Consider the following 83,458-nt stretch of genomic DNA (forward strand, 5'->3'; position numbering starts at 1 on the left):
GCTCGCAGTCGTAGTAGAAGACCTCTACCGCCCTGTCCTCGACGACGCGCAATGTCTCACCCGGGCCGGGAGCCACCCAGTCCGCTTCCGTACCGAAAAGGCCGAACAGGGACTCGCCCTCTTGTGGGAAGGCCGCCGCGAGGTAGACCGCGTGTCGTACGGCGGGGTGACCGGCCAGCTCCGAGATCACCATCCCGCCGTAGGAGTGCCCCACCAGCACGACGCCGTCACCGTCTCCGACCGCGTCGAGTTCCGCGCGCAGCAGGTCGGCGTCCGCCCGGAGATCGCCGAGCTCGGCGGGGTCCGGGCCGGCGCTGGGCAGCTGCTGGATCACCCGGACCGTGTGGCCGAGTTCGCGTAGCCGGCCGGCGAGCGTGTCCCAGCACCACCCACCGTGCCATGCGCCGTGCACCAGAACGAACGTCGCGTCGAAACCCATGTCGACAACCCTTCTGTCCGAATCCTTCGGTATCACCCCTTTAGTATTCCGGATAGAAATTATTCAGGTTTCGGAAAGTACAAAATTCGCGTGAACGATGATGCGTCGACTCGGGCCCGGGAGGGGTCGCCGCCGGGGTGAGGGAGACCCGCGTGGGGTGGCGTTGGGCGGCAGCTCGGCCCCGACGCCGACGGCTGCGGGAGCACGAAGACCGTGAGGAAGCCCGACCCGCGCTATCGGCGGCGGTTCGACGTCTTCCTCACGGTCATGCCCTTCAATGCCACGACGGCCGATCCCGCTGACCGCGCAGCCACCTCCATCTGGATCCCAGAGTGGATCAGGTCAGGTGGAGGGGCACGGGACCATCAGTCGTCCCAGTCGTCCCCGCCCCAGCCGTCCCCGCCCCAGCCGTCCCCGCCCCATCCGCCGAAGCCCCGGCCGCGACGGAAGCCACCGTCCGCGATCGCGACGTTGTTGTTCCTGTTGTGGACGCGAACCCGGACGGCGACCCGGTTGACGTTGGTGTTGATGTTGACGTTGCGGTTGTGGGCGTGATGCCGGTGCTTCCAGGTTGGGACGTGGGCGGACGCGGGCGAACTCGTGAGCATGAGGCCTGCGGCGGCGGCCGCGAGCGCGAGCCCGCCGGCAGCACTGGTCTTGTTGAGCACGTCATCTCCTTGCTTGCCGTAAATAGCCATGAAGGCCACTTACGCCCGTTTTGAGCGCTGTATCTCACACTCCCCTTGTTAGTCATTAGATAGGGCCAATGTCCGGTAAGTCTGCTTTAAAAAGGCAGGTCCGGCGGAACCTGGGCGCAGAGTTATCGATTCGCCAATGAGGTGAGTGTCGTATCGGCGGCCCCTACTAAGAAGTTCGTACGTAGGTAAACCCGCGTGCATGTTCTGCGGTATTAAGTAGCCTTTCAGGCTGATCTGACTGCGCGGCAGGTCATGAGCTGATCTCAGTCGCACCGCCGAGGTTCCGGCGATCTTCCCTGACGAAAGTGGCCGGACTGCCGCCGTACGAGGCCAGGAGTCAGGAGAGGCGGGGAGAGCCGGGTGGCGAGGCCCTTGCGGCGGCCAGGTGGATCTGGTGCCGGTGTTCCCGGCACTGCTGGGCTGCCTGGCGCCGTACGGACGGGTGTATGGTCATGAGTGAACCGTTCGGTGATGGCCCCCGAATGAATCGCCCATTTGGGAGGCGCGCCCATATATTGGGCACCGACGGCACGCCACTGCGTCCGCCGCCGTCCACTGAGACGATAATTTTCTCGTCTGAGTAGACACCGTGGAAACACACGGGTTCCCCCGGAGTTGGTGGCCCACCACCGTGACCCGCGCGGGATCCGCCACCCCCTGGCGGTAATGCCGGCGACCTCGCTGGTGCGCTGGGAAACCACCTCGATCGCCGCCCGAACCCAAAAACGCAACCGCGGCCGCGACGAGACCCGCCACCTCAAGATCCTGCCGGCCCCCCTCCACCGACCTGCCGTTCCCGCACGCCACCCAGGTCCTCCTGCTCGAACGCAACCGGCCGGCGGGTGATTCCTCCCAATACGCCCCCGGCGCCCGCCCCCGGGCCGGCCGAGCCGGGTCGCGTCCGCCCGCCGTCGGCAAGGTCGGCGCCGACCGGCGTACTCGACTACCGCAGCCTTCGGGATCTGCGTGGCGCGTTCGTCGAGTACGCCGGTCGCTGAGGTCGGTGCCCGGCGGCGGTTCAGGCGGGGACGGTGAGGGTGGAGGTGTAGCCCGAGGTGGTGTTGCCGGTGACGGTGGCCAGCTGGGTGGCGTACCCGTCGCTGAAGACCATGTCAGTGGACAGGCTGGTCCGGGACAGGTTCGAGGCGCTCGATCCGTAGCCGCTGGTGGCGTACACGGTCTGGCAGGCCGCTGCGGGGAGGGCGAGCTGGGAGGTCTTCACCGGGTTGCCCGCGGCGGTGGCGGCGGAGAGGGTCTGGTAGATCTCGAAGTGGATGTGCGGCCATCGGCCGGAGTAGCACCCGGGGAAGATGCTGGTGAAGGTGACCAGGCCGGAGCTGTCGGCCACCTGGATGCCGCGCAGGTAGTTGACGTTGGTCAGGCCGGATGAGTAGAGCGAGTAACCGCCGGTGGCGTTGCAGTGCCACAGGTAGACGGCCGCGCCGGGGAAGGGCGCGCAGGAACTGGTCTCGATCGTGAGCTTGATCGTGAGGGGGACCCCGGTGGCGGTTCCGCTCAGGCCGCCGAAGCTGGATCGGATGTCGCTGCGGACGATGCCGCTCTGGGTCAACACGTTCGGCCCGTTGGAGCCGTCGGCCGGGTAGGGGCCGGCGGTCTCGGTGGGGATCACGGTGCAGGCGGCTGCGGCGGCGTCGGTCCTGCCCGGCAGGGCGGATGCCATGGCCGCGATGCCCGCGCCGCCCATGAGAAGGAGTGCCCTGCGTCGGCTTAAAGTACTCAGGTCGAATGAGAGACCTCGGTCGTGGTCGTGCAGTTCTTCATTCATGACCGCGATCGTAGAAGTGGCTCTGCGTGGCGTAAAGTTCCCTTTCATGGGAGTTTGATGAGAAACTTGAACTGTGTGTATGTGAATTGAATGAGAATGGATCCGATGGGCTTGACTGGCCGAGTTAAAAATCGTAAAATGTCTGGTTTTTAGCGGGTGTGAGGTGGTGCGAGCCGGGTCCAGAGGCCGTCGCGGCTCCAACGCTTCCCACGCACGATCAGCCGCCCTACGCGAACCCCTCCCGCTGATCACATAGCGTCACGGCCACCGATCGGCGGCCGACTTTGAAGTCGCCCTGGGAAATGACGGTGGAACGCCTTGCCGGCCGGGCGCGGTGGCGGCCCGCCCGGCCCGCCCGGCCCGTGCGAGGGCGGGGTCGCGGGAGCCGGTCGGTCGGCGCGGTGCGGTGCGGGGTCGCTTGCCGGCAGGGCTATTCGGCCATCCCGGCCAGGCGCTTTCGGCTTAGCCGATTCATAAGGCTCGTCGCGCCTGGATGATTGGAGCTCGCCATTAGCATCATAAACCGATAGGTATTCGCTGTCGTTGATATTGCTGTCGGACAAAAGAAACGGTTATGGTGTTGTCTCGCCCGGCGTCGGTAATGAGGAGGGTGCGGGGAATGAAAATGCGCGTGATCATGACTTCCCCGTCGACCGGCCGGCGGGGCGGGGGGATCGGTGCCGGGTAGGGGCGCCCGGCTCTTCGGGCGTGACCGGGCCGTTCTCGTCGTCCGCGAGTTCATGGAACGACCCGAGCAGGGCCGGGAGCGGCTCACCCGAGAGGCCCCGATCCTGATCTTCGAAGGGCCGTGCGGCAGTGGGAAGACCGCGTTGCTGGATTCGCTGGAGGGCTCCCTCGAGCAGCGCGTGCCGTACGCCCGGATCGATTTCGAGGCGATCGGCGACGTGGCCGTGTACGAGGTGCTCGCGGCGCTCGCCTTCGAACTCAATCGGCAATGCGGAAACTATGGCCGGCTCGGATTCCCCCGATTCATCGTCGGGCGGGCGATCATCGCGGAGCCGGACCTCGATCTGAGCAAGTGGTCGGGCTGACCCTCAGCAGGAAGGAGACCATCCAGGCCGCCATGGAGCTGTCGAGGGCCCGGATCCCCATGGTCGGCGACGTGATCGCCGGAGACGGCATCGACAGCACGGGAGCGGCGCGGGCGGCCGTGGGCCTCGGCAGCGGCGCCATCCCCGGGCTCACGCGCGTCAATCCGGAGGTCGGCGCCGAGTTCGCCGCCATCGCCAGAGTCCTGGCCAAGCGGCCGAACCTGCGTACGGCGACCCTGGTCACCGACCAGAAGGCCACCGACCTCTACGCCAGGTCACTCCGGACGGATTTCACCAAGAACCCGCGGCTGGTCGCCTACCTGGACCGGGGCCACCACCTGGAGGAGACGTTCATCGCGGACCGGCCCGATGAGCCCGGACTGCCCAACCAGTTCGCCGTCATCGCCAGCAACATCTGCGGCCCGGACCAACCGGACATGGTCTTCTACGCGGGACGGCGGTTCTTCCTGACGGCGCTCTTCGGCTACATCGCCCACCGTTGCGAGAGACCGATCACGCTCGTCACCGGTTCCGACGCCGCGGCGCTGGGCGCCTACCCCGGCCCCGGTTCGATCATCACCGCGCCGCTGGCGGACCCCGACGTGCTGGACAGCGACCGCAATCCGGCCCGTGCCTCCTACCAGCGTTTCATCCAGGAGTTCAGCAACCACTTCAACACCGTCGACGTCCGGAGCGGATGGACGATCATGGCGCACGACGCGGTGCTCACGGCGGCGCAGGCCATCCGCCGCACCGCCGGACCCGGAGGGGGCGCCGCCCTGGCACCCGCACGAGTGCGCGACATGCTGTACACGCAGCACGCAACCAACAGGGTCCTGGGTGCCTCCGGCGACATCGACATGGGCCCGACCGGCAACCCGGTGCACCGTCTCATGTCCGTGATCGAGATCGCCCCGAGCGGCCGGCACACCGTTCTCGACGTTCATCTGTCGTGACGACGCGTCACGGGATGACACCGGCGGCGATTCTCAAGTTTGGTTCACGGGGACCGCGCTCATCGAATCGGCCGAGCCGCTCGTCGAGCTGCTGGGCATCGGTAAGACCTAGCCCCCGACGCGTATCGCGCGTCGGGGGCCAGCCGCCGGCCGGTGTCGGCCGGCAATGTTGATCATCAGACGCCGCGGTCGAGCTCGTCGGCGGTTGCGAGGTTCTCGGCCGCGCGGCTGGGCTTGCCTTCCGCGAGGTCGGCGGCGGCCTCTTCGCGGAGGAAATCTGCGACCCCCCTCAGGGCGCTGCAGGCGCACGTTCCGTAGCAGCGGCCGCACGGCTGAGGACTGGGCGGGTTACCGTTCATTTCGGGCCCCTTTCATTTTTCCCTTTTTTGGTCTATCCGCGAGAGTCGCGGATGGACGGTCCGGCCCTTGATGCCGAACCGAGTGGGACCGTCCGGCCCTGCCGCCCGTCGGCAAGGTAGCGGCGACCGCTGAGTATGTTGCCCGTGTCGTCACCGACGAGGTCCGAGCGGTCTGACGGCCTCCGGCCCGGCCACCTGTGGCCGGGCCGTGGGGATCATCGATCGGGCCTCTGTCGGCGGCGTACGTTGACGGTGTTGGGTTTACCGTTTTGGTAGGAGACGCGCCGATGTCCGATGAAATGTCCCCGCCGGTCGAGCGCCCGTCACCCGAGATCGACACGTCGGTGCCGCACTCGGCCAGGATCTACGGGTACTGGCTGGGCGGGAAGGACAACTATCCGGTGGACCGGGAGGCCGGGGACCGGGTCCGAGAGCTCTTCCCGGAGATCGTCGATCTCGCGCGGATCGGCCGGTACTTCCTCGGCCGCGTCGTCCGGTATCTCGCCGGGGAGGCGGGGGTCCGGCAGTTCCTCGACATCGGCACGGGTCTGCCGACCGTGGACAACACCCACGAGGTCGCCCAGCGGGTCGCGCCCGAGTCACGGGTCGTCTACGTCGACAACGACCCGCTCGTGCTCGCGCACGCCCAGGCCCTGCTCACCGCACTGCCCGAGGGCACGACCGAGTACGTGCACGCCGACGTGCGCGAGCCGGAGAAGATCCTGGAGGCCGCGGCCCGGACACTCGACCTCGACCGGCCCGTCGCGGTCATCCTCATGGGAATCCTCGCCCACGTCGACGACTACGACGAGGCGCGGTCGATCGTACGGAGGCTGCTCGACCCTCTGCCGTCCGGGAGCTACCTGGCGCTCCGGGACGGCACGGACACCAACGAGGCGTACGAGGAAGCCATTGGGCAGTACAACTCCACCACCGGCGCGGTCCCGTACAACCTGCGCAGCCCGGAGCGGATCGCCGGCTACCTCGACGGCCTGGACCTGGTCGAGCCGGGTGTGGTCTCGTGCCCGCTGTGGCGGCCGGACGTCGCTTCTCTGACGCCGGTGGAGGAGGTGGCCGTGTACGGCGGTGTCGGCCGGAAGCCCTGACGCTCGTCCTTGGTCCCCGGGCGAGGACGTCGTGGCGGGCGCTCAGGCCTTGCGGCCCATTCCCCCGAGCGTCTCCACTCGGGGCGGGAGGCCGAACGGGCTGTGCTCGGGGCGCCACTGGGACACCGGCACCACGTCGGGCTCCAGGAGTTCCAGGCCGTCGAAGAAACGGGTGATCTGCTCCGGTGAGCGCAGGTGGTACGGGACCGCGCCGCCGCTGTTGTAGCGCTGGTGCGCCTCCCGGCGTTTGGGATCGGTGTTCGTACCGTCGTTGAGCACGAGGTGGCTGCCGGGTGGCAGGGCGTCCAGCAGCCGCCGGACGATCGCGTGCGGGTTCTCCCGGTCGTCGATGTGGCCCATGATGCCGAGCAGCATCAGCCCCACCGGCCGGTCGAAGTCCAGGGTTCGGGCGGCGGCCGCGAGGATGCGGTCGGGGTCCCGCACGTCCGCGTCGATGTAGTCGGTGGCCCCAGCAGGGGTGCTGGTGAGCAGGGCGCGGGCGTGCGCGAGCACGAGCGGGTCGTTGTCGACGTAGACGATCCGCGACTCGGGAGCCACCCGCTGGGCGACCTCATGGGTGTTGTCCACGGTCGGCAGGCCCGTGCCGATGTCGAGGAACTGCCGGATCCCGACCTCGCCCGCGAGATGGCGCACCGCGCGGGCGAGGAAGTGCCGTACGGCCCGTGCGGCGTCGACGATGCCAGGGAAGATCTCCCGGAACTCGTCACCGGCCTGGCGGTCGACGGGATAGTTGTCCTTCCCGCCGAGCCAGTAGTTCCAGATCCGCGCCGAGTGCGGCACGGTCGTGTCGATCTCCGATGGTGGCCGCCGGTCGGATCGGTCCGACGCGGTGGCGGGGGTCTGCCGGTCGGATCGGTCCGAGGTGGTTCCGGGAGAGGGCCGGTCGGGCGGGGACGGGTCGGTCCCGGAAGGCCGGTGATCGGGTGCCTGCGCGTCGTCGGTCACGGGGAAAACCCTTCCTCGATGCCGCGGGGAGGATGCCGTAGGGCAAACCGTCCAATCCGGTTCGCACGGCCGAGGTTATCGTGAGAGGCTTCGAGCGCGATCAGTGTCGGCGGTTACGTGGAGCGGAGAGACGGCATGGTCACTGGCCCCCTCGCTAGTGGCGTGACCGACAGCGCTCTGCTGGCCTACCGCCAGGCCGGTCCCACCGTGCTGCGGATGCTCGTCGGCGCCCAGCTGCGCCGGCTGCGCGAGGCCAGCGGCCTCACCTGCCAGAGCGCCGGCGCGGCCATCGACGCCTCGCACTCCAAGATCAGCCGCCTGGAGCTGGGACGGCGAGGTTTCAAGCAGCGTGACGTCGCCGAGCTGCTCACCCTGTACGGAATGGACGACGGAGCCGAGCGCGCGAACCTGCTCTCGCTGGCCGAGATGGCCACCGCGCCGCCCTGGTGGCGGGAGTACGCCGACGTGGTCCCGCGCTGGTTCGAGGACTACCTCGGGCAGGAACAGGCCGCCAGCGTCATCCGCACCTACGAGGTGCAGTTCGTCCCCGGGCTGCTGCAGACGCCCGACTACGCCCGCGCCGTCATCCGCCTCGCCCACGGTGAGCAGTCCGAGGGCGTGATCGACCGGCGCGTCGCGCTGCGGATGAAGCGGCAGCGGCTCCTGCTGCACCGGCCGAACCCGCCGAAGCTCTGGGCCGTCATCGACGAGGCGGCGCTGCGCCGGCCGATCGGCGGCGCGGCCACCATGCGCGCCCAGCTGCGTCACCTCATCGAGGTGGCCGAGCTGCCCGACGTGACCATCGAGGTCATGCCGTTCAGCGCCGGCGGCCATGCCGCGGCGGGCGGCCCGATCACGCTGCTGCGGTTCCCCGAGGACGACATCCCCGACGTCGTCTACCTCGAGCAGCTCACCAACGCCGTCTACGCCACGAAGACCGCCGACGTCGACCACTACTGGCATGTGCTGAACCGCGTCGTCATCGAGGCCGAGCCGCCCAACGCCTCAGTGAAGATCCTGCACCGGATCCTCCGCGAGACCTGATCAGGTCGACTTCCACTTCACGTTGCCGCGGACGTAGCCGGTGAGGTAGTCGACCCATGTGCGGCCGGCCTGGACCTTGAAGCAGGTGCCCTTCGCCAGCTTGTGCGGCTGGTTCAAGGTGTACCTGTGGTTCTTCGCCTCCAGCGTCACCCACTTGGTCATGGCCACCTTGCTCTTGCAGGTGACCAGCCTGATCCCGACGCTGCCCTTGCCGCTCCGGGCGATCATGACGACCTGGAGAGTGCCCGGTTTGGTGACCGTGAAGATGTTCTTCGCCGTGCTCATCTTGAAGGGGGCTGGTTCGAACGGGCCCCAGTTCCAGTTCCCCACCGTCGCCGTGCCGACGGTCTGGGCGGGAACGGCCGCCGAGGCGGAGGGGGCGGACAGGGCCACGGCGGCGGCGCCGGCGGCGATCGCGACGGCGGCGGACTTGAGGTAAGGCATCATCGGCCTTTCACTCGGCGAATTGCTCGACTGACCGCGCATCCTCGCACCGGATCAGGGGCGTAGATAGAGGCTCAGAGCCCATTCACCGGGCGGTGCGATGGGGCACCGGTCCTATCGGCCACGGGGAGATGACGGCCCGGAGGCGGGGCGGGCCGGTGGTCCCCTCGGTGCCCACGGCACCGCCCGACATACCATGCGACTGAACGGGGGGCTCCGGGGTCTCGATGCGAACACTGCTGATCGATAATTTCGACTCCTTCACCTACAACCTCTTCCACCTGCTGGCCGAGGTGAACGGACGGCCGCCGGTGGTCGTTCGCAACGACGCCGACTGGTCGGCGCTCGACGCCCGTGACTTCGACAGTGTGGTGATCTCGCCTGGCCCGGGGCGTCCCGGCCGGGAGCGGGACTTCGGGATCAGCGCCCGCGCGATCCACGACTGGGACGGGCCCGTGCTCGGGGTGTGCCTCGGCCATCAGGGGTTGTGCGAGCTCCTGGGCGGCGCCGTCGGGCACGCGCCCGAGCCGGTGCACGGCCGGGCGTCCGCGATCCACCACACGGGACGGGACCTGTTCGCCGGGATCCCCTCGCCGTTCACCGCCGTCCGCTACCACTCGCTGGCCGTGACCGACCTGCCGGAGGAGTTCGAGCCGCTCGCGTGGACGGCCGACGGCGTCCTGATGGGCGTCCGGCACCGGGAGCGGCCGCTGTGGGGCGTGCAGTTCCATCCCGAGTCGATCGGCACCGAGTACGGCCGGGAGTTGCTCGCCAACTTCCGCGATCTCGCCGGCCGTCGCTCCCCGTCGCCGCCTCGACCGGCTCCGGCGGTCGTCGCCCGGCCCCGGTCCCCGTCGCCGTACCGGCTCGGCGTGCGCCGGATCGAGTGGGCGCCCGATCCGGAGGTCGCCTTCCGCGCGCTGTTCGCGGGCCGGCCGCGGAGCTTCTGGCTGGACGGCGCCGCCGGGTCCGACGTCGGATCCCGATTCTCGATCATGGGTGACGGCACGGGGCCGCTGGCGGAGTTCGTCACCTACCGGGTGCGTGAGCGGACCCTACGGGTGGAGCGACCCGGGCGGCCCGTGGAGCTGCTCCCGGGACCGTTCTTCGACCGGCTCGACGCGCGCCTCCGGGAGCGCGCCCTGCCCGCGGACGAGCGCCTGCCATTCGACTTCGCCCTGGGCTATGTCGGCTACCTCGGCTACGAACTGAAGGCCGAGACCGGCGGCGCGGCCGTGTACGACGCGCCGACGCCCGACGCCGCCCTCGTCTTCGCCGACCGGGCCCTGGTCTTCGACCACGAGGAGCACACCTGTCACCTGCTGTGCCTCGGCGAGGGTGCCGACGATCCGCGCGCCGCCGCGTGGCTCGACGCCATGGAGGCGCGCGTACGTCGTCTGCCCGCCAGGGGCGCACGCCCGCCCGCGCCGGACCGCGCGCCGGCCATCCCGTACGAGCTGCGCCACGGCGAGGAGGCCTACCTCAAGCGGATCGCCGAGTGCGGCCAGGAGATCCGCGACGGCGAGTCGTACGAGATCTGCCTGACCAACATGGCCGTCGTCCACGGGGCCGTCGATCCGCTCCGCACGTACGCGTTCCTGCGGCGGGTGAGTCCGGTGCCGTACGGCGCGCTGCTGGACTTCCCCGGCGTCGCGGTGCTCAGCGCCTCGCCCGAGCGGTTCCTGTCCGTCGGGGCCGATCGGGTCGTGGAGTCCAAGCCGATCAAGGGCACGCGGCCGCGCGGGGCGACGCCGGAGGAGGACGCGGCGCTCCGCCGCGAGCTGCGCGACAGCGCGAAGGATCAGGCGGAGAACCTGATGATCGTGGATCTGGTCCGCAACGACCTGGGCACCGTCTGCGAGGTCGGCTCGGTCGACGTCCCGCGCCTGTTCGCGGTCGAGACCTATGCCCCGGTGCACCACCTGGTGTCCACGGTCCGGGGCGTGCTGCGGCCCGGCGTCTCGGCGGTGGACTGCGTACGGGCGGCGTTCCCCGGCGGATCGATGACCGGCGCGCCGAAGCTGCGCACGATGGAGATCATCGACAGGCTGGAGGACGGCCCTCGCGGGGTGTACTCCGGCGCGCTCGGCTGGTTCTCCCTCAGCGGCGCCGCCGATCTCGGCATGGTCATCCGTACGATCGTGATCACGCCCGACACGGTCGGTTTCGGGGTCGGCGGGGCGATCGTGGCGGCCTCCGATCCGGCCGCGGAGTTCGAGGAGACGCTGGTGAAGGCGCGGGCGATGGCCGCCGCCCTCGGCTTGAGCATCGCCGCCGACGCCGATTGAGTCGCCCGGCCGTCCCGTATGAGGCGAAATCCCATTTTTCGCTATGACTGATCGTTAAGATCACGTCAACCGCCGTGATCATGTGTCCACAGGCGACCCACTGTCGGGAGAGGGCGATGCTGTACGGACGTTCGGGGGAGCAGCAGGAGATCTCTCGTCTGCTGGACTCCGCCCGGTCGGGCCGGAGCGGAGCACTCGTCGTGCGCGGCGCGCCGGGCATCGGCAAGTCGGTCCTGCTGGCCCATGCCGCGAACGAGGCGTCGAAGATGCGGGTGCTGCGGGTACGGGCCGTCGAGTCCGAGAGCGAACTCCCGTTCGCCGCCCTGCAGCTCCTCCTGCGTCCCGTGCTCGGCCGCGTGGACCGGCTGCCCCCCACACAGGCCGACGCGCTGCGCAGCGCGTTGGGGCTCGGAACGGCGTCGGTGCGCGACCGGTTTCTCGTCGGATTCGCCGTGCTCACCCTGCTGTCCGACCTCGGCGACGACCGTCCCGTCCTGTGCCTGATCGACGATGCGCAGTGGCTCGATGGGGCCTCGACCGACGCGCTCGCGTTCGCCGCGCGGCGCCTGGAGGCCGACGCCGTCGCGATGATCTTCGCCGTACGGGATGACGCGCCGGTGCTGACCGGGTCCGGGATCCCGGAGCTGAGACTCGGCCGGCTCGCCCCCGAGGCGGCCGAGGACCTGCTCACCCGGCAGGCACATGACCTAGGCCCGCAGGTCCGCCAGCGGATCCTGCGCGAGGCGGCGGGCAACCCCCTCGCCCTGATCGAACTGCCGAACATGCTCACGCCCGAGCAGCGGTCCGGCCGGCTCGGGCCCTTCACGTTCGCCGTCGACGGGGCACCGCCGTCGAGCCGCGTTCAGGAGGCGTTCCAGGGGCAGATCACCGGTTTCGCCGAGGCCGCACGCTCCGTGCTGCTCGTCGCGGCCGCCGACGACACCGGGGACCTCGCGGTGGTGCTGAAGGCGGCCGAACTACTCGGCGGCACCCCCGCCGACCTCGAAGTGGTGGAACGGGCGGGGCTGGTCCACGTGTCGGCGACCACCGTGGCGTTCCGTCACCCGCTGATCCGGGCGGCGGCGTACCAGTGCGCGCCGTACGTCCGGCGGGTGGCCGCGCACCGGGCGATCGCGGCGGCCCTGGAGGGGCCCGCGGACGCCGACCGGCGGGCCTGGCACCTGGCCGCCGCCGCGACCCGGCCGGACGACCAGGTCGCCGACGCGATGGAGGGCGTCGCCCACCGGGCGCAGGAGCGCCAGGGTGCGGCCGTGGCGTCCGCGGCGTTCGAACGCGCCGCGGAACTCACCTCCGACCCACGCCACGCGGTCCGCAGGCTGGCCGCCGGAGCCGAGCTCGCGGTCCACGCCGGGCAGTTCGGCCGGGCGATGGCCCTCGCCGACCGGGCGCTCCCGCTCGCCGGCGACCCGAGATCCCGCGTCGCCCTCGACCGCGTCCACGCCTCGGTCGAGTTCGAGCGGGGCTCACCGGGCTGCGCGGGACGCATCCTGGTCGACGGCGCGCGGCGGCTCTCGGCCGTGGACGTGCCGGGCGCCGCCCGCATGCTGCACCAGGCCGGTCGTAACGCGTCGTTCGCCGGTGACGCCGAACTCGCCCACGCCGTCGCCGGTGGCCTGCGGGCCATCGGCATGGACACGGCCGCGCGCGGCATGAGCACCGTGGCGTCCCTGCTGGCGGACGAGGTCCTCGACGACCTCGGCCCCGTCCGTGACACGGCCGCGATCCTGCGGACGGCACCCGGCGACGATCTGGACCAGCGCCTTCTCGCCGTGTCGCTCAGCCTCATGGCGGGCGACGAGATGGCCGCCATCGAGCTGGGGGCCTCGGCCGTCGCCCACTGCCGGGAGCACGGCATGATCGGCGTACTGCCCCAGGCGCTCGCGCTGCTCGCCCAGGCCCAGATGCTCCGCAGCCGGCTCGACGAGGCCGCCTCGGCCGCGGCCGAGGCGCTGGACATCGCCCGCGACATCGGCCAGGCCCATCGCGTCGCGTACCTGGGCGGGGTCGTGGCCTGGCTGTCGGCCATCAAGGGGGACGACGAGCTCTGCGAGAGGCTGACCCGGGGCGCGGACGGGACGAGCGAGGCCGGCCAGGTGATGGCGGCCTGGGCGTCGGGCCTCCTGCACCTCGGCCGTCGCCGGCCGTCGGCCGCCCTCGAGTGGCTCGCGCCGATCTGGCACCAGGGGCGGCGCCATCAGACGGTCGCGCTGTACGCGGCGCCGGAACTGATCGAGGCGGCGGTCCGCGCCGGCCGGGCGGACCTGGCCGAGGAGCCGATGTACCGGCTCGACCGGTGGGCGACCGCGATAGGACGGCCGTGGTCCGCCGCGGTCGTGGCCCGGTGCGCCGCGCTTCTCGCCCCCGACGACCGGGCCGAGGACCACTACGCCGAGGCCGTGCGCCTCTACCGGCACGAGGTGATCCCCGGGCAGTCCTTCCAGCACGCCCGCGCCGAGCTCCTCTACGGCGAGTGGCTCCGCCGCAGACGACGCCGCGCCGAGGCGCGGGATCGGCTCCGCGCGGCGTTCGACACCTTCGATCGTCTCGGTGCGGTGCCGTGGGCCGAGCGTGCCCGTGCCGAACTCCGCGCCTCCGGAGAGGACGCCGTCTCCGCGGCCCCCGGCCCGGTCGGCCTGCTGAGCCCCCAGGAGAGCCAGGTCGTACGGCTGGCGGCGGCGGGACTGTCCAACCGGGAGATCGGCGCCCAGCTGTTCCTGAGCCCGCGGACGGTCGGCAACCACCTCTACCGGGCGTTCCCCAAGCTCGGCGTCGGGTCCCGCAGCGAGCTGAGCGAGCTGGACCTGAGCGGGCTCTGCTGACGCGAGGGACTCGGAGTCCCGCCTGGAATTAGGTCCTGCGGCTCAAGCGCGCCGTACGGAAAGGTCACTAACGTTCAGGGCAAGGCATCGGGCGGATTCCCGAGCAGGTCTCCAGCGCTTCGTCCGCCGCTCGGTTGCTCATCCACGCGTGCCCGACGACTCAATCGGCCCGCGCCGGTCCGCCGGGAGATGAGTCGTCCGTACTCACGTACTCCACCCGCCGCCGCCGCTAACGTCGTCCTCGCAAGCGCAGATACGAGGGCGGGGTCCCCAACTCGAGCCCTCGGAACAACGTCGCAAGAGATGACCGCCGGGCCTCCCGGCGAACGTCAGGGGCGCCCCGTGTGATCGGGGCGCCCCTGACGTGTTCGCCCCGATAGATGCTGCCGTCCGCTCAATCGCGTGAGTCATGGCGTTCTGTGTCGGTATCGTGGCGCGAACGATGACTATGACATTCGGCCCGAGCACGGTCCTCGGCGACCGGTACCGGTTGGTCGAGCGCGTCGCCGTCGGCGGCCAGGGGGAGGTCTGGCGCGCCGAGGACACCGCCCTCGGCCGTCCGGTGGCGGTCAAGCTGCTGCGCGGCGAGTACGCCGACAGCCCGGAGTTTCGCGACCGGTTCCGCCGCGAGGCGCAGAACGCCGCGGCCCTGTCCCACCCCGGCATCGCCCAGGTCTTCGACTACGACGAGGGCCGGAGTGACGAGCCGCCCTACCTCGTCATGGAGTACGTGGAAGGGGAGTCTCTAGCGGCGACGATCGCCCGCGACGCGCCGATGGACCCCGACCGCGTGCTCGAGGTCATCGTGTCCGCCGCGACCGCCCTGGCGGTGGCGCACGCCGCCGGGATCGTGCACCGCGACGTCAAACCCGGGAACCTCCTGGTGGGCCGCGACGGCTCGATCAAGATCACCGATTTCGGCATCGCCCGTGCCGTGGACGCCATTCCGCTGACCCGGACCGGCATGCTCATGGGCACCCCGCTGTACCTGGCGCCGGAGCAGGCGACGGGCCGGCAGGCGACGGCCGCCACCGACCTGTACGCGCTCGGCGTCATCGCCTTCGAGATGCTCACCGGGCGGCCACCGTACGAAGGGCCCGCGACCGCCGTGCTGCTCGCGCACCGCGACGCCCCCCTTCCCGGCCTTCCCGCGTCCGTGCCGTCCGGCGTCCGCGACCTCGTCCTCACGCTGACGGTCAAGGACCCGGCGAGGCGGCCCGCCGGGGCGGCGGCCGTGGCCGAGCGGGCCACCCGGCTGCGGTCCGATCCCGGCGTGACGGTCGCGGGCGGTACCCGGCTGGACGGCGTCCCGATGCCCGCGCCGTTCCCGGCCGCGGGGACGGCAGGCGTCCCGGGCCATCCGCCCGGTGGCGCGACCCAGGTCCTGGCCTTGCCGGTCGCCGACGAGCCGGACCGGCGCCGCCGGGCGCTTCCGCTGGCGGTCGGCGGGCTGGCGATCGCCCTGCTGGCCGGAGGATTCGGGTGGTTCGCCCGCCCGACGACCCCCCACAGTCCGGCGGCCACGCCGTCGCCCTCTGCACCGGCCTCCTCCCACCCGTCGCCCACCGTGCACCGGGCGCCCACCGCCCGGCCCAAGGGCAAGCGGACCCCGCCGAAGCGGACCAAGCCGCGGCGGCAGAAGAGACCCGGCCACGGCAAACACCACTGACCGCCGGACCGCCGACGGAGGATTTCGCCGGGCGTTCACCCGCCCGTCATCGTCCACCGGACCCGGTGCCATTCCGAACTGATGACGTGTCCTCCGACCAGCGCGTTTTACGTTTTCTTTGCTGAGGAGAGACCGTTACATGACCTCATCGTCGAGGCTGATCCGCCGTGGTGCCATCGCGGCGGTGGCCGTCGGTGCGTTGACCGCTACGGCCATGCCGACGTTCGCATCCGGCGGCGACCGGACCGACGCCGTCCGCTCCGCGGTCAAGGGCGGCAAGGCCCGCAATGTCATCCTGCTCATCGGCGATGGCATGGGCGACTCTGAGATCACGATCGCCCGCAACTACGCCAAGGGCGCCGCCGGACGTCTGGCCCTGGACACGCTGCCCCTGACCGGTGAGTACACCACGTACGCCGTGAACAAGAGCGACCCGAGCAAGCCTGACTACGTCACCGACTCCGCCGCCAGCGGGAGCGGCTGGGCAACCGGGCACAAGACGTACAACGGGGCGATCTCGGTGACGCCGGACGGCAGGCCGCAGCCGACCGTTCTGGAGCTGGCGAAGAAGGCCGGGTTCCGTACCGGTGACGTCACGACGGCGGAGCTGGGCGACGCGACCCCGGCGGTCCTGGCCGCGCACGTCGCCGACCGGTCCTGCGAGGGCCCGGCCGACATGGCCAAGTGCCCGCAGCAGGACAAGGCGAACGGCGGCCCGGGCTCGATCTCCGAGCAGCAGGTGCAGACCGGCGCCGACGTCTACCTCGGCGGCGGCAAGGCGCGGTTCGCCCAGACGGTCAAGGCGGGTACGTTCCAGGGCAAGACCGTCCTCGACCAGGCCGCCGCCTCGGGCTACAACGTCGTCACCGACGGCGCCGGCCTGGCCGCGGCCAAGCCGGGCAAGAAGCTGCTCGGGCTCTTCAGCGACGGCAACATGCCGCTGGAGTGGGCCGGCCCGCTCGCCAAGGTCGGCGGGACCGACCCCGCCAAGTGCACGCCGAACGCCCAGTTCAGCGGTCCGCATCTGCGTGACCTCGCCGACAAGGCGATCGGCCTCCTCGACGCGCGGTCGAAGCACGGTAAGAAGGGCTTCTTCCTGCAGATCGAGGGCGCCTCGATCGACAAGCAGGACCACGCCGCGAACCCCTGCGGCCAGATCGGGGAGAACGTCGAGTTCGACCGGGCCGTGCAGGCGTCCCTCGACTACGCCCGCCACCACCGGGACACCCTCGTCGTCGTCACCGCCGACCACGGGCACACCAGCCAGATCATTCCGATCGAGGCGCAGAGCCCCGGCCAGACGGCCACGCTGATCACGGCCGACGGTGCCAACATGAAGATCAACTACGCGACCAACACCCCGGGCCAGTCGCAGGAGCACACAGGCACCGAGGTCCGGATCGCCGCGCAGGGCCCGCAGGCCGCGAACGTCGTCGGGGTCACCGACCAGACCGACCTGTTCCGCACGCTCGCCCGCGCCCTCGGCGTGCGTCACTAAGAGCTCGCGCGGAATGGACTGCCTGCCCGCCCATTCCGCGCGAGCTCTAAGTCACAGCCGCGAGGGCGTGTCTGACTAATCCGCTGTCCGGCTCGCTACAGACGGGAGCTGTCAGGCACGCCCTAGCTAGGGCCGGTCACCGTGGGGTGGCCGGCCCTCCGTCATGACTCCGTCCGTCGCCCTGCGTGCCGGCACCGGTCCCGCCGGTGGTCTGCGCCGCGATGCTCGCACCGGCGACGGCGCCTTCGGCGCCGGCACTGCCGGCCGTGCTCGGATCCGGCGCGCCGGCGCCCGCACCGCCCGGCACGACGCCGGCGGAAACGGCCTCCGCGTCAGGGCCGGTGGCCGCGGGCGGGCCGGCGGCGGAGGACAGGACCTGGGCGTTCGGGAGGTGGTAGTCGCCGTCGTCGGCCTGGAGCCGGACGTACGTCAGGCCGATCTCCATCACCGTGCCCTGGAACTCCCCTCCCAGCGGGCCGGACGACAGTCGTACCTCGTCACCGACCGTGAACGGCCGGGACAGCAGCAGGATGATGCCGGCGAAGAGGTTGGCGAGGGTCTGCTGGGCGGCGATTCCGACGAGCACCCCCGTCAGCGCGCCGCCGAGGACGAGCTGCCCGACGGGCAGGCCGAACAGCTGCAGGGTGAGCACGAGTGTGGTCAGACCGCCGACCAGGACCAGGACGAGCCGCACCATCGTGGCGTGGCTGTTGCCGAACCGGGGCAGCATGAGGTCCCGCGCCCGGCCGGACAGCCCGAGCGTCGCGGCGAAGGCCAACACGCAGAACACCACCGCACAGCCGACCGCGGCCATCTGCCACGGCAGCCGCTGGCCGGACGTCCGGACCTGCTGCCGGGCGAGGACCGACCCGGCCATCGCGAGGACGGCCAGCACCGCCGCGATGATCGAACGCCAGGGCTTTGCCCGGGTCCGCACCTTGGCCATCTGTTCGGCCAGGTGTAGCTCGTTCACCACGACCACCTTCACGGCGCGTTCCAGGAGTAGTTCCGCCAACCGTATCGGGCCGTTCTCCTGGCCACATGCGAAGGGGACCCGGACCGTAACGGATCCGAGTCCCCGTTTCGCGGGTGGTGTACTTCTGGTCCATCCATGTGAGACCGGAAGTCTTCGGGGAGGTCCCCCGTGACCCGCTCAGGCTGCCGTCTGTTGAATTCGCGTCATTTCAGGCAGCGTCGTGATGTCATCCGGAGCAGGTCGGAACGGAGCCCGCGGGAGCACAGTTGTTGGGTGTGTTGTCACTGATGATCGACTGGTTCACCGTGATGGTGCCGCTGTTCTGGAAGACCCCGCCGCCGGTCACGCCGGCGTGGTTGCGTACGACGAGGGTGTGGTCGAGGGAGGTGATGCCGGAATTGAAGAGGCCACCACCGTTTCCTCCGGCGACGTTGTGGTCGAGAGTGCTTTGAGCGATGTGCGTGTTACCGGTCGGCAGCGTGTCTATGGCGCCACCGCCGTCTGCGACGGTGTTGGCGGAGAGGCGACTGTCGGTGATCGTGAGGGTGCCCCGGTTGATGACGCCGCCGCCGCTGCCGGTACCGGCACCAGAGCTTCCGGTGGCGTTGTTCCCGATGATGAGGGTGTGGCTGATCGACGCACTGGCGTTCTGGAGATTGGACAATGCGGCGCCGTTGCCGTTGTTGGCCGTGTTGCCGCTTATGGTGACGAAGTTCAGCACCAAGTTGCCGGCGTTGCGGATACCGATGCCCTCGTCCCCGCTGTTGCCCTTGCCGCTCAGGATGGAGACCCCTCGAACACTGAGCCTGCCGGTGCTGGTGACGTCGAGTAGACGTCCGGTGAAGGCCGTTGCCGGCCTGATCGCCGTGCCTGGCCCTCCGAGAAGGGTGACGTCCCCGCTGACCGTCAACGTGGCGGTGATTTTGTAGGAGCACTTCGGAGCGAGTCGTAGCGTGGCCGGGATCGCGTTGGCGGCGTTGACCGCAATAGCCAGTGCCGAGCCACTGCACGGCAGTGTAATGGTCTGGTGCGGCTCCGCAGCCGGTTGTGCCTGTGCCGTCGACGGCATCGTCGCCGCCAGTGCCGCGCCCGAAAGCACGCCAGCTATTCGAACAGAAGAACCCATCAAGCCCTCCCGGGCATTAGCGGACATGGCTCATGTCCGTAATGAATTGCCGTCGCAAGATCGCCGACACTAGAAAATCATGAACCGAGACGGTGGCGCCTGCTCGCCCATAAATCATTTCTGACTCTTGACCAAGATTTGCGACGCCCGCCAATGGGTGCCATCGCCACCCCGACATATACGGACATTGGACCCAATGGGGCTGGTTACTGCTATCGGCTCCTGTTGAATACTTTTTGGGCAATGTCAAATCTCGCATCTCGTGGTTTCGTGCAGTTAGCCCCAGGGGATCACATACGCGGACCATGCGACACGATCCATCGGTAGACCCGTTAATGGATCTAACGGGTCTACTAGGAGCTTGAAGCATCGAATCGGGATCTGGCCTGTATAAGGCGTGGATCATCATGTATAACGGGATGAGGGGTTAATTTCATGAAGGCACCGAAGTATATGGCGCTCACCCTGTCCGGCCTGACCCTCGCGGGGGCGGCTGTCATTGCGATGGGCGCGACCGCTCCTGTCGGCGCCGGGACCGTGAGCGTCGCGTCGCAGCGGATCACCTCCCATGACGATGGCGACGATAACGACAGCAGGGCCGAGGCGAAGCAGAAGTCGCGCAACGACAACGACAACGACAACGACAACAAGAACAACAACTGGCAGAACCAGAAGCTCAAAGTAATCAACGCTCAGAAGCAGCATCAGAAGGCTGACTCGGAGAGCAAGAGCTGGAACTGGAACAAGAACGAGCAGAAGAAGAAGCTCAAGATCTGTGTCTTCTGGGGAAGCTGCCCTCGCGATGACGACGGAGGGGGAGCGCCTTCGCCTGGGCCGACTCCGGGGGCGCCGGGAGCGTAGGTGATGATCTGATCTGTCACCCGCATGGGTGTCGGGGTGTGCGGGCCCGCACCGACCGTCGGCGCGGGCCCGATTGCCATCCGGCCAGGAGCAGATCATCGAAGGGCGAGCTGAGGCTTGCCCTTCGGTCATGTATCGCCGCCGGTCAGCCCTACTTCGGGATATGTCCGCATCGTGGCATTAAGTGCCGACGTGGAAAATCTGCATGAGTGTCCGTTATTCGCATATCGTGGCCGTCGGACGGGTTCGCGCATATCAAATCTTGCGTCCCGCGATTTCACGGACTTGGCTTCTGGGGGTTTCGCGGACTTGGCTCCCGGGGATCACTTACGCGGATCATATGATGAGATCGCCCATTAGGTCCTTAATGGAGCGACCTTTCAGCCATGCGATGAATCCAATGCTGCTCTCGGTAAGAGCATGGAGTGTCGCGGATAAGTCGAGGAAGGATTAGTCAGAATGAAGACGTCCATATGTATGACGGGTGCGGTGTCCGCTCTGACCCTCGCGATGGCGGCCGCCACGGCGGTCGGCGCCGCCAACACGGCAAGCGCCGCAACCGTCAGCGTCGCGCCTCAGCAAATGATCAGCGGTGGCGGTGGTGGTGGGGGCGGCGGTGGCGGGGCGGCCGCAGCTGCCGCCGGTTGGGGCTCTTCCTCGGCTGCAGCCGGTGGCGGTGGCGGTGGCGGCGGTGGCGGCGGCGGCCACGATGACGGACGGAAGATCGTCATCATCGTGAAGCAGAAGCAGCAGCAGCAGTCGAAAAACGACAACGATAACGACAACAAACAGAACCAGAGGACCGACACCGAGAACAACAACCTGCAGCGCCAGCGGGCCGACTCGAAGAGCGAAAACGAGAACAAGAACAACAACAAGAACGAAAAGAAGCACTGGCACGGCGGCGAGAGCGACGAAGTGGGGGCGCCGTAGGCGGAGGCGCGATAGTCGGTGCTCCGACCGGCACTTTCGGCTGCGACATGAGGGGCCTGCATCGATCATCGGTGCGGGCCCCTCGTCGACCGGGCGTCGCCGCCACGCCCCGCGGTGGCCTCCTACCCGCTCGTGAGTGGATTCTGGTCAGGGCGATGTCTCAGCCGGCGATCCTTGAGGCCACCGACCGCCGGAGATCTCCAATAGGGGGCGGCGCCTCTGCGCCCACTATTCGTTGTCGGCGCCAGTGTCGTTTGTTTTCTTGAAGGCTCTTTCGTCGTCCGCGCCACCGGCACCCCCACCCCCACCACCGCCTCCGCCGCCACCGGCGGCGCTGGAAGATGAGGAGACGCCAAACTTCTCGTGGTCGATCTTCTGACGTTGCTTCTGATCCTGATCGGCCTTCTGGAGTTGCTTCTGATCCTGATCGTTCTTCTGGCGTTGCTTTTGTTCGTTTGTGCTGCTACTGGTGTTACGGATCTGGAATTTGTTATTAATAATGATATTCTGGCGTTGTGGTGTGATGTGGCGGTCGGAAATCAGATTTCGATGTGACCGGCAACAGCCGCCGTGAATGATCGCCTGGGCTGAGGCTGAGTCGGCTGCGCTCACTGCGAAAGCGATATTTCCCATAAGCATAAAAGCAGGTATGGTCGCTTTCATTACTCTATCGACGGTCATTGCGCTCGCTTACCCCCTTAGGGTGGAATTGCTGGATCCGGTGAACACGGGACGATCTCATGGCTTTAGGGGTCGTGCAGGCTGATTTCGAGTTCCATATTCCGCTATCGTCATCCCCTGGGATGCGCCCGCGAAACCAGAGGTTGTCAGAATTAACGTCGAGCCGAACCTCTCAACGAAGGTGCTTTAACTCAAATCATTTGATGGCATTTTTGCGGCCATAGTGTGCGGGTATGTCGAGATTGACCAAGGTGTTCAGGAACGGATTGTATGGCGGCAACGTCGATTCTGGATAGTGATAGGAGTGGTCCGGCGACTGGTGAAAATGCTCCCGCCATTCGGGTGAAACGGCATCATCTTCCGTCCGTTGCCCGTTACAGTGGCCGAACACCTGAATTCCTATTTCCCGTACGAAACCTTCGGTCTTCTCCGGCTGAGCCCGCTCGTCGGTGCAGGCGGCCGCCTCTGCCGGCCACCAAGGCGTACAAGGTGACCGCCGGTGCCCGCTCGGGCGTCATCCTCAACGTGGCGGTCGGCGGAGAAGCCGGTCAGCCTGCGGCGGCCTGGAAGACCTCGACCCTCCAGGTCGACTACGTCCGCGTGTATCGCTGAGCCCGGCGCACGGCCGCCCGCGCCGGGCGAAACCGGCGTAATTCCGGCGAATTGCCGCGTGGGCGGCCGTAAGGCCGAGAAATTCGAGCCCATCCACGTGGCGCGATCCGGCCGCCGGGCCCAAAATCCCGCTTTCGCGGGTTAGCGTCAGGTGGCACGCGAACCGCGATGGAGGGGGGGCCTCATGGGCGCGCGAACTCGGGCAGAGCACCTCGACCTCGACCTCGCCGGACTGGACTTCTGGGCCCGTCCCCCCGAGGAGCGGTTGGCGGCCTTCGCCCGGCTGCGGGCGCGCGACCGGCCGGTCTTCGTCAAGGAACAGCGGGTGCCGTTCGTCCGGGCGGGACGGGGCTTCTACGCACTCGTACGCCACGCCGACGTGGTGCACGCCAGCCGGAACGCGAAGGTCTTCAGCAGCGAACCGGCGGCGACCTCGCCCGAACCCCCGCCGTGGATCGTCCTGCTGTTCGGGCGGCCCATGGTCAACATGGACGATCCACGCCACGCACGGCTCCGGCGGATCGTGTCCCGCGCGTTCACACCCCGCCGGCTGGCCGGCATCGACGAGCACATCGCCGCGACCGCCGGCGCGATCGTCGACGACGTCCTGGAGCGCCGGTCGGGCGACTTCCTGGCCGACGTGGCGGCCCGCCTGCCCATCAGGGTGATCTGCGCGATGATGGGCGTCCCGGAGCGGGACCACGCCAAGGTCGCCGCCTGTGTGGACGCCATGACGGCGTACTCCGGGGTCCGGGGCGACGTCGTACGGCTCCGCACGCTCCGCCTCCTGGCGGGCAACCTCAAGGCCATCGTCGTGCTGCACCGCCTGGTCGCGCGGCTGGGTCGCGAGCGTCGCCGCCGACCGGCCGACGACCTGGTCTCGGCGCTGGTGAACGCCGATGTCGACGGCGAGCGGCTGTCGCTGCGCGAGCTGGGGGCGTTCTTCGACCTGTTGCTCGTGGCCGGGAACGAGACGACACGGAACGCCCTCGCGCACGGGCTGAAACTGTTCACCGACCATCCGGACCAGCGGGCGCTGCTGATGGCGGACTTCGACGCCCGGATCGGCGGGGCGATCGAGGAGATCGTGCGCCACGTCTCACCGATCATGCAGTTCCGGCGCACGCTGACCTGTGATCACGAGATGAACGGCCAGACCTACCGCAAGGGCGACAAGGTCGTGCTGTTCTACCTGTCCGCCAATCGGGACGAGAGCGTGTTCGCCGACCCGGACGTCTTCGACATCGGCCGCGATCCCAACCCGCATGTCGGGTTCGGTGGTCCAGGGCCTCACCTCTGCCTGGGCGCCAATCTGGCCCGGCGGGAGCTCACCGCCATGTTCCGGGAGCTGTTCACACGCGTCCCGGGAATCCGGGCGACCGGTGAGCCGGAGTTGCTGCTGAGCGGCTTCGACAACGGAATAAAGCGCCTGCCGTACGAGATCTGAGGCGAGTCATCGTGGTCCTCCGCACGCGTCTGCCGATGCTGATCATCGGTGCCACGCTCCTCGCGGCGCTGGCCGCGACCCTGGGCTTCGCGGTCAGGCGCGCGGCCACCTCGAACGCCCGTGAACCGGCCCGGCCGATCGGCGTCGTGGGGGCCCGCGGTGTCACCGACTGGCCGGCGTGGGGCTTCACCCACACGGACTACAGCGCCGACAAGGGACCGGCCAGCAGCACCGCCGCGGCCGCGATCTCACGGCAGCCCGTCCTGCAGAACCAGCACATCATGGGATGGGGCGCGGGCAATCCGGAGCCCACGCCCGGCACCTTCGACTTCCGCTCGCTCGACGAGCGCCTGCAGTACATCAGGAGGACGCGGGGGACTCCCGTCATCACCCTGTGCTGCGCGCCCGACTGGATGAAGGGCGGCAGGCCCGGCGCGACGGACTGGAGCAGGCTGGAGGTCGCCCCGACCCGCGACCATTTCCGCGACTACGCCGAACTCGCCGCCACGGTCGCCCGGCGCTATCCGGACGTGCACTACTTCGCCGTCTGGAACGAGCTCAAGGGCTTCTTCGACAAGAAGGCCGACCGCTGGCGGTACGAGGACTTCACCGACTTCTACAACGCGGTCTATGACGCCGTGAAGGCGGTGAACCCGCAGATCAAGGTGGGCGGACCGTACATCCCGATGTACAGCTTCGTGCGGGGCCACCAGTCTGCGGTGCGCGGGCCCTGGGGGAGCATCGACCAGCGCGTCATCGACGCCATCGACTACTGGCTGGCGCACAAGCACGGCGCCGACTTCATCGCGGTGGACGGGCCCACGGCCAGCGACGACCGGGACGTCTATCCGGACGAGGTGACGGCGCTCGGCAAGCTCGGCGCGATCGACACCTGGCTGCGCTCGAAGACGACCCTGCCGATCTGGTGGAGCGAGTACTACGTCGAGCCGCAGAGCCTTCCGTGGGCCGAGAACAAGCGTCTCGCCATCAACGCGGCGGCGCTCATCGAGTTGGCAAGGACCGGCGTCACCACCGTCCTGTACTGGAACAACGAGGCACAGGACGCTCGCTGCCAGGGCTGCCTGTGGATCAGCACCCTCGTACGCACCGGCGGCGTACCCGGGGGCATGCTGACCCTCCTGCAGAATTTCGCCCGATGGTTCCCCGCCGGCACGCAGCTGGTCGGCCTGTCGTCGGCCGACGCGCGCGTCCGGGTGCTCGCCCAGCCGCACGAGGCCGTCGCCGTCAATGTGAGCGACCGCCGGGTCCGCACGCGGGTCGGTGGTGACGAACTCTCCCTCGCACCGTATGAGATCCGCTGGCTGGATCGGTAGACGGCCCCGTGGCCGTCCGCGCACCGTTGGCCCGGCGATCGTCCTCACATCGGCTTAGTGGATGCCGAATCGCGTCATGCGGTGATGGAACGGCCGGGCACCGATCCGCCCGTGCCGGAAGCCCATCCGACCGTGACGGAACCCCATACGCCCGTGCCTGAAGCGGTGGAAGCCCATGCGGCCGTGGTGGAATCGGTGGTGGCGGAAGTGATGCCGGTGGTGGCGGAAGTGGCGGCGGAAGTGGCGGAAGTGATGCCGGTGGTGCCTGAAGTGATGGCGGAAGTGATGCCGGTGGTGTCGCCACCACGGCCGGAAGTGATGCCGCCGGAAGTGATGTCGGCGGAAATGACGCCGGAAGTGGCGGCGGTGCCGGAAGTGGCGGCGATGGTGATCATCCTGCGCCACCGCGACTCCTTCGCCACGGCCCTGCGCGACGTCGCCGCGAGTCGGCGCGGAGGCGGTCCGGGTGACGCCGCCCCGGGTCAGATCCGGCTGCGCGGTCGCGGGCGTTGCCGTGAACAGCGCGGCAGCGACCGCGGCGCTCAGCAGGCCGACAGCGGTGCTTTTCTTCGTCAGCACATCGAACTCCTTCCTTGAAGGGACTAATCGCCTGATTTCGCGCCGGGGGTCGGAGTGAAAAGGGCGCCGGAGTGGCCACTCCGGCGCCCCGTCCGAGGAACTTTCACCCCGCCTTTTGGCTCAGGCGACGACTTTCCCGATCTCGGCCGCCGTCATCGCCGTCGAGCCGGCGGCGCGTCGGCCTCCCGCTCCGGGTCAGTCGATGAACGCGCGCGCGTCACCGGCTCGGGCGAACACGTCGTCGCCGCGGATGACGGCCGAGGCGCCGTCGTCCCGGTTCCTGAGGAACCCGCGCCCGCTGAATCCGTCGTCATCGTCCCGGAACCGGTTGCGACGGAAGCAGCAGTCCCGGTCCTGGTCGTGGAAGCGGTGGCGGCGGAACCGGAACTGGAAGTTGTCGTTGCGGGCGATCGCGACGTTGTTGTTGCGGTTGTGGACACGGACCCGCACGATGATCCGGTTCTTGTTCACGTTGACGTTCCTGTTGGCGTTCCTGTTGTGGTGGTGGGAGCTCCAGCGGTGGTGCCCGTGCCAGGTGGGAACCTGGGCCGACGCGGGCGAACCGGTGAGCAGGATGCCGGCTGCGGTAGCGGCGACGACCAGACCGCCTGCGGCGCTTGTCTTCTTCAGCACGTCAACTCCTTGTTGCCGGAAATGGCCCGATGGCCATCAGCGCCCGTTTTGAGCGCCATAGGCGTACTTTCCCGACAACTCTCTTGGCACGGCAATCGTCGGGTAAGTTGCCCATAAAAGCCTCCGAGACGACGAAAGCCCCGGGGCTGGAGTCTCGCTCCGGCCCCGGGGCCAATGGTGCGTCGATGGATGTAACGGTGATGGCGTAACTTTAGGTATTTACTAGTGAAAATCAGCTCGAATGCGGACAAGACGAGCAGGTCACGGCGTCGACCATGACGCTTCCCCGGCCTTCTGATCAGCGCCCGAGGCGCTTCTCTTGCTCTGCGTCCCACCCTGGAGACTGCGGGCGCCGGCATCGTCCTTGCGGTCGGCGGCCTGCTCGCTGCGGCCGTCGCTGACATCCTTGCGGCCTTGGGCCACGTCGGCACGGCCCGAGGCCTCGTCGGCGTTCAGGGGCCGGCGCACCTGGGAGGCGGTCTGCGTGGCATTCGGCGTCGGCGCCGTGGTCGTCGGACCAGCGGTCGGCAAGGCGTCCGTCGACGGGTCGTGCTGCTTCTGCTGCTGCCGCTGCTTCTCGCGCTGCCATTCCCGCTGGCGCTGGAACTCGTGCTCCTTCTGCGCCTGCGCCTGGCCGTTACGGGCGATGGCGATGTTGTTGTTCCTGTTGTAGATGAAGATCCGGATGAAGATGCGCGGCCGGTTCCTGTTCAGGCTCACGTGGTGGTGCACGTGGCGGAAGGAGAAGTGGTGACGGTGGTGCCAATCGCGGACGAGGCTGCCCTGAGCGTGTGCGGGCGAGCTTGTGAGCAGGGCGCCGGCGGCTGCCGCGACCACCAGGCCCATAGAGGCGCTCTTGTTTTTCAGCACGTCGGTCTCCTTTGCTGAAATGGTCCTGAAACGCCACGCGACCCGACCTCTCCCCGAGTTGGGAGAGCGTTGTGCCGGTCGAAGGGCTTCGGGGCCAATTGTCGGAAGGTGATTCGAAGATCCCTTGTGGGGATCATCGACTCGTCGTAGGCAAAAGAGGGGCGCCGGAGCGGTCACTCCGGCGCCCTCGCGGCGGGAGCGGCTTAGCGACTCAGCGGCTCCTGTGGCCGTTTCATCGGCCCGAGTCGTTGACGTGGCTGTGTAGCACCGCCATTCGCCGCATCAGTGTCAGTTGCCGGGGGCGCCGGGCGTAGGAGTGGCGCCCGGACGGCCGTAGTAGTCGTCCTCCTTCTGCTTCTGCCACTGCTTGTTCTTCTGGTCCTGGTCCTGCCACTCCCGCTGGCGCTGGAACTCGTGTTGCTTCTGCGCCTGAGCCTGGTCATTGCGGGCGATGGCGATGTTGTTGTTGCGGTTGCGGATCCGGACGCGGATGTGGTTGAAGAGCTCGTTCTCGTTCGCGTTGAAGTTCCGGTGGTGCGCCCGGAAGCGGAAGTGGTGGCTGGACGACCAGCCGCCGCCACCACCCCAGGTCGGAATCTGGGCGGACGAGGGCGAACTGGTGAGCATGACGCCTGTGGCGGTGGCGATTGCCAGACCGCCGATGGCGAGCGTCTTCTTCAGCACGTCGGTCTCCTTATTTCTATCGGAATGGCGCGATGGCCCCTCACGAACCGGCGCTGCCCCCCGTGTTTCGGAAGGACGCCGTGGTTTGTAACATTCCCGCGTAGTTTCTCGAGAAGATAACTACAGGGTAAGAAGAAAATAAAGAGCGAATTCTAAAAATCGGACGTATGGGCTGGTTCTCTGACTAGCTTCTCAAGCAACCCGGAATGGACGGCTGAATGCCTTACCGGAGGTCTGGCGTCGTTCTGGGCTTCGTCTGGCCTGGCGTGTCGTCGTCGACGGCGTGCCGATTCGGCCTTAGATTCGAGCCGGGCCTCGACTGTCGTTCGCCTTTCTTCTGCACGGGCCGCAACGGGGAGCTGTGCCGCCGTGGCCCGCTGGAAGGGACGAATAGGGGATATCCGGCATGGGTGGCCCGGTGTCGGCTGTCGGACGCCGGCCGGGCATGGGAACGCCGTGGCCCGGCAGGAGCAGCTGAGAATCCGGCCGTACTGCGCCGAGGGCGCGGTGCCGGCCCTGACGTGTTGCCGCGCGCAGGCGCAGGCCGACTCGCCGCGCAAGGGGCGGTGAGTGCGCGGGGGTCCGCTCGCCGACCCGGGCTCTTTGGGCGGAGGCGTAGGGCACCGGATCGTCGGCCCGCATGCGGTACGACGTTCACCGCGGCCTTTTCTGCCGCGGTGAACGTCGTGGGGAAGAACAGTCACGCCGCGAGGAGATGGGCGCCAGGGCACATGAAGGATTACGCCCGTGGCACGATCTCTGCGCCGTGGCTCCGCGGGCCCGCCGCCAGGAAGGGTGTCGCCGGCAGACCGATCGCGCCCGGAGGTGTTAGTCCTCCTTCTGCTTCTCCCACTGCTTGTTCTTCTGGTCCTGGTCCTCCCACTGCCGCTGGTTCTGGAACTCGTGCTGCCTCTCCGCCTGCGCCTGAGTGTTGCGGGCGATGGCGATGTTGTTGTTGCGGTTCCGGATCCGGAGGCGAATGTGGTTGAAGAGCTCGTTCTCGTTCGCGTTGAAGTTGCTGTGACGCGAGGAGTGCCGGAAGTGGCTTGAGTGGCCCGAACAGCAGCCTCCGTCCCAGGTGGGCACCTGGGCGGACGCGGGCGAACCTGTCAGTACAACGCCCGCAGCGGCAGCGATCACAAGGCCGCCCAAGGCGTACGTCTTTTTCAGCACGTCGGTCTCCTTTTATCGGAATGGCGCGATGGCCCTCACGAACCGGCGGTGCCCCCGTGTTTCGGGAGGACGCCGTGGTTTGTAACATTCCCCCGGACTTTCTCGTGAAGATAACTACAGGGTAAGAAGAAAATAAAGAGCGAAACCTAAAAATCGGACTTTTCGTCTTGTTTTCCGACCAGCCCTACATTGACTCTCAGAATGGACAGTGTGATGCTCGGGATGAGGTCGGATCTGATTCTGGAGTGCCCCGCACTTGGTGTGTCGTGCGCGACTGCAGGCTACGTCGGCGCTACGGTCGTGGCCGCAGGCGTGTGCCGTCAGGCCTTGCGTTCAGCGGTCGAACGCCCACGACTCGTCGCCGTCATCGGGGTTCGTCACATCCGCCTGGCGCATTCCCGGTGAATTTCCCCGATTCGGGGAGATTGCAACAGCCAGGGCGGTCGGCACCGTACAAACGGCCGCGACGGCGATGAGACCCCCGCGTGGCGACCAGATGGAGCACACCAGCATCATCTCGGCAACGGTGGCGTTCAGCGCGATCGCCGCGGCGCCGGCCACGATGACACGTGCCGCCCGGTCGAGCCGGGCGAGGAGCCGGGCCGTACAGAAAGCCGGCGTGACGAGGGCGAATGTCGGAACGAGCGGACCGGTGACCAATGACGGCGTACCGGAGGGGAGGAGAGCCGTGGCGGCAAGGCCGGCGATGAGGAATGCGGCAGACGCCGGGAAAATCACCTGTCGTCCGCGCATCAGCCCCCCAATGCCAAGAAGCGCTCGATAATCACAGTTGCCAGGACGATTATTAGAAAAACGGACCATCGGGTGAATGGTCGTAGTCGTGATTCCTCGCCCCGCGGAAGGCGCAGGCGCGCGACCTCCCGCGCGACCAGGAGAATGATCAGCAACGGCAGGGCGACGAGACCGACCGGGGTCCAGGTCGTCGAGCCGAATCGGAAGTGCCGTGGCCGGGCCGGGGCCGGCGGGACGCCCGGAGGCGGCGCCCGCAGCGCGTAGACGGCGGCGTCACCGTCCACCAGGACCGGGCGCAGCCGCGGCGCAGCGGCCAGGGCGGCCCGCAGCCTGCCCGCGTAGGCGGCGGGCAGGCCGTAGTTGTAGTGGTTGTACGCCTCGTTGGCCCGGGTGGTGACGAAGTAGCCGCCGGGCCGCTCGCTCAGCGCTGCGATGATCTTAGAGATGTCGGACGGGTCGCCGGTGGCGCGGACGGCGGTGTAGTCGAAGCGCTCCATCGCGCGGGTGCCCCACGGCATCATCGGGAAGTAGCCGGCGTCATCGTTCGGGTCCGCCTGCCACACCACGTTGATCACGCCGGTGGGGGTCTGCCGCAGCATCGCCTCGAAGGCACGCACCTCGCCGGGGCGTACCTGTTCGAAGTTCTCATTGCCGAAGCGGACGAACAGGAAGCCCCCCGCCAGCAGCAGCCCGGTCAGGGCCGCGGCGACCACCGCGAGGGTGCGGCGCGTCCCGGCGAACGTCGTGGGGAAGAACACGTACGCCGCGAGGAGACAGGCGCCGGGGAGGACGAAGAAGTACACCCGCAGCGCGATCTCGCCGCCGTAGTTCTGCAGGCCGGCCGCGAGGAAGGGCGCGGCCAGCAGGACCAGCGCGACCCGGTCGTCGAGGCGGCGCAGCCGCCGTCGTACCGCCCCGGAGACCGCGAGCAGCATGATCACGGCGGCGATGAGGATCCGCACCGACTGCACCGTCGCCAGGCTCTCGCTGCCATTGCTCACCCGTCCGGCGACGCCGCCGGTCAGATTGGACAGCAGCGCGCCCGCGCCGGAGAACAGGTCGCCGATGTGCCCGGCCCAGTACGCCGTCGTCATGAAGGCGACCCAGCCGGCGACCATCACCGCGAGCAGGATCGGCAGGCTCCGCGCGGTGCAGCGCCGTATGACCACCAGTCCCGCGCAGGTGAAGAGGGTCAGGAACGGGGTCAGCTGGTGGCTCGCCGTCGTCACGGCGAAGATCACGACGAGGAGCAGCAGGAGGACGGTGCGCGTGCCGGCCGGGACGTCGGCGGGCGGCCGCTCTCCGGCCGACATCGGCCCGGTGACGAACGCCCGGATCCGGCCGGTCCGCGGCAGCCACGCCGCAGGCCGTACGGGCGGGCGGAACCAGTTCAGCAGCACGCCGACGAACATCAGGTAGAGCAGGTAGGAGAAGCCCTGGGGGCTGAAGTAGTCCTGCCCGACCCAGTCCGCCACCACGAACAGCCACGCGGCCAGCCAGCACGCACGCCAGTTCGCGCGCATGACCCGCAGGATGAGGTACACCGGCGCGAGGTACAGCAGTTGGGAGACGACCGGCGCCCAGTGCAGGAGGGGCTCCAGGTTCCGGACCCCGGCCGCGCGGGTCACGAACGCGACGAGCGCGAAGAACCCCGGCCAGCTGAACCGCGCGTCCAGCGCGTAGTCCGCCGCGCCGGTCCGCCGGATGTACTCCACGAACCCGTAGTGCTGCCAGGCGGTCTCCGGCCGGGCGTACGGCTCCAGGGCCGGTGCCAGGCCGTGCAGCGCCACGACGATGGCCACCAGCTGAAGGAGCAGGAGCACCCGGCGGGGACGTTTCAGCCACAGCGTGACGAAGAACGCCGTGACGAGCAGCGCGGCGCCGACGAGCGTCGCGACCGGCAGCACCGAGATCAGCCCGTACCCGTTCATGCGGGAGAGCCGCACGTGGCGCAGCGGGATCCAGTAGAGGCCGAGCCCGGCCGCGAACAGCGCCCACACCGGCCAGGCGGCCTGCGGGACACGGCGCGGGGCGGGGCGCTCGGGCGGCCGTACGGTGCCGGGCGCCGCCGCGACGCCGGGCGCCGCCACGGCCGCCACGACGCCGACGCTCGTCCGCTCGTCCTCCGCCACGACGCTCGCGCTCGTTCGCTCGTCCTCCGCCGCGACGACGGCGGTGTCCACGGCCGTGCCGCCCGGCACCGGCGTCGCCGGGCGGACCACCCGGAGCAGGGCCGGGAGCACGGCGACCGCCAGCGCGGCGCTGACCGCCAGCACGGCGTACCCGGGACCGGTCGTGCGCACTCCGCCGGGCACGGCGAGCACCAGCGCCAGCACGCCGGTGAACCGCGCACCCTGCAGCAGGGCCACCCGCCGGGTGCGCCGCTGCACCCGAAGGACGCCGATGTACACCTCGATCAGCGCTTTGGGAAGGGTGGCGAGAGCGAGGATCCGCAGCAGCGGGGCGCCGTGGCGGGCGTACCCCGGGCCGAAGAGGGACAGCCCCAGCCGGGCGCCGAGCAGGAGGACGACGGTGGCGGGCAGGAGGATGAGTGTCATCCGGACGAGCACCGACCGGCAGGCGGCGGCGAGCCCGCGCGCGTCGAACGCGCCCTCGACCGTCAGCGAGGTCGCCATGTTGACGGCCAGCACGTCGACGGTCGCGCCGAGCACCCACGCCAGGTAGAAGAACGCGTTCGTGCGGGCGTCCAGTCGGGCGGCGACGACGACCGGTATGAGGTTGCACAGCGCGTAGTAGAAGAGCGTGCCGGTGTAGTCACCGGCGAGGTAGCGGCCGATCTCCGCGCCGGTCGGGACCGGCCGGTCGCCCGCGGTCGCGGCGACGTGGCGCGGGATGAGCCGCTGGTGGATCACCCCCTCCACCGGGATGAGGAGGAGCAGCGCGGCCAGCACCCAGGAGATGGCGATCCCGTCCTGGGGCAGCGCGTCGGCCAGGGCCACCAGCAGCACGATTTTGAGGGCGGCGAACAGCGTGTTCTTGCCGAGCACGCCGGTCGCGTGCCGCAGCCCGGTGAGCACCCCGTCCTGGGCGGTGAACAGGCTCCACGAGACGACGGCCGCGACGAAGAAGATCCCGGAGCCGAGCCCCGACAGGTGCGAGAACGACGGGCCCCACCACGAGAGCGTGAGCAGGAAACCGGCGGCGAGCGTGGCGGCGGCCGCGATGCCCGCGACGTACGTGCGCAGCACGAGCCGGCTCGTGCCCTGCCCCATCTCGGGGATGAACCGGATGAGGATGAAGTTCAGCGCCGTCAGGCCGCCGAGGAACATCATGGCCTGGTTCTGCGCGGACTGCCGGCCGACCTCGGCGGGACTGTAGAACCGGGCGGCGAGGAGCCAGTAGCCGAGCCCGAGCACGCCGGTGAGCCCGCCGTTGATCATCAGGGCGTACGCGTTGCGGAACAGCGGATTGGCCAGCTCGCTCCGCAGGGCCGCCATGGGCTCCAGTGTCGCCTCTTCGCCCGCCCGCGCAAGTGACTTCTGACGCGTCACACGGTTCCTCGGAGGCGTCGTACGGCGTAGTGGGACCGGCGTACGACGGCGTACCCCTTGGTCAGCGCGTGGTCGACCAGGAATCCGCGACCACGCAGCGCCCGCTCGAAGCCGGTGAGGGACGTGCCGGCCCGTACGGTCAGCCGGGGGACGGCCATCGGGTCCTCGTCCGCGGCCGGCAGCGCGTTCGCGACCGCGCAGGCCGCGTCGTACTCCGCCGCCCGGACCTCGCGGCGCACGCGTGCGCTGGAGTAGCCGTACGGGTAGGCCATCGTGGTCACGGCGCGGCCCAGCCGGTCCTCCAGGAGCCGCTTGCTGCGCAGCAGCTCCGTGCGGAGCACCGCGTGGCCGAGCTGGTCGAGCTGGGCGTGGCTGTGGCCGTGCCCGCCGACCTCCACCCCGCAGGCCGTGATCTCCTCGGCCTGCTTCCAGCTGAGCATCCGGCCGAGCGGCCGCCCCGCGGCGTACGGCCCGGCGTCGCGGATCCAGCCGGTGGTGACGAACACCGTCGCCCGGAAGCCGAACCGGTCGAGCAGCGGCAGCGCACGCTCGTGGAAGTCGGCGTACCCGTCGTCGAACGTGATGACCACCGGGCGGCCGGTCGCGGGCCGCCGTCGTACCAGCTCACCGAAGGTGATCGGCGTGTACCCGGTGTCCTTCAGGTAGGCGAGCTGCTCGGCGAACGCCTCGGGGCGGACCGCGAGGCGGTCGGACCCGCCGATGGAGTGGTACATCAGGACCGGAACGGGCCCCGGGCGCGCGTCACCCATGGGATCTCCCGAGGGAGCCGGCGGCGTACCCGGACATCGTGAACGCGAGCCCGGCCACGATCGCGCCCGCGCGCCCGAGCCCGGCCGGGTCGCCGGTGACGGCGGCGCGCAGCCCGCGCCCGACGCCGCGCGGCAACTCCACCAGCGCGTGCCGCCGCTCGCTGGCCAGCCCGTCCCCGACTCCGACGCTGCGCGTGACCATCGCCTTCGACAGGCCCTCGGCGTAGCAGCGGGTGCGGAAGTACGCGAAGCGGGCGCGTTCGCCGGGAACGCGGTGCCAGATGACCGCGCGGTCGTCGAACACCAGCACCGTCTCCGGCGCCGCCTGGCGCAGCCGGATGCAGAACTCGGTCTCCTCACAGCCCAGCGGCCGTTTGCCCGGCGCGCGCCCGATGCCGCTGCGAAAGCCCCCGGCCACCTCGAACGCCGCGCGCCGGAACGAGGCGTTGCCGCCCATGAGGTTCCGGATCGGTCCCGTGGCCATCCCGCGGTACGTGCAGCCGACCACCCACGCGAACTCCTCGGGGAACCAGCGCGGAGCCTCGGACGGCCAGAGCGGCAGCGTACGGCCGCCGACCCCGGCGACGTCCGGGGCGTCGTACCCGCCGGCCAGGACGGACAGCCATTCGGCGTGCGCCACCGCGTCGTCGTCGAGGAACGCCACCACCTCGCCGTGGGCCGCGGCCACGCCGGTGTTCTTGCCGCCGGACAGCCCCCGCCGCCCGGTGTTGGGGATCACCCGGACGTCCGGGAGCACCGACCGGAGGCGGTGCAGGAGTGTCTCGTTGTGGTCGACGACGAGGATGATCTCGTGAGGCGCGAGCCGCTGCGCCCGTACGGACGCGACGGCGGCCAGGACGTCGTCCCAACGTCGCTCGGTGTAGGCGCAGATGACCACAGAGATCTTCACGCCGCGCTCCCCTTTCGGTCCGGCGACCGGTTCCGGCCGGCGTCGGGTGCGTCGCGGCCGTCCGCGCGGGCCTTCGGGCGCAGCCGGGCGTACGCCCGCAGCACCCGGTCCGCGCCCGCGTACAGCACCGGGCTGGCCAGCACCGCGCTGCGCGCCCGGCGCACCGGGGCCTCCCGGACCCAGTGCAGACCGGCGGTGGCCGAGACGCGTGCCGCGCGGCCCTCCGCGATCGGGAACTCGGCGTTCTTCAGCCAGTCCTTGTACTCCCGGCCGCCCCGCCCCATGGCGATCCAGCTGATCCCGGCGTCGGCGGCCGCCTCCGCCATCCGGAGATGGCCGATCATGCCGGGGGAGTACCGGCCGAACTCGACGTCGTACGCGGGGAACCATCCCGCCATGACCGGGCCCGCGCGCAGTCCCAGGTGCGCGGAGACGGGCCGGCCTCCGGCGCGCAGCACGCTGAGCACCCCCATACCGGTCTCGTGCAGGTGCTCCACGAGCGCCACGATCCAGGGCACGGCGAACCGGTCGGTGCGGCCCGTCCGGCGGTACTGCCCGGACTTCCAGGACATCAGGCGCCGCAGCTCCGCCGGGTCCCGCTCGTCGAATGTGTAGGTCACCTCCCCGGCCTCGCGCCCGAGCTTGCGCTCCTTGTACCGGACGGTCTTCAGCGTCTTCGGGGACCGCCGCCGGGCCTCGTCCGCGTACGCGGCGAAGCCCGCGCGCAGGTCCATCACCGGCTCGACGCGGGTCTGCGCGTGATAGGGCGCGAACGCCGCCTGGTCGGCCAGGAGGTGGTCGAACTCCCAGACGGACAGGCGGCAGGCGCGCAGCAGCGCCCGGACGTCGAACTCCAGGTCCGGCGGGCCGGCGAATCCCTGGCAGTCGGTCAGCCCGGCGCCGATCGGCCGGCCCAGCCCCAGCGCGTGCCGTTCGTACGGCAGGAAGCCCACGACGCCGGTGCCGTCGCTCAGCACGGCCACGCGCGCGTCGGCCCGGAACCGGCCCACGGCCAGGGTGAACTCGGGTGCGAGGAACGGATTGCCCAGAGCCGCGCCGGCGCCCTGGAGCGCGCGCCAGCGCGCCAGCTCCGGCTCCCCGAGATCCTCCGGGCGTGCGATGTCGACCCTCACCCGGCGGCCTCCTCGAGGTGGGCCTGCTCCAGGCCCACCCGCTCGTGGGCGGCGTGCTCCAGTACGGGACCGGCGGCGGGCCGCGGGCGACCCCGCTGCGCGGGCCCCCGGCGCCCTCGGACCATCGCGCGCAGCACCCGGAGGCCGTCGCGGCGGGCGTTCAGCTTCGAGACGCCCGACCTGCGGTCGAACTCGTGGCTGGGCACCTCGGCGATGCGCATCCCGGTGGTGATGGCGTTGACGCACAGCTCCGTCTCGATCTCGAACCCGTCGGCGGCCAGCCTCAGCCGGTCGACCACGGAGCGGCGCAGCGCGATGTACCCGTAGCACAGGTCCGTCCAGCGCACGCCGTACAGCACGTTGGCGAGCCTGGTCAGCCAGAGGTTCCCGGCCCGGCGCAGCCGCGTGAGGTCGTCGGAGCCGCCGCCCACGCAGTAGCGGGATCCCTTCACGACGTCGAACCCGCAGCAGATCAACGCGACGAACGCGTCGATCTCCCTGGGGTCCATGCTGCCGTCGGCGTCGATGGCGATGATGACGTCGCTGGTGGCGGCCTGGAAACCGGCCCGCATCGCCGCACCTTTCCCAGCGGGAGGCTGGCTGATGATGACGGCGTCCGGTCGCAGGCGCCGGGTGACGTCGACGGTCCCGTCCGAGGACTCGCCGTCGACGACGACGACCTCCTCCACCCCGGAGAGCCGGGGCAGGAGCCATCGCAGGTTGTCGGCTTCGTTGAGGGTGGGGATGACGGCGGTGACGGTCGGCCAGGACGTGCGGTGACGTGCGGTGTCGAGATGATGCAGGAGCGCGCCGGAACGTACGCCGGCGCTGTGGAGGGAGTCCGGCTCGTGCATGGTGGTGCCCCCGGTCAGGCAGGGGAGACTCGGAGAGGACGAGGTCCCTGCCGAGGTCGATTGACACCATCGATGGTCGGCCGCCGGGCGCGGAAAACCCTCCCCCGCCTGACGCAACCGCCCTACGTCAGCCGGAGGGATCCGCAGGGTGACGCGACCGTCACCGGGCCTCGCGCCATGGGGTCGGAGGGCCGAGTAGGGTTGCGGGCGTCGGCAGTGGACGTACCGAGGAGGTGAGACTCATTCCCGCTTCGCAGGCGGGGTGCTCTCACCGCATGTTCGCAGGGTCCCGCCGAGATCGGTGACCGCGAGAGCACCCTTCGGATCCCCCGAAAGGCTCTCATGTCGCTTTCCCCTTCCTTGCCCTCATCGTCCGCCATCGTCGGCCGCCTCCGCGCCGCCGGCTGCGTCTTCGCCGAGGACGAGGCGCGGTTGCTGATCGACACCGCGCGCACGCCGGACGACCTCGCCGCGATGGTGGACCGGCGCGTCGCCGGCCTGCCGCTCGAGCACGTCCTCGGCTGGGCCGAGTTCTGCGGGCTGCGCGTCGCGGTCGATCCGGGCGTGTTCGTCCCCCGGCGTCGCACGGAGTTCCTCGTAAGGCAGGCCGCCGCCCTCGCCGGGCCGGGTGCCGTCGTCGTCGACCTGTGCTGCGGCTCGGGCGCCCTCGGTGTGGCGCTGGCCGCGGCGCTCGGCACGGCCGAGGTGCACGCCGCCGACATCGATCCGGCCGCCGTCGCCTGCGCCCGCCGCAACCTGGCGTCCGTCGGCGGCCGGGCGTACGAGGGCGACCTGTACGACCCGCTGCCCGCGACGTTGCGGGGCCGCGTCGACGTCCTGCTGGCCAACGTGCCGTACGTCCCCACCGGCGAAGTCGCCCTGCTGCCCGCCGAGGCGAGGGACCACGAGGCGCGGGTGGCTCTGGACGGCGGGGCCGACGGGCTGGAGGTCGCGCGGCGCGTAACGGCGGAGGCGCCCCACTGGCTGGCGCCGGGCGGCCACCTGCTGTTCGAGACCAGCGACCGCCAGGTGCCGAGGGCCGTCGAGATCGTGGCTCGTGCCGGGCTCGTCCCCCAGGTGGTCGCGTCGGACGACCTGAACGCCACGGTCGTCATCGGCAGCCTCGGGTCTGCCGGTTGACGTCTGCGGCTTGAGCGCCGACGCGCCGAACCGAATGCTCGGCAATCGCGTAGCCCAACGGTGCGAACACCATCAAAGCGCCGCCGGGTACGAGCTTTCGCCGAGCATTACGTCCGCCACCCACGCCAGGATCACGCGCAGCCGCTCGGAACCATGTGCTGACCTTCGGGCCAAGTGGGGACGAAGCTGGAAGATCTGGAGAGGCCGCCGAACCGGCGATGTCGGCGACGAGCGGACCGGCGACTGGTGCGCCACGCGCCTCGACCCGAGGGCAGGCATCTCACCGACCGTGATCCAGTCCACCGCGTTCTTGCTGAACGAGGCGCTCCACCGGGAGTTGGAATACGTCGCAGAGGGCAGGAAGCCGGGGGCGGCGTCTTCGATGCACCGCCCGCTTACTGTCGTCCGTCGGCGACGACGGACAACAGAACGTCGACCAGGCGGTCGGCCGCGTCAGGCCGGCCCATCGTGCGGGCGTGCTGTGCCATGGCCGTCCGCCGTGCGGGGTCGGTGAGCAGGGGTTCCACGGCAGCACCCAGGGTCTGTGGCGTGGCCTCGCCGAGCAGGGCGACGGCGGCGCCGACCTCCTCCAGATGGCGTGCGTTGTGCGCCTGCTCATTACCCGCGGAGGAAGCGAGGGGGATGAGAACGGACGCCTTGCCCAGGGCGGTGAGCTCCGCGATCGTGCCCGCGCCGCTGCGGGAGATCACGACGTCGGCCAGCGCGAGCACGTCGGGCAGCTCCGGCCCGACATAGCCGGTCAGCAGGTAACGGGCCGCCAGTTCGCGGGGCAGGGCCGAAGTGTGCTGCTGCAAGTCGGCGAGGTTGTCCGGCCCGCACTGGTGGATGACGTTGGCGTGGGACAGCAGCCACGGCAGGATGCCGCTGACGAGAGTGTTGATCTGCTGTGATCCCTGGGCGCCGCCGGTGACGTAGACGGTCGGGCGGTGCGGGTCGAAGCCGTGCAGGGCGAGCGCGTGGATCGCCTTCTCCGGCTGTCCGGACAGCACCTCGGGCCGCACCGGGTTGCCGGTGACCACCGCGCCGGCGCGGCTCGCTTCGGGCAGCAGCGGCAGGGTCGACTCGGAGGACACGGCGATGCGCGTCGCCCTGCGGGCGAGGGTCCGGTTGGCCAGGCCGAGGCGAACGGTCTGCTCGTGCACCACCAGCGGGCGGCGGCGCATCTTCGCGGCCATGCCGACCGGGACGGCGACATAGCCGCCCGTGGCCAACACCACGTCGGGACGGAAGCCGGAGATGATCCTGCGCGCCTGGAGCACGCCCAGCGGAACCCGCAGCATGTCCTTCACATTGGCCGGCGAGATGAGCTTCAACGGATTGGTGGAGCGGCGGATCTTGCCGGTGACGACCGAGGCGAACCGGATTCCTTCGGCCCCGGCGACGCGGGACTCCAGGCTGTCGGCCGTTCCGACCCACAGCACCTCAAGGGACCGGCCGGCGCCCTGGAGCCGGGCCTGAAGAGTCCGTACGGCGGTGAGAGCCGGGTACGTGTGGCCACCGGTCCCGCCGCCCGTGACGATGAGGCGAAGCGGCCGCTCCGGAGCGAGGAGCAGAGGGTCGACGACGGCATCAGAAGTCATTCGCAGCACCGTAGTCACCGGTAGGCCGACCGGTCAGCGAAACCGGGGGTATGTGATCTATCCGGCCTTCTCGGCAGCGGTCGGCTGATCGAGTCCACCGGCCCTGAGAAATCACGTGGCGGGCCGTGCCGCGCCGGCACGGCCCGCCACGCGAGCGGGGAGCTCAGAGGGTCAGCCGCTGAACGCCTTGGTGAAGTCGAGGGCGGTCTGGGCGATGCTGCTGCACGTCGCGCTCGCCCACTGCTGGGGACCGCCGGGGCAGGGCTTGTCGCGGGTGGCCGACCACATCGACAGCCAGGCGAGGTTCTTCTGCTTGGCGAACGCGGCGAGCTTCTTGGCGTCGGCGACCGTGAAGACCTCGGTGTTCGTGTCGTTCACGCCGATCATCGGGGTGACCGCGATCTTGCTCCACGCGCTGCTCACGCCGAGCGCGCCGCGCACCTGGGACTCGGTGGAGGTCGCCGCCTGGATGGCGTAGTCGCCCATCTTGCCGCTGGGGTTGGGGGCCTGGCCGTCCCCGTAGTCCATGGCCATGATGTTGACGGCCGAGACCGAGTCGCCGTTCTGCTTGGCGGTCTTCAGCAGGTTCACGCCGTCCTGGGTGAGCCCGGACGGCAGGACCGGCAGCGTGAACGACACGTCCAGGCCCGCGACCTGCTTCTGCAGCGTGGCGATGGCCTGGGCGCGCCGCGTGTTGGCGGCCTGGTCGGCGATCGCGGCGCCCTCGACGTCGAAGTCGACCTTCTTCAGCTTGAAGGCGTCGATGACCTGCTTGTACGCGGTGGCCAGCTGACCGGAGCCGGAGCAGGCCTGGGCCAGCTCGGTGCCGTTCGCGCCGCCGAACGAGACGCGGACGTCGCCGCCGGCCGCCCGTAGCGCGCCGATCTGCTTGGCGACCTCGTTGTCGGCGAGCGCCTGGGAGCCGCCCCACTTCGGGGTGCATCCGCCGCCGGAGACGATGAAGGCCAGGTTGAAGGTCTTCACGCCCGTCTTCGCCGCCGTGCCGGTCAGGTCGTACGGCGGGTACAGGCCCACGTCCACGTAGGGCGCGAATCCGCCGGCCGACGAGGACGGCGGGGTGCCGGTCGGCGGTTCCGGCGTGGGCGTCGTCGTCGGGGGCTTCGTGGTCGGCGAGGATGTCGGTGTGCCGCCGCCCGAACAGGAGGCGCCGTTCACCTGGCAGGAGGCCGGAGTGGTCGCCTTGCCGTCCACGGTGAACCCGACCTGCCGCGCCTGGCCCGGCGCGATGTCGCCGTTCCAGGACTCGTTCTTGACCGTGACCTGGGCGCCGTTCTGGTGGGAGACGCCGTTCCACAGGCTGGTCACCTTGGCGCCGGCCGGCAGGTCGAAGGACAGGTCCCAGCCGTGCACGGTGTCGGTCCCGGTGTTGGTCAGCGTGTACTGGCCGGTGTAGCCGGAGTCCCAGGAGGAGACGGTGCTGAAGGCGGCCCGGACCGACGCGGTGTCGGCCGATCCGGTGGCCGCGGTGAGGCCGCCGGTGCTCGTGCCACCGGTCGCCAGGGCGACGCCGCCGACGCCCAGGACGGCGGCGAGGCCGAGGACGACCGGCAGCTTCGTCCGCCGTCGGCGCGTGGGGTGTGGACTCATGAGGGAGTGCCTCCAGGGAAGCGGGGGTCTACGGTCGTGCGCCTGCAGGGCGGTGCCAACGTACGGCCGTGGATCCCCTCGGCGGCCGCCGTTAAGGCGCTCTTAAGGAGCGGCTGAAAAGCGCCTAAGACTGCCGTCTCCGGCGTGGCCGATTCAGTGGGGTGGGAGTCCATACGGTGATCAATGATCAGTGCTCCGCCCGGTTCCCGGACCGTGGCTCCGCTCGATGGTCCGGTTCCGACTACCGACGCACGTGCCGGCTAGAGGCGGGTCGCGGCCCGGACGAGCCCGGCGAGGGCTCGGGACCGGCTGTGCGGTGGCCAAGCGATCACCGTCGTCACCGCCGGCGCGTCCAGCACCGGTACGGCGGCGAGGTCGCCGCGCAGATGGGCCCGGCACGACTCCGGCAGGACCGCCGAAGCCCGGCCGAGCGCGATCAGCTGCAACAGCTGCGCATGGTCCCGAACCTCTGGACCGGGACCGTCCGGGTACGCGCCGTCCGCTCCGGGCCAGCGCGGCATCGGCAGGCCGGGCAGCGCGGTGACGTCGGCCATCCGCAGGTGAGCCCGGCCGGTGAGGTGGTACCCGGCCGGCAGGACCACGACCTGCCCCTCTGTGCACAGCTCCTCGGTGTCGAACCCAGCCGTCGAGTCGAACGGCCGGTGCAGCAGCGCCACATCGGCCCGCCCGTCGCGCAGCAGCCGCTCCTGTTCGCCGGGCCCGCACAGGAGCACGTCGACGGTGACCGCGCCGGGTTCGGCGGCGTACGCGTCGAGCAGCTTCGGCAGCAGTTCGCTGGACGCTCCTGCCTTCGTTACGAGGACCAGGTCGGGGTGGCCGGTCGCGGCGAGGGCGGCGCGGCGGGTACGGCGGTCGGCGGCGTCGACCGCGTCGAGGGCCGCCCGGCCCTCGCGCAGCAGCACCGACCCGGCCTCGGTCAACGTGACGGCGCGGCTGTTGCGTTTCAGCAGCGCCACCCCGAGCCGCCGTTCGAGTTGCTGGATCGCCCGCGACAGCGGCGGCTGCGCGATCCCGAGTCGTTCCGCGGCCCGCCCGAAGTGCAGCTCCTCGGCGACGGCGACGAAGTACCGCAGCTCCCGCGTCTCCATGCCGCCACGGTATCCGTGGGACGGACCCCGTGCGGCACCGCCGAAAGCCGGTGGCGGAGCGGGGCACCGGGATGACGGTGAAGCCGGTGGCCTGGACCGATACCCGGGGGGTATCGCTGCCCACCCAGACGGTGTTGGAGCCCTGGCCGGGGCGCGGACAGGATCAAATGTATGAGCGAACAGACGATCGCGCTGGTCACCGGCGCGAACAAGGGGATCGGATACGAGATCGCGGCCGGCCTGGGCGCCCTCGGCTGGAGCGTCGGCGTCGGCGCCCGGGACGAGGAGCGCCGGGAAGCCGCCGTGGAGAAGCTGCGGGCGGCCGGTGTCGACGCCTTCGGTGTGCCGCTCGACGTGACCGACGACGCGAGCGTGGCCGTCGCCGCCGGGCTGGTCGAGAAGCGCGCCGGCCGCCTCGACGTGCTCGTCAACAACGCCGGCGTGACCGGCGGCCTGCCGCAGGAGCCCACCAGGGTCGACCCCGCGGACGTGCGGACGGCCGTGGAGACCAACGTGATCGGCGTCATCCGCGTCACCAACGGGATGCTTCCGCTGCTGCGCCGCTCGGCGTCACCGCGGATCGTGAACATGTCCAGCGCCGTCGGCTCCCTCACCCGGCAGACCACTCCCACCGCCGAGACGGGCCCGATCTCCGCCGCGTACGCGCCGTCGAAGACGTTCCTCAACGCCGTCACCGTCCAGTACGCCAAGGAGCTGCGCGACACGAACATCCTGATCAACGCCGCCTGCCCCGGCTACTGCGCGACCGACCTCAACGGCTTCCGCGGCGTCCGTACCCCCGAACAGGGCGCGGCGATCGCGATCCGGCTCGCGACCCTGCCCGACGACGGCCCGACCGGTGGGTTCTTCGAGGACGCCGGGGTGGTGCCCTGGTGACGGACGGGTACGAGCTCAGCCCGTCCGTCCGTTTCATCCCTACCCCCGGCCACACCCCGGAGGACATCACCACGCTCGTCGGCACGGCGGAGGGGCTCGTCGCGACGGCGGACACGCCGCGCTGAGGCCCTAAGTCCGTCGGCCTCGGCGGGGGCGTTTCGGGGTCGTCGGCAGCCAGATCTGCACCTGCGCGCCGCCGAGCGCCGAGCGGTCGAACCGCACGTCGCCGCCGACCGTCTCGGCCAGGCGACGGGCGATGTCGAGCCCGAGGCCGGTGGACCCGCCGCCGCTGGCGCCCCGGCGCAGCGCCGCCTCCGGGTCGGCGATCCCGGGGCCGGCGTCGGCGACGAGGATGCCGACCAGCCCGGCGCCCGCGTGCAGCGTCACCGCGAACGCCGTGCCCTCCGGGGTGTGACGGAACACGTTGCCGAGCAGCGAGTCCAGCACGGCGCTCAGCTCGGCGCGCGGCACGGGGACGGCGACGGGGTGCTCGGCGCCGATCAGTTCGCAGGCGCGTTCCTGGTCCTCGGCCAGCGCGGACCAGAAGGTCATCCGGTCGCGGAGCACCTCGGCGGCGTCGCAGCGGGCCGTCTCCTTCGGCTTGCGCGCCGAGCGGATGATCTTGTCGACCTCCTCCTCGAGGCGCGTGACGGCGAGCCGGGTCTGCTCGGCCGCGGGTTCCGCGCCGAGCGCGGCCGCGTTGAGCCGCATCGCGGTGAGGGGGGTACGCAGCCGATGAGACAGGTCGGCGATCAGCTCGCGTTCCGCCGCGAGGAGCTGTTCGACACGGTCGGCCATCGTGTTGAACGCGCGACCGGCGTCGCGCAGCTCGGGCGGCCCCTGCGGGTCGATGCGCGTGAGCAGGTCGCCGCCGCCCAGGGCGGTCGCGGCCCGCGCCAGGGTCCGCGCGGAGCCGACCACGCGGGCGCCCAGGCGGTCCGCGACGACGACGGACCCGGCGACCAGCGCGGCCGCCACCAGGGTCAGCGTGATCCAGGCGGGCCGTACGCCACGTGCAAGGTCCTCGCGGGGCAGGTACACCTCGACGATCGCCGTACGGCCCTCGTCCAGCGCGACGGGCTGCAGCAGCACGTAGCCGCCGGACGCCGCCGCCGAGAAGGCGCGGCCGCGCGCGGTCGCGGTCGCCAGGTCGCCGGGCCTCGCCCGCGACGTCCCCACCGTGCTCGGCGGCGTCGCTCCGGTGCGGGCGACCCTCGTCGGCCGTCCGGCGTCTCCCGGCGCGTTCGCCGCCGGGGCTCCGGTGGGCAGGTGGACGGCCATCCGGCCCGCCGCGCCCGCCTGGGTGCTGGCGACGGCGCGCTGCAGCGCGGCGCGGTCGGTCGTGATGGCCAGCGCCGGGGCGAGCGACACCGCCTGCCGCTCCGCGTCGGCCAGCGCGCGGTCCCGGGCGATCTCCTTGACCATCAGCGCGAGGGGGATGAGGAACGCGAGGGCGACCATCGAGGTGACGGCCGCCGACACGAGCGCGAGGGACCGTCTCACGGCGCCGTCAGCTTGACGCCCACGCCGCGTACGGTGTGCAGATAGCGCGGGCGGGAGGCTTTCTCGCCGAGCTTTCGGCGCAGCCAGGACAGGTGCACGTCGATCGTCTGGTCGTCGCCGTACGGCTGCTGCCAGACCTCGTTGAGCAGCTCCCGCCGGGACACGACGTGGCCGGGGCGTGACGCGAGGTGGGCGAGCAGGTCGAACTCCCGGCGCGTGAGGTCGAGCGGCCTGCCGTCGAGGGACGCCTCGCGCCGGTCGAGGTCGACCCGCAGGCCGCCGACCTCGCACAATCGCCGCTGCACCACCTGCTTGGAGCGGCGGAGCACCGCGCCGAGGCGGGCGCTGAGATGCTCGCCGGAGAACGGTTTGATCAGGTAGTCGTCGGCTCCGGCGTTGAGCAGTCGTACGATCTCGGCCTCGTCGTCGCGCGCCGTCGCCACGATCACCGGGACGTCGGACACGCCGCGCAGCATCTTCAGCGCCTCGGCGCCGTCGAGGTCGGGAAGTCCCAGATCCAGGAGGACGACGTCCGGCGCGGAGCGGGTGACCTCGCGCAGGGCGTCCAGTGCCGTGCCCGCGCTCCGTACGGAGTGCGCCCGGTCGGTGAGCTCACGGATCAGCGCCGACCGTACGAACTGATCGTCCTCCACCACGAGCACATTCGCCATGCCCGGCACCTTAGAGCGTGAGGGGGCAGAACCGCCGAAATAGCAATAAACTACGGCGATTGCGGCACCATGGGGCGGTGCGACGGGCGATGACATACGTGGCCGCGTGGGGCGGCTCGACCTCTCTCGCGGTGCTGCTCGTCTGGTTCAGCGCGCGGCCCGTCCTGCACAACGCGGTGTTCGGCCCACCGCCCGCCCGCTCCGTCGTCGACCATGTGCCCGTCTCGCCGGCCGACCCGCCCACTCCGGCCGCGCCGGTCTCCACCACGCCGAGCCCGGCCGCTCGGGCGACGCCGAAGCGGACCGCACGGCACACGCCGTCCCGCCCGCCGAGCACGCGGCCCGCTTCGCCGCCGCACACGGACACGCGCAGCTACACACTTCCGGGCGGTCAGGTCGTGCTGTCGATGGGCGCCACGTCGGCCCGGCTGGTCTCCGCGACACCGGCCGCCGGGTGGGAGGTGCGGACGTGGCACACGTCGGGGTGGCTCCGGGTGGACTTCACCAAGGGCGAGCGGACCTCCTCGTTGTTCGCCACGTGGAACGGCCACCCGCCCACCGTCCAGGTGGAGAATCAATAGCCACCGCCCCAACATCACCCGAATCGGATTCTGTGCTCTCCGGTAACCTCCTGCTCATGGACGTAAACGGAGTTGCCGCCATCGTCACGGGCGGCGCGAGCGGACTGGGTGAGGCGACCGCGCGGGACCTCGCCGCACACGGTGCCAAGGTGATCGTGGCCGACCTCAACGAGGACAAGGGCAAGGCCATCGCCGACGAGATCGGCGGTGTCTTCGTCAAGGTCGACGTCTCCGACGAGGAGCAGGTGCAGGCCGCCGTCGACGCGGCCGTCGCCACCGGCGCGCCTCTGCGCGTCGTGGTGAACAGCGCCGGCATCGGCTGGGCGTCGCGGACCGTCGGCCGGGACGGCTCCCCGCACGACCTCGCGACGTACAAGAAGGTCATCGAGGTCAACCTGATCGGCACCTTCAACGGCCTGCGGCTCGGCGCCGCCGCGATCGCCAAGACCGACCCGGTGGACGAGTCGGGCACCCGCGGCGTCGTCATCAACACCGCCTCGGTCGCCGCCCTGGAAGGGCAGACCGGCCAGGTGGCCTACTCCTCCTCCAAGGGCGGCATCGTCGGCATGACCGTGCCGGCCGCCCGCGACCTGGCCGCCATCGGCGTCCGCGTCAACACGATCTGCCCGGGCATCATCGACACGCCGATCTACGGTGAGGGCGAGGCGGCCGAGGAGTTCAAGAAGAAGCTCGCCGCGCCGGTCGTCTTCCCCAAGCGCATGGGCCGTCCGTCGGAGTTCGCCCACCTCGTGCGCGCCCTGATCGAGAACGACTACGTCAACGCCGAGACCATCCGCTTCGACGGCGGTATCCGCTTCCAGCCCAAGTGAGGTCCTGACGATGTCGGATGCGGTCCTGACCGAGGTCGACGGCGGAGTCGCCGTCATCACGATCAATCGGCCCGAGGCGAGGAACGCCGTCAACGGCGCGGTCGCCCAGGGCATCGCCGGCGCCATCGACGAACTGGACGCCCGCAAGGACGTCTCCGCGTACGTCCTCACCGGCGCCGGCGGCACCTTCAGCGCCGGCATGGACCTCAAGGGGTTCCTCACCGGCGACGACCCGACCAAGGGCGGACGCGGCTTCGGCGGCATCACCGAGCGTCCCCCCGCCAAGCCGATCATCGCCGCCGTCGAGGGGTACGCCCTGGCGGGCGGCTTCGAGCTCGCGCTGTCCTGCGACATGATCGTCGCATCCTCGGAGTCGAAGTTCGGCCTGCCGGAGGTCAAGCGTGGCCTGGTCGCCGGCGCGGGCGGCCTGCTGCGGCTGCCGCAGCGGATCCCGTACCACGCGGCGCTGGAGATCGCGCTGACCGGCGACCACTACCCGGCCGCGCGGCTGGCCGAGCTCGGCCTGGTCAACCGGGTCACCGAGCCCGGGCAGGCCCTCCAGGCCGCCAAGGAGCTGGCCGCCAAGGTCGCGGCGAACGCGCCGCTGGCGCTGGCCGCCACCAAGCGCGTCATCGTCGAGTCCCGCGACTGGCCGACCGATGAGCAGTTCGCCCGGCAGGGCGAGATCATCGTCCCGGTGTTCACGTCCAAGGACGCGATGGAGGGCGCGGCGGCGTTCGCCGAGAAGCGCCCGCCGAACTGGACGGGCGAGTAGAACGTCCTGAGGCGACGGGGCCCGGCACCGGGCCCCGTCACCGCGACGATGGAGCGAGCCTCTGCCGCAGAGCGTGCAGGTAGTGGTCGCGCGGCAGTGTGCGGATCGGCAGCGGCAGCCGGGGGTACACCAGGCGCAGCGCCCGGATCAGCAGGTGGAAGCGGGCCTGCCGCGCGCGGTCCCACCGCCAGCCGTACTGCCGCCGGATGGGATCCGGCATGAGCCCCACGGTCAGGAGCCGGATGGCCGCCAGCGCCGGTTCGTTCAGCCGGCCGCCCGGCAGCCGGGGGTGCAGCACCTGGTGGGCGATCGCCCGTGAGGCGTCACTGATCCGCAACGAGGCGAGCGTCCGCGCGTAGTACTCGCGGAAGTCCTCGTACGAGGCGGGCATCATGGCGTACGGGCAGCCCAGGATGGTCGCGAACACCTTGCTCTGCTCGTAGTAGGTCTCCAGTTCCTCCGTCGTCAGCTCGCGGAACAGCAGGCGGTACGCGTGGACGGCGGTGGCGAACAGCGTCGCGGCGACCCAGACCTGGAGCTCGGGGTCGTCGGCCCGGTAGTCCTCGCCGGCGACGCGGAGGTGCATCCGGCGGACGACGTCGCTCAGCCGTTCCGCCTCCTCGCGGGAGCCGAACTCCACGGCGTACACCCACTGCATGGTGCCCTTGAGCCGGCCCAGGGGATCCTGTGCGGTGTGGCTGTGGTCGTAGACCCCCTGGGCGATCTTCGGGTGGGCGGTCTGGAGGAGCGACGCGGCGCCCCCGGCCGCGATCAGCACCCCCTCCCGTCCGACCGCGCGGATGAGATCCCCGTCCTCGAAGTACCCATCGCCCATGCGGCCATTGTAAGTGGTTACTTTCATCGCGGCGAGTGCCGCTCACGCCGTCACCGGAGCGCGCCGCCCGGAAAAGCGAGCGGAGCGCGGGGCCTCACCGGTCCAGGGACGTCCAGAAGGCGCACCGGTGCTCACGGGCGAGGTCGACCGGCCGGACTCCGCCGGTCCCCGGCGCGAGCGACAGCACACGCTCCGCCGCCGGACCCGAGCGCGCCCAGGCCGGCGCGCCCCCGCCGTTGGGGTCGCCCGTGCGGGCGAACCGCGTCCAGTACCCGATCATCTCGTCGGACAGCCGGCGCTGGGCGGCCGTGAGCGGCCCGCGGAACTGCGCGTCGTCGAACAGGTACTGCAGCTCCGAGGCGTGGAACGCGCCTGTCGGGAAGCCCGGCGCGGGGGAGCCGGTGGCCCACGGCGCGCTCTCGTCGGCGAACTCGTACGCGTAGGTCGGCACCCGGGCGCTCAGCAGCCGGTCGGTACGGTGCGCCGTGCAGGCCCAGGCGTGGTCCGTCCACACGGCCGCCAGCGCCGTGCTCGCGGAGCCGTACCTCCCGACGGGATACGCGGCCAGGACCTTCGCCGCCTTCTCCCGCCCGAAGAAGCCCTCGATCTCGCTCCGGTAGTCGGCCTCGGTCGTCGCGTGCCCGGTGAAGTACTCGATCGCCGCGACGAACGTACGCTGCTCGTCGCGGGTCGTGCCCTGCATCACCGGGACCCGGTTGAACCGGCCCGTGGCCAGCGCGGTCGCCGGGTCGGCCGGCAGCACCGGACCGCCGGAGGCCGGCCCGAACCCCTGGCCGCCGTCCGAGGCCTCCTGCAGGGCCGAGACCGGCTTTCCGCGCAGGCAGGCGGCGACGTCCGCGGCGTCACCGCAGCCGGTCTTCGCCGCCACCGCCGCGCCCTGGCGCTCGGCGTCCGCCCGCGGCCGTACGACCCAGTTCCCGTCCCGGTACGGCCACTGCGTCGTGAGGGTGCACGGGCCGCTCTGCACGATGGCGTGCCGGAACAGGCCCGCCGAGCCCGGAGCGGCCAGGTGCGAGCAGACGCTCATGCCCCCGGCCGACTCGCCGAACACCGTGACGTTCCCCGCGTCGCCGCCGAACGCCGCCGCGTTCCGCCGCACCCAGCGCAGCGCCGCCTGCTGGTCCTCCAGGCCGAAGTCGCCCGACGTCCGCCGCCCACCCCGGTCCAGCGACGGGTGGGCGAGGAACCCGAACACGCCCAGCCGGTAGTTCAGCGTCACCACGACGACGTCCCCCTGGACCGCCAGACGCCGGGCCCCGTACAGGTCGCCGGAGCCGGAGTAGTACCCGCCGCCGTGGATCCAGACCATCACCGGCAGCCGCCGCCCGGCGGCACGCCGCGGCGTGGTCACGTTGAGGTACAGGCAGTCCTCGGCCTCGCTCGGCGCGTCACCGAGGAAGCCCGCCGTCTGCGCGCAGGCGTTCCCCGGCCGCGTCGCGTCCCGCGTCCGCGTCCACGGGGTGACCGGTCGCGGCGAGGTCCAGCGCAGCGGGCCGACGGGCGGCGCCGCGTACGGGATTCCCTCGAACGCTCGATGGTCGGCCGCCACGGTACCCCGGACCGGCCCCTGCACGGTCCGCACCACCGCGGCGTCGCCGCCCCCATCGGCCGTGGCCGGGGTCGCCCCGGCCAGTGCCACGCAGACCGGCACGACCGCCCCCGCGACGGCGATCCTCCGGGCCCGCGACCCCGCCCGACCCCTCTGCTCCGACATGAACGCCACCTCCACCGATCCCGATCGACGTTCTCGACTCTGCCCCCGCGAACCCGCCGGGTCAGCGGTGCCGGGTCCCCTTCCGGGGTGGCCCTACCGTCACCGTCACGGTGCGCCCGGCACCACCCGTACGGGCCGGCGGCGTCGGCCGGCGCCGCGAGCGAGGCGCCCGGCACGTGATGGGCGACGCGCCGGCTCGTCGAGCCGCGCCTGCCGGCGGCGGAGCCGCGGGTCTCCGCTCTGCGCCGGCGGCGGAGCCGCGGCGCGCCGCTCTGCGCGCCGGTGGCCTCCGAGGAGCTCATCGCGGCCGGCCGGCTCGGCGTGGGCGCCCTCGCCACCGACGACTGCCGAGCGACGTACGAGGAGCTGAAGGCCAAGGGTGTGGAGTTCACCGAGGAACCGACCGAACGCTTCTACGGAATCGACGCCGCGTCCGGGACCCGTTCGGCAACCCCTGGCGCCGCACCCAGCCGAAGCCCGTCACCGAAGGCGCCATCACGCCATAAATAGGGCGACATAGATCGCGTCTGACGGGGATAATCGATCCCATGTCCGATCCGGTGCGAGTCCGCGGCTCGGTCGTCATCCCCGACGCCGAGCTCCGCTGGCGTTTCTCCCGTTCGTCGGGGCCCGGCGGGCAGCACGTCAACACCAGTGACAGCGCGGCGGAGCTGTCCTTCGATCTCGCCGGGTCATCGGCGCTGCCCCAGCCGTACAAGGACCGCGCGTTGCAGCGCCTCGCCGGGCGCCTCGTCGGCGGCGTCATCACCATCCGCGCCGAGGAGCACCGGTCGCAGCTGCGCAACCGCGAGGCCGCCAAGGCGCGGCTGTCCGCCCTGCTCGCCGAGGCGACCGCCCCGCCACCGAAGCCCCGCCGCCCCACCAAGCCCAGCCGCCGCGTCCACGAGCGCCGCCTGGAGAACAAGCGCCGCCGCGGCGACGTGAAACGCGGCCGCGGCGGCCGCTTCGACACCTGACAGACCAGCCGCACCGCCTGATCATCGAGGTTTCCATGCGTCGGCGGTGCCAAGACCATCGATGATCATGGGAGGACCAGCACCCGACCCGACCTCCCGTTATCCACAGGTGGGGAAAAGGGGTTACCGGGGTCGATTCGGCGTGGCGATGCTGGTTCGATGCTTGAGCAGATCCTGGCCCGGCAGGGTGGGGCCATCGCGCGGTGGCAGGCGCTCGCCTGCGGCCTCACCGACGGAGTGCTGCGCGCTCGGGTCCGCGGTGGCCGCTGGCAGCGGGTCTTCGCCGGCGTGTACGCCGCGTTCAGCGGTCCTCTTCCGCGCGCGACACTGCTGTGGGCCGTCGTCCTGCGAGCAGGAAGGGGCGCGGTGCTGAGCCATCGCACCGCGGCGGAGATCGACGGATTGGCCGATGACATCCGCGACCCGATCCATGTGACGGCGCCCGACGACCGTCACCTGTGGCCGATTCCGGGCGTCCGGGTGCATTACTCGATCCGGCTGGACGATGCCCGTCACCCCGCGCGGTTGCCGCCGCGCACCACGATCGAGGAGACCGTCATCGACCTGGCCGTTTCAGCGCGCGGCCTCGACGAGGCGATGGGCTGGCCGGGGCGGGCGTGCCAGCGCCGCCTCACCACGCCGGATCGTCTGCTCGTGGCCCTGGCGAAACGGAAGAAGGCACGGTGGCGGTCCGAGCTGACGGCGGTGCTGTCCGACGTCGAGGATGGAGCGTCGACGCTGCTGGAGATCCGATTCGTGCGCGACGTCGAACGGGCGCACGGCCTCCCCCCGAGCGCCAAGCAGGTCCGGCTGTTGCGAGGCGGTCGGGTGACGTATGAGGACGCGCGCTCTGAGGCGTACGGCGTCGTGATCGAGCTGGACGGGCTGGCCGCGCATCCGTTCGCCGAGCGTCACCGCGACATGCGGCGCGACAACGCGACCGTCCGCGCGGGGCGGGCACCCCTGCGTTACGGCTGGGGTGACGTCACCGAACACCCGTGCCTCGTCGCGGCCGAGATCGCGGATGTCTACCGCCGCCGAGGCTGGACCGGCGCCCCCCGCCCCTGCGGCCCGTCCTGCCGGGTCAGCGCCGCCTGACCGAGGGTGGTGGTGGAGGGGGCGGTGGTCCCTGATCATCGAGGTTTTCATGCGTTGGCGGTGTCAGGACTCTCGATGATCATGGGGCGCTCCCCGACGTAGCCGAGGCGCTCGTACAGCCGGAGGTTCGCCGCGCTGAGGTGACCGGTGAAGAGCGTGGCGCGCCGGACGCCGGGATCCACCGAACCCTCGATGGCCGCGATCAGGGCGGTGCCGACCCCGCACCTCCCCGGGGAGCCTGATTCAGCGGGGTTCAGGGCCGTAGGCCCGGAGGAAGGTGTCGACCGCGGCGTTCGCCACGGTGCGCGTCTCGGCGGCGGAGACCTTGCGCGTGCCGAGCAGTGAGCGTGCCTCCATCGGGCCGGTGAGCAGTGCCAGGAGGTGTCCGGCGGCCTGTGCGGGGTCGCACCGGCGCAGGCGTCCGGCCAACGAGAGCCGGGCCAGCCGGTCCGCCAGTGCCTCGGCGAGCCGGCTGGACGTACGGCTCTGCACGACCTCGATCATGTCGGGGAAACGGGCGACCTGGGCATAGGTCAGCCACCGCAGGGCGCGGGAGCGTTCGTCGCAGCAGACGCGGAGCATGCGGTAGGCCACGTCCTCCAGTGCCGCCCGCAGGTCGTCGCCGGGGTCGCGCAGCCGCTCCACGCTCGCCAGGTTGTCCGCCGACACGGCCTCGGCCGCGGCCTCCAACGCGTGCCGGAACAGGGTCTCCTTGTCGCTGAGGTGGTTGTACACCGTGGGCTTGGCGACGCCGGCCTCCTCGGCGATCTCCTGCACACATGCCTGGGAGTAGCCCCGGCGCGCGAAGACGGTGAAGGCGGCGTCGAGGATCGCCTGCCGCTTGTCGATGCGCCCGCGGGCACCCTTCCGCCCGGCCGAGGCCGTCATTCCGGTCACGAACGCACACTGTACCGCCCTCGTCGGGGTCTTGAACCGATCGGATCGGCAATCTGAACCCACTGGTAAATTTCCTAACAAGGACACTATGGTGAACCCGTCAGTTCAATGTCAGGTCATACGGCCTGCTTCGGAGGGAGCCACGGTGATCGTCAACATCCTGCGTTTCAGCTTCAAGGACGAGACCACGGAAGAGCAGCGGGCCGAGGTGTTGGCGGCCATGAGGCGGACGGCGACCGTCGACGCCGCGTCGTTCTCGACCGTCGGCCAGGATCTCGGAGACCCCGCCGAGGGGTACACGCACGCGTACTGCGTCGGGGTCAAGGATTTGGCCGCACTGGAGCGCTACATGTACGACCCCGTGCACCTCGAGGGCGACTTCGGGATCCTGCCCCACCTCGCGCGGCTGTCGGCGGTCCGCCTCTCCGACGACATGAATATCGAGCTCGGCGGAGAGATCATGCAAATGCACCTGAAGAAGGTCGCGACGTATCCGCAGTGGGGTCGCCTCCTCGACGCGATCCCCGATGGCGGGATCCCCGCGGACGCGTGACCCGCGCGGACGTGTGATCCGCGCGATCAGCTCCAGTCGGTGGAGCGGATGGCGCGGAGTGCCGCCTTGCGGGCGTCGCCCTTCAGGGTGTCGACGTAGAGCCGGCCCTTGAGGTGCCCCAACTCGTGCTGGAGGCAGCGGGCGAAGTAGCCGGTGCCCTCGACTCGCACCGGCGCGCCGGTCAGGTCGAGGCCTTCGACGACGGCGTGACCGTGCCTCGGTGTCGGGAAGCGGAGGCCGGGCAGCGAGAGGCAGCCCTCGTCGTCCTCGACGGTCTCGCCGTCGGCGGCCACCAGGACCGGGTTGACGACGTGGCCGACGTGGTTGAGCCCGGCGTCGTCGTCGCAGTCGTACACGAAGATCTGCAGGGAGACGCCGATCTGGTTGGCCGCGAGCCCCGCGCCGTCGTTGGCGTACATCGAGGCGAACATGTCATCGACGAGCCGCCCCAGGTCGGCGTCGAACGACCGCACCGGGTCGCACTCGGTGCGCAGCACGGGATCGCCCATGTAGCGGATCGGGCGGACGGTGCCGGCACCGTCGCTTCGTCGTCCGGCTCTCACAGGTAAGGACTCTAGATGATCAGGCCGGTGACCTGCCAGCGGTCACCGGCCTGATCGTCACTCCGCGGGGTCGCCGGTAGCCGGGAACACCTGGACGTTGCGCTCCTGAGGCTGCTGTACGGGCTGCTGCGGCTGCGCGGGGGCCTGGCCCGGCATCTGCGGCTGGTGGTGACGGCCGCCCTGAGGTTGCTGAGGTTGCTGCGGCTGCTCGGGGCGCGGAGCGGGCCGCTCCTGGTCACCCTGGGCGACGGCGTCGGCGACCATCTGCTCCAGCGGGCCGGACTTCTCCTCCTGCTCCAGGAGCGTGACGAGCGTGTCGGTGATCTCGTTGAGCCGGCCGAGCGCCTGCGTGTGCTGCTTGGTCATCTGGGCCAGGCGCTCGGAGGCACTCTCGTTGATGACCGACGAGCGGCGCTCCGCGGTGGTGAGCGTGCGCTCGGCCTCGGTGCGGGCCTCGGTGACCAGCGTGTCCGCTTCGTTCTTGGCGGCGGACAGGACGCGCTCGGACTCCTGCTGGGCCGCCGACAGCATGTGGCCGGCGTTCTCCTGGGCCTGGGCGATCGTGCGCTCGGACCTGCCCTGGGCCTCGTCGACGACGCGCTTGGCCTCGCGCTCGGCCTCCTCCTGGATGTGGGCGACCTTGCGCTCGGCCTCGCCCAGCTTCGACTGGGCCTCTTCCTCGGCGAGGTTGATGATCTGGCGAAGCCGCTCGCTGAGGTCGTCGCCGGTGGGGCGCCGGGCCTCGCGGACCTCGGACATCTCGCGGCGGGTGCGCTCGACCTCGTCGAGGGCCCGGGACAGCCGTGCTTCGAGCTCGCGGATCTGGTTGCGGGTACGGGCGATGTATTCGTCGACCTGACGGCGGTTGTAGCCGCGCATGACGATCTCGAACGTCTCCTCGCGGAGTGGCTCCTCGCGGAAGAGGTTCGGCAGGATCTCGGCTTCGTTGCTCATTGCCCTTGGGGGGTCGAAGGAAACGTCTGTGACGACTCTCGATGGTTCCCCCCTCGCGCGCAAGGGGAATGCGGCTACTGGCAGGAATTCCTGTCCCATCCGTACGGCAGCACGAGAGTCTTCCCAGGTTAAATATCGCAAAATGCCGTATTTGGGAAATATGGCGCGCCGACCGGCCGAGGGCGGCCCCGCCGCCGCTTCTAGACTTGACGACCGTGACTGACTTCTTCCACGGCGCCCTCGGCGAACACGAGCCCGACATCCATCCGGAGGCATGGGTGGCCCCGGGAGCCGTCGTCGTCGGCCGCGTGCGGCTCGGCCGGGCGGCCAACGTCTGGTACGGCTCGGTGCTGCGCGGCGACGACGAGGACATCATCGTCGGTGAGGAGTGCAACATCCAGGACCTGTGCTGCCTGCACGCCGACGCGGGCATGCCGGCCGTCCTGGAGGACCGGGTGAGCCTGGGGCACAAGGCCATGGTGCATGGCGCGCATGTTGAAACCGGCTCGTTGATCGGGATCGGGGCGATCGTGCTGAATGGCGCGCGGATCGGCGCCGGCACACTGGTCGCGGCCGGTGCGCTCGTCGGTCCGGGCAAGAAGATCCCCTCCGGGGTCCTCGTCGCCGGGGTGCCGGGCAAGGTCGTCCGGGAGCTGAACGACGACGATCGTGCGGTCCTCGCCCACACGCCCGAGACGTACGTCCGCAAGGCCGCCCTGCACCGCGACGCCCGCTGGCGCTGATCCGGGTCGCGCCCGACCGCGAGCCGTACGCCCGGTCGGGTCCAGGCCGGTCCGGCGGCGTTGCGCGGACCGGGAGCCGTACGCCGGGTCGGGGCCGGGTTCCGGGCCGGTCTGGCCGCGTGCGCGGACCGGGAGCCGTACGCCCGGTCGGGCCGGTCTGGCGGCGTTGCGTGGACCGATCCCGTATGCCGGGTCGCCTGCGGTCCGTCTGGCGGCGTCGCGTGGACCGATCCCGTATGCCGGGTCGCCTGCGGTCCGTCTGGCGGCGTCGCGCGGACCGAACGTGTACGCGGTGGCGTACGGTCTGGCCCGCGCGATCAGAGGCCGTCCGGGGCTCAGTGTCCGCGCTGCGCCCCCGAGGTGCTGCTGGGTGCCGAGTCCGTCCAGCCCTGCGCGACCACCGTCGAGGAGGTCCACACCACACCAGGGGCCAAGCCCGCCGTGGTGCCGCTCGGCTTCACGATGATGATCTCCTCGCCGAGGGCCCGACCGGTGGTGGTGTCGAGGATCAGGCGGTGCTGCTGCACGCCGCCGAACTTGGTGTGCTCGGTGATCGCGATCGCGGTGCCCGGCCGCCCCTGGGCGTCCTTGACCGAACCGGCCGCCGTGACCGTCTTCAGGTCCGCGAGCATCCGGAACGCCGCGCCCCGGACCTTCGGGGTCACCGGCATGTCCGTGATCAGGCCCTTGGCGACGGTGTACAGCCACAGGTCCGAGGACATCGGGTCGCTCGACGACTCGGTGCCGTGCCCGGAGTACCAGCGCTTCAGGGAGGCCTTGAGCCGCTGCGGGTCGGCGGGCAGCGCCCGTAGGTCCTTCATGCTGACGTTGCGGCCGAGCCAGAACACCTTGTCGCCGTCGACGAGCGGGGCGCGGTTCACGCTGGGCCGGCCCGGCTGTACTGACAGGGGCATCGGCCCGTACTTCGCCCTCCCGGAGCCCTTCGACGCCGGGACCGTGAAGGTGCCCGGGGAGCCCGCCCGCTTCCACGCCGCCGTGTCCGCGGGGCTCTCCGGCCGGGCGCCGAGCCGCTGGTCGCTGCTCCACTGCTCCTGCCGCGGCCGGCTCGGCGTCCACTGCTCCCGCTGCGACCGGTCGATGACGGTGTACCCGCCGGTCACCCGGTAGGCGTTCCGGTCCACGGTCGTGGTGTGCCAGTACCCGCCGACCTTGTCCGCCTGCCCGTCCGCCTCGGTCGCGGCCGCGAGCAGGATGGAGCGGGCGCTCAGCGTCACCGTCGGGCCGCCCGTCCGGGGACCGCCGGTCCGGGGGCCGGCTGTACGGTCGCTGGCCGTGCCGGTCGCGGAGATCGCCACCGCCACCGCCGCCGCGGCCGTGGCCGCGGTGAGGCCCAAGCCGCCCGTCAGCCACATGGTCCGGCGGGCGGGACGCGTACGGCCACGGGCGCGCGCGGCCGCGCGGAGCCGGTCGCGCCCCATCGCGACGACCGCGTGGTCGGGTGCGGGCTTGTCCAGCAGCGAGCGCACCATGCGCAGGTCATCCATTGACGTCGATCTCCTTCTCCAGTGCGGTGCGAAGCTTCTTCCGGGCCCGGTTGAGGCGCGAGCCGACGGTTCCGTACGGGATCTTCAGGGCCTGGGCGACCTCCTCGTGGCTGAAGTCGGCCAGTGCCACGAGCAGCAGGACGTCCCGCTCCTTGCGGGTGAGCGCGGCGAGCGCCCGTGCCAGCTGCGGCTGCAGGCCCGCCGCGGTGACCGCCGTCACGACCTGGTTCTCGTGGCCGTGGTCGTCGGGGGCCGCCCGCGCGCGGGCGAGGGTCTCGTAGTGCCGTGACTCGACGCGCCGGTGCTGGGCGACGAGCCTGGTGGCGATGCCGAACAGCCACGGTCGAAATCCCCCGCGTGCCGGGTCGAACCGCTCGCGTTTGCGGAACGCGACCAGGAACGTCTCGGCGGCCACGTCGTCGGCGGCCTGCGTGTCGAGCCGTCCCGCGACGTACCGGTGGACATCACCGAAATACCGGTCGTAGACGGCGGTGAACCCGTCAGGGTCGTGGCGGTACTCCCGGACGAGGTCGGCGTCGCTCATCTGTCCGCCCGCGTCGACGCCGGCCAAGCCGGTCACGTCTTGATCTCCGTCATGGGCGCCTTCCGGGCGAGGTGGTGGGCGGTCACCTGTACTCCGCGCCTTCGCCCGATCCCTTTCGCTCCCGATCGCGGATTTTTTCGCCCGCGCCCGGACCGCGCCGAGAGGTGTCCGGCACCGTACGGCTCGTCGGTCCGGTTCTCCTCCGTGATCACTTTGAACCCCAGGGTGGTGGGGGGCCGTTTACCATTACATGGTGGTCTGGGGGCAGGCATACGGTGATGGGCCCTCGGCCGCCGCCCAGGATCCCTTCGCGGTGGTCGAGCGTGACACGCGTGCCATGGTCACGGCCGGATGGTGGCCCGCCACGCCGCCCCTCCAGCGGCAGAACCTCATCGCCGGCCGGATGCTCGTCCTGCCGGACGGCACGTGGTGGCTGTTCGGCGCCTGGGCCCGCTGGTACCGCTGGCTCCCCGCCGACGGCCAGTGGCACCTCTGCCCGCCTCCCCGGCTGCCGATGACGCGGACGTCGGCACGGCCGCTGGGGCAGGGGATGCCGGCGCCGCGCATCTCGCCCCACCTGGTGCCGTCCGGCCCCGACTTCGGCCACGAGCCGCCGCAGTCCCTGCCCTTCGTGGACGTCGACATACGGCCCGGAGTGACGTCCCGCGTACGGGCCACCGTCGAGTCGGCGGCAGCCCTCCAGCCGCACGACTACCCGCACTGGTGGAATGCCTTCTCCTCGTCCACGCCGAGCACCGTGGCCGTCGGCTGGGGCGTGATGCTGTGGTCCGCCGCGGCCCCGGTGTTCTACTCCGGTCTCGACGCCCAGCTGCTCGACCTCTGGTCGCCGTACCGCGCCAGGCCGCTGCCCGGCGTCGACGGGCCGCGCTGGCTCACCCCGCCGCCACTGGAGTACCTGGTCGGCCTGTACGCCGAGCGGTTGCGCGCCCACCGGGTCGACGCCGCCGTCGTGATCCTGCGCACGATGTGGGCGATGGCCAGCGCCCTCCGCGAGGACCCCCGCTTCCGGGCACGCGCGGACGCCCTCCTCGCCATCCTCGGCGCCACCCTGCACAACCCCACGGTCGACTACGCCGCCCTCCCGTACGGCGACCAGGCGATCGTCCAGCAGTGGCTCACCCGGTGCCCGCCCGTCCTGGCACCGGCGTTGCGCATCGAGGCGTCGGCGGGTGAGCACTTTCGCAATGCCTTCTACGACCTCGCCGTCGCTCTCGCCTCGATCGCCGGCGACCCGGCCGAACGCGGATACGTCGAACCCCGTCTCATCGCGGCGGCACTGCTGGCCGCCGACCTGGCGGTCGTCCGGCGCGACGTCGCCGGGCAGGTCATCGGCTGGCTCGACCCCGAGACCCGGCGCGTGACGCAGGCGATCCTCACCGGCACGGACCATCCGCTGCGGCGGTTCTGGCCGCGGGACAACCGGCTGCAGCCTCTCCTCCGGCGACGCGTCGAGGCGCTCCGGCCGGCCGCACGTGGCGCGCTCCTGGCCACGGTGTACGCGGCGGACCTCGCCTGGTGCCGGCTCGGCGGCATCCCGGCCCGCCCGCGCGGCTTTCCCGTGCCGGTCGCGGTCCTCGCCGAGATCCTCGGCGTCGACCGCGCCCGGAAGGCGGCACCCGCCGACCCGGTGACCCCCACACCGGGGCTCGCCCCGCTGTACCCCGCCGCCCCGGCGCCCGTGGCACCGCCCGCGGTCCCGCCCGTCGCGTACCAGCCGCCCACCGGCCCGCCCGGCCAGGCCCCCACCTGGGCGGCACCACCCGCAGCACCACCCGCGGCGCCGGTCGCACCCGCCGGGACGATGGGGGACGCCGACCCGTCGTGGGCAGCCCCGCCTGCGGCGGCGGCCGCACCGGCCGGGGCGATGGCCGACGCCGACCCGTCGTGGGCAGCCCCGCCTGCGGCGCCGGTCGCACCCGCCGGGACGATGGCGGACTCCGCCCCGTTGCGGGCCGCGCCGTCCAGGGCGGCCGGAGCCGTCAGGGGCGGCGACCCCGCCCACGTCGATCCTCCCGCGACGCGGCTTCAGGACGACGATTCGTCCGATGTCTCCTCGGATCACCCGTCCGGCACGGCGGCGGCCGCACCCGCTGGAACGATGGCGGACGTCGACCTGTCGTGGGCAGCCCTGCCCGCGGCAGCGGTCGTACCGGCCGGGGCGATGGCCGACGCCGACCCGTCGGAGGCCGCCCTGCCTGCGGCGGCGGTCGTACCAGCTGGGACGATGGCCGACGCGGACCCGTCGGAGGCCGCCCTGCCCGCGGCGGCCGGATCCGCCGGGGCCGTCAGGGACGGCGACGCCGCACCTGCCGACCCTGACGCGACGCGGGTTCAGGACGACGACTCATCGGATGTCTCTTCGGAACACCCGCCCGGCGCGCCGGCGCCCGCGACGCGGGCATGGGACGCCTCCACCGAGGCGGCGACAGCGGTCCCCGGCCCGGCCGTCCACGGCGACACGCCGGCGCCTGCGACGCGGGCCTGGGGCGGATCCGGCGATTCGGGCTCCGCGCCACCGGCCCGGGCGCCGCGAGAACCGGAGGATCCCGGCGCGGTGGTTTCCGGGCCTCCGGCGACGCGGGCATGGGACGCCTCCACCGAGGCGGCGACAGCGCCCCCCGGCCCGGCCGTCCACGGCGACACGCCGACCGCCGGCCGAGGAGAACACGTCCGGCCGGGCGCGGATTCGGCGGGTGACCACCAGGAAGCGGTAGGCGCGGGTTCGCCGGTTGATCGCCGGGAAGTGCCGGGCACGGGTTCGCCAGGTGATCGCAGGGAAGCGGCAGGCACAGGATCGCCGGGTGATCGGCGGGAGGTGCCGGGCTCGGCGGGCGGCCGCCCGGGTGCGCCGGAGGACGACTCATCCGGTGGTGACCGGAGCGCGGAGCCGCAGACGGCGGGCCACGCCACGATGCTCGACCGGCCGCCCCGCGCGCCGGCGGCCGCGCCGCCCGACGCGACGTACATCGACCCGCCCGGAGGCGGCACCCGGGCGGACTCCGGCGGGATACCGATCGTGAGCCCGCTGGGTCATCCGGTGCCGTCCGCACCCTCCGTGCCGGCGGGTCCTCCCATCCCTCCCGCGCCCCTCCTGCCGCCGGGCACGTCCGCACCGCACGCGCCGCCGGGTCCGGGTGACGCGTCACGGCCGGGCGCGGCCCCGCCCGGCACGCCGGGGCCCCCGCGCACCCGGATCCTCAGTGAGCAGCCGGGAGAACAGCCGGGCACCCGCATCCTGGGGGAGCAGCCGGGCGGCCGGATCCCTGGTGAGCGGCCGGGCACCAAGATCATGTCGCAGACGATGATGGGCGACCTCCTGGGTGCGCCGATGCCCGGCCGGCCGGTAGGCGAGATCGAGCCGCCGCCCTCCGGAGCGGTCCTGCCCGAGGTGACCGAGCGGTTCGGGATCCGGTTCGTCTCCGGTGCCGACGATCTCGCCGGGCTCCTCGACGACGTGCACCGCCTGGCGGCGTCCGGCGGGGAGACGGGGCCCGCCATCCTCGTCGTCGGTGCCCCGCACGGCGGCCAGCGCCGCTTCGCCCGCCTCGTCGCCCGTACGCTCGCCGACGCGGGCGTCGGTGACGGCTCCGTGCGCACCGTCGACGGCACCGAGTTCGGCGGTTCGGCCGAGGCCCTCGGCGCGACGCTGGGCGGCGGGCCCCCGCTGCTGTTCGAGTGGATCGACGCGGCCCTGCTGCGGGCGTCCGATCCGGCGGCGGTCGCCGCGGCGGTGATCCGCTCGCGGGGGAGCGCGACCGGCGGGGCGGCGCTGATCGCCACCTGCGAGCCGCGCGCGTACGACCGGCTGAAGACCGACTTCCCGGACCTGGCCGGCGTGTTCCGGGTGTTCCGGCTGCCGGACCTGGCCGACACGCAGACGCGGCTGACCGTCGTCCACGTGCTGGCGGACGAGCGGCGTGTGACGGTCAACGCGCCCGCCCTGCAGACCGTCAGGGCCGATCTGCCGAGGCTGACCGGGTACGGCGACCTGGTGAACGCGCGCCTGGTCGAGGCGTATCTCGATCGGGCGGTCGCGCGGCACACCGACCGGTTCGGGGCGTCCCGCGATCGTCTGGTCCTCACACCGGAGGACTTCACCGGCGTGGCCGAGGAGATCGAGCCTGCACTGCGCGCCCCGGGAGACGTCGACGGCTTCCTGCGCGCCCTCGACGAGATGATCGGCCTGGACGGGGTGAAGCAGACCGTCGAGGGACTGGTCGCCGAGGCGCGGCTCGCCGCGGAGCGCGCCGCGCAGGGGTTGCCGTCGGGCAACCCGAGCCGTCATCTGATCTTCCTGGGCCGGCCGGGCACCGGGAAGCGGACCGTGGCCGGGCTGGTCGGCGGCGTCTACGCCGCGCTGAACCTCCTGGATTCCGGCCAGGTGGTGGTGTGCAACGCCCGCGACCTCGGCGGGGACGACGCGGCGGCCAGGGTCGCGGCGCAGGTCGACCGTGCCGCCGGCGGCGTGCTGCTCATCGAGGACGCCGCCCTGCTCGACCGGATGTCCGGCGTGGTCACGGCGCTGCTGCGGCACATGGAGGAGCGACGCGACAAGTTCCTGTTGGTCTGTTCGAGCGAGCCGGCGGAGATGGACGGCTTCCTGCTGGCCAATCCCGGGTTCCGCGCGGAGTTCGGGGCGATCGTGGAGTTCCGGGAGCCGACCGACCGTCAGCTCGTGCGCTTGTTCTCCCGGTTCGCTGAGCGCGAGCTCTACCTGCTCGACGAGGAACTGCGTGTCGAGCTGCTGGGCCGTTTCGGTGAGATGCGCGGCTCGCGGGGGTTCGCGTTCGCCGAGACGGTCCGCCGGCTGTTCGAGGCGATCGTGGCGCGGCAGGCGGCGCGCCTGGCGGGGGCGCGGGTCGACGCGGCGACGGTGGCCCGCCTCACCGTGCGTGACCTGCCCGAGTCACCGGCCGAGCGGCTGCTGCAGAGTCTCCACGAGGACCGTACCCGTCGGTAGCCCAGGGTGACCCCCGACCCACCTGGGCGGGTGGCCGCCGAATGGCCCTCTTGGGTCATGTGCCACGGCGGATGGGACGCGTAGCCTTTTCCACAGGTGTGGGGATGAACGGAGGTGGACGCGTGCGCCAGTCGTACCTCGATATGCGCGTCCACGACCGGGTCGCGCTGGATGAGATCGAGCTCTACTCCGAGATGCTCAGCGCCGTCGCGACGGCGGATCGGCCGTTGACGACCGATGAGATCGACATGGTGCTCGGGATCGGCCACGCCACACGGTCGTGAGCGACGTCAGGGTCGGCGCACGCGGGGATGCGCCGACCGGCTCACCCCATGGCCGTGCTCACGACTTCACGAGGCGCGCGATGGCCGCCGAAGCCTCCTTGACCTTCTCCTCGGCTGCGGGGCCGCCCTCGTTGATCGCCTCGGCGACGCAGTGGCCGAGATGGTCCTCCAGCAGCCCGAGGGCGACGGACTGCAGGGCACGCGTGACCGCCGACACCTGGGTGAGGACATCGATGCAGTACTCATCCTCGGATACCATCCGCTGTAGTCCGCGCACCTGACCTTCGATGCGGCGCAGCCGGACGAGGTAGGCGTCTTTGTCCTTCGCGTACCCGTGCATACCGGCCACCTTATACCCCCTGGGGGTAAACACCAAGTGATCGTTTGAGACGCCCGCGCCGGGCACCAGAGGCGCGTACGGCCCATGAACCCGATGCAGTCGCTCGACAGACCGGCCGCGCGAGGGGCGTTGCGGTGAAGTAACAGGGGGGCGAGGGTTCGCTTTCCCGCTGGTTAGCCGTACCATCCTCTGCGGACTGTTCCCGCACTTCAGGAGAAGGACGTGCGATTCCGACTCACCCCGCGTGAGGACAGCTACTACGACATGTTCGCGGATTCCGCGAACAACTTGGTCACTGGTGCCAGGCTGCTCGTGGAGCTGATCAGCGACGGGGCCGACCGTGAGGCGATCGCGGAGAAGATGCGCGCCTGCGAGCATGCGGGTGACGAGTTCACTCACGCGATCATGCGCAGACTCAACGAGAGCTTCATCACGCCCTTCGACCGGGAGGACATCTACCGCCTCGCCTCGACGCTCGACGATGTCATGGACTTCATGGAGGCGGCGGCCGACCTCGTCCTGCTGTACAAGATCGAGGAGCTGCCCCATGACGTCGTCGCCCAGGTAGAGGTGCTCGAGCGGGCTGCCGAGCTGACCGCCGAGGCCATGCCCCGCCTGCGCGGGCTGCGCGATCTCAGCGAGTACTGGATCGAGATCAACCGGCTCGAGAACCAGGCCGACCAGACCTACCGGCGGCTCCTAGCCGAGCTGTTCAGCGGCGACTACGACGCGCTGACCGTCTTGAAGCTCAAGGAGGTCATCGACCAGCTCGAGGCCGCCGCGGACGCTTTCGAGCACGTCGCCAACACGGTCGAGACGATCGCGGTCAAGGAATCGTGATCCCGGTGTCGTCGAAGCGCATGGTCGCCATGCCCGCGAAGCGATGTCAGCGGTCCGCGACGAGGAAGGGAACGCCGGCGTGGAGTTGACGGCCCTCATCGTCGTCGTGGGCATCGCGCTGTTCTTCAACTACACCAACGGCTTCCACGACGCCGCGAACGCGATCGCCACATCCGTCTCCACCCGGGCGCTCACCCCCCGAGCGGCCCTGGCGATGGCGGCCGTGATGAACCTCGTCGGCGCCTTCCTCGGCACCGGGGTCGCCAAGACGGTCGGCAGCGGCATCATCGATCCGCCGAAGGACCTGCACGGCCTGTCGATCGTCGCCGCCGCGCTGATCGGCGCGATCGTGTGGAACCTCATCACCTGGTACTTCGGCCTGCCCTCCTCGTCCACGCACGGACTGGTCGGCGGGCTGATCGGGGCGGCCCTCGCGGCGTCCGCCAGCGTGCTGTGGCACGGGGTGATCTACAAGGTCGTGCTGTGGATGGTGCTGTCGCCGCTGATCGGGCTGGTCCTCGGCTATCTGATCATGGTCGCGATGCTGTGGATCTTCCGCAACTCTCATCCCGGCAAGGTCGGGCGCCGGTTCCGCATCGCGCAGTCGCTGTCCGCGGCGGCCATGGCCCTCGGTCACGGCCTGCAGGACGCCCAGAAGACGATGGGCATCATCGTGCTCGCGATGGTCACGACGGGCTACCAGTCGGCCGGCGACTCGCACGTGCCGGTCTGGGTGATCCTCCTCTGCGCCGCGGTGCTGTCCCTGGGCACGTACGCCGGTGGCTGGCGCATCATGCGGACCCTCGGCCGCAAGGTCATCGAGCTGGATCCCCCGAAGGGCTTCGCCGCCGAGGCGACCGCGGCCAGCATCCTGTACGGCACCGCGTTCATCTGGCAGGCCCCGGTCTCCACCACTCACACGATCACCGCGGCCATTATGGGCGTCGGCTCGACCAAGCGGCTGTCGGCGGTCCGCTGGGGCGTCGCGGGCAACATCGTGTTCGCCTGGATCCTGACCATTCCGGCGGCGGGCATCGTCGCCGCGATCGCGTACTGGGTCATGCACCTGTTCGCCTGACCGGCCTCTGGAACCGGCCGACCGGCGGCACGACGGCCGCCGGTCGCAGGGGCGGGGCCCACCGGCCCCGCCCGGCGTCGGCCCATCAGCCGAATCGGCCGGTGATGTAATCCTCCGTGGCCTTCTCGCCCGGATTCGTGAAGATCTTGTTCGTCTCGTCGATCTCCACCATCCGTCCGGGCTTGCCCGGGCCGGCGAGGTTGAAGAAGGCCGTACGGTCGCTGACGCGGGCGGCCTGCTGCATGTTGTGCGTCACGATGACGATCGTGTACTGGTCCTTCAGGTTGGCGATGAGGTCCTCGATCGCCAGCGTGGAGATCGGGTCCAGCGCCGAGCACGGCTCGTCCATCAGCAGCACCTGCGGCTCGACCGCGATGGCACGGGCGATGCAGAGTCGCTGCTGCTGACCGCCGGACAGACCTGCCCCCGGACGGCCCAGCCGGTCCTTGACCTCGTTCCACAGGTTCGCGCCGCGCAGGGACTTCTCCACGATCTCGTCGAGCTGCCCCTTGCGGCGAACGCCGTTCAGCTTCAGACCCGCGACGACGTTCTCGTAGATCGACATCGTGGGGAACGGGTTCGGCCGCTGGAAGACCATGCCGATGACCCGCCGGACGGCGACGGGGTCGACGCCCGCCCCGTACAGGTCCACTTCGTCGAGGAGCACCTTGCCCTCGACCCGTGCGCTCGGGATCACCTCGTGCATCCGGTTGAGCGTCCGCAGGAACGTCGACTTGCCGCACCCGGAGGGGCCGATGAACGCGGTCACCGAGCGCGGTTCGATCGTCATCGAGATGTCCTCGATGGCCCGGGTCTTGCCGTAGTAGGCGTTGAGCCCGGAGACCTCGATCCGCTTGGCCATGGGGGGAGTACTCCTATCGGGATACGGGCTTGCGCAGGCGGGCGATGAGGCGCGCCGCCAGGTTGAGCAGCATGATGAAGAGGATCAGCGTGAGCGCGCCGGTCCACGCCCGGTCGATGGCGACCTGCTGGGGGAGCTGTGCCTGATCCCAGATGAACAGCGGCAGCGACATCTGCGGGCCCTTGAACGGGTCGTTGTTGATCGCCGTTGTGACGAAGACCGTCACCAGCAGTGGCGCGGTCTCGCCCATGACGCGGGCGACGGCCAGCATGACGCCCGTGATGATTCCGGTGAACGCCGTCGGCAGCACGACGAAGCAGATCGTCCGCCAGCGCGGCACGCCGAGCGCGAACGACGCCTCGCGCAGGTCGTTCGGCACGAGCTTCAGCATCTCCTCGGCGGCCCGCACGACGGTCGGCATCATGAGGATCGACAGCGACATCGAACCGGCGAAGCCCATGTACTCGAAGCCGAGCAGCTTCAGCCAGAAGGCGAAGATGAACAGGCCGGCCACGATCGAGGGCACACCGGTCATGACGTCGACGAAGAAGGTCACGACGCGGGCCAGCCTGCCGCCCCCGCCGTACTCGACGAGGTAGACGGCGGTGAGCACGCCGATGGGGATCGCGATGACGCTGGCCAGACCGACCTGCTCGATCGTGCCGATGATCGCGTGGTACGCACCACCGCCGGCGTCGCGGCCGCCGATCGCGTTCATGGAGTGGGTGAAGAACTCCACGTCGAACCGCTTGAGGCCGTTCTTCACGACCGTCCACAGCACGGTGACCAGCGGGATGAGGGCCAGCGCGAAGGCGACGCAGACCAGGACCAGGGCGACCTTGTCCTTGATCTTGCGGGCCGCGGACGGGCCGGAGAGGTCGATGGCGCTCACACGAACTCCTTCCGTCGGGCGACGACCGCCCGGGCGGCCATGTTCACGAGAAGGGTGATCACGAAGAGCACCAGGCCGGAGGCGATCAGGGCGCTCTGGCCGTTCGGACCGGCCATACCGAACGTGTTGGCGATGTTGGCCGCGAAGGTGTTACCACCCGGCTTGAGGATGTGCAGGCTGATCCCCGCCGCGGAGCCCAGCACCAGGGCCACCGCGATCGTCTCGCCGAGCGCGCGGCCGAGGCCGAGCATCGAGGCGCTGATCATGCCGGAGCGTCCGAACGGCAGCACCGCCATCCGGATGACCTCCCAGCGGGTCGCGCCGAGCGCGAGGGCGGCCTCCACGTTGGGCCGCGGCACCTGGAGGAAGATCTCGCGGGAGATCGACGAGATGATCGGCAGGATCATGATCGCCAGTACGATCCCGGCGGTCAGCAGGCACCTTCCGCCCACGGCGTCGCCCCCGAAGAGCGGGATCCAGCTCGCGTGGCCGTGCAGGAAGTCCGCGACGTGGTTCATCTTCGGCACGAAGAACTGCAGGCCCCAGAGGCCGTAGACGATGCTGGGCACCGCGGCGAGCAGGTCCACGACGTAGCCGAGCCCGTCGGCGAGCCGCCGCGGCGCGTAGAAGGCGATGAAGAGCGCGATGCCGATCGCGATCGGCGTGGCGATTATCAACGCCAGCACCGACGACAGGACGGTGCCGAATGCCAGCTGGGCGATGCCGAACCGGGCCGGTGACGCGTCCGGGTTCCATTCCTGGGAGGTGATGAAGTTCGCCTTGTCGCTCTGCAACGCGGGCAGCGCCTTCACGATGAGGAACACCGCGATCGCCGCCATGATGGCGAGCAGCACGATGCCGGAGCCCTTCGCCGAGAGCCCGAACAGCCGGTCGCCCAGCCGCCCCGTACTCATCTTGCGGGCTTTCCCGCCCAGAGCACCGGTCGCGCCCTGTTCGAGGGTCTCGCTGGTCATCCGGCCTCCCGTGCCCACGGACTCACCCTGTCGTCCATAGAGATCTCTTCACTGCATGCGGCCGAGCCGGTACGGATGACCCGCACCGGCTCGGCACTCCTATCGGTCAGGACAGGCCCTTCACGGCGGCCTGGACCTTGGTCAGGATCGAGTCCGGCAGCGGGGCGTACCCGAGGCCGCTCAGCACCGACTGGCCCTGCTGGCTGGACGTGTAGGTCAGGTAGGACTTGACGAACTTCGCCTGCTGGTCGGGAAGGCCCTTCTCGCAGGCGACCTCGTAGGTCACCAGGACGATCGGGTAACCGTCCTTGGTCTTGTAGTCGACCTTGAGGGCGAGGTCGTTGCCGGTGCCCGCGACCGTGGCGCCCGCCGCGCCCTTGGAAGCGGTGTCGGAGGAGACCTCGACAAACTGGCCGGAGCCGTTGGCGACCTTCGCGGTCTGGAGCTTGCCGTTCGTGGCGTAGGACAGCTCCGCGTACGAGATCGCGCCCTCGGTCTGCTTCACGACCGTCGAGACACCGTCGGACTTGGTCGCGCCCTGGCCGCCCGGAGCGGTCCACTTCTTGCCACCCGCGAACTTCCAGATGTCCGGCGCGGTCGCGGTGAGGAACTTGGTGAAGTTGTCCGTCGTGCCCGAGTCGTCGGCACGGTGCACCGTCTTGATCGCGGTGCTGGGCAGCTTCGCCTGCGGGTTGTCCTTCTTGATCGCCGCGTCGTCCCAGGTCTTGACCTTGCCGGCGAAGATGCCCGCCAGCGTGGTCGGCGACAGCTGCAGGCCGTCGACGCCCTTGAGGTTGTAGACGACCGCGATCGGGCCGACGACCATCGGCAGGTCGATGGCCTTGCCGGTCTTGCAGCGCGCGTCCGCCGGGCCGTGCTCCTCGGGCTTCAGGGCCGAGTCGGAGCCGGCGAAGGCCACCTGACCCTGCGTGAACGCCTGGATGCCGGCACCCGAGCCGTTGGCGTTGTAGTTGAGGTTCGCTCCGGCGCAGTTCTGCTGGTAGCCCTTGGTCCACTCGCTGATGGCATTCGCCTGGGCCGTGGAGCCGGCGGCGTTGACCGTGGTCTTCGCGCAGTCGCCGCTCGCGGCGGAGGCGCCGCTGCCGCTGCCGCCACCGCCGTTGTTATCCGTACCGCACGCGGTCAGCGCGAGCGCACCCGCAAGGGCCACGCCGCCAATAGCGGCCAGCCGTGTGCTGTTGATCACCGAAGTCTCTCCTCAGATTTAGTCGGGCGGGCCCCGACGCATGCGGTCGGAAGCACCGTCGAGCCAGACGCTAAGGAGGAGAGATGTCCAGTCACTCCGATCCAGATGAACGGAGGATGAACGTGATCGTGACTTATCGCGAAAGGAGCACTTCCTTGCGGCATCCGTATGGTTAACACGCCTGGATGCGGGGCCTGTCAGGGCCGGTGGCCGTCCGCAGCCGGGCACGTCCGGGCGGTCGCCCGTCCGCGGCCCGGTCGCCCGCGCCGGCACCCGCGCGGTGTGCCAGGATCGGCGCACCCTCACCCCCGCCGACCGTCCGCCGGGGGGCCTGCCAGGAGGGTCGGCGCGCCGCCGCCTTCGGGCGGGTCAGCGTGCCGGGGCGCGGTACATCGCGTCGGTGGCGAAGTGCTCGAACCCGAGCCTCTCATAGAGGCCGGTCGCGGGCGTGTTCGACTCGTCGGCGTAGAGCATGACCGTCGGCAGCCCCAGCGACTTGAGGTGGTGCAGGCCGGCCAGCGTCAGCGCCCTGCCCAGCCCGAGCCCCTGGGCGGACGGGTCGACGCCGATGACGTACACCTCGCCGACGCCTCCCTCGTGAACCTTGGTCCAGTGGAAGCCGATCAGCTCGCCGTCCCGCTCCGCGAGGAAGAAACCCTCGGGTGAGAACCACGGCTCGCGCTCCCGGCGTTCGAGATCCGCGCGGGTCCAGGCGCCCTGTTCCGGGTGGTCCGCGAAGGCACGGGCGTTGACCCGCACCCACGCGTCCTCGTCCGCGCCCACCTCGAAGGTGCGCAGCCGCACGCCGGCGGGCCAGGTCACCTCCGGGAGCGGAGCGTCGAGAGGGCGCCGCATCTTCCACAGCGCCCGGAAACGCTCGAAGCCGAGCGAACCGGCCAGTGCCACGGCGCCTGGCAGCTCGCCGTGCGCCCACACCCTCAGCGACCCGGTCCGCTCGAGCAGCGCGGTGGCCAGGGCCCGCCCGTGCCCCCGGCGCCGGAACCCGGGATGGACCACGAACTCGGCCGCGTCGCCGTCCAGGACACCGACCCCCACGAGTGCCGGTCCGTCGTGGGCGAGGACCGCTCCGCCGCCGTCCCGCAGCCGCAACAGCGCGCTCTCACCCAGAGGTCGTACGCCGTCGGCCGCGGCCGCCGCCTCCACGACCGCCAACGCGCCCCTGACCTCGTCGTCCGTCAACCGTTCCCGCGTCATCACGTTCACGATCGGGAGCGTAGTCTCAGCCCCTTTGACCTTCGAAGTCAGGAGATCTGTTCGGAACCATTCCATCAGAGGGGAACGGTGCCATACGATCGGGCCCTCACCTGCGCGGAAGGCGGTCGTCGTGGGCGATCCCGGACTCCCGATCATGGCCGGTGCGCTCGCCGTGCCCGTCGGAGTGCTGCTCCTCGTTCTCGTGCTCGCGATGATGGGCCGCCGCTGGGTCCTGACGGGTCCGGACGAGACGTTCATGGCGGAGTACGAGGCCCGGTACGCGGACGACGATTTCGAGGATTTCGAGCCCGCGCCTTACGGGGCCGCGCCCGCGATCCCGCGGCACGCCTCGTCGACGGCGTACGACGCTTACGGATCCTCCGCTCCGGACGTGTACGCCGCTCCGCCCCGCGACCCCTACGGCACGCCCGTCCGGGAGCCCTACGCGTCGCCTCGGCCGTCTTCGCCGGGGGTCTCCGACTGGGAGCCCTACGTCCCGTCCCCACGACGGCCTCAGGAGGCGTCCTCCTGGCCGTCGTATGGAGCGCCCACCGAGGCGTACGAGGCGGCGCCCACCGACGCTTACGGAGCCCACGGAGCCGCGCCCGCCGACGCTTACGGAGCCGCTTCCACCGACGCTTACGGAGCGGCGCCCGGTGGCGCCTATGGGCCGACCGAGCGCGACCCGTACGGATCGGGAGGCCGGGACCTCTACGGATCGGCCGGGCGGCGCTCGTACGCCGCGTACGACGAGCAGGGGGACGCCGCTCCGGCGCGCGACCGGTCCGAGCCGCCGACGTACCGCGACGACCCGTGGTACCGCGCGCCCGAGGACCCGCAGGGCTTTCCCTACGGCCCGTACGACTCCCGCTGAGCGGCACCGTCCAGGCCGGTACGAGGGCGCCTTCGCAGCCGCTGGACCACGGCCCGTCGGCCGCCGGACCCGGCTGGACGCAGCCGAGCTGACACCGCCGCCGGGGCTGGTCGGCGGTGGGCGGGTGCTCATGCCTCGTGGGGCTGGTGATCCGCGACGAACCGGCGGCGGATCATGTGTCCGGGCGGTGCCCCCGCCCGGGACCGGTCATTGATTGACCGGAACCTCCTCGTCCGTGGGGCGGTGGTCGGCGACGAACCGGTAGCCGACGTTTCGAACCGTTCCGATGAGTGATTCGTACTCCGCGCCGAGCTTGGCCCGCAGCCGACGAACGTGGACGTCCACGGTCCGCGTGCCACCGAAGTAGTCGTACCCCCAGACCTCCTGCAGCAGCTGGGCGCGCGTGAAGACCCGGCCGGGGTGCTGGGCGAGGTACTTGAGCAGCTCGAACTCCTTGAACGTCAGGTCGAGCACGCGTCCGCGCAGCCGTGCGGTGTAGGTCGCCTCGTCGATCGTGAGCTCGCCGCTGCGGATCTCGCCGGGAACGTCATCCGGCTCAGCGGCGGCCACTCTCCCGGCCGCCAGCCGGATCCGCGCCTCGACCTCGGCGGGACCGGCGGTCTGCAGGAAGACGTCGTCGAGCCCCCACTCCGGGGTGAGGGCGGCCAGGCCGCCCTCGGTGACGATCGCGATCAGGGGAGCGTCCAGCCCGGTGGTGCGGAGGAGGCGGCAGAGGCTCTTGGCCTGGGCGAGGTCCCGGCGCGCGTCGACGAGCACCAGGTCGCAGGGGGGTGCGTCGATGAGGGCGGAGCCTTCCGCCGGAGCGACGCGAACGGAGTGCAGCAGCAGGCCCAGGGCGGGCAGGACTTCGTCGGAGGGTTCGAGCACGTTGGTCAGCAACAGCAGGCTACTCATACGGCCTCCTCGTCTGGCGGCCCCAAAAAGACGTTGAGGACCCGAGGGCGACGTTGCCCGGATCCCTAGTACGCGAGGATATCGGACAGAGGGCAAGAGCTCACTACCGGAGTGGTGTAGACCACGGGAGGGGGAACATGGCGAAGGGCCTGATCAGGTACTGGGCCGCCGCGCGCGCTGCGGCGGGGACCGCCGAGGAACCCTATGACGCTGAGACTCTGGCGGAGGCCCTGGCGGTCGCCTCGGCCGGTCGGGGAGCGGAGTTCGGGCGTGTCCTCGCCCGAAGCTCCTTCCTGGTGGAGGGAGCCCCGGTCGGCGGCAGGGACCACGCCACCGTCACGCTGCCCGACGGTGGCACGGTCGAGGTGCTGCCGCCGTTCGCCGGCGGATGAGGCCGGTGACGCCGATCTCGTCGCCCCGTGTGATCCGGTGATCTCATCATCCCGTGTGATCCGGTGACGCCGATCTCATCATGCGGTGTGATCCGGCGGCGGCCGTGCCATCGATAGGGTGATCGCCTATCGCCCATCGGGGGAGACATGCGCAAAGCATTCGTGACCTGCCTGATCCTGCTGGTCGTCTTCGGCGGAATCGCCATCGCCGGCGATATCATCGGCCGCCGGGTCGCGCAGAACGAGATCGCCAAGAACGTCGCCGCGCAATATCAGCTCGACCACACCCCCGAGGTGTCCATCAAGGGTTTCCCGTTCCTCACCCAGGCGCTGGATGGGCGGTACGACGAGATCGACATCAATGTCGGCGAGCTGAACGAGCAGGGTGTCCGGCTCACGGACACGATGGTCGCGCTGAAGGGCGTCACGGCGCCGATGTCGGACGCCATGAAGGGCGACTCCTCCAAGATGGTCGCCGACACGGCGACCTCCGCGGCCACCATCGGCTACGACGACGTGAACAAGGCCGCGCCGAACGGCATGAAGGTCTCGGCGCAGGGGTCCGCGCTGCAGGTGCGCGGCCCGTACAGCGTCCTGGGCGTCACACGGACCGTCACGGCGACGGTGACCGTGCAGCCGTCGGGCCGGACCATCCGCGTGGTCCCGCAGACGGTCAAGGCCGCGGGAATGTCCGTGCCGATCGGCCTGGTCCGCCAGGCCTTCACCTTCACGATGCCCGTCAAGAGCCTCCCGCTGGGCACGCGGATCAGCGACGTGCAGGTCAAGCCGGAGGGCCTGCGCGTGTCGACCACCGCGCAGAACGTCAAGCTGTCCAGCCTCAACGCCCACTGAGCCCACAGGAGTTCGCGGGGGATGCCGGGGCCGGTGAACCCCGCGTCCCCCTCGTACGTGCTGAGGGTGTGGGACCCACTGCGGACGACCGGCTGCTCCGGGCGCTGTACGCCGAGCACGGCGGACCGCTCCTGGGGTACGTCCTGCGGCTGACCGGCGGTGACCGCCAGCAGGCCGAGGACATCGTTCAGGAGACGCTGCTGCGTGCCTGGCGTCATCCCGGCGCGCTGGTCGGCCGCCCCGTACGGCCCTGGCTCTTCACGGTCGCCCGCAACCTCGTGGTGGACGCCCACCGGGCGCGCCGGTCACGGCCGCCCGAGACCGGAGAGGCGGCGCTGGCCGGCCTGCCGGCGGGCGACGACATCGACCGTGCCCTCGAATCGTGGACCGTCGCCGAGGCGCTGGCGGACCTCAGCTCCGAGCACCGCTCCGTGCTGATCGAGACGTACTACCGGGGACGTTCGGTGGCCGAGACTGCGGCGGTCCTGGGAATACCGGCCGGGACGGTCAAGTCACGGACGTACTACGCGCTGCGGGCGCTGAAACTGGCATTGGAGGAGCGGGGGTTGGCGCCATGACGCAGATCCGATGCGCCGAGCTACGCGCGCTGCTCGGCGTGTACGTCCTCGGCGCCATCGAGCCCGCCGAACGTGCCGTGGTCGACGCCCATCTCGCCCACTGCCGTCGGTGCCGCGACGAACTGGCGGGCCTGGCGGGCCTGCCCGCCCTGCTGGGCCGGGTGACCGAGGACCAGATCACGCAGGTGGGTCCTCCGCCGCACGAGCTGTTCGAGTCGGTGGTCGCCCGCGCCGCCGCCGAGCACCGCGCACGGAGCCGCCGGAACCGCGCGTTGCTGGCGGTGGCCGCTGCCGTCGCCCTGGTCACGGGAGGAGCGGGCGTCGCGGGCGGTCTCCGGCTCGGCGCGGATCACCCGGCCGCCACCCGTACGCCCGGCCCGGCGGTCGCCGCCGGCACGACCGTGCACGGCAGGGACGCGGCGACGGGCGTCGGCGCCCAGATCACGATGTGGTCCAAGGAATGGGGTACGGCGTTCACGGTCCGCCTGACCGGGGCTCCGGTCGGATCCCGCTGCCACCTGGTCGCGGTCGACCGGCAGGGGCGGCGTGACGTCGCGGGAGGCTGGCAGGTGGAGTACGAGGGGTCCGCGGAGTTCTCCGGATCGTCGATGATTCCCAGGGACCGGATCGCGTCGGTGGAGGTGCGTACCGTCGACGGGAAGCGGTTGCTCAGCGTTCGGGTCTGAGGCGGGCGGGAATGCCGGGTGCGGTGTTCGCCTTGTGACGAGGTGATGACCGGTTTCTACGTCGCGGCGGCGGCGCTCGTCCTGGCCACGGTGTCCGGCCTGATCTGGCGGCACCGCAATGGTGTGCTGCGCGCGCGGAAGGATGACGACGTGGAGCGTCTCGACGCGGCCGAGCTCGGGGCCGACCTCGGGGACAGGGCGACCCTGGTGCAGTTCTCCTCGGCGTTCTGCGCGCCGTGCCGCGCGACCCGTCGGATCCTCGGGGAGGTGGCCGGCGTGGTCGAGGGCGTGGTCCACGTCGAGCTCGACGCGGAGGCCAACCTCGACCTCGTACGGCGGCTGAACGTCCTGCGCACCCCGACCGTGTTCGTGCTCGACGGGTCCGGCCGGATCGTACGCCGCGGCTCCGGCCTGCCCCGCAAAGCGGACATAATCGCCGCCCTCGGCGAAGCCGTCGCCTGAGGCGCTCAACGCTCTGCCGACTCTCCCTCCCCGGCAGCGGTCGGCGTCGCGGTCGCCGAGCGCCTGGGTGTGCAGGAGATCGCCACACTCGACCGGCGGCACTTCAAGCGTGGTGCGGCCCCGGCACGCTGAGGCGTTCAAGATCCTTCCGTAGGGGTGTCTCCGCAGGTCGGAGATGCTCACAGGCCGAGGTTTCACGTCTCGATGGCCGAGACGGGGTTTTACGAAGCGCGAGACGGCGCTTACCATCGTGTCCGTGCGTTCCTGGACAGAGCTGCTGACGAAGCGACGGGCGGTCGATTTCTGCCGCGTCGCCACCGCGCTCTGTCCCGCGGCCTGAGGCAGTCAAGCCCGTCCAGCCCGTCGCACCACCGCAGTCACCGGGAGCATCAGCCGATGCAGGTCGACCCAAGGGGACAGCGTTTCGGCGCAACCCTCACCGCAATCGTCTTGGTCGTCGTTCTCGTGACCGGCAGTTGGTTGCTACTGGCGGCCCAGGCCGTCGTGTTCGTCGTCGGAGTCGTCTTCGGGCTCCGCAATGCCCCGTACGGCCTGATCTACCAGGCGCTCATCCGACCCCGGCTCGGCGCTCCCCGCGAGCTCGAGCCGGAGACGCCGCCCCGCTTCGCACAGGGAGTGGGGGCGGCGTTCGCCCTGATCGGGGTGTTCGGATACGCCCTGAAGGTCCCGGCACTGGGAATGACCGCGACCGCGCTCGCGTTGGTCGCGGCGGTCCTGAACGCCGCCTTCGGGGTCTGCCTGGGCTGTGAGGCTTATCTGCTGATCCGGCGGCTCGCTCCGAGGCGGGCCGCACCGTAGGCCGGGTTTGTCCAACAACACGGCCATGCCACGAACACCCGAAGAACGATCCGACTCCACCAAGGAGGACCACGCATGAGCCGCTCCGACGTCCTGGTCGATGCCGACTGGGTGCAGGCTCACCTCGACGACCCGGGTGTCGTCCTCGTCGAGGTCGACGAGGACACCAGCGCCTACGAGAAGGGCCACATCCGTGGCGCCGTCCGTATCGACTGGAAGACCGAACTGCAGGACCCGGTACGCCGCGACTTCGTCGACAAGACCGGGTTCCAGAACCTTCTCTCGGAGAAGGGCATCGCAGGCGACGACCTCATCATCCTCTACGGCGGCAACAACAACTGGTTCGCCGCGTACGCGTACTGGTATTTCCGGCTGTACGGCCACCAGAACGTCAAGCTGCTCGACGGCGGCCGTAAGAAGTGGGAGCTCGACTCCCGCGAGCTCGTCGAGGCGGTCCCGTCGCGGCCGAAGACCGACTACGTCGCCCAGGAGCAGGATCTGTCGATCCGCGCCTTCCGCGACGAGGTCGTCGAGGCCATCAGCACGAAGAACCTCGTGGACGTCCGCTCGCCCGACGAGTTCTCCGGCAAGCTCCTCGCCCCCGCCCACCTGCCGCAGGAGCAGGCGCAGCGGGGTGGCCACATCCCGACCGCGCGCAACATCCCGTGGTCGAAGGCGGCCAACGACGACGGCACCTTCAAGTCCGACGACGAGCTGCAGGAGCTCTACGAAGAGGCTGGCGTCGACCTGTCGAAGCCGACCATCGCCTACTGCCGCATCGGTGAGCGCTCGTCGCACACCTGGTTCGCCCTGCACGAGCTGCTGGGCCTGCCCGACGTGAAGAACTACGACGGTTCCTGGACCGAGTACGGCTCGCTCGTCGGCGTGCCGATCGAGCTCGGCGACGCCAAGTAGCCGATCGCCGGCCACAAGGACGCGCATCACAGCAAGGAGGAACAATGAGCGACAGCTGCGGAGCTCCGACCCAGACGGCGAGTCTGCCTGCCACGGTCGACCTGGCGAACGAAGCGGTCATCCAGGGCACGGTCGTGCGCGAGGGCGCCCCGGTGCCCGGGGCGTACGCGCGCCTGCTCGACGCGACGGGTGAGTTCACCGGCGAGGTCGTCACCAGCGACGAGGGGGTCTTCCGCTTCTTCGCCGCGCCCGGCGACTGGACGATCCGCGTGCTCGCCCCGGGCGGCGTCAGCATCGACTCGCAGGTGACCGCCGAGACCGGCGAGGTCGCCAAGCTTGAGGTCGCCATCTAGCCACGGACATCAAGAGTCCCGCCGCCACGCTCGCGTGACGGCGGGACTCTGCTTTCCGGGAACCGCGCGATGCTGTGCCACGTCCAATTCGACCGTGTGAGTCGTATCGGGAAGCATCATGACGTCCGAGACCTTGCAGTTCATCGTCATGGTCGACGGCGATGCGGATGAGGTGGCCCTTCTCCGGTGCGTGCTGAAAAACCTCCCGGACGCGGTTCGACTGAAGGCGCACTCGTGTGATGTCCGTGGAAACTGGCTGGAGATCTGGCAGAACGAGGACGCCGACCCGAATCTCGCCGAGAACGACGACGATGGTTACCTTTATTACCGTTGGCGGGTCGAGTTGACGCCGATGGGCGGCACTGTCGACGAGGACCACCAGGTAGAACTCGCTCGGGCGCTCATCGGAGCATTCGAGCGTGCCGACGGGCGCGCCGTGGTCCTGGCCAACTTCGAAGACCGTGTCTGACGGCGGCGAGAACAGCCGGAGGCGCGGTGCGTGCGATGGGCCGGGCGTCAGCGAAACGGCTCCACTCTGAGACGTCGATTCGCCGGAACGGAGGGTCCGGCCATGGACGCAGAGCGTCGAGGCGATTCACCAGCTTCGCCATGAAGTCCCGGACCGCCCACTCGCTGTGCGGCTGGGGTAGTGCGCCTTGTCGTCACATACTGATGGGGGTGGGAAGGCCGGATGCGATGGCTTCGACGTGTTCACTGACGTCACCGTCATGCGAGATGGTGAGCGTTCGGCGCTCCAGCGTCGAACCTCGCAGCACGAACAGCGTCACCGCGTACCCGTTGCCGGCGGCGCTGGAGGCCGACGATCGTACGAGGGTGCGAACCCTGCCGATCACCTCGGTCAGATCCTGTTGCTCCGCCGGGGTCCGGGGCTGGGCCCATGTGATGTCATCGGCGCTGTCGACCACGCCGCTGAACTCACGCATGGACCGGGTCGTCTCGACATGAGCACGTGCCAGCGCGACGGCGATCTCGGGAGATGTGATCCTTACACCGCTTGCCCGCAACATCGCAGAAAAAGCCTTCGGGTCCTCCGTCAGGTAGAAGACCTTCCGGTCGACCAGGCCGACATAGAAGCTCGCCCCGGCGTGGGGAAAGGACTCGAAGAGGACCAGCCGGGCACCACCGGGTAGCTGGTTTTTCGGCCTCATAATGCTCGCCGCCGGGTTCGCCGCGAGCTTTCCTTTTCCAGGAGGGCCTTTTGTGATCAGTGTGGTGCTGATCAATTGGCGAATAACGTTCAGTTCCATTTAATCCCTTTGATTATGGGGTTTGGCCGTACTGCTTCAGCCATTCATCGCAGGCGTCCCATTCATCGCCGTAGTGATCTGGATAAGGCTTTTTAGTGACCGTGCTGGTTACGCGGCCACTCTTGTATTCATCATAGACCGCCTGCCTGCCGGCGGTGTCACCGGCAATGGCGCGCTCATGGGGCGTGAGTATCCTGCCCTGCGATTGAGCGGCCCATTCGGCCTGCTGGACTCCGGTGTGATAGGCGGCGGTGAACTGGCTCTGAAAGGCCACATCGGGGAGATTCAGGTGCGGGTTGTTGGCCTGGAGATGTATATTCCCGTAGATCCCGTGGGCTGTGGCATCGGTCTCTTCGCTGAGGGTGGTATTGATGAAGTCTGTCCGGCCGAGTTTCGCAGGATCCGCATGCAAACCCTGATGTGCCCAGTCGGCATGGGCGGCCTCATGGATGACGACCGACGCGGCATTGTCGTTGTTTAGATCGATATATATCGTGTTTTTCGCGTGCTCGTAGAAGCTTCCGCCCTTCAACCGATACTCGACTTTCGTCCCATATTTTTTCATGATGCTGAGCGCTCTGCTGCCTTCCGGCCCCGCCTCGGTCAGCGCGCGGCGCGTCAACCAATACGTTTCCCTGCCATTCATGACCGCGTCGACCAGTTGGGCGTGTGTGCTCGGACGGGGGAACTGGTCGGGGGCGTGCGGCTGCGGGACGTGTTCCTCAAGAGCGCGATCCGCGTGCTCCGGGACGGAGCGGGTGGCCGCCTCCGGGGGCGGGGCGTTCTCTGCACGGTGCGCGGAGCCCGTGACCGGCGGGTCGGTGGTCAGGTGGCCGGCCGGCGGTTCATGCCCGGAGCCGCCGGTGTCCGGAGCCAGAATGGGCTCCGTGCCGGTGGCATGCGCTTCGAGTTGGTCGAGCCGCTCGATGACTTCGTTGTAGAACCGGCCGGGATCGCGGGGATTCTCCGCCTCGCCGTACCACTCGAAGTCCGAGCGCATCTCGGTGACGGCACGCCGAATGAAGTCTGCGTCCTGCCGACTGAGTGGATTGTCGATGTAGGTCGGTTCTAGAGTGCCATTGTACTCGACATAACCGTGAGTGAACTGGTTGTTCCTGGGATTCACTCCGGGTGCGCGGGAGACGCTTTCGAAATCGACCTTTCCGACTCGGCCATTACTGCGGTCGACGATCACATTCTCGTATTGGAAGTCCGAGTCGCCGATAAGGATCGAGTGTACCGCGATGACTTGACCGTCTCTGGTGTTGGCGAACGGTTTGACGTAATTCCTGAATGCCTCGCCGGAGCGGCTAATCTCATCTCCGGGCGATCCTTTCAGCGGAGTCATCACAATGGACTTGTCGCCGTCCATAATCACTTCGGAGAAGTGCCCGCCAAGTTTCCTTCCGAGCTTGGCGGATATGTACTCTGCCCGCGCCAATTCGGGGCGTGGCAGGCTCTTTTCGATGACCGTTCGGCCGTCGTTGTACGTGACGAGCCTTACTCCTCTGTTCTCCCCCCGGCGAGGCTCCTTCAGCCACTCAAAATCCTTCTCGCCGGACGCTCTGCTCCGCGCGAGCGATTCCGGGGTCAGCGGCGTGTGATCGCCGCCGGCGGTGGGCGTTCCGGAGACCGGGGTCGGGTCGACGGGGGCCGCGTGAGAGTCAGATGTGGTGTGGTCCGCTGCGTGGCCGTGGCCAGAGGACGGCGCGCCCTCCAAGGCGGTGGGATCGGCGCTGCGTCCGGCGGGATCGAGGAAGTGCCGGTCGATGACCTCGCCGACAACCCGCGCGAGTTCGCGCGGGTTGTCGGCCAGCCGGTGCTCGGTGAACAGTTCGGCGATGAATTCGTGCGGGTCCACGCTGGCGACGATCGACACTTCCCGCTCGATCCGGTTCTGCAGTGCCGGCGGGTGTTCCGCCAGAGACGCGTCGTACGGGGTGCGGAGGTGGTCGGAGACCACGTGGTTGATCTCGCTGAGGGCCTGGGGATCGTTGAGGATCTTCTCCATCAGGTGGTGACCGAACTCGTGCGTGACGGTCCCCCGGAGCGATCCTGAACCCGGCACACACCAGCCGTTCTGCTCCGACCAGGCACCCGACCGCTCGTATGCCGCGAGGTCGCGGAACTCACGGCTGTTGATATAGAGGCCGCTGTCATCGCCCGCGGTCTCCGCACGCATGGCCTCATTGGCACCGGGGTGATCGTCGCCGAAGACCTCGTGGAAGTCCTCGGCTTCGATCCTGCGTACGTTCCGGGCGGCCTCCGGATAGTCCCGCGCGAGAGGGTGCAGAGCCTCGTTGATTCCGCGTGCGGCCTCCGGGTTGAGGGGCTCGGAGCTGAAGTCCACCTCCGGAGAGCCGGCGTCGTGTTCCTCGAAGATCCCACGGGTCTGCTGCTCGGCCGATCCCAGCGCCTCATGGTCGACGGCAGGGCGGCGCAGCCAATCCGGCAGCTCATCATGGGCGAGCACATCGTCGGCCGCCTGGTCCCGGGGCTCGGACGCGTGGTCGTCGGGTGTGGGGATCGGTGTGTCGTCGGTGGCGTGCGCGGCCGGCGGGCCGGACCGGTCGTGTGTCCCCTCCGCACGTGGGGCGCCCTCGGTGAGCGGTCCGTGCTCTGGTGGATCGAGGATGTCGATGATCGACTTGTACGGGGTCGGCTCGTGGATCTTCGGTGCGATCGGCTCCGAGACGTCGACGACCTCGCGAAGGTGCACGGTCACCTGGTCGCCGTTGCGCTCCACGTCCAGAACGCGGAACGCCGTGTCCTTCGGGAAGAGCACTTCTCGCACCTGCGGCGCGGCGTGCATCCCCGGAGGGATGATCCTCCCGTTCTCGGAGTAGATCAAGAACCGCACGTTGCCGTTGAACCGCTGACGCGGATCCCAACTCGTGCTGGTGAACGCGGGCTCACGGACGATCTCGCCTGGACGGTAGTGATCGACCATGTGCATCTGCTCATGGTTGAGGTAGAGACCGCGTTCGACCGGACCGACGTATACGGGCGACTGGTTGAGAGCGGAGACGACGCACCTGATCACGGGTGCCAGCGGCTCGAGATATGCCAGGTCCCCTTCGTGTAGCGCCTGGTTGATCGAGGGGCCGTCGAACGTCGTGTAGTAGTACGTGGCAACCTGGTCCTCGATCGGAATGCGGTCCTGGGCGGCCGCCAGTTCCGGCGATTTCAGGTCTACGGGTCCGTTGCGGTCGAGCCACGTGCGCATATCGGTGATGCGCTGCGCCAGCTCCTGGAAGCTCTCTTCGCCGAGCACCTCACGGAGTGCCTGTCGGTCTTCGGCCGTGCTCCGGAAGTCCGGCCCGAGGTCGGAGATGCCGAGCCGCCGCATGCCTTCCTCGAAGGCCGCGACACGATCATGTGGGACCGCTTCGGCTATCGGGTGCTGGTCGCCCGGTGTCTCCCGGGTGCCCGAGGGCGTCTCGTGTGGTGTCGTCTGGCCGGCAGGCCGGTCCCGGTCGGCGGGATCCGGCCGCGACTCGGATGGACGGCGCTCGCCCGGCGTTTCGTGGCCACGAGGACCGGGCGTCGCCCGATCGTGAACGCCATGATCGATCGGCACGCCGACGACGCCGGGCTCATGTGCCTCGGGGCGCGGCGCGGCACTCGCCGATGGGGTCGATGGACCGCGGTCGTTTCCTGGCGTGGCGGGGTCGGCGGGCCGGGGCTGGTCGCCGGCAGGCCTCTCACTGGGTTTGGTGCCGTTGCCGTTTTCGTCTGGTTTGGTGGCGGTGGGTCCTTCACCGGGTCGTGTGCTGTTGCCGTGTTCGCCTGGCCTGGTGCCTTGTCCGGGCTCTGGGCCGGTCTCACCGGGCCGGGGGCCGTTGCCGGCCGGGCCTTCGGGGCGGCCGGGGGTGGTGCCGGGCCGGGGGGTGGTCCGGCCGTCGCCGTTCAGTATCTCGGCGGTCCTCGGGCGTGCCGTCTCGCTGGGGCGGGCGGCGGCGGGTGCGGTCTCGGGCGGTCGTGTCGGGAGCGTGGTGGGGCCGGGCTGGCTCGATGTGGCCGGTCCACGTTCGGAACCGCCGGTGCCGCCCGTGTCACCGCCGGTGTGCCCGTCATGGCCGCCGATGACCGGGTTGGTCTGCCCGCCCGTGACCGGTGACTCGGGAAGGTTGCCGACCCCGCCGCCACCCGCAGGGGGTTCCTGCCCACCGAAAGACGCCAGATCGGTGCCATGGGAGCCGCCAGGCGGTACGGCGTGACCCCCGCCCCCGCCAGGGCCAGCGTTTCCGTGCGATGCCCCGCTGGACGGCGCTGGCGGCGGCCCGTCACCACCACCAGACGACGGCGGAGGGCTGCCATCACCACCACCAGACGACGGTGGCGGAGGGTTGTCACCACCACCAGACGACGGCGAAGGCGAGCTGCCATCGCCACTAGACGACGGCGGAGGCCCGTCATTGCCACTCTGTGAACCGCCTCGGAAACGGCCCGCCGCGTGCTGGCCGAGTTCTTTGACACCCCCCAGCCCCGCCATGCCGAACCCGAACCCCGCCGCCTGACCGAAATTCATGTGATCCCGATCAAAAAGAAACTGGCCCGCCATGT

Annotated in this window: 82 protein-coding genes (1 of these 82 only partly in view); 41 read left to right on the forward strand and 41 right to left on the reverse strand. The window is 70.3% G+C overall.

Annotation, left to right across the window (positions count from 1 at the left end; genetic code table 11):
• The 3 genes from NE236_RS25435 to NE236_RS25445 all read right to left on the reverse strand — a co-directional run.
• Positions 1 to 439, reverse strand: the 5' portion of a protein-coding gene (locus tag NE236_RS25435; RefSeq protein ID WP_252844653.1) for an alpha/beta hydrolase. Its footprint begins 263 nt before the window's first position; only the first 439 of its 702 coding nucleotides appear in the window; it begins with the start codon at positions 437 to 439; its stop codon lies off the left edge, out of view.
• Positions 440 to 804: 365 nt separating this feature from the next.
• Complete coding sequence (locus NE236_RS25440; protein ID WP_252844654.1) at positions 805 to 1,107, reverse strand: hypothetical protein; 303 nt, start codon at positions 1,105 to 1,107, stop codon at positions 805 to 807.
• Positions 1,108 to 2,155: 1,048 nt separating this feature from the next.
• On the reverse strand, positions 2,156 to 2,818 hold the full coding sequence (locus NE236_RS25445) for an intradiol ring-cleavage dioxygenase (RefSeq protein ID WP_252844655.1): 663 nt from the start codon (positions 2,816 to 2,818) through the stop codon (positions 2,156 to 2,158).
• Between the two features lie 782 nt (positions 2,819 to 3,600).
• On the opposite strand from NE236_RS25445, the gene NE236_RS25450 reads away from it, so the two are divergent.
• The gene (locus NE236_RS25450) at positions 3,601 to 3,975 is read left to right on the forward strand and encodes a hypothetical protein (RefSeq protein WP_252844656.1); all 375 of its coding nucleotides are present in this window, start codon (positions 3,601 to 3,603) and stop codon (positions 3,973 to 3,975) included.
• A complete protein-coding gene (locus NE236_RS25455; RefSeq protein ID WP_252844657.1) occupies positions 3,963 to 4,931 on the forward strand; it encodes a hypothetical protein in 969 nt (322 codons plus the stop codon). The genes NE236_RS25450 and NE236_RS25455 overlap by 13 nt, the downstream gene beginning before the upstream one ends.
• Positions 4,932 to 5,107: 176 nt before the next feature.
• On the opposite strand, the gene NE236_RS25460 is transcribed toward NE236_RS25455, so the two are convergent.
• A complete protein-coding gene (locus NE236_RS25460) occupies positions 5,108 to 5,290 on the reverse strand; it encodes a hypothetical protein (RefSeq protein ID WP_252844658.1) in 183 nt (60 codons plus the stop codon).
• A gap of 287 nt (positions 5,291 to 5,577) precedes the next feature.
• On the opposite strand from NE236_RS25460, the gene NE236_RS25465 reads away from it, so the two are divergent.
• Entirely contained in the window at positions 5,578 to 6,396 is an 819-nt protein-coding gene (locus tag NE236_RS25465; RefSeq protein WP_252844659.1) for an SAM-dependent methyltransferase, read from the forward strand.
• A gap of 42 nt (positions 6,397 to 6,438) precedes the next feature.
• Here the strand turns inward: NE236_RS25465 and NE236_RS25470 are convergent, their stop codons facing one another.
• Positions 6,439 to 7,209 (reverse strand): SAM-dependent methyltransferase, encoded by a 771-nt coding sequence (locus NE236_RS25470; RefSeq protein ID WP_252844726.1) that lies wholly within the window; start codon positions 7,207 to 7,209, stop codon positions 6,439 to 6,441.
• Positions 7,210 to 7,497: 288 nt separating this feature from the next.
• Between NE236_RS25470 and NE236_RS25475 the strand changes: the two genes are divergently transcribed.
• Positions 7,498 to 8,406, forward strand: a complete 909-nt coding sequence (locus NE236_RS25475) for a Sco1979 family transcriptional regulator (protein WP_372494436.1) — start codon at positions 7,498 to 7,500, stop codon at positions 8,404 to 8,406.
• Here NE236_RS25475 and NE236_RS25480 read toward each other — a convergent pair whose 3' ends face one another.
• Positions 8,407 to 8,853: a hypothetical protein gene (locus tag NE236_RS25480; protein ID WP_252844660.1), complete on the reverse strand. Its 447-nt coding sequence runs from the start codon at positions 8,851 to 8,853 to the stop codon at positions 8,407 to 8,409. It abuts the gene before it with no gap.
• 224 nt (positions 8,854 to 9,077) lie between these two features.
• On the opposite strand from NE236_RS25480, the gene pabB reads away from it, so the two are divergent.
• The 4 genes from pabB (at position 9,078) to phoA (ending at position 17,145) form a co-directional block, all read left to right on the forward strand.
• Positions 9,078 to 11,138 carry an aminodeoxychorismate synthase component I gene (gene pabB / locus NE236_RS25485; protein ID WP_252844661.1) on the forward strand — a complete coding sequence of 687 codons (2,061 nt, stop codon included), beginning with the start codon at positions 9,078 to 9,080 and terminating at the stop codon, positions 11,136 to 11,138.
• A 116-nt stretch (positions 11,139 to 11,254) separates the two neighbouring features.
• On the forward strand, positions 11,255 to 13,978 hold the full coding sequence (locus tag NE236_RS25490) for a helix-turn-helix transcriptional regulator (RefSeq protein ID WP_252844662.1): 2,724 nt from the start codon (positions 11,255 to 11,257) through the stop codon (positions 13,976 to 13,978).
• A gap of 442 nt (positions 13,979 to 14,420) precedes the next feature.
• Positions 14,421 to 15,647, forward strand: a complete 1,227-nt coding sequence (locus tag NE236_RS25495) for a serine/threonine-protein kinase (protein WP_252844663.1) — start codon at positions 14,421 to 14,423, stop codon at positions 15,645 to 15,647.
• 139 nt (positions 15,648 to 15,786) lie between these two features.
• On the forward strand, positions 15,787 to 17,145 hold the full coding sequence (gene phoA, locus NE236_RS25500; protein WP_252844664.1) for an alkaline phosphatase: 1,359 nt from the start codon (positions 15,787 to 15,789) through the stop codon (positions 17,143 to 17,145).
• Between the two features lie 136 nt (positions 17,146 to 17,281).
• Here the strand turns inward: phoA and NE236_RS25505 are convergent, their stop codons facing one another.
• Together NE236_RS25505 and NE236_RS25510 are read right to left on the reverse strand one after the other, a co-directional pair.
• Positions 17,282 to 18,118: a mechanosensitive ion channel family protein gene (locus NE236_RS25505; RefSeq protein WP_252844665.1), complete on the reverse strand. Its 837-nt coding sequence runs from the start codon at positions 18,116 to 18,118 to the stop codon at positions 17,282 to 17,284.
• A 229-nt stretch (positions 18,119 to 18,347) separates the two neighbouring features.
• Positions 18,348 to 19,247, reverse strand: a complete 900-nt coding sequence (locus NE236_RS25510; protein WP_252844666.1) for a hypothetical protein — start codon at positions 19,245 to 19,247, stop codon at positions 18,348 to 18,350.
• A 435-nt stretch (positions 19,248 to 19,682) separates the two neighbouring features.
• Between NE236_RS25510 and NE236_RS25515 the strand changes: the two genes are divergently transcribed.
• Together NE236_RS25515 and NE236_RS25520 are read left to right on the forward strand one after the other, a co-directional pair.
• On the forward strand, positions 19,683 to 20,108 hold the full coding sequence (locus NE236_RS25515) for a hypothetical protein (protein ID WP_252844667.1): 426 nt from the start codon (positions 19,683 to 19,685) through the stop codon (positions 20,106 to 20,108).
• A gap of 459 nt (positions 20,109 to 20,567) precedes the next feature.
• The gene (locus NE236_RS25520) at positions 20,568 to 21,041 is read left to right on the forward strand and encodes a hypothetical protein (protein ID WP_252844668.1); all 474 of its coding nucleotides are present in this window, start codon (positions 20,568 to 20,570) and stop codon (positions 21,039 to 21,041) included.
• Positions 21,042 to 21,269: 228 nt separating this feature from the next.
• Here the strand turns inward: NE236_RS25520 and NE236_RS25525 are convergent, their stop codons facing one another.
• Positions 21,270 to 21,722, reverse strand: a complete 453-nt coding sequence (locus tag NE236_RS25525) for a hypothetical protein (RefSeq protein WP_252844669.1) — start codon at positions 21,720 to 21,722, stop codon at positions 21,270 to 21,272.
• Between the two features lie 489 nt (positions 21,723 to 22,211).
• On the opposite strand from NE236_RS25525, the gene NE236_RS43775 reads away from it, so the two are divergent.
• The 4 genes from NE236_RS43775 to NE236_RS43780 all read left to right on the forward strand — a co-directional run bounded on the left by NE236_RS43775 (position 22,212) and on the right by NE236_RS43780 (position 25,712).
• The gene (locus NE236_RS43775; protein ID WP_289850854.1) at positions 22,212 to 22,334 is read left to right on the forward strand and encodes a hypothetical protein; all 123 of its coding nucleotides are present in this window, start codon (positions 22,212 to 22,214) and stop codon (positions 22,332 to 22,334) included.
• A gap of 184 nt (positions 22,335 to 22,518) precedes the next feature.
• Positions 22,519 to 23,781, forward strand: coding sequence for a cytochrome P450 (locus NE236_RS25530; protein ID WP_252844670.1), 1,263 nt, complete (start codon positions 22,519 to 22,521; stop codon positions 23,779 to 23,781).
• A gap of 11 nt (positions 23,782 to 23,792) precedes the next feature.
• Entirely contained in the window at positions 23,793 to 25,115 is a 1,323-nt protein-coding gene (locus NE236_RS25535; RefSeq protein ID WP_252844671.1) for a GH39 family glycosyl hydrolase, read from the forward strand.
• Between the two features lie 57 nt (positions 25,116 to 25,172).
• Entirely contained in the window at positions 25,173 to 25,712 is a 540-nt protein-coding gene (locus tag NE236_RS43780; protein WP_289850855.1) for a hypothetical protein, read from the forward strand.
• Positions 25,713 to 25,889: 177 nt separating this feature from the next.
• On the opposite strand, the gene NE236_RS25545 is transcribed toward NE236_RS43780, so the two are convergent.
• The 10 genes from NE236_RS25545 to NE236_RS25590 all read right to left on the reverse strand — a co-directional run bounded on the left by NE236_RS25545 (position 25,890) and on the right by NE236_RS25590 (position 36,986).
• A complete protein-coding gene (locus NE236_RS25545) occupies positions 25,890 to 26,327 on the reverse strand; it encodes a hypothetical protein (protein WP_252844672.1) in 438 nt (145 codons plus the stop codon).
• A 261-nt stretch (positions 26,328 to 26,588) separates the two neighbouring features.
• A complete protein-coding gene (locus tag NE236_RS25550) occupies positions 26,589 to 27,197 on the reverse strand; it encodes a hypothetical protein (RefSeq protein ID WP_252844673.1) in 609 nt (202 codons plus the stop codon).
• A 288-nt stretch (positions 27,198 to 27,485) separates the two neighbouring features.
• Positions 27,486 to 27,881 (reverse strand): hypothetical protein, encoded by a 396-nt coding sequence (locus NE236_RS25555; protein ID WP_252844674.1) that lies wholly within the window; start codon positions 27,879 to 27,881, stop codon positions 27,486 to 27,488.
• 828 nt (positions 27,882 to 28,709) lie between these two features.
• Positions 28,710 to 29,054 carry a hypothetical protein gene (locus NE236_RS25560; protein ID WP_252844675.1) on the reverse strand — a complete coding sequence of 115 codons (345 nt, stop codon included), beginning with the start codon at positions 29,052 to 29,054 and terminating at the stop codon, positions 28,710 to 28,712.
• A gap of 333 nt (positions 29,055 to 29,387) precedes the next feature.
• Positions 29,388 to 29,876 carry a hypothetical protein gene (locus tag NE236_RS25565; protein ID WP_252844676.1) on the reverse strand — a complete coding sequence of 163 codons (489 nt, stop codon included), beginning with the start codon at positions 29,874 to 29,876 and terminating at the stop codon, positions 29,388 to 29,390.
• Positions 29,807 to 33,319, reverse strand: a complete 3,513-nt coding sequence (locus tag NE236_RS25570; protein WP_252844677.1) for a lipopolysaccharide biosynthesis protein — start codon at positions 33,317 to 33,319, stop codon at positions 29,807 to 29,809. Before NE236_RS25570 ends, NE236_RS25565 begins: the two co-directional genes overlap by 70 nt.
• Positions 33,316 to 34,089, reverse strand: coding sequence for a polysaccharide deacetylase family protein (locus NE236_RS25575; RefSeq protein ID WP_252844678.1), 774 nt, complete (start codon positions 34,087 to 34,089; stop codon positions 33,316 to 33,318). Before NE236_RS25575 ends, NE236_RS25570 begins: the two co-directional genes overlap by 4 nt.
• On the reverse strand, positions 34,082 to 34,999 hold the full coding sequence (locus tag NE236_RS25580) for a glycosyltransferase family 2 protein (RefSeq protein WP_252844679.1): 918 nt from the start codon (positions 34,997 to 34,999) through the stop codon (positions 34,082 to 34,084). Before NE236_RS25580 ends, NE236_RS25575 begins: the two co-directional genes overlap by 8 nt.
• Positions 34,996 to 36,132, reverse strand: a complete 1,137-nt coding sequence (locus NE236_RS25585; protein ID WP_252844680.1) for a GNAT family N-acetyltransferase — start codon at positions 36,130 to 36,132, stop codon at positions 34,996 to 34,998. Before NE236_RS25585 ends, NE236_RS25580 begins: the two co-directional genes overlap by 4 nt.
• Positions 36,129 to 36,986: a glycosyltransferase family 2 protein gene (locus tag NE236_RS25590; protein WP_252844681.1), complete on the reverse strand. Its 858-nt coding sequence runs from the start codon at positions 36,984 to 36,986 to the stop codon at positions 36,129 to 36,131. The genes NE236_RS25585 and NE236_RS25590 overlap by 4 nt, the downstream gene beginning before the upstream one ends.
• A 342-nt stretch (positions 36,987 to 37,328) precedes the next feature.
• On the opposite strand from NE236_RS25590, the gene NE236_RS25595 reads away from it, so the two are divergent.
• Complete coding sequence (locus tag NE236_RS25595; protein ID WP_252844682.1) at positions 37,329 to 38,126, forward strand: putative protein N(5)-glutamine methyltransferase; 798 nt, start codon at positions 37,329 to 37,331, stop codon at positions 38,124 to 38,126.
• 395 nt (positions 38,127 to 38,521) lie between these two features.
• Here NE236_RS25595 and NE236_RS25600 read toward each other — a convergent pair whose 3' ends face one another.
• From NE236_RS25600 to NE236_RS25610, 3 genes are all read right to left on the reverse strand, one after another.
• A complete protein-coding gene (locus NE236_RS25600) occupies positions 38,522 to 39,727 on the reverse strand; it encodes a UDP-N-acetylglucosamine--N-acetylmuramyl-(pentapeptide) pyrophosphoryl-undecaprenol N-acetylglucosamine transferase (RefSeq protein WP_252844683.1) in 1,206 nt (401 codons plus the stop codon).
• A 171-nt stretch (positions 39,728 to 39,898) separates the two neighbouring features.
• The gene (locus NE236_RS25605; RefSeq protein WP_252844684.1) at positions 39,899 to 41,335 is read right to left on the reverse strand and encodes a glycoside hydrolase family 18 protein; all 1,437 of its coding nucleotides are present in this window, start codon (positions 41,333 to 41,335) and stop codon (positions 39,899 to 39,901) included.
• Between the two features lie 260 nt (positions 41,336 to 41,595).
• A complete protein-coding gene (locus NE236_RS25610; protein ID WP_252844685.1) occupies positions 41,596 to 42,444 on the reverse strand; it encodes a LysR family transcriptional regulator in 849 nt (282 codons plus the stop codon).
• A gap of 171 nt (positions 42,445 to 42,615) precedes the next feature.
• Between NE236_RS25610 and NE236_RS25615 the strand changes: the two genes are divergently transcribed.
• A complete protein-coding gene (locus tag NE236_RS25615) occupies positions 42,616 to 43,341 on the forward strand; it encodes an SDR family oxidoreductase (RefSeq protein WP_252844686.1) in 726 nt (241 codons plus the stop codon).
• On the forward strand, positions 43,338 to 43,466 hold the full coding sequence (locus NE236_RS43785; protein WP_289850856.1) for a hypothetical protein: 129 nt from the start codon (positions 43,338 to 43,340) through the stop codon (positions 43,464 to 43,466). The genes NE236_RS25615 and NE236_RS43785 overlap by 4 nt, the downstream gene beginning before the upstream one ends.
• A gap of 4 nt (positions 43,467 to 43,470) precedes the next feature.
• Here the strand turns inward: NE236_RS43785 and NE236_RS25620 are convergent, their stop codons facing one another.
• Entirely contained in the window at positions 43,471 to 44,844 is a 1,374-nt protein-coding gene (locus tag NE236_RS25620) for an ATP-binding protein (RefSeq protein ID WP_252844687.1), read from the reverse strand.
• On the reverse strand, positions 44,841 to 45,515 hold the full coding sequence (locus NE236_RS25625; RefSeq protein WP_252844688.1) for a response regulator transcription factor: 675 nt from the start codon (positions 45,513 to 45,515) through the stop codon (positions 44,841 to 44,843). The genes NE236_RS25620 and NE236_RS25625 overlap by 4 nt, the downstream gene beginning before the upstream one ends.
• A gap of 89 nt (positions 45,516 to 45,604) precedes the next feature.
• Here NE236_RS25625 and NE236_RS25630 point away from each other — a divergent pair, with 89 nt between their 5' ends.
• The 3 genes from NE236_RS25630 to NE236_RS25640 are packed head-to-tail and all read left to right on the forward strand — an operon-like array spanning position 45,605 to position 47,701.
• Entirely contained in the window at positions 45,605 to 46,096 is a 492-nt protein-coding gene (locus NE236_RS25630) for a hypothetical protein (RefSeq protein WP_252844689.1), read from the forward strand.
• 56 nt (positions 46,097 to 46,152) lie between these two features.
• Positions 46,153 to 46,926: an SDR family NAD(P)-dependent oxidoreductase gene (locus NE236_RS25635; protein WP_252844690.1), complete on the forward strand. Its 774-nt coding sequence runs from the start codon at positions 46,153 to 46,155 to the stop codon at positions 46,924 to 46,926.
• A gap of 10 nt (positions 46,927 to 46,936) precedes the next feature.
• Positions 46,937 to 47,701 (forward strand): crotonase/enoyl-CoA hydratase family protein, encoded by a 765-nt coding sequence (locus NE236_RS25640; protein ID WP_252844691.1) that lies wholly within the window; start codon positions 46,937 to 46,939, stop codon positions 47,699 to 47,701.
• A 37-nt stretch (positions 47,702 to 47,738) separates the two neighbouring features.
• Here NE236_RS25640 and NE236_RS25645 read toward each other — a convergent pair whose 3' ends face one another.
• Both NE236_RS25645 and NE236_RS25650 read right to left on the reverse strand, forming a co-directional pair.
• Positions 47,739 to 48,536 (reverse strand): oxygenase MpaB family protein, encoded by a 798-nt coding sequence (locus NE236_RS25645; RefSeq protein ID WP_252844692.1) that lies wholly within the window; start codon positions 48,534 to 48,536, stop codon positions 47,739 to 47,741.
• 94 nt (positions 48,537 to 48,630) lie between these two features.
• Complete coding sequence (locus tag NE236_RS25650) at positions 48,631 to 50,271, reverse strand: carboxylesterase/lipase family protein (RefSeq protein WP_252844693.1); 1,641 nt, start codon at positions 50,269 to 50,271, stop codon at positions 48,631 to 48,633.
• A gap of 282 nt (positions 50,272 to 50,553) precedes the next feature.
• Here NE236_RS25650 and NE236_RS25655 point away from each other — a divergent pair, with 282 nt between their 5' ends.
• The 3 genes from NE236_RS25655 (at position 50,554) to NE236_RS25665 (ending at position 52,346) form a co-directional block, all read left to right on the forward strand.
• Positions 50,554 to 50,781: a VOC family protein gene (locus NE236_RS25655; protein ID WP_252844694.1), complete on the forward strand. Its 228-nt coding sequence runs from the start codon at positions 50,554 to 50,556 to the stop codon at positions 50,779 to 50,781.
• Positions 50,782 to 50,819: 38 nt separating this feature from the next.
• On the forward strand, positions 50,820 to 51,248 hold the full coding sequence (gene arfB, locus NE236_RS25660; RefSeq protein WP_252844695.1) for an alternative ribosome rescue aminoacyl-tRNA hydrolase ArfB: 429 nt from the start codon (positions 50,820 to 50,822) through the stop codon (positions 51,246 to 51,248).
• A gap of 159 nt (positions 51,249 to 51,407) precedes the next feature.
• Positions 51,408 to 52,346, forward strand: a complete 939-nt coding sequence (locus NE236_RS25665; RefSeq protein WP_252844696.1) for a hypothetical protein — start codon at positions 51,408 to 51,410, stop codon at positions 52,344 to 52,346.
• 47 nt (positions 52,347 to 52,393) lie between these two features.
• Here the strand turns inward: NE236_RS25665 and NE236_RS43790 are convergent, their stop codons facing one another.
• Together NE236_RS43790 and NE236_RS25670 are read right to left on the reverse strand one after the other, a co-directional pair.
• Positions 52,394 to 52,528, reverse strand: a complete 135-nt coding sequence (locus NE236_RS43790) for a GNAT family N-acetyltransferase (RefSeq protein WP_289850857.1) — start codon at positions 52,526 to 52,528, stop codon at positions 52,394 to 52,396.
• A gap of 61 nt (positions 52,529 to 52,589) precedes the next feature.
• On the reverse strand, positions 52,590 to 53,234 hold the full coding sequence (locus tag NE236_RS25670) for a TetR/AcrR family transcriptional regulator (protein ID WP_252844728.1): 645 nt from the start codon (positions 53,232 to 53,234) through the stop codon (positions 52,590 to 52,592).
• A gap of 154 nt (positions 53,235 to 53,388) precedes the next feature.
• Between NE236_RS25670 and NE236_RS25675 the strand changes: the two genes are divergently transcribed.
• On the forward strand, positions 53,389 to 53,796 hold the full coding sequence (locus NE236_RS25675) for a Dabb family protein (RefSeq protein ID WP_252844697.1): 408 nt from the start codon (positions 53,389 to 53,391) through the stop codon (positions 53,794 to 53,796).
• A gap of 26 nt (positions 53,797 to 53,822) precedes the next feature.
• On the opposite strand, the gene def is transcribed toward NE236_RS25675, so the two are convergent.
• Positions 53,823 to 54,359 (reverse strand): peptide deformylase, encoded by a 537-nt coding sequence (gene def / locus NE236_RS25680; protein ID WP_252844698.1) that lies wholly within the window; start codon positions 54,357 to 54,359, stop codon positions 53,823 to 53,825.
• 57 nt (positions 54,360 to 54,416) lie between these two features.
• Positions 54,417 to 55,313: a DivIVA domain-containing protein gene (locus NE236_RS25685; protein WP_252844699.1), complete on the reverse strand. Its 897-nt coding sequence runs from the start codon at positions 55,311 to 55,313 to the stop codon at positions 54,417 to 54,419.
• A 215-nt stretch (positions 55,314 to 55,528) separates the two neighbouring features.
• Here NE236_RS25685 and NE236_RS25690 point away from each other — a divergent pair, with 215 nt between their 5' ends.
• Positions 55,529 to 56,056 carry a gamma carbonic anhydrase family protein gene (locus NE236_RS25690; protein WP_252844700.1) on the forward strand — a complete coding sequence of 176 codons (528 nt, stop codon included), beginning with the start codon at positions 55,529 to 55,531 and terminating at the stop codon, positions 56,054 to 56,056.
• 335 nt (positions 56,057 to 56,391) lie between these two features.
• Here the strand turns inward: NE236_RS25690 and NE236_RS25695 are convergent, their stop codons facing one another.
• Both NE236_RS25695 and NE236_RS25700 read right to left on the reverse strand, forming a co-directional pair.
• Entirely contained in the window at positions 56,392 to 57,561 is a 1,170-nt protein-coding gene (locus NE236_RS25695) for a CU044_5270 family protein (RefSeq protein WP_252844701.1), read from the reverse strand.
• Positions 57,554 to 58,141, reverse strand: a complete 588-nt coding sequence (locus NE236_RS25700; RefSeq protein ID WP_252844702.1) for an RNA polymerase sigma factor — start codon at positions 58,139 to 58,141, stop codon at positions 57,554 to 57,556. Before NE236_RS25700 ends, NE236_RS25695 begins: the two co-directional genes overlap by 8 nt.
• Positions 58,142 to 58,358: 217 nt before the next feature.
• Here NE236_RS25700 and NE236_RS43795 point away from each other — a divergent pair, with 217 nt between their 5' ends.
• Together NE236_RS43795 and NE236_RS25710 are read left to right on the forward strand one after the other, a co-directional pair.
• Positions 58,359 to 63,086 (forward strand): hypothetical protein, encoded by a 4,728-nt coding sequence (locus NE236_RS43795; RefSeq protein ID WP_289850860.1) that lies wholly within the window; start codon positions 58,359 to 58,361, stop codon positions 63,084 to 63,086.
• Between the two features lie 122 nt (positions 63,087 to 63,208).
• Positions 63,209 to 63,370, forward strand: coding sequence for a hypothetical protein (locus NE236_RS25710; RefSeq protein ID WP_252844703.1), 162 nt, complete (start codon positions 63,209 to 63,211; stop codon positions 63,368 to 63,370).
• A 58-nt stretch (positions 63,371 to 63,428) separates the two neighbouring features.
• Here the strand turns inward: NE236_RS25710 and NE236_RS25715 are convergent, their stop codons facing one another.
• The gene (locus NE236_RS25715) at positions 63,429 to 63,710 is read right to left on the reverse strand and encodes a metal-sensitive transcriptional regulator (RefSeq protein WP_252844704.1); all 282 of its coding nucleotides are present in this window, start codon (positions 63,708 to 63,710) and stop codon (positions 63,429 to 63,431) included.
• A 222-nt stretch (positions 63,711 to 63,932) separates the two neighbouring features.
• Between NE236_RS25715 and NE236_RS25720 the strand changes: the two genes are divergently transcribed.
• Both NE236_RS25720 and NE236_RS25725 read left to right on the forward strand, forming a co-directional pair.
• Entirely contained in the window at positions 63,933 to 64,550 is a 618-nt protein-coding gene (locus NE236_RS25720) for a DUF47 domain-containing protein (RefSeq protein WP_252844705.1), read from the forward strand.
• A 79-nt stretch (positions 64,551 to 64,629) separates the two neighbouring features.
• A complete protein-coding gene (locus NE236_RS25725) occupies positions 64,630 to 65,628 on the forward strand; it encodes an inorganic phosphate transporter (RefSeq protein WP_252844706.1) in 999 nt (332 codons plus the stop codon).
• A gap of 85 nt (positions 65,629 to 65,713) precedes the next feature.
• Here the strand turns inward: NE236_RS25725 and pstB are convergent, their stop codons facing one another.
• From pstB to mshD, 5 genes are all read right to left on the reverse strand, one after another.
• Positions 65,714 to 66,490, reverse strand: a complete 777-nt coding sequence (gene pstB, locus NE236_RS25730; protein ID WP_252844707.1) for a phosphate ABC transporter ATP-binding protein PstB — start codon at positions 66,488 to 66,490, stop codon at positions 65,714 to 65,716.
• A 13-nt stretch (positions 66,491 to 66,503) separates the two neighbouring features.
• Positions 66,504 to 67,382, reverse strand: a complete 879-nt coding sequence (gene pstA / locus NE236_RS25735; protein WP_308209157.1) for a phosphate ABC transporter permease PstA — start codon at positions 67,380 to 67,382, stop codon at positions 66,504 to 66,506.
• Positions 67,379 to 68,356 (reverse strand): phosphate ABC transporter permease subunit PstC, encoded by a 978-nt coding sequence (pstC, locus tag NE236_RS25740; protein WP_252844708.1) that lies wholly within the window; start codon positions 68,354 to 68,356, stop codon positions 67,379 to 67,381. Before pstC ends, pstA begins: the two co-directional genes overlap by 4 nt.
• Before the next feature lie 106 nt (positions 68,357 to 68,462).
• Entirely contained in the window at positions 68,463 to 69,563 is a 1,101-nt protein-coding gene (gene pstS / locus NE236_RS25745) for a phosphate ABC transporter substrate-binding protein PstS (RefSeq protein ID WP_252844709.1), read from the reverse strand.
• 369 nt (positions 69,564 to 69,932) lie between these two features.
• Complete coding sequence (gene mshD, locus NE236_RS25750; protein WP_252844730.1) at positions 69,933 to 70,790, reverse strand: mycothiol synthase; 858 nt, start codon at positions 70,788 to 70,790, stop codon at positions 69,933 to 69,935.
• Between the two features lie 118 nt (positions 70,791 to 70,908).
• On the opposite strand from mshD, the gene NE236_RS25755 reads away from it, so the two are divergent.
• Positions 70,909 to 71,652: a hypothetical protein gene (locus NE236_RS25755; protein ID WP_252844710.1), complete on the forward strand. Its 744-nt coding sequence runs from the start codon at positions 70,909 to 70,911 to the stop codon at positions 71,650 to 71,652.
• A gap of 207 nt (positions 71,653 to 71,859) precedes the next feature.
• Here NE236_RS25755 and NE236_RS25760 read toward each other — a convergent pair whose 3' ends face one another.
• On the reverse strand, positions 71,860 to 72,567 hold the full coding sequence (locus NE236_RS25760; protein ID WP_252844711.1) for a winged helix-turn-helix transcriptional regulator: 708 nt from the start codon (positions 72,565 to 72,567) through the stop codon (positions 71,860 to 71,862).
• Positions 72,568 to 72,704: 137 nt separating this feature from the next.
• Between NE236_RS25760 and NE236_RS25765 the strand changes: the two genes are divergently transcribed.
• The 10 genes from NE236_RS25765 to NE236_RS25805 all read left to right on the forward strand — a co-directional run bounded on the left by NE236_RS25765 (position 72,705) and on the right by NE236_RS25805 (position 78,093).
• Positions 72,705 to 72,959 (forward strand): MoaD/ThiS family protein, encoded by a 255-nt coding sequence (locus tag NE236_RS25765; protein WP_252844712.1) that lies wholly within the window; start codon positions 72,705 to 72,707, stop codon positions 72,957 to 72,959.
• Between the two features lie 147 nt (positions 72,960 to 73,106).
• The gene (locus NE236_RS25770) at positions 73,107 to 73,811 is read left to right on the forward strand and encodes an LmeA family phospholipid-binding protein (protein ID WP_252844713.1); all 705 of its coding nucleotides are present in this window, start codon (positions 73,107 to 73,109) and stop codon (positions 73,809 to 73,811) included.
• A gap of 68 nt (positions 73,812 to 73,879) precedes the next feature.
• Positions 73,880 to 74,389, forward strand: coding sequence for a sigma-70 family RNA polymerase sigma factor (locus tag NE236_RS25775; protein WP_252844714.1), 510 nt, complete (start codon positions 73,880 to 73,882; stop codon positions 74,387 to 74,389).
• Complete coding sequence (locus tag NE236_RS25780) at positions 74,386 to 75,075, forward strand: zf-HC2 domain-containing protein (protein WP_252844715.1); 690 nt, start codon at positions 74,386 to 74,388, stop codon at positions 75,073 to 75,075. Before NE236_RS25775 ends, NE236_RS25780 begins: the two co-directional genes overlap by 4 nt.
• A 150-nt stretch (positions 75,076 to 75,225) precedes the next feature.
• Positions 75,226 to 75,537 carry a thioredoxin family protein gene (locus NE236_RS25785; protein ID WP_252844731.1) on the forward strand — a complete coding sequence of 104 codons (312 nt, stop codon included), beginning with the start codon at positions 75,226 to 75,228 and terminating at the stop codon, positions 75,535 to 75,537.
• A gap of 175 nt (positions 75,538 to 75,712) precedes the next feature.
• Positions 75,713 to 75,877 (forward strand): putative leader peptide, encoded by a 165-nt coding sequence (locus NE236_RS45215; protein ID WP_372494437.1) that lies wholly within the window; start codon positions 75,713 to 75,715, stop codon positions 75,875 to 75,877.
• A gap of 56 nt (positions 75,878 to 75,933) precedes the next feature.
• Positions 75,934 to 76,356: a DUF4395 domain-containing protein gene (locus tag NE236_RS25790; protein ID WP_252844716.1), complete on the forward strand. Its 423-nt coding sequence runs from the start codon at positions 75,934 to 75,936 to the stop codon at positions 76,354 to 76,356.
• 75 nt (positions 76,357 to 76,431) lie between these two features.
• Complete coding sequence (locus NE236_RS25795; protein WP_252844717.1) at positions 76,432 to 77,271, forward strand: sulfurtransferase; 840 nt, start codon at positions 76,432 to 76,434, stop codon at positions 77,269 to 77,271.
• A 44-nt stretch (positions 77,272 to 77,315) separates the two neighbouring features.
• Positions 77,316 to 77,624 carry a DUF1416 domain-containing protein gene (locus NE236_RS25800; RefSeq protein WP_252844718.1) on the forward strand — a complete coding sequence of 103 codons (309 nt, stop codon included), beginning with the start codon at positions 77,316 to 77,318 and terminating at the stop codon, positions 77,622 to 77,624.
• 133 nt (positions 77,625 to 77,757) lie between these two features.
• Complete coding sequence (locus NE236_RS25805) at positions 77,758 to 78,093, forward strand: hypothetical protein (protein ID WP_252844719.1); 336 nt, start codon at positions 77,758 to 77,760, stop codon at positions 78,091 to 78,093.
• A gap of 193 nt (positions 78,094 to 78,286) precedes the next feature.
• Here NE236_RS25805 and NE236_RS25810 read toward each other — a convergent pair whose 3' ends face one another.
• Complete coding sequence (locus tag NE236_RS25810) at positions 78,287 to 78,892, reverse strand: hypothetical protein (protein ID WP_252844720.1); 606 nt, start codon at positions 78,890 to 78,892, stop codon at positions 78,287 to 78,289.
• Positions 78,893 to 78,905: 13 nt separating this feature from the next.
• Entirely contained in the window at positions 78,906 to 82,472 is a 3,567-nt protein-coding gene (locus tag NE236_RS25815; protein ID WP_252844721.1) for a DUF6782 family putative metallopeptidase, read from the reverse strand.
• Positions 82,473 to 83,146: 674 nt separating this feature from the next.
• Here NE236_RS25815 and NE236_RS25820 point away from each other — a divergent pair.
• Positions 83,147 to 83,290: a hypothetical protein gene (locus tag NE236_RS25820; protein WP_252844722.1), complete on the forward strand. Its 144-nt coding sequence runs from the start codon at positions 83,147 to 83,149 to the stop codon at positions 83,288 to 83,290.
• Positions 83,291 to 83,458: the final 168 nt, after the last annotated feature.

This window comes from Actinoallomurus purpureus (assembly GCF_024055795.1).
In the GTDB taxonomy this organism is placed as follows: domain Bacteria; phylum Actinomycetota; class Actinomycetes; order Streptosporangiales; family Streptosporangiaceae; genus Actinoallomurus; species Actinoallomurus purpureus.

Coding starts and splice junctions, on each gene's coding strand:
- NE236_RS25445 (WP_252844655.1), bottom strand. CDS start 2,818: ATGGCATCCGCCCTGCCGGGCAGGACCGACGCCGCCGCAGCCGCCTGC.
- NE236_RS25460 (WP_252844658.1), bottom strand. CDS start 5,290: ATGAACGGTAACCCGCCCAGTCCTCAGCCGTGCGGCCGCTGCTACGGA.
- NE236_RS25465 (WP_252844659.1), top strand. CDS start 5,578: ATGTCCGATGAAATGTCCCCGCCGGTCGAGCGCCCGTCACCCGAGATC.
- NE236_RS25475 (WP_372494436.1), top strand. CDS start 7,498: ATGGTCACTGGCCCCCTCGCTAGTGGCGTGACCGACAGCGCTCTGCTG.
- NE236_RS25480 (WP_252844660.1), bottom strand. CDS start 8,853: ATGATGCCTTACCTCAAGTCCGCCGCCGTCGCGATCGCCGCCGGCGCC.
- pabB (WP_252844661.1), top strand. CDS start 9,078: ATGCGAACACTGCTGATCGATAATTTCGACTCCTTCACCTACAACCTC.
- NE236_RS25490 (WP_252844662.1), top strand. CDS start 11,255: ATGCTGTACGGACGTTCGGGGGAGCAGCAGGAGATCTCTCGTCTGCTG.
- NE236_RS25495 (WP_252844663.1), top strand. CDS start 14,421: ATGACTATGACATTCGGCCCGAGCACGGTCCTCGGCGACCGGTACCGG.
- phoA (WP_252844664.1), top strand. CDS start 15,787: ATGACCTCATCGTCGAGGCTGATCCGCCGTGGTGCCATCGCGGCGGTG.
- NE236_RS25510 (WP_252844666.1), bottom strand. CDS start 19,247: ATGGGTTCTTCTGTTCGAATAGCTGGCGTGCTTTCGGGCGCGGCACTG.
- NE236_RS25515 (WP_252844667.1), top strand. CDS start 19,683: ATGAAGGCACCGAAGTATATGGCGCTCACCCTGTCCGGCCTGACCCTC.
- NE236_RS25520 (WP_252844668.1), top strand. CDS start 20,568: ATGAAGACGTCCATATGTATGACGGGTGCGGTGTCCGCTCTGACCCTC.
- NE236_RS25525 (WP_252844669.1), bottom strand. CDS start 21,722: ATGACCGTCGATAGAGTAATGAAAGCGACCATACCTGCTTTTATGCTT.
- NE236_RS25530 (WP_252844670.1), top strand. CDS start 22,519: ATGGGCGCGCGAACTCGGGCAGAGCACCTCGACCTCGACCTCGCCGGA.
- NE236_RS25565 (WP_252844676.1), bottom strand. CDS start 29,876: ATGGTCCGTTTTTCTAATAATCGTCCTGGCAACTGTGATTATCGAGCG.
- NE236_RS25575 (WP_252844678.1), bottom strand. CDS start 34,089: ATGGGTGACGCGCGCCCGGGGCCCGTTCCGGTCCTGATGTACCACTCC.
- NE236_RS25590 (WP_252844681.1), bottom strand. CDS start 36,986: ATGCACGAGCCGGACTCCCTCCACAGCGCCGGCGTACGTTCCGGCGCG.
- NE236_RS25595 (WP_252844682.1), top strand. CDS start 37,329: ATGTCGCTTTCCCCTTCCTTGCCCTCATCGTCCGCCATCGTCGGCCGC.
- NE236_RS25600 (WP_252844683.1), bottom strand. CDS start 39,727: ATGACTTCTGATGCCGTCGTCGACCCTCTGCTCCTCGCTCCGGAGCGG.
- NE236_RS25605 (WP_252844684.1), bottom strand. CDS start 41,335: ATGAGTCCACACCCCACGCGCCGACGGCGGACGAAGCTGCCGGTCGTC.
- NE236_RS25610 (WP_252844685.1), bottom strand. CDS start 42,444: ATGGAGACGCGGGAGCTGCGGTACTTCGTCGCCGTCGCCGAGGAGCTG.
- NE236_RS25615 (WP_252844686.1), top strand. CDS start 42,616: ATGAGCGAACAGACGATCGCGCTGGTCACCGGCGCGAACAAGGGGATC.
- NE236_RS25625 (WP_252844688.1), bottom strand. CDS start 45,515: ATGGCGAATGTGCTCGTGGTGGAGGACGATCAGTTCGTACGGTCGGCG.
- NE236_RS25630 (WP_252844689.1), top strand. CDS start 45,605: ATGACATACGTGGCCGCGTGGGGCGGCTCGACCTCTCTCGCGGTGCTG.
- NE236_RS25635 (WP_252844690.1), top strand. CDS start 46,153: ATGGACGTAAACGGAGTTGCCGCCATCGTCACGGGCGGCGCGAGCGGA.
- NE236_RS25640 (WP_252844691.1), top strand. CDS start 46,937: ATGTCGGATGCGGTCCTGACCGAGGTCGACGGCGGAGTCGCCGTCATC.
- NE236_RS25645 (WP_252844692.1), bottom strand. CDS start 48,536: ATGGGCGATGGGTACTTCGAGGACGGGGATCTCATCCGCGCGGTCGGA.
- NE236_RS25650 (WP_252844693.1), bottom strand. CDS start 50,271: ATGTCGGAGCAGAGGGGTCGGGCGGGGTCGCGGGCCCGGAGGATCGCC.
- arfB (WP_252844695.1), top strand. CDS start 50,820: ATGTCCGATCCGGTGCGAGTCCGCGGCTCGGTCGTCATCCCCGACGCC.
- NE236_RS25665 (WP_252844696.1), top strand. CDS start 51,408: ATGCTTGAGCAGATCCTGGCCCGGCAGGGTGGGGCCATCGCGCGGTGG.
- NE236_RS25670 (WP_252844728.1), bottom strand. CDS start 53,234: ATGACGGCCTCGGCCGGGCGGAAGGGTGCCCGCGGGCGCATCGACAAG.
- NE236_RS25685 (WP_252844699.1), bottom strand. CDS start 55,313: ATGAGCAACGAAGCCGAGATCCTGCCGAACCTCTTCCGCGAGGAGCCA.
- NE236_RS25695 (WP_252844701.1), bottom strand. CDS start 57,561: ATGGATGACCTGCGCATGGTGCGCTCGCTGCTGGACAAGCCCGCACCC.
- NE236_RS25715 (WP_252844704.1), bottom strand. CDS start 63,710: ATGCACGGGTACGCGAAGGACAAAGACGCCTACCTCGTCCGGCTGCGC.
- pstB (WP_252844707.1), bottom strand. CDS start 66,490: ATGGCCAAGCGGATCGAGGTCTCCGGGCTCAACGCCTACTACGGCAAG.
- pstC (WP_252844708.1), bottom strand. CDS start 68,356: ATGACCAGCGAGACCCTCGAACAGGGCGCGACCGGTGCTCTGGGCGGG.
- NE236_RS25760 (WP_252844711.1), bottom strand. CDS start 72,567: ATGAGTAGCCTGCTGTTGCTGACCAACGTGCTCGAACCCTCCGACGAA.
- NE236_RS25765 (WP_252844712.1), top strand. CDS start 72,705: ATGGCGAAGGGCCTGATCAGGTACTGGGCCGCCGCGCGCGCTGCGGCG.
- NE236_RS25770 (WP_252844713.1), top strand. CDS start 73,107: ATGCGCAAAGCATTCGTGACCTGCCTGATCCTGCTGGTCGTCTTCGGC.
- NE236_RS25780 (WP_252844715.1), top strand. CDS start 74,386: ATGACGCAGATCCGATGCGCCGAGCTACGCGCGCTGCTCGGCGTGTAC.
- NE236_RS45215 (WP_372494437.1), top strand. CDS start 75,713: ATGCTCACAGGCCGAGGTTTCACGTCTCGATGGCCGAGACGGGGTTTT.
- NE236_RS25790 (WP_252844716.1), top strand. CDS start 75,934: ATGCAGGTCGACCCAAGGGGACAGCGTTTCGGCGCAACCCTCACCGCA.
- NE236_RS25795 (WP_252844717.1), top strand. CDS start 76,432: ATGAGCCGCTCCGACGTCCTGGTCGATGCCGACTGGGTGCAGGCTCAC.
- NE236_RS25800 (WP_252844718.1), top strand. CDS start 77,316: ATGAGCGACAGCTGCGGAGCTCCGACCCAGACGGCGAGTCTGCCTGCC.
- NE236_RS25810 (WP_252844720.1), bottom strand. CDS start 78,892: ATGGAACTGAACGTTATTCGCCAATTGATCAGCACCACACTGATCACA.
- NE236_RS25820 (WP_252844722.1), top strand. CDS start 83,147: ATGCCCCGCTGGACGGCGCTGGCGGCGGCCCGTCACCACCACCAGACG.